Here is a 115,343-nt window from a genome sequence, read left to right on the forward strand (position 1 = left end):
ATGCTCTTGATAGGCGAATCCTCCTGCACGGCTCAGTACAGCGAGAATGGCCCCGGTGCCTCGGCCACGAGCTGGGCACTCGCTAAGCCGGCAGTTCGCTGGACAATGTGCCCTGATCAAGCGAAGACGGGGCCTGAGATGAACAGTCGCGTGCGCCAGCGAGCATCGACTGCACCGTTGACGCGGTGCCTTGGAGTTGCATCCATTTGATACGGTAGGGCTTACCCGGTTCGGGGAAGGCATCTGCGCGTCCCATCAAGCAGTACTTCATTTCTTCCACGCTAAAAAGGAAGCCTGAGCGGATGTTGGTGTTCACCGGGATGCAGGCTGCCCCGCACGCCGCTAATTACCGGAGGTAAAGCGAACAAACAGCCCATGGCCCCGGTGGCGATGATGGCAATATTCAAGGGTGTCCTTGGTTATTGTGCGCGCTGGTTGCGCCTTGGACGTTTGCGCGGTAATCCTTGGGCGGCATGCTGTAGTGGCGCTTGAATACCCGGGAAAAGTGCGCGGAGTCGGTAAAGCCCCACTTGTAGGCGATGGTGGTGATGGGTAGGGCATTGTCACCGGTCTGTGCCAAATCTCGGGCGGCGCAGTGCAGGCGTTGGCGCTGGATGTAGCGTCCGATGCTGTCACCATCGAGTTCAAACTGGCGGTAGAGCTGGCGTACCGAGATGTTCAGCATCGCGGCCAGTTCGGCTGGTGTCGGGGGCGCCAGCAGCGTTTTGTTGATCATTCGCTCAGCGAGTCGTCGTAGGGGGCGGCCGGTGTTCGGTACATCATCGGGATGTAAAGAGGGCTGCAGCAAGTTGATCAGGGCGTCCTGCAATGCCGCGCCATGAGATTGGCCGGCGCCCAGATTCATTTCCCCGTCACTGATCTGCTGCAACATGCCGTGGAGCAGACGTCCGCTCAGGCCGCTCTGTTCGATTTTGCCGAAGCGCCAGGCGTGTGTCGGCAGGAGCCGATCCACGGCGTCACGGCAGAGGTGGATCGACAGTTGCGCGATCAACCCATTCGGTTGCATTTCAAAGGACTCGGCTGAGTCCAGCAGGGCCATGTCGCCAGGGTGCAAGGTGAATGTTTGCGCACTACGGTTGATCGCCATGCTGCCTTCACGCTGCAGGACTAAAAAATAGAAGCGATCATCACCACGGCTTGCGCTGCCGCGTTCGCGGCGGATCGACAAGGCGTTAACCTGGATATCCGCCAGATTCAGATCACCCAATTGATGGTGCTGGATATTGCCAATGAAATTGTCTGCATGAGTGCAGCGTTGCGTGACAAAACGGCCACACACGGCATGTACTGCCTGATTCCAGTGGTCGAAATCGTGGAGGTTTTGCACACTCACAAGGCACCTCGAAGGGATTTCTAATAGTTTTGGTGCGCAATTGGATCGATTTTGCACATATGACTAATTACGGGAAAATTCAAGCATTCCTCGTGCCAGAAACGAGTTGAGTATTGTGGGTTTTCGAACAGGGAGGGCAGGGCCGGTAAACCGGCCCGAGAGGCGATTCAGTAGCGGATCATCACTGACTTGAGTTCGGTGTAATCGTCAATGAACGCGCTGCCGAATTCGCGGCCCGTGCCCGAGGCTTTAATGCCGCCGAAGGGCACCGAAGGGTCGAGGAAGGTGTGCATGTTGATGTATACCGTGCCGGCCTCAATCTGGGGGATCAGGCGCAGTGCCCTGGACAGGTCGTTGGTCCAGATGCTTGCGGTGAGGCCGAACGGCGAGTCGTTCATCAGGCCGGGAAGTTCTTCGACGTCGTCATAAGGCAGCACGCACATTAACGGGCCGAAAGTTTCTTCGTGCAGGATGCGATCCTTGGCGTTACCCGCGAGTACCAGGGTCGGCTCAACGAAGTAGCCGGGACGGGCAATCGCATTACCACCGCAGACGATGCGGCTTTCCTGGCGTGCCAGCTCGAAGAATTGCACCATCTTGTCGAACTGCGGCTTATTGGCCAGGGGCCCGAACTGGACACTCTCATCAAGAGGCGAGCCAATGCTCATGCCTTTTAGTGCCGCGCTGAATTTCTCCAGGGTCTCATCCAGGCGTGAACGCGGTACGTAGAGCCGTTCTGGTGCCGCACACACCTGACCCTGATGCACATAACCGGTTTGGATCAGCCCACCGATGGCAGCATCGAGGTCGACGTCAGGCAGCAGCGCCGCAGCATTTTTGCCGCCCAGTTCCAGGGTCACTCGGGTGAGGTTGGCGGCCATTGCGGCCTGGCCGACCTTGAGTCCGGTCGGCACCGAACCGGTGAACGAAACCTTGGCTACCTGCGGGTGGTTGACCAGTTGTGCACCGACTTCGCCGGTGCCGTTGACGATGTTCAACACTCCCGCTGGCACACCCGCGTCCATTGCCAGTTCGGCCAGGCGCAGCAAAGTCAGTGGGGTGAATTCACTGGGTTTGAGCACCAGCGTACAGCCGGTGACCAGAGCGGCAGCGATTTTCCATACGCCGATCATTACCGAGAAATTCCACGGCACGATACCGGCCACCACGCCCACTGGCTCACGACGGGTGAAGGCGGTGTACTGTTCGCCGGCCATCGACGGGAAGGAGGGGGACATCGTTTCGCCGTTGATCTTGGTCGCCCAGCCGGCGTAGTAGCGTAGGAAAACCGCGCTTTGGCCGACTTCAAACATCCGGGATAGGTGGATAGATTTGCCTGAGCAGAGGGTTTCCAACTGGGCCAGTTCTTCGCTGTTGGCTTCGAGCAGATCGGCCAGTCGATTGAGTATTACGCCACGCTGATAGGGCAAGGTCTTGGCCCAACTGCCTTTAAAGGCGCAGTGTGCTGCACTGACGGCCGCTTCGATGTCAGATGCATTAGCGGCGGTTACCTGGGCGATGGCTTCGCCATTGGCCGGATTGATGATCGAGATACGCTTGTCGGAGGCGCTAGAGCGGTAAGCACCATCGACGAAATGGGCGTGCTGGCGTTGTAGGAACGCCTGCACTTGGGGAAGCAATTGAATGTCGCTCATGGGGTGACTCCTGGCAGATAAAATCAAAGAGGGATGGCAATGTTGAGCCAGAACTTATCGCCTTCCGGACGGTTCAATACGTCGAACTCATGTTGGTAGCGGCCCTGGATGTTCAAGCCCGAGGCAGTTGTGTAAGAGAGTTGCGGGCCCAGTGCAGTGGCGCGGCCTTTGAAGTCTCCGAATACCGCACCGTCACCGCTGTCGCCGGTGAGCTGTTTGTAGGTGTAGCCACCGATACCCACACCCCAGTTGCCGAAGTGCTTGGCAGCGACGAAGTCGGCGTGGAGTTCATTGCCTGAGCGGTATTGGGTGTCGTTGTTCTCGTAGTTGTGGTCAAACATGGTCTTCATCGAGAACTCATAACCCTGCGGGTTGCGGTAGGTGAAGGCGAATAGCGGCTCGACGGTGGCGTAGTTACGCCCGATGTTGGCCAGTTCTTTCTTGTCGTAGCGGCCGGTGGGTAGGTACAGGTCGACGGCTGCAATCCAGTGCCAGTTTCCGGCGTGCCAGCCGACCGCCAGCGGACTGACGATGAGGTCGCCCATGCCGGCGCGATCCTGGCGGCCGCCCGCCCCCATATTGACGTCCACATCGGCTGCAACCAGGAAGGCGTGCATCGCCCAGTTGCCACCGAGGATCTTCTTATCAGTGACATGGATGGCGCGCAGAATGGTAGCGGCGGTACTGACCTTGAAGTGGTCGAACGCCGGGTTCGTATTGGCAAACTTGTCGGCGGTGTAATAGGTGTTGTAGCTGATCAGGTAGTTGCCAGGCGGAGGCAGGGCGCCGGTCATGAAACCTTCGCTGCCATTGGCGTAGGCGCCGCCACCACCCTCGGTGGCGTGGGCATTCTGGGCAAGGACAAGTGCGGAAAGTGCAATAGCGCTGATCAGATGACGCTGCGGGAAGAAGTGCATGGTGTGATCCTCGATCCGGTTTCAGGGCGTAGGAAAGCTCTGGCGCGATATGCGCGCCAGGTCGGGAAAGGTCGATTAGGAGCGGTTGGAGCCGGCGAGTGACTGAGGTGTGCCAATCACCGCATCGAGATTCAGCGTTTGCTCATGTGGTGCGCTCAGCGTCAGCGGTGCCTTGCCGAGAATGAAATCGGCACCGCGTTCGCCAAGCATGATCGCCGGCGCGTTGGTGTTGCCGCTGGCTATCTGCGGGCATACGGAGAGGTCGATCACTCGCAGGTTCGGCACGCCATGTACGCGCATCTGCAGGTCGACCACCGAGCTGCCCGGATCAATGCCCAGGCAACAGGTACCGCCAGGGTGGTAGACGGTCTTGATCGCCTGGCGTATGAAGGTCTCGATGCCGGCAGTGTCCTGCCAGTCGATATTCTCGGGCGCGACGATCTTCTTGATCAGGCTTTTCAATGCGGGTTGTTGCATCAGCTTGAGGCCGGCTTGTACGGCACGTATCTGCCCTTGCAGGTCGTCTTTGTCACCCAGATAGTTGGGGTCGATGAGCAGCATGTCGGCCGGGTCAGTGCTGCGCAGGCGCACGTCGCCACGAGCCTTGGGGCGCAGGTGACCAACCTTGACCGTGAGGCCATGCTCGGCGGCGGGAGGGGCTTCGCCGGGAGTGTTGTCGAAGTTGTCCATTACCGGCAGGAACATGAACTGGATGTCTGGCCGACCGACGCCCTGGCTGTCGACGAAACCGCCGCCTTCGAGGATATTGCTGGTCAGCAGGCCGCTACGGAACGCCAGCCACTGGATCATGTGCTTGATGCCGCGCAGGCCCTTGTCTTCGCCGAGGATGCTGTTCTGTTTGTGGGTGGTGGCGTTGAGCGACAGGTGAAGGTGGTCATGAAAGTTCTTGCCAACCGGTAGGTTGACCAAGGTTTCGATGCCGAGACCCGCGAGGTGTTCCTTCGGCCCGATGCCGGAGAGCATGAGAATCTTCGGACTGCCGAAGGCGCCGGCGCTGAGAATTACTTCCTTGCGGGCGTGGGCGATTATCGGCGCTCCATCCTTCTCGCTGAACTTCACTCCGGTAGCGCGGGCGTTCTCGACGATCACCTTGTGCGCCAGGGCGTCAGTGATCACGGTCAGCTTGCTGTTGTCGCGTACCGATTTCAGATAGGTACGCGCGGTGCTGGCACGGGCACCATTGTGCGTGGTGGTCTGGTAGAAGCCGACACCTTCCTGGGATGCGCCATTGAAATCGTTGACGTAGGGCAGGCCCATCTCTTGGCCAGCGCGCACGAAGGCCATGGTCATTGGGTGGCGATAGCGGTTCTCGCTGACCGGCAATGGGCCTTGCTGTCCGTGGAACTCACCGCTGAGGCTCTCGTTGGCTTCGGCTTTCTTGAAGTAGGGCAGCACATCGCGATAACCCCAGCCCGGGCAGTTCCAGTCTTTTACCCAGTCGTCGTAATCCTCGTGTTGGCCACGGATGTAGATCATCCCGTTGACCGAGCTACCGCCGCCGAGCACCTTGCCCTGGGCAATGATCATTTCGCGGTCGTTGCAGTGTTTCTGCGGCACGGTCATGTACGGCCAGGACTTCTGCTGGAAAACCTGTACCACGGTGGCGGGCATGGTATGGAAGGGGCTGCTGTCCTTGCCTCCGGCCTCAAGCAGTAGCACGCTGCCGGCATTCTGCTGGATCAGCCGGGCTGCAACCACGCAGCCTGCCGAGCCGGCGCCTATCACGATGTAATCATATTCCTGAGTGGACATGGGGGGGGCCTCGCTAATGTCCCGAAGGGATTTTTATGAGGCTCTATTCAAGCCTTTACCAGCGACAGGAAATTGATCCTGGTGGCCAGGTTGTTGTACGTGCTTGCCAGGTTTTACCGATCATCCGGTTGTACGAATCTCAGCCCTTGATGAAACGCTGCGCAAGACTCAGTTGCGATTCGGCCAATTGGTGCAGGGTCTGGCTGATCTCGGTGGTACGTCCTGCCTGCTGACTGGTGCGCTCTGTGAGGCCGGCAATCTCGGTGATCTGCTGGTTGATCTGCTCGGCGACCTGGCCCTGCTGCTCAATGGCCGCTGCCATCTGCTGGTTCATGCTGCTGATCTGGCCGACTTCCTCGCAGATACGCACCAGTGCCTGGCGGGTTTGCTGCACATCGGCACTGGCGCGCAGCGCGGCCTGCTCGCCACGTTTCGCGGTGGTCAGCGCGTTGCCGCTTCCGCTACGCAGGCTTTCGATAGAGCGCTGGATTTCATGAGTCGAGTCACGTGTGCGTGAGGCGAGGCTGCGTACTTCGTCGGCAACCACGGCGAAGCCCCGGCCGGATTCGCCAGCGCGGGCGGCTTCGATTGCGGCATTGAGGGCCAGCAGATTGGTTTGTTCGGCGATGCTCTGGATCACACTGGCGATGCCGCCGATCGACTCGATAGCATCGGCCAGGTTGCCGACGGCGCTGCCGATCTCTTCCACCGAAGAGCGCATGGTCTGAGTGGAGTTCTGGCTGTCGTCCGACAGGCGTTCACCGTCGTAGGCCAACTGGTTGGCGTTCTGCGCGGCCTGGGCGGTGCTCTGCAGGTTGCGTGAAAGCTCCTGGATGGTGGCGCTCATCTGGTTGATGGCCGCGGCGGTCTGTTCGGTCTCGCGTACCTGCCTGTTCAGTTGTTCGGCGGTGTTCTCCACCACTTCGGCTGAAGTATGTGCCTGCTGGCGCAGAACCTCGCTGTTGATGCTGATGCGTGACATCACCGTAGTCATCCGCGCGCGCTGGCTGTTCAGGGCCATCGCTAGCAGAGCGCTGCTGTCGGCGTGGCCGCTATGCAGCGGCGCCAGTAGCGGCTCGCTGTATATTTCCCGGTACTGGCCAAGGATTTTGCGGGTCAGTCGGCGCTGGCGCAGGGCTGGTTGCAGCCCGGCCAGCAGCAGCGCGAAGAGGGCCAGCAAACCTGTGGCCAAGGGCAGTTGCGCGGTGATGATTGCGCCCAGAGCGAGCAGGCCAAGACTCAGTTGAAGGCCATGACTGGCGAGCAACGCAGTGGAACGCTGGCCTGGCGCCCACGGCGATTGACCACGGTCGAGGCGGGCATAGAGCGTACTGGCTGCGAGTATTTCTTCACGGCTGATCGGCTGGTAGACGGTGCCGAGCGCCGAGAGTTCTCCGCCATCGAACAGCGGCACGACATAGAGCGTGTGCCAGTAATGCCCGCCCTGCCTGTGACGCCCCATCACGGGGCCAGTCCAAGGTACGCCGGCACGCAGCGCACGCCACATGCTGTCGATGACCACTGCGGGCATGCGCGGGTCATTGATCTGCTCGTGGGGTTTGCCGATCAGTTCGTCTTCGCGCAGGCCGCACATTCGCAGGTAGGCCGCATTGCAACTGAGCAGCACGCCTTTTGGATCGAGGCGCGATATCGGCGGTTCGTCGAAGTGCGGGAGGTTGGGGTGGATGGCAGCATTCATTGCACGACTCCTCGCGGTTACCAGGGCAGCACGCGCTCGGCGCGCATCTTGCGCACCATGGCGTCGTAGAACTTGGTGGCGAAGCCACTCTCGCGGATCAGCATGGCGGTGAGGTCCGCGCACCTCTCGGCAATACCGGCTTCGAGCGGGTTGTCTTCGCCGCCCAGGGCGCCGGCGGCACACTGGTTCTCGGCCGCGCGTTGCACCGTCCAGAGCAGGAAGAAGGCTTTCTCGATGCTGCTTTCGCCCACTGCGATACCGTGGTTGCGCAGCACCAGGATGTGCTTGTCGCCCAGGCTTTCGATCATCCGGGTCTTCTCGTCTTCAAACAGCGTGATGCCTTCAAAGGTGTGGTAACCGATGCGGCCGTAAAGTTGCGCACCGTAGAAGTCGTCATGGGTGAAGCCGCGCTTTTTCTGCACCACGGCGGAGATCGGCGTGGTGTGGGTGTGTAGGAGGCACTGGATATCGTCGCGCGCGCCATGCACGGCACTGTGCAGAGCGAAGCCTGCGGGGTTGCCGTCGTAGGGTGACTCGTCGAGCTTATTACCGTGCAGGTCGACCTTGAGCAGGTTGGCTGGAGTGACTTCGCTGTAGTTCAGGCCGAACGGGTTGACCAGGTAATGGTGGGCCGGGCCAGACAGGCGCGCGGAAATGTGATTGAAGATGGTCTCGGTCCAGCCGAAGTAATCGACCAGGTGGTAGCAGTGGGCGAGCTTGATGCGCAGCGCCCATTCTTCGTCGCTACAGGTTTCGGGCTTGAGGGTTTGGATCATTGCGGTCATGGTGGTTTCTCTGGGGCGGTAGGACGCACCTGTCAGGCACGATGGCGTTATGTCAGGCGCAAGGAGCCAGGCGCAGGTTGTCATGGAACCCGTTTCGGCCGGGAAACTCCGGTGCGAGTACGCGTGCATTGGGCATCTTCAGCCACAGGCGCAGTAGGCGGCGTTTGAGGTCTGGATCGTCGTGATCCTCAAAGTTGCTACGCGAATGCATCACGGCGTAATTGTTGGCGAACTGCATGTCGCCGGGTTCCAGCATCATGTCCAGACGGATCGCTGGGTCATGAATGATGGCGTCGATCAAATCCAACGCCTGGACTTCTACCTGGCAGAGCTTGACGTTGCTCTGTTCGTGGCCGAGTTCGATATAGGCACGAAGGTAACGACAGCTGAGCTTATCCTCGTGGTAGCTGAAAATCGGAGAGGGGACCGGTAGGTCATTACCCAAGTGTGCGAAATATAGTGGGCGATAGAGCAACGCCAGATAGTGGGGGTTCCTCTCCAGGATCTCGTTGTAGACGGTCGCAGCGCTGACCAGGCTGCTGAGTCCGCCTTGCTTGGCCTTGCGTATGGACAGGAGTCCAACTACATCGGACAGATCTGTGTGGTAGGGCAAGTAGGCGTTAGTTTCGTAGACACGAGTAGTTTTCTCTTTGGAGTTGCCTATGGCGGTCACCACGCCCAGCAGGTCGGCGCGTGGATTCTGAGTCACAGGAGTCCCCATGTGCAGGCCCAGGCCGTAATAGATGATTGACATTTCCTCTTCGCCGTAGAGCTCGGCTGGCAGGCCGCGAAGGAGAAGAAAACCGCGGCCATTCTCCAATTCGTTCGCAAGGTTTTGGATCTCCTTATCCAGCTCTGGTATCAAGAAATCCTCACGTATGAAGTTCGGAGCCTTTAGGCCACGATCTCTAACCTGCACCATGGCGCGATCAAGCACAGCGAGCGTGTCAGGGGATAGGTGATATATCCAGGCTTGCTCAGGGTCTTTCACCAAATCTTCGCCACGCCAGGCGCAGGGTGAATCGATTTTTTGGGTAAGCAGGGAGGTCATGGTTTTTTCCTTTCCTGTGATGGGGTAGATGTGGGCGCGATGACCGAAACGATGTCAGTGCTGCTGCGTGAAGGGTGCCGAGTTAAAAAGCGCGCTAGCGAAAGAATGTCGCGAGTGGTGGGTACGCCGAGGCCGTGGTGCTCTGCAAGTTCGACTACCGCGTCACCGATAGCGGCGAGTTCCAGAGCGCGCCCATGCTGATAGTCCTGCAGCATCGAGGTTTTGACTGCGCCCATGCCTGCACCAAGTTTCATGAATGTTGGTGGGTCGAAATCAATGCGTGCGCCATAAGCTGCGGCAGTGAGTAGCCCTTCATGAAGTATTTTCCCCACCAGAGGGGTTAACTCGGGCTCGCTATAGAGCTCTTCGAGTGTTGCCCCAGTGATTACCGACAGGGGGTTGGAGGTCAGATTGGCGAGGATTTTGGTCCACAGCGAGTCTCGGATACGATCACTTGCTCTGGCTTCTATACCCGCGTCTTCGATCAGTTGACGGATCGTTTCGAGTCGTTGGCTCTTGCGGTTATTTGGCTCGCCAAGAATCATCAGGTGCGGATTGTGTGAGCGTGCCTGTCCTGGGCTTATCGTTTCTGCAGTTATGAATACTACGCACCCGAGGATATGTGCCGGATCGAGAGATGCCAGCAGGGTTCCGTCTGGATCAACCGCCTGTATAGGTTGACCAGCCATATTTCCGGACTCGCCGTGGAAGTACCACCATGGCACGCCGTTCACGACCGGAACCACGGTTGTATGTGGGCCGATCAACGGTGCCAGATGGGGGACCAGCGTGGGTAAAGATTGTGCCTTGACGCACAGGAAAACCACGTCCTGCTCGCCGAGCAGGACACAGTCGTCGCTGGCGTTTACCGGGGCGTTATGTTCGCCATCCAGGTCGGTCAGGCGTACGCCGTTTTCGTTTAGCGCGGTGAGTGTGTTGCCACGGGCGAACATATTCACTGGTTGACCTGTGGCCGCCAGGCGCGCCGCCAGGGTGCAGCCAATGGCACCGGCGCCAACAATGCACAGGCGTGAAGGGATCGAGCGAGCCATGGGGCTTTCTCCTTGCAAATAGGTTGCGCCCGCGAGACGGGCGCATGGTGGATCAAGTCGCGAGCATTTCCTGGTGCTTGCTGGCCAGGCCTAGGTAGGCCTCAATCACCCGCGGGTCATCGGCCAGTTCGGCGGCCGGGCCCTGCATGACGATCTGCCCGGTTTCCAGCACGTAGGCGTAGTCGGCAACACGCAACGCCGCGCGGGCGTTCTGCTCCACCAGCAAGATCGACACACCCTGGCGCCGCAGGTCGGCGATGATGCGGAAGATCTCTCGAGTGATCAGCGGCGCCAGGCCCAGGCTCGGCTCGTCGAGCATCAGCAGCTTGGGCTTGGCCATCAGCGCACGGCCTACGGCGAGCATCTGTCGCTCGCCGCCGGAAAGGGTCGACGACTCTTGCTTGCGGCGTTCAAACAGGCGCGGGAACAGGCTGTAGACTTCCTGAAGGGTGCCGTCGAGGTACTTATCGCCTTTGCGGTAGCGCATAAAGCCGCCGAGGCGCAGGTTGTCCTCGACGCTCATGCTGCCGAACAGTTCGCGCTTTTCCGGCACCAGGCCCAACCCGCGCCCGACCAGCACCTCGACTTCCGGTACGGCTTCCAGGGTTCCGTCGAAGTTGACTTGGCCCTTGGAGCCAAGCACGCCCATGATCGCCGAGAGCAGGGTGGTCTTGCCGGCGCCGTTGGGACCGATCACGGTGACGATCTGGCCTTCGCCGACGGTCAGACTGGCATTGCTTAGCGCCTCGACCTTGCCATAGGCCACGCTCAGGTTTTTTATTTCGAGCAGGATGTTACGAGGTTGATTGCTCATGGTCTTCACTCCGCTCCGCCGAGATAGGCTTCGAGCACCGCCGGGTTTTTTTGCACGTCATCTGGCAGGCCTTCGGCAATTTTCTGGCCGAATTCCATGACCGTGATGCGGTTCACAAGGCCCATGACAAAGTCCATGTCATGTTCCACCAGCAGTATTGCCATGCCTTCGTCACGCAGCTTGCGCAGCAGGTTGCCGAGGGCTTCCTTCTCTTTGTGACGCAGGCCGGCGGCGGGCTCGTCGAGGAGCAGCAGGCATGGGTCAGCACACAGCGCGCGAGCGATTTCCAGGATGCGTTGCTGGCCAAGGGCGAGGCTGCCAGCTTCTTCATAGAGGTAGTCGCCGAGGCCAACCCGCTCCAGTTGGCGCCGGGCCTCACGCAGCAAGTCGGCTTCTTCGGCGCGCTCCATGTGCAGCAGCGACGATACGATGCCCTTGTCGCCACGCAGGTGGGCGCCGATGGCTACGTTCTCCAGCACACTCATGGTTGATAGCAGCTTCACGTGCTGGAAGGTGCGGCTCATGCCCATGTGGGCGATACGTCGCGAGGGAATGCCGTTGATCTTCTCGCCAAGGAACAACACCTCACCCTCGGTGGGGGTGTCTACCCCGGAGAGCTGGTTGAACATGGTGCTCTTGCCCGCGCCGTTGGGGCCGATCAGCGCGAGGATTTCTCCGGCGCGGATCGATAGGTTCATTTGGTTGTTGGCAACCAGGCCACCGAAGCGTTTGGTCACGTTACGTGCTTCGAGGATAAGTTGGCCGCTATCTGGCAGGTCCCGGCGCGGCAGGCCGCTCGGCAGGTCATCTGCTCTGGGCGCGTTGTGGTCGTGGCGCCAACGGGCTGGAACCAAGCGCACCAGCAGTGGCCACAGGCCGCCCGGAGCACGCTGCATGAGCAACACGATAAGCAGGCCGAAAACGATCGTTTCGTAGTTGCCCTGGCTGCCCATCAGCGTCGGTAGCCAGTCCTGCAGCCACTGCTTGAGCATGGTCAGGATACCGGCACCGAGCAGGGCGCCCCAAACGCTGCCCACACCGCCGATCAGTGCCATGAACAGGTAGTCGATGCCCATGTTCAGTCCAAACGGCGTCGGGTTCACGAAACGCTGGGTATGTGCGTAGAGCCAGCCCGAGACGGTGGCGAACAGCGCGGAGATGAGGAACACCACCAGCTTGGAGCGAAAGGTATTCACGCCCATCGACTCGGCCATCACCTGGCCGCCCTTGAGCGCGCGGATGGCTCGGCCTTCGCGGGAGTTGAGCAGGTTACGGGTGATCAGGATGGCGACCAGCAGCACCGCCCAGATCAGGTAATAGATCTTCTCGCCCTTATCCAGCGTCAGACCGAACAATGAGATCGACGGCAGATCGGCGATGCCGCTCTGGCCGCCCAGCCCATCCAGGGTGCCGAACAGGTAATAGAGCGAAATGCCCCAGGCGATGGTGCCCAGCGGCAGATAGTGTCCGGACAGCTTCAGTGTCAGGGCACCGAGCAGCACGGCTACACAGACAGTGAGGGCGATGCCCACCAGTAATGACAGCCAGGGTGAACCCGCGGTCCAGGCGAGCCAGACGGGCAGTTGCTCGGCGGTGGTCAGATAGGCGCTGGTATACGCTCCGAGGCCAACGAACGCGGCCTGGCCGAAGCTGGTCATGCCACCGACCCCCGTGAGCAGGACGAGGCCCAGCACCACCAGGGTATACAGGCCTATGTAGTTGAGCAGGGTAATCTGGAAGGACGGCAGTAGCAGCGGCGCGACGCCGACGATGACGACCAGCAGGGTGACGAGGAGGCGCGGTTTCATTCTTCTTCCTCCACATGACGGCTAGTCAGTGAGCGCCAGAGCAGGAACGGGATGATCAGGGTGAACACGATGATCTCTTTGTAGTTACTGGCCCAGAACATCGAGAAGGCCTCCACCAGACCAACTGCCAGCGCGCCTAGGGCGGCGATGGGGTAGCTGACCAGGCCGCCGATGATGGCGCCAACGAAACCTTTCAGGCTGATGATGAAGCCGGAGTCGAAATACAGGGTGGTGATTGGGGCGATGAGAATTCCCGAGAGGGTGCAGAGAAAGGCGGCCAGAGCAAAGGTCGTCTTGCCCGCCAGGCTCGGCGATATGCCCATCAGCCGTGCCCCCATGCGGTTCACCGCAGTGGCGCGTAGCGCCTTGCCATACAGGCTGCGTTCAAAGAACAGGAACAGGCCGACGATCAAGCCCAGCGAGACAACGATCACCCACAGTGTCTGGCTATTCAGTGTCACTGGGCCGAGCTCCAACCCTGTTTCGGAGAACGGTCGAGTGCGTGCGCCATCGGGGCCGAACAGCAGCAGGCCGACCCCGACCATGGCCACATGCACGGCAATCGAGACGATCAGCAGCACCAGCGAGTGGGCGCCGGCGATTGGCTGGAAGAACAAGCGATACATCTGTGGGCCCATTGGCACCAGCAGGGCCAGGGTCAGCAGGGCCTGGATCGCCATGGGCAGGTTTGCCAGTAGTAGATTCTGTACCAGCAACACCATGGCTACGGCGTAGGCGAGCTTTATCGGCAGGTATTTGGGTAAGCGAAAGCCGTGGCCTTTGTGCAATGTGCCGAGCAGATCCAAGGTGCAGTCGATGACTGTCAGGGCGAGCAGCAGCCAGACCAGTCGGGTTGGCTGGCCAGCTTGCAGAGCCGCCATGGTCAGAGCGCCGAAGGTGACAAACTCACCCAGAGGGATCAAAAGAATCCGTGTCACGGTAAAGACCAGGAGAATGGAAAGCGCCAACAGTGCGTAGATCGCACCATTGGTCACGCCATCCTGACCCAGCAGCATGGCTATCTGAAAATTCATGGAGGCAATATCCTTCGATGACAGGATTCGTATTGCGCGCAGCGACTACCGGCCAAGAAGGCAGGTAGTGGTCTGGCGTCTAACGTACGGTCGGTGCCAGGCACCGGCTAAGGCGTGGCTGCTGTGTTACTTGAGCAGCACCCATTTACCGTCCTTGACGGTGATCAGCTCGCGGCCGCGTTTGTCGAAACCGCTGTGATCTTCAGGACTCATGTTGTACACGCCCTGGGTCGCAGCCAGCTCATGGGTCTGTTCCAGTGCATCGCGCAGTGCCGAACGGAACTCGGCGGTACCTGGTTTGCCTTTTTGCAACGCGGTGGGAATGGCGTGCTCCAGCAGCAAACCGGCATCGTAGACATTGGCGCCGAATGTCGCTGGCGCGCTGCCATTTAGCTGGGTGTAATCATTGATGTATTTGCGCGCCACACTCTTGGATGGATGATCGTCCGGTACTTCATCAATCACCAGCATCAGGCTGGCTGCAAGGATGGTGCCTTCGACCTTGCGCCCGCCCAGTTGCAGGAACGGCGGGAGAGCCGCGCCATGGGTCTGGTAGACCTGGCCCTTGTAACCCTGGTCGAACAGGGTGGTCTGCGGCAGCACGGCCGAGCTACCCGGTGCGGCGACCAGTACGGCGTCCGGTTTGGCCATGAGGATCTTCAGGCTCTGGCCGGTGGTGGATGTGTCCTGACGCTGGAAGCGCTCGTTGGCGACGATTTTTATCCCGTTCTTTTCGGCCAGGGCCGTCATGACTTTGCCCCAGTTCTCACCATAGGGGTCGGCGGTGCCGATCAGGCCGAGTGTCTTCACGCCGGTCTTGACCATGTGCTCGACCAGCGCTTGGGCGATCAGGTCATCGTTCTGGGTGGTCTTGAATACCCATTTTTTTTGCTCCGTCATCGGTAGTACCACGGCGGCGCTTCCGGTTGGGGCGAGCATTGGCGTGCCCGACTCGGCAGCAAATTGAATCACCCCCATGGCATTGGGCGAGCCACTTGGGCCGATGATTGCGTCGACATGTTCTTCGTCGATCAGTTTCTTGAACGCCTTCACCGAGGCCGTCGGGTCGCTACCGTCGTCCAGCGAAATGTAGGTGATGTTCTGGTCGCCGACTTTCTTCGGCATGAGCGCCACGCTGTTCTTCTGAGGGATACCGACCAGTGCGATAGGCCCGGTCGAAGAGGTGACGACACCGACTTTTACATCTGCCTGAGCCGCCATCGACGCGCAGAGCGCACTTAACATCAGGGTGGACACAGCTTTCTTGAACAGCATGTCGTGCTCCAGGGTGCAAGGCTAATAAGCGGGCTGAGTTGCGGTACCTATGGGGTATCCGCATAGCCTCTCGTAATGCGCTTGGTGATATTCACCGGCGAAAGCATCACCGCCTGACAGCGGTCGGCGTGCTAGCGACGAATTTGCAGATTGCATGCCAGAACTTGAGCTGCACCAGTAGTGCACACACCTCGCTCATCTCCCCTCTCGACTAAAAAAGCCGGCGATCGGCAATCGTCGTTGGTCAGTCGCATCGTCAGTAAAAACAGCGATTTAAGTGATTTTTTTTCTGCTTTTTATGGCTAAAAATGTATGCAAAGAGCGTGATTTTTTAAGATTTAAAATGACGAATATTTTTTTTCGACAGGTGTTTTCTTGAGCCTTTTTTCTGTTCAAAAATCAACCTGGTAACACTTGTCTGATTGCTGTTGACTCGAATTTGTATGTGTAGCTTATTGTTTTATATGAATTTATTTTTATTTATCGATGATGGGATGAACCTTTGGTAAAGCGTTACCAATCTGCACGTTACTGGTGCGATTCATGGAAATTCGCACCAAATCCGATCGATATTATTAAGTACAATTCAATTGACAATTCACGTAATTATGGCGATTTTAGATTTAGCGAATCGGCGGCCTCGTGCTCGCCACGCCAACAACGTTCGAGAAGGTAGACGGTATGACAATGGTGATCGAGCAAATGAAGGTAGGGGGTACTGGCCTGAAGGTGATGGTGAAGGACACCATCGATATTTCTGGCTATCCGACCCGCGCGTCCAGTAGGGCGCTACAGGATGTCGGTCCAGCTACGCAGAACGCCGCCGTGGTCGATGCCCTGTTTGATGGTGATTGCCAGGTTGTCGGCAAGACCGTTCTGCATGAGCTTGCCTATGGCACTACCGGCATCAACCATTACGCCGGTACTGCCGAGAATCCGCGATATCCCGGACGTATTCCTGGCGGCTCCTCCAGTGGCTCTGCGGCGGCCGTCGCTGCTGGGCTCTGTGATTTTTCCCTGGGCACCGATACCGGTGGGTCTGTGCGCATTCCTGCGTGCTGTTGCGGTGTGTTCGGCTTTAAGCCTACGTTCGGCCGCATTGATCGTCGGGGGGTGATGCCCGCGCAGAGCAGCCTGGATTGCGTCGGCCCCTTCGCGAGCCGCTTGTCCCTGCTGATTGAGTCGATGCACATCATTGATCCTTCGTTCAAGCCATTACCGGAAGTCTCAGACATTTGTCTCGGTGTGGTCTCGGTGCAGGCATCGAGTGAGGTGCAGCGCGCTATCGACGCCGTGCTTCATGCCACCAACCTGACGCTCGGCAATGTACAGCTCAATAGCATGCAGGCTGCCTATGATGCCGGCATGGTGGTGATCAACCGCGAGACCTGGAATGCCTGCGGGCATCTACTCGATACCGGCTTGGTCGCCCCGGATGTCGCCGGTCGCTTGCAGGCAGCCGGGCAGACCAGCGATGACGCGCTGGCCGCCGCCGAACGAGTGCGCACCACGTTTACCGCCGAGGTAGATGCCGCCCTTGAGCGTTTTCCGGTTTTGGTCCTGCCGACTATGCCTGACTACCCATTGCGTCTCGAGGACGCGGCAGACACCCGTGCGGTGCTGGGGATGACCGCGTTCGTGAGGCCTTTCAATCTTTCTGGTCATCCGGCTCTGAGCATTCCCTTTGAAGGGGAATCCGGTTTGCCGGTCGGCCTGCAACTTATCGCCGCCAAAGGCGCTGACGAACTGCTTTTGGCGGTCGCTGGCGAGTTGTTGCGGCGTCTCGATTCCAACCTTCTCTGATCGTGGATCCTGTCATGACTTCGCTCACCCTGGTCGGCAATACGCCGTCTGCCGCCATTACCGACAATCAGGCCTTTTCGGCATTGTTGGTCGATATCAAAAAACGCGCCCGTAGTGGCGAATTTGACCGCCTTGGCTATATCGCCCAAGACGTGATTGACGCCTTCAAGACGCTGGGGGTTTACCGTGCTCTGGTGCCCCGCCGCTTCGGTGGTGACCAGTGCTCGCCAGGCGAGTTCTGTGCCATGGTCGAAGAGATTTCCAGGGCAGACGGTTCTGCTGGCTGGGTCGCCAGCTTCGGTATGAGCCCGGTCTACCTGGCGTCGCTGCCTTTGGATACCATTCGGCAGGTCTATGCAAATGGCCCCGACGTAGTCTTCGCCGGTGGCATTTTTCCGCCGCAACCAGCCGAGGCCGTGCCAGGTGGCTTCAAGGTCAACGGCCGCTGGAAGTACTCCAGCGGCTGCATGGGGGCTTCACTGGTGGGCGTCGGTATCGCACCAAAAAACGGTGACAAGCTGGACTTGCCGCGCCTTGCGGTAATGCCACAAAGCAAGGTGCGTATCGAGCAGACTTGGGACACCGTCGGCTTGCTCGGTACCGGTAGTCATGACCTGGTGGTCGAGGATGTGGTCGTATCAGAGGAGTGGACGTTCGTGCGCGGTGGCGCGGCCAATCTTGACGAGCCGTTCTTCCGTTACCCCTCGCTGTCGTTCGCCACCCAGGTCCTTTCCGTCGTCGGTCTTGGCGTTGCCCGGGCTGCCTTGGACGAGCTCCGCGATATGGCCGCTGGGCGCATCTCGGTAACCGGTGCGCCGGCTGTGGCCGACAGGCCACTGGCTCAGGTTGAGATCGCTAAGGCTGAGGCTGCGCTGCGTGCGGCTAGAGCTTTCTTCTTCGAATCCATCGAGGACGCCTGGCAAACGGTGTTGCGGGGTGACTCGCTGTCGGTCGAGAAAACCAACCTGCTACGTCTGTCTTCGACCCACGCTACCCGCGTCGCCGCCGAGGTGGCGCGCACCGCGCAGATGCTGTCGGGCATGACCGGCGTCTACAACAGCAGCCCGTTGGCACGCTGTGTGAACGATGCGCAGGTGGTCACCCAGCATGCCTTCATGGGCGACATTACCTACCAGAATGCCGGCGCCGTCTTCTTCGGCAAGCAGCCCTTGCCGGGCTATCTCTGACCCTTATCTGGAGCCAATCATGAGTGAGAAAAAACCACTGCGCGTGCTGTTCTGCATGGGCATCAACCAGAACTTCTTCGATGCGCCGCGCGAGGAGCAACTGGAAGTATGGGGAGCGTTCAGTGCCATGTGGAACGGCATTCACGATCTGCCTGGAGTGACGGTGTTCGGCAACATGGACGATGACCAAAGCATGGTCGGGCCATCCAGCGGATACCCCTGGACCACTTACCTGCTGGCCGATGTGCCGGACATTGAGACTGTACACGCGGCCTGCAACCTGTTCCGAACCACACCGGTGGGCGAAGGCACCTACAAACTGTGGCGTTATGCCAAGGTCGAGGCCCGTACTGGCCGCGAACTGATCATCCAGCGCGCGTGATTGACATGTTGAACGAAGCCCTAATCGCCAATCTCGAAGCGCGTCTCAAGCGCTTCGAGGCCGAGCACGCCATACGCGCCTGTATGAATCGCTACATGGTGCTATGCGATGCCCTCGACGCAAGCACGCAACTGACTGAGCTGGCTGGCCTGTTCACGATCGATGCGGTCTGGGAAGGCAAGGGCGCCAAGTACGCCAACAGCTTCGGCGGCTATCGTGGGCGTGAGGAGATCGGCGCGATGTTCTCCACCTACATGCAGACCCCGGCGCACTTCGCCCTCAACGTGCACTTCCTCACCAGCGAACTGATCGAGGTCGGCACCGACGGCGCATCGGGCAGTTGGGTGATGTTGCAGACCTCAACCTTCGCCAGTGGCGCTTCGCACCTCAATGCCGCGCGGCTGACCGTGCGTTTCGCCGAGGAAAACGGGCAATGGCGCATGGCACATTTCCAGACCGAGAACCTGTTCAGTCGTCCGGTGGATGCCTGGAACAGCGAGGCGGCCTTGCCCGTTCCAAGCCGACCCTCGGCTGAATGAACCAAGACTTTTTAAAGTCGGCCAAACAAACCGACCAGGAGCCAACTGTGAATAACATGATCGATGTCGTGAACCTCGAATGTGATCCCGCCGAACGGGTGCAGGCGGACCGCGTACACACCTCGCTGTACACCGACGCGAAGCTGTTCGATGCCGAGATGGAAAAAATCTTCTACAGCACCTGGGTATGGGTCGCTCACGAGAGCGAAATCCCTGACTCTGGTAGCTACAAGAGTACTTATATCGGCAAGCAGCCGGTGATCGCCGTGCGTGATCGCAAGAAGCAGATCCATGTCCTGCTCAACCGCTGCCGCCACCGTGGTGCCACTGTTTGCGAGCACAAGAAGGGCAAGACCAACAGCTTCGTCTGCCCCTATCACGGTTGGGGCTACGCCCTGGACGGCTCTCTGCGCGGCATTCCGCACCCTGACAGCTACGGCGATTGCCTGGACAAGAGCGAACTGCCACTGGTCAGCCTGCGTACAGAGAGCTACGCCGGGATGGTCTTTGCCACCTTCAAGGACGACATCGAGCCGCTGGTGGACTTCCTCGGTCCAGCTAAAAAATGGATGGATCTGTTCATGAAACAGGGTGCTGGCTATGGCATCAAGGTGCCGGGCGAACACCGCTTCCGCTTCCCGGGCAACTGGAAGATCCAACTGGAAAACACCACGGACGCCTACCACTTTCCGCTGGTTCACAAGTCGTTCCTGCACTCGGTGGATCAGCAGACCATGGACATGCTCGATTTCGTTGATGGCTCAGGCTATGTCGAAGACCTCGGCAACGGCCACAGCGTGATGGTCATGATCCCTGACCTGATCGACCTGGAAGCCAACCTTGATGCACCGATTCCGACCCGCTTTGAAAGCCTGGCCCAGGAGTTGCGTGACGAAGGTATTGAGGACCTTCAGGTCCGCCGCATCGTCCGTGCGGTCGGTGGTTCGGGCTTCAACCTCAATCTGTTTCCCAACGTTGCCTGCTCTATGGCGTTCTTCCGGGTGCTGCAGCCGATCTCGGTCAACGAAACGGAGATCCATCACTCGGTGATCACCATGGATGGTGGCCCGGCAGCCGCCAACCGCTACCGCTTGCGTCTGCATGAGCACTTCCAAGGTCCGATGGGCTTCGGTACGCCGGACGATTCCGAAGCCTGGGAGCGTGTGCAGAAGGGGGCCAATGCTGGCGAAGATCTATGGATCATGCTCAACCGTGGCCTGCCAGGCGAGAAGCCGAGCGAAGACGGACGGATCAGCGACGTGTCAGCCGAAACAGGTATGCGCGCAGCGTACCAGCAGTGGAAAAAAATGATGTCGGCCTGACCGACCAGACCGACGGAGAACGCGAAAATGAATCTGCAATTGCTTCAGGAAGTCACCGCCTTTATCTGGCAGGAAGGCGACATGCTCGATCACAGCGAATACGACGCCTGGTTGGCGCTGTGGGCGCAGAAGGGCACTTACATCATCCCCATCGACCCGTGCGAGGAGGATTTCGAGAACAGCCTGAACTACGCCTATGACGACGCGCACATGCGTGAGCTGCGGGTGCAGCGGCTGATCGGCGGTGAGTCGATCTCGACGACTCCGCGACCGCGTACTGTACGCACCATTTCGCGTTTTCGCGTCCTGTTCAATGACGGCGAGTTTGTCACTGTGCGCTGTGCGCAAAACCTGCGCGAGTTCCGCAAGGACGTGCTCAAGCACTACAGCTCGGACACGGTGTACGAACTGCAACGCAGCGGCGAGAGCTTCAAGATCCAGCGCAAGCTGATCCGGCTGATCAATTCCGACGATACCCTCGCGGGTATCGGCTACATCCTTTGAGGGTTCGGCTATGAAGCAGATCGCACTGGTCACTGGTGCAGCCCAAGGATTGGGCTACGCCATTGCCGCCCGGCTGTTCGCCGCTGGCTACACAGTGGTTATCAGCGACCTTTCCCTGGAACGCGCCCAGGCGGCTGCCGAGGCACTGGATGCCAGTGGTGAGCGGGTGTTGGCGCTCAAACTGGACGTTACCAACAAGGCCGATTTCGAGGCCGCACTGGCCGTTACTCTGGAACGCTTCGGTGCTCTACAGGTACTGGTAAACAATGCGGCAATGACCATGACCACGCCGGTCATGCAGATCAGCCCGGAAGAGTTCGACAGCGTTATGAGCCTCAACACCAGAAGCATCTTTGTCGGCTGCCAGGTATTTGGCACGCACATGGCGGCGGTCGGCTACGGGCGCATCGTCAACATGGCTTCGCTGGCTGGGCAGAACGGTGGCACCGCTACCGGCGCGCACTACGCCGCATCGAAAGGTGCCATCGTCACCCTGACCAAGATTTTCGCCAAAGAGTTGGCCGCAAGCGGTGTGACGGTCAATGCCGTTGCGCCAGGGCCGATCGACTCGCCCATGGTGCATGCAGTGGTATCGCCGGAGCGCATGGGAGGAATGCTCGCCAATATTCCGGTGGGGCGCCTGGGGAATGCGGATTTTCTCGGCGACCTGATCGTGCAACTGGCACGGCCGGAAGCCTATTTCACTACCGGGGCAACCTGGGACGTGAATGGTGGTTTGTTCATGCGCTGAGTTTCAACGAAAACATAATGCGACGGCCGAACCAGCGGCCGCGTTCTTACCTTGACGTCCAATGCGGGTGAGCCCGAGATGATTGAAGAGCTCTTGACGGTGCAGGTGCGCAAGCGCCAGCTCCAGGGCGACGGTGTCGTCGTTCTTGACCTGATTCCGGTGGGTGGCGCCAAGCTGCCGGCCTTTGAAGCCGGTGCCCATGTGGATATCCACATCGCCCCCGGCCTGGTGCGCCAGTACTCGCTGTGCAGCGACCCGGCGGACAGCGCTGTATACCGCCTCGGCGTGCTCAGGGACCCCGCCTCGCGCGGCGGTTCCACGAGTGTGTACGACACGTTGCTAGAAGGGGCAGAGGTGCAGATCAGTGCGCCGCGCAACCTGTTTCCTCTGGCAAGCGAGGCGCGCCGCTCAATCCTTATCGGTGGCGGCATCGGCATCACCCCGATGATCGCCATGGCCTATGCGCTGCATGCCAAAGGCGAGGATTTTGAACTGCATTACTGTGGCCGCTCGCGCAGCCGCAGTGCTTTTCTCGACGAGTTGCAGAGCGCCGCTTTCGCCGAGCGCGTTCACACCCATTTCGACGATGAGGCACCCGCGCAGAAGCTCGACATGGACCGCGTGCTCGGCCAGGCCGAGAGCGGCGTACATGTCTATACCTGCGGCCCGTCCGGATTCATGGACTGGGTGATCGGTGAGTCGGTGAAGCATGGCTATGCCGATGACCATATCCACCGTGAATACTTCCAGATTGAAGTGGACAACAGCGGTGCCAGCTTCGAGGTGGTCGCCGCGCGCAGTGGCAAGACGGTGCAGGTCGCCGAGGGGCAGACGATCCTCGCGGCGCTGGCGGACGTCGGCATCCAGATCGAGATCTCCTGCGAGCAGGGCATCTGCGGTACTTGTCTATGTGATGTGCTTGAAGGCGAGCCGGATCATCGCGACGTGTACCTCACAGAGGATGAGAAGCAGGCCAACGACCAGATCTTGATCTGCTGTTCTCGCGCCAAATCGAAAAAGCTGGTTCTGGATATCTGAGGAGGTAAAGCGATGGTCGATGTAAGCGGATTCCGCAATGCCATGTCCCGACTCGGAGGCGCCGTTTCGGTGATCACCACCGATGGCCCCGCAGGACGTTTTGGCTTCACTGCTTCGGCGGTGTGCAGTGTTACCGATTCACCACCCACTCTGTTGGTGTGTATGAACCGCGCGTCCTCTTCTAACGCGCACTTCAAGCACAACGGTGTGCTTTGCGTGAATGTACTGAGTGCAGACCTGAAGGACATTTCGGGCGTATTCGCCAATCGCGAGCTTGGCTCCGATCAGCGATTTTCCTCGACCGCCTGGACGTCCCTGGAAAGTGGTTCGCCGGTGATGGAGGAGGCCCTGGTCAACTTCGATTGCCGCATCGCTCAAGTTCATGAAGTGGGTTCGCACAGCATTTTTTACTGCGAAGTTCTGCGTATCAAAGAGGGCAGTGCTGAAGAGGGATTGGTGTACTTCAACCGGGCATATCACAAGCTCTGTGACGTATCCAAGGCGCTGTCCTGATGCTGTATTGGTCGTAACTTAAAAATCTTCCAAACCTATAAAACCCCCGACGCTTGCGTGCCGGGGAAGGGCTCTTGTTGCCTGCTTCGCGGATAACTGTGCCGTTCAGAGCACCCCGTGAATTGACTGCCAAGTTATCGATTTTTGTTGATCTGCTCACACCACAACACCCGGCTCGCCGGATAAAAAAAGGAGCGTCACATGTTCCAAAAATCATCACTTGCATGCGTGTTTAAAAGTCTGTGCTTTATCGGTGGGGGCATTGCACCGATAGCCGCACAGGCAGACCTGGTCGACGACAGCCACCTGAAGGTGGACATGAAGAATCTCTATCTGAACCGTGACTTCACCACCAGCGACGCTGTCCAGTCCAAGGTCGGCAACTGGTCCCAGGGCTTCGACCTGCAATTTACGTCTGGCTATACCAATACGCCGATCCAGTTCGGTATGGACGTGGATGCCCAGTACGCTATTCGCCTGGATTCCCATGGCGACGACGGCTCTTTGCCTATGGACTCCAGCAGCGGCCGCGCCTCGGATAACTATGGCCGCGCGGGTGCCACATTAAAGATGAAGTACTCCAGGACCGAACTGAAGGTCGGTGATATGCGACCAGAATTGCCAGTCGCCTGGCACGACCCGAGCCGTCAGCTTGACACGATCTTCCAGGGGGCTGTGGTCGAGTCCAAGGAAATCGACGGTCTTACCCTCACTGGTGGACGTTTCTGGTCAGCGGTTACTCGCGAATCGTCCAACCACGAAAAGTTCTACAAGTACGGCTCCACCGACAACCTCGATAGCGACAAAGGCCTGGACTTCGGCGGTGCGACTTGGAACGTTACCAAGAACTTCCAGGCCAGCTACTTCTATGGCGTGATGCATGACATCTACAAACAGCACTACGTCGGCTTCGCCCACACTGTCGACTTAGGTGGTGACTTCCGTCTGCGTACCGATGCGCGTTACTTCAACAACAAGGAAGACGGTGACGCGTTGAACGGTAAGATCGATAACCGCGCATTCTCCGGCGGCTTCACTCTGACTAAGGGGGGACACAAGGCGAGCATCGTCTATCAGCGCATGTTCGGCGAAAGCATTTTCCCGACGCCCAACGGCTACATCCCGCAGTTCTACCTGCTGAACTGGGCCAACCAGCCATTCATGCGTCCACAAGAACGCTCTTGGGGGCTCGGCTACGGCTACAACTTCGCCGGGCTGGGCTTGCCGGGCCTGGCCTTCAGTAGCCGTTTCATCAAGGGCAGCGACATCGCCCAGGCCGGTCGCCCGGATGGCGCAGAGAATGAGCGCGACCTCGCCGTGAAATATGTGGTGCAGGAGGGGCTGCTAAAAGGCGTAGGCGTGGAGTGGAAGAACTATCTGGTGCAGCAGCGCGACTTCGGTCATGACTTCAGCGAGAACCGCGTCTACGTCACCTACACCTGGAACGTTTTCTAAGAGGCTGCCCGCGATCTGTTTCGAGTCGGTCAGATAGGGTGAAGCTACTTTTGTCTGGCCCTGGCTTGTGAGGTCGTGAGCAGACTCGACGTCGCCCCCTTGCCCGCTTATGGCGAAAACCGTATGCGGGCAGCATGGATGTGGAGTTTTCTATGCATGCTCACTGTGAACAACCCAGGTCGCTGCGCCGCATCGTCGTCGCTTCGGTGTTCGGCAACGCCCTGGAGTGGTACGACTTCTTTCTCTACGGTACCGCCGCTGCCCTGGTGTTCGGTCCGTTGTTCTTCCCGCCCGGCACCGACCCGGTGATCGGCACTCTCGGTGCTTTTGCCGGCTTTGCCGTTGGCTTCGTCGCCAGACCGTTGGGGGGGCTGATATTCGGCCATCTTGGGGATCGCCATGGCCGCAAAAACGCCCTGGTGATCACTCTATCAATGATGGGGGGAGCGACCTTCCTGATGGGCCTGTTGCCGACCTTCGAGCAGGTCGGTTATCTGGCACCGATCTGTTTGGTGATTCTACGCATCGTTCAGGGCATTGCCTCGGGTGGTGAGTGGGGGGGAGGGGTGCTGATGCTCAGCGAGAACGCCCCAGCCAAACGAGTAGGTTTCTACGCGGCATGGAGTCAACTGGGTGTTTCGGGCGGCTTCGTACTCTCTGCCGTAGCTTTCTACCTGGTACAGATGCTGCCTGAACCGGACTTCATGAGTTGGGGTTGGCGCCTGCCGTTCCTGCTCAGCATCTTGATCTTTGGTGTCGGCATCTACATTCGCCGGCGCCTGCCGGAAAGTCGCGAGTTCGAGGCGGCGGTCGCAAAAAATGAGGTTCAGGCGCACCCGCCCGCGCTCCAGGTTCTGCGCGAGCATCCCAAGGCGGTACTGCAGGCTATGGGGCTGCGGGTGGCGGAGAATGGTGGTGCCTACATTTTCCTGTCCTTCTCCATGGCCTATGCCAAGTTCACCGGCCTGTCGACTCAGGTGGTGCTGATCGGGGTGATGCTGGCGATGACCGTGGAGGCCTTCAGCATTCTGTTTTGGGGCTGGCTGTCCGATCGTATCGGCCGGCGTGCGGTGTATGCCATCGGCTCGGTGAGCCTCGCGCTGTTCGCGTTTCCGTTCTTCTGGCTGATGGACACTCACCAGCCGCTGCTGGTGTACCTGGCCTTGTTGCTTGGCCTGCCGTTTAGCCATGCGGCGATGATAGGCACCCAGCCGGCGCTTATGGGCGAGTTGTTCCCCACCCATGTGCGCTACACCGGCCTGGCCATGGGGCATGAGATCGCCTCGATCTTTGCCGGCGGTCTGGCGCCTCTGGCTGCTACGGCGCTGTTCGCCGTTTACCGCGATGCCTGGCCGGTATCGCTGATGCTGGTGTTCTTCAGCGTGATCACGACACTGACTCTACTCAGCATCAGCCGTAATCGCCCATATGCCATGCAGGAGGCAAGCGCCTAGTGTTCTTTTATGGAGTTCCTGCTCCTTTGCCCGGGTCGCTCTCCCGAGCTTTTTTACCGTTGGACGATACCGTAGGTATCGCTGAGGATCGAAACATGCGTCGTTATTACCGCGGTACCGACTTGAGTCGCGTCCATAGCATTGCTGAGTTGGCAACGCTGGCCTGCCAGCGTCTGCCCCATTTCGTCTGGGAGTACCTGGCCGGCGGCGCCGAGGATGAGCTGACCTTGCAGCGCAATCGCCAGGCCTATGTCGAAGTCGGCCTGCAGCAGCGCGCGTTAGTACCTTGCCATGTACCAGGTACCGCCCGCACGCTCTTCGGCAAGTCGGCTGCATTGCCGCTGCTGATCGGTCCCACTGGCTACAACGGCATGTTGCACCGTGATGCGGATATTCACTTGGCGCGAGCCGCGACCGCGCGAGGCGTGCCTTTCTGTCTGAGTACTGTGGCCAATGCCGCACTGGAGACGATCGTTCGCCAGGTGCCTGGCGTCGATTTGTGGTTCCAGCTCTACGCCATGCGCGATGCGAGCATTCAGGCTAGCCTCCTGGCACGCGCTAGGGAGGCCGGTGTCAGTACCCTATTGTTGACCTGCGATGCGATGGTGCTGGGCAATCGCGAGTGGGACCGGCGCAACTTCGTGCGGCCCCGCCAGCTCAGCCTGCGCAACAAGCTGCAGGTGCTGCGCCACCCACGTTGGTTGCGTCAGGTGATGTGGCCCCATGGCTTGCCATCGATGGGGAACCTCGACCCTTACCTGCCTGAAGACGAACGCACGGCTCTGGGCTCGATGCAATTTATCGGTGAGCAGATGGATACGCTCCTCGATTGGGACGCCCTGGCTTGCGTGCGTGACCAGTGGGCCGGGCAGTTGCTGCTCAAGGGCGTGTTGCACCCGGCAGATGCCGAGCGCGCCATTGCCCTCGGGTTGGATGGTGTGGTGATCAGCAATCACGGTGGGCGGCAGTTGGACGGCGCGGCGAGCGGACTCGATGCCCTACGCCTGATCGCACCGTTGGCCCGTGGCCGCCTGACACTGCTGCTCGATGGCGGCATCCGCCGAGGTAGCGACATCGTCAAGGCCCTGGCTCTGGGGGCCGATGCCGTGCTGCTAGGGCGAGCCAGCCTATATGGCGTCGCGGTCGCGGGAGAGGCCGGCACGGCTCGTGCGCTCGACCTGCTCGCAGAGGAGCTGCGACGTACACTCAACCTGATGGGCTGCCCTGACATAGATGACCTCTCGGCCGAATGGCTGACCTTCAACATGCGGCCCGCCGTTGTGCGGGCCTACTGACCGATTGGAGTACCCATGCGCTTGTATGAACTGATCACCTTCACCGTGCGCGTGCGCACCCCGACCGTCGCCCTGGCACGTATCGAAGCGGCCCTGGCGCAGAGCCTGGATGGCGTAGAGTTGATGGGCTGCTGGCTCTCGGAGATTGGTCCGCAGAATCGCATCGTTCTGCTACGCGGCTTTCCCAGTGAAGCACTGCGCCAGGCCGAACGTGAGCGTTATCTGCTGGCTGACGATGCCTTCGGTATCGGCGAGTTCCTGCTCGACATGCAGGCCGACGACTACTGCCTGTTTCCCTTCCTCAAACCCCTGGCTCCCGGCGCCCACGGGCCTTTCTACGAATTGCGTGAATACGATCTGATTCCTTCCGGCCTGCAACCGACTCTCGATGGCTGGGCCAAAGCCGTGTCGGCGCGCACTGGCGCAAACTACTCATCGGTGTATGCGGCTTTTTACGCCACCTCGGGCGCCCTACCTCGCTACCTGCACATCTGGCCCTACACCAACTTGGAGCAACGCCTTGACGTGCGTACGCGCGCAGTGGCCGACGGAGTTTGGCCTCCGGAAAACTCAGGGCCGCAACTGCGAACCATGCATTCTATCGTCTACCTGCCCGCGAGCTTTTCGCCGTTGTGCTAAACCTTAACGCCGTCTGTTTAAGTTGCCGGAAATTAGGCTGTCGATGAGCGTATGTGACGAGGCTCCGGGCACATTTAATGGGGGTAAACAACGTAATGACGGTGGATAGCCTCGTTTGGCATGTGCTTGTAAGTTGAGGGCAGCACGGCGCTGAGTCGATCGCCTAACAGGTTCCAGGCGTTTTTCTTCTCTTCGGCATAGTCACCATCTTTACGTCCACATGCCCATCATCCTGCTTGTTCGGAAAGCACCACCGGGAGTCTCCCGTCAGAGTCTTGAGTTCCTGAAAGAAATGCAGGGCGAAGGGGGAGAGGAAAACATGGTGGTCCTGTTTCTTGCCGCGGGTACCTTTGACGTTTTCGCTGGAGAGGAAGCAGGTCTGCCGGTCCAGATCGACATTTTTCCATTCGGCCTGCAACAACTCGCCAATCCGACACAGCGTGTCTAGGCTGATCCAGAGCGCGAGTTGAGTTCCTTTCTTCAGTGATCGAATGCCGTCATATTTTTGGCCCGAAGGGAGGGCGTCGTAATCGGCGGTCATTTGCTTGAAGCGGTTGTGCAGTTCCAAAGCTCAGCCGGAAAAAGGTCCTTGTTAAAATGGCGCTGCAACTCGGCATTGCCGTCTTTTCGTGCAACACCTTCAACAGCCAAGCCATGGCCAAATTTTGGATGGACCTTCGTCGCCTTTACTATTTAACGGCATACACTTTGCGTACATAGCGCGTGCTTTTCCATGCACACTGTGCGCCTTGCGGCACGAATACACTGTCCCCGGTGCCAACGGTCACGCTCGATCCGTCAGGTGCCAGCAAAGTCACGGTGCCTTCGATCAAATACATCAACTCATTGAGTTTGTGAGCTCGGCCGTGACGTTCGTATGGCGTCGAGTCCCACACGCCGACGCGCAGATCGGTTGTGGCATCTTCGAAGGCATTACGTGACCGGCATTGCGGCGTTGGACCGATCAGTATCTGTTGCTCCGGCGCTGCTGAAGGCGACAGGGTTGCCAGCGGGTCGAGCCAGGTCAGGTCAGGCTTTGGTGCTTCGGTGGTCATGGCGCAAAACGCCCACTGCGTGCCGGCCTGTGCCTCGATCCGCAGGGCTGTGCCCCGACCGATTACCGCGCTGGCGCCGACAGCCAGTTCCAGCGTCTGCTCCTGGGTTTTCAACGTCACGTGGCCAGTGTGAACCACGATCACTTCGGTGTGTGGGAAGTCCTCGATGTTAAGAATTTTGCCTGCATCGACGATGCCCGCAGACACTCCGTCAGTCCCTGACCAGGCGACCTGACGTCCATCGGTGAATGGATCCGCATCGTTCAAAGGCTGTTGTTTGAAAGACGTGACGACACGGCTGCCATCGGCGTGAGCCAATAGCAAAATGGTAGGTTCGGACATACAGGTGACGCTCCATGTGTATAGGGGAGTAGGCTAGCGACAAGCGGGGCAAATCAATGGTCAGCCGATGGCTTGAGTGACCAGTGCAAACTGCCGAACGCCATTGGTCGATTGCGGCGCTGTACCGCGGGCCATCTGCGCCACGGTGTCGACCTTTTTCAACCCGGCCGCTTCCAGCCAATCGGCCAAACCACAATCCGCGGGGATATCAATGCGCACAAAGGCGTCCGGTACCTGGCCCAGCAGCGTTGCGATCAGGTATTGGGCCTGTCCGAGGTTTTCGGCAATCACCGGGCCGATGCAACGACCACGACCGAACGGGCGCAGTAGGGCGAAAGCGTGCAACTGACCATCACGCACAATACCCACCGAACGCTCAACGACAGTGAATAGATCGGTGAGCACAGCTTGCCGATCCAATCCGCTGCCAGCGTTAGCCAGCTCCAGCACTCGCGCCTGATCTGCTTCGTGCAGCGGGCGGCATTCTTCAACGTCTGCCAATGGTCCAGGCACGGGGGCTTGCGCCTGGCCCTGATGCTGCTGAATCCAGCCGAACTCGACAAAACCCTGGCTGGCATAAAGGGGGGCACCGGCCAGGGTTGCGTTCAACATCGCCGTGCTTGACTGGCAGGCACCAAGAGCTTGCTCCATGAGTTTGCGACCGATGCCCTTGCCTTGGTAATCGTCGCTGACGATCACCAGGCCAATGGTGGTGAAATCACCTTGGGGACAGGCGAACGCCGTACCGATCAGACGCTCGCCATCGAGCACGACAAAGCCGTTGCTGACCCGTTGCAGCATGGCCCAATCGTCGAGCCGATGCGGCCATTTCAATTGCACGGACAGTGCATGGGCCGCAGGCAGGTCGGCGGGGGTCATCGGGCGGTAGACATAGGAAGGGAGCGAGGCGGACATGGCGAATCTCCGATAAAGAGTGTGCGCGAGCGACGGGTTTTCCGGCGTAATGACGCCTGTATCCCATCTGTTTGAAAGCCTGACAAGGGGAGAGGGAATATTCGGCAGATTCCGCGAGACACAGGTCCCAAGACCACACTTACTACTTAATTGCCGCCTGAGGTCGGCAGCAAATGCTTGGGTCTTTTTTGCCCTATAAAAGACTCAGCTTGAGACTCGCCGACTCAGGGGTGGACTGTGCCATCAATCGCTTCAATTCAGAGGGAGGCAGGCGAGCACCGCATGAACTGACGCGGATTCTGTCGTGGGGCGCAGTTTCTGCCGTTAAAAGCGCTGCCCTTAGTCCGTGCAGGCTGATAAAGGTCCATAAGAGCGCATAAACAGGGGATTTGCCCAAGGCTGGAGCGCACCGCAAAGTCTGCTGGGGGAAACGGCTAAAACGGTGATTTGTATCGAACGAAGATCACTTTTAACGCCATCTGCTGATTTCACGGTGTTGTAATGGCGGTGTGCTGCAGCGTTGCATCGCTGCCTCGCAAACCAGGCAAATGCTTGTCGCGCCAATGACCTCAACGAACTTCAGGAACGCACTCAATGAGCTTTCTCCGCCCCAAATTCATTACGTTCGACTGCTACGGTACGCTGACCAATTTCCACATGGGCACGATGACGCGCGAGCTGTTTGCTGATCGCGTTCCTGCGGAGCAAATGGATCAATTCGTCAAGGATTTCTCGGCCTATCGCCTGGATCAGGTTATGGGCGACTGGACGCCGTATGACGAAGTCCTCAAGACCGCTTTGGCGCGGACCTGCAAACGCTGGGGGATCGAATACCGCGAGGAAGGCCAGCTGTATTACGACGCTGTACCGACCTGGGGGCCGCACGCGGATGTACCGGCGGGCCTGTCGAAAATCGCCGACAAGATCCCGCTGGTGATTTTCTCCAACGCCAGTAACAGCCAGATCATGTCCAACGTCGAGAAGCTCGGTGCGCCATTTCACAAAGTCTTCACTGCTGAACAGGCCCAGGCTTACAAGCCGCGTCTGGCAGCGTTCGAGTACATGCTCGACAACCTCAACTGCGGCCCGGAAGACATCTTGCATGTGTCCTCCAGCTTCCGTTACGACCTGATGCCGGCCCACGACATGAAGATCAAGAACAAGGCATTCGTCGCTCGCGGCCACGAAGTGCCGGGCAATGCCTTCTACAGCTACCACCAGATTCCGGACATCGGTGGCCTGGCTGGACTGGTCGGTCTGTAACGGTACTTTTACTGGCATTTTTAAGGCTATAGGCGGATTGAACATGGGCAGTGAATCCTACTGGCTAGACAGCGCACCGGCCTTCACCGGCGCACAACTCGGTGGGTTGCCCGGGCAAGTCGATGTGGCCATCGTCGGTGGTGGTTTCACCGGGTTGGCGGCAGCTCGGGCGTTGGCCTTGAGGGGAGCCAGTGTGGTGGTGCTGGAGGCCGGGCGGGTGATCGGCGAGGCCTCGGGACGCAACGGCGGGCAATGCAATACCGGGGTGGCTCAGGACTACGCCAGCCTCTGCGCCAGTCTCGGTGCCGACAAGGCGCGGGCCTATTACCAGGCCTACGAAAGCGCGGTGCAGAGTGTGGTGTCGCTGGTGGAGCAGGAGCGCATCGCTTGCGATCTGATCCGCAACGGCAAGCTGAAGCTGGCCGCCAAGCCGATGCACTACGAAGGCCTGTCGCGGACGTGCGAATTGATTCGCCGTGAAGTCGATGCCGATGTCGAGTTGCTATCCGCCGAGCAGACCCGCGCTGAAGTGAATTCGGTGCAGTTCCACGGTGGCTTGCTGCAGCGCAACGGCGTGCAGATGCACGTCGGGCGTTTCGGCGTCGGCCTGGCCGAGGCGGCGGTGCGTCACGGCGCGCTGATCCATCAAGGCACTTCGGTGCTGGATTGGAAAGCCCGGGCCGGCGGCTATCAGGTCAATACCAGCAAGGGTTCGCTGCACGCCGGGCAAGTGCTGCTGGCCACCGGTGCCTGTCAGCACGGAGGCTTGGGTTGGTATCGGCGGCGGATCGTCCCGGTGGGCAGTTTCGTGATTGCAACCGAAGTGCTGCCTCAAGCGCTGATTGATCAGTTGCTGCCCGGTCATCGTGCCTATGTCACCAGCAGGATGATTGGCAACTATTTCCGTCTGACGCCGGACAACCGTCTGCTGTTCGGCGGTCGTGCGCGGTTTGCCATGTCCGACAGCGTCAACGATGCCAAGAGCGGCAAAGTGCTGCAGGCGGCGATGGTGCAGATGTTCCCGCAATTGGCCAACGTCAGAATCGATTATTGCTGGGGAGGGTTGGTGGACATGACGTCCGACCGCTTGCCTCGGGCCGGCCAGCACGGCGGTGTTTATCACTCCATGGGCTACAGCGGCCATGGCGTGCAGATGTCGGTGCACATGGGCCAGGTCATGGCCGACGTGATGGCCGGGAAGGTCGAGGCGAACCCCTGGCGGGAACTCGACTGGCCGGCGATCCCCGGACATTTCGGCAAGCCATGGTTCCTGCCGTTCGTGGGCGCCTATTACCGCTTCCAGGACTATTTGCATTGAGTTGATGTTGTGGCGTCACCGTCGTTTGCGTTTCCAGGACGCTCCGGACATCCGCGAGCACTCGAACCTTCTCTTTTTCGACAGGTACAACAGTTATGACTGACAACAATAACGACCCCAAACTGATCTCCGGCCAGGAAAGCCTGCGCGTGTTTGAAGGCCTCAACCGCGGCATGTCGCGTCGCAGTGCGCTGCAGATGCTCGGTGTGGCGGGTGTCGCCGCAGCGGGTACCGGCAGCCTGTTCAGTGCCGCCGGCAAGCTCTTCGCTGAAGAAGCCAGCCCTGCTGGCAAAGGCAAGCCGGGTGGACGAATTCGCGTCGCCGGGATGTCCAGCTCAACCGCCGACACCCTCGATCCGGCCAAAGGCGCGTTGTCGACCGACTACGCGCGCCACTTCATGTTCTACAACGGTCTGACCCGTTTCGATTCGCACCTGGTACCCCAATTGGAGTTGGCCGAGCGCATCGACAACACCGATGCCACGCTGTGGACCATCACCTTGCGCAAGGACGTGACCTTCCACAACGGGAAAAACCTGAACGCTGCCGATGTGGTGTTCTCGCTGTCGCGCCACAAGGATCCGCTGACCGGTTCCAAGATCATGCCGTTGATGGAGCAGTTTGCCGAGATCAAGGCGACGGGTACCAACGAAGTGCAGATTCGCCTGAGTGCACCGAACTCCGAGCTGCCGTCAATCCTCGCCGTATCGCATTTGCTGATCGTTCCTGAAGGCACTACCGACTTCAATCAGGGCATCGGTACCGGGCCGTTCAAGGTCAAGGAGTTCAAACCGGGCGTTCGTTCGATTGCAGCGCGCAACACCGGCTACTGGAAACCGGGCCTGCCGTACCTCGACGAGATCGAGTTCATCGCGATTTCCGACGAGCCTTCGCGGGTCAACGCGTTGCTGTCCGGCGACGTGCACATGATTAACGAGGTCAACCCGCGCTCCACCAGCCGGATCAAGGCCAGCGCCAAGCACCGGGTCGTCGATGCGCCGTCGGGCAACTACACTGACTTGATCATCCGTCAGGACCAGATGCCGGGCAAAAGTGCCGAATTTACCCAGGCTATGAAGCACCTGTTGGACCGCGAGCAGGTCAAGTCGGCGGTATTCCGTGGTTTCGCCGTAGTGGGTAACGACCATCCGATTGCGCCCGGTTCGCGCTACTACAACGCCGACCTGCCGCAGACCGTCTATGACCCGGAAAAGGCCAAGTTCCTGCTCAAGAAAGCCGGCATGGAAAACATCAGCATGCCGCTGGTCGCTTCGCCAGCCGCCACCGGATCGGTGGACATCGCCGTGCTTTTGCAGCAATCGGCGAAGCAGGCCGGGCTCAAGCTCGACGTCAACCGGTTGCCGAGCGACGGCTACTGGTCCAACCACTGGATGAAGCACCCGTTGAGCTTCGGGAACATCAACCCACGGCCGAATGCCGACGTGATGTTCTCGCAGTTCTTCCAGTCCAAGGCCCCTTGGAACGAGTCCGGCTGGCAGAACGAGCAGTTCGATCAGTTGCTGATGCTGGCGCGCGGTGAAACCGACGATGCCAAGCGCAGCAAGATGTACGCAGACATGCAGACGCTGGTGCATGACCACTGCGGTATCGGCGTACCGGTGTTCATCAGCAACATCGATGGGGTAGACCAGCGCATCAAGGGTTACGGCAGCAACCCGCTGGGTGGTTTCATGGGCTACATGTTCGCCGAACAGGTCTGGCTGGATGCTTGATGGGTGGTCAGGTAGTACGTCAGGGACAGTGCAGGAGGGTAGGCGATGAATAGCAACACACTGTGGTTGATCGGCCGGCGTCTGGGCGCCGCGATCGTGACTTTGTTGATCGTGTCTATGGTCGTCTTCGCGATCACGGCAGTCCTTCCCGGAGACGCGGCGCAGCAGTCGCTCGGGCAGTTCGCCACGCCGGAACAGGTGGCGGCATTGCGCCTGAAACTGGGGCTCGATCAACCGGGTGTGGTGCGTTACCTGCACTGGTTGATGAACCTACTCAGCGGCGACATGGGGCTGTCGGTCTCCAACGCCATGCCGGTCGGTGAACTGATGGCTGGCCGCGTGCCTAACACGCTGATGTTGGCTACCGCCACGGCGCTGGTCTCGGTGCCGGTGGCGCTGATCCTGGGCATCGGCTCGGCCATGGGCCGCGGCGGGCGTATCGACAGCTTCCTGAGCTTCTTCACCCTGGCCATGGTCGCCGTCCCGGAGTTTCTGGTGGCGACCCTGGCGGTGCTAGTTTTCGCGGTGAACCTGGGCTGGTTGTCGGCGCTGTCCTATGCCAGCGACATCACCTCGCCCTGGCAATTCCTGCGCACTTACGCGCTGCCCGTGATGACCCTGTGTTGCGTCATCGTCGCGCAGATGGCGCGCATGACCAGGGCGGCGGTGATCGACCAACTAGACAGCCCTTACGTGGAAATGGCCAGGCTGAAAGGTGTCAGCCCAATGCGCATTGTGCTACGCCATGCGTTGCCCAACGCCATCGGCCCGATTGCCAACGCGATCGCCCTGAGCCTGTCGTACCTGCTGGGAGGGGTGGTGATTGTCGAAACGATCTTCAACTATCCCGGCATCGCTAGCCTGATGGTCGATGCCGTGACCAACCGTGACATGGCGCTGGTCCAGGCCTGCACCATGCTGTTTTGCACGGCGTACCTGGGGTTGGTGCTGATTGCCGACCTATGCGCGATTCTGTCCAATCCGAGGCTGAGAAACCAATGAACAATCTCATTGTGAAATCGACGCCTGCAGCGCCCGACCTGTCGGCGGGCAAGGTGTCCCATGGCCCAGCGTGGCTGGGCCTGATCGGGGCTACAATGTGCGTCATCTGGCTGCTGGTGGCGTTTCTCGGGCCGTGGCTGGCGCCACACCCGGTAGGCGAAGTGGTCTCTGACAATGTCTTTGACAGCATCAGCGCCCTTTACCCATTCGGCACCGATTACCTGGGGCGGGACATGCTGAGCCGCGTGCTGGTCGGCGCACGCTTCACGGTTGGCCTAGCGTTGATCGCAGCCGTATTGGCCAGCGGCCTGGGTACCGGTTGCGCGCTGTTGTCGGTGGTGTCGCCGAAATGGCTGGACGAAGTCATCAGTCGCCTGATGGATGCCTTCATCTCGATCCCGAGCAAGATGCTGGCGCTGATCATGGTCTCCGCGTTCGGCTCTTCGGTGACCTTGCTGGTCTGCACCGCGGTGCTGAGTTTCACCCCTGGCGCCTTCCGCATCGCCCGCAGCATGGCGGTGAACATTGAAGCGCTGGAGTACGTGCAAGTCGCCCGTACCCGTGGCGAACGCAGGTTGTACATCGCCTGTGTGGAAATTCTGCCGAACATGCTCAACCCGGTGCTGACTGACCTGGGCTTGCGTTTTGGCTTCATCGTATTGTTGCTCAGCGGCATGAGCTTCCTCGGTCTTGGCGTGCAACCGCCGGATGCCGATCTCGGCTCGCTGGTGCGGGAGAACATCGGCGGCCTCAACCAGGGCGCCCCGGCCATCGTGATTCCGGCGCTGGCCATCGGTACCCTGACCATCGGTGTGAATCTGTTTATCGACAGACTGTCGTCCCGACGTAGTCGCCGTACGGGAGGGCATTGAAATGAGTGAATTGATTCGAGTTGAAGACATGCGTGTGGTCGCCTGTGGCGAGCGCGGTGAAACGGAAATCGTCAAAGGCGTGAGCTTCGCCCTGGAAAAAGGTGAAGTGCTGGCGTTGATCGGCGAGTCCGGATCCGGCAAGACCACCATCGCCCTGGCCCTGCTGGGTTACGCCCGGCGTGGTTGCCGGTTGTCTGGAGGGGTGGTGCAAGTCGGCGAGCACAATATGCTCGCGCTGAGTGAGCATGAGTTGCAGGGCCTGCGCGGCAATCGGGTGTCGTACATCGCGCAAAGTGCGGCGGCGGCATTCAATCCGGCAAAAAAACTGATCGATCAGGTGGTGGAAGGGGCGTTGATCCATGGCCTGGGCACTCGCGCCGTGCTCGAAGCCAAGGCCATCGAACTGTTTCGCGACCTGGCCCTGCCGGATCCGGACAACATCGGTCAGCGCTACCCGCACCAGGTGTCTGGCGGACAGTTGCAACGGGTGATGGCGGCCATGGCGCTGATCAGCGATCCCTTGCTGGTGGTGCTCGACGAGCCGACCACTGCCCTCGACGTGACGACCCAGATCGACGTGCTCCGCGCTTTCAAGCGCGTGGTGCGCGAGCGGGGCGCGACGGCGGTCTACGTGTCCCACGATTTGGCGGTCGTCGCGCAGATGGCCGACCAGATCGTCGTGCTCAACGGTGGGCGAATTTTCGAGCAGAGCGCGACCGCGCCGTTGCTCAAAGATCCGGCCCACCAATACACCCGCAGCCTGTTGGCGGCGGCGCGGCCGGACACCACGATTCGTCCGCCCAGCGACGTTGCCGAAGACGAACCGCTACTGACCATCAAGGGCCTGACCGCTGGTTACGGCAACAAGAATGCCCAGGGCATGCCGTCGATTCGTGTGCTGGAAGACATCGATCTGACGGTACGCCGGGGCCAGGCCATCGGTGTGATCGGTGAGTCGGGCTCGGGCAAGTCGACCCTGGCGCGGGTGGTGGCCGGGTTGCTGACGCCGGCCCTGGGCGGCTTGATCTTTGATGGAAAACCTCTGGGCGGTAGCTTGTCGACGCGCACTGATGACCAGTTCCGACGCATCCAGATGGTTTTCCAGAACGCCGACACCGCGCTGAATCCGATGCACAGCATCAGCACTATCCTGAGCCGGCCACTGAAGATGTATTTCGGTCTCAAGGGCGCGGCATTGCGCGAGCGCGTCGGCGAACTGCTGGATCTGGTGCGCTTGCCCCGGACCCTGGCCGAACGCCGGCCCAATGAGCTGTCAGGCGGGCAAAAACAACGGGTCAACCTGGCCCGCGCGCTGGCCGCCAAGCCGGATCTAATCCTATGCGATGAAGTGACCTCGGCGCTGGATACCGTGGTGGGTGCGGCGATTCTCGAGCTGCTGCGCGACCTGCGCCAGCAGTTGGGGGTTTCTTACCTGTTCATCAGCCATGACATTTCCACCGTGCGGGCGCTGTGCGACGACATTGTGGTGATGTACAGCGGTCATAAAGTCGAAGCTGGCACCCGGCAATCGTTCACCCAGGCGCCGTTCCATCCGTACACCGATCTGTTGATTCATTCGGTGCCTGAACTGCGGCAGGGCTGGCTGGAAAACTGCGGCACCGCCTGCGACGCGCTGCCGCCGATCGGCCCGAAAGCCAACGTGGCGGAGCTTTGCACCTTCCTCAATCGTTGCCCGGTGCGAGTCGATGGCCTGTGCAATCGAACGGCGCCGAACCGACGGAACATCGACGGTGGCAGTGAAATTCTCTGTCACCACGACGGCGCCGAGTTGAGCAAGACCCAGCAGATCACCATGACCGAGGGAGCCTACGCATGAAGGGGCGTTTTGTGAGGCTGGCGGAGCAGGGTAGACCGACTGTCAGCTTGAAGGTCGACGGCGCGCCGATCGAGGCGCTGCAAGGCGACACCCTGATGGTTGCGTTGCTGACCCAGGGTAATGCGTTGCGCCAGTCGGAGTTCGATTCGGGCCGCCGCGCCGGCTTCTGCCTGATGGGTGCCTGCCAGGATTGTTGGGTCTGGACCCGCAGCGGCGAGCGTCTGCGTGCGTGCTCCAATGAAGTCCGTGAAGGGCTGGATATCGTCACCACACAACCGGAGGCGACATGGCCACTGCGCGATTGAGCTCAAGGAAAGTTGTCATCGTCGGTGCCGGACCGGCCGGTATTCGCTGCGCCGAGACCCTGCTGGCGGCGGGGATCAAGCCGATCCTGATCGACGAAAATCGCCGCGATGGCGGCCAGATCTACCGCCGTCAACCCCAGGGTTTTACCCGCGACTACGGCGCCCTGTATGGCAGCGAAGCCGCCAAAGCGAAAAACCTGCATGAAAGCTTCGACCGCCTGCGCGAGCGTATCGACTATCGCCCGGACACGCTGGTGTGGAACCTGACGCCAGGGCAACTGTACTGCGTCAGCCAGGGTCACCACTCGACGGTGGACTATGACGCGCTGATCCTGTGCACCGGCGCTACCGACCGCTTGATGCCGATTGAAGGCTGGCAGTTGGCGGGCACCTACAGCCTTGGCGGCGCGCAGATTGCACTCAAGTCCCAGGCGGTGTCGATTGGCCACAGTGTGGTGTTCATGGGCAGCGGGCCGTTGCTGTATCTGGTCGCGACTCAGTACCTCAAGGCCGGTGCCAAGGTTGCGGCGGTGCTCGACACTTCGCCCCTGAGCAAGCGTATTGGCGCGTTGCCAAAATTGCTGGCACGCCCCGGATTGCTGTTCACCGGGATGAAACTGTTGGCGCAGCTGTATCAGGCGAAAATCCCTGTGCACCTGGGCATTGCGCCGCAGCAAGTGCAGGGCGATGCGGCCAGCGGGGTCAGCGGCGTGCGCGTACTGACCGCCCGGGGCGAGACGTTGAATGTGCAATGCGATGCCGTGGCCCTCGGTTATCACTTGCGCCCCGAAACCCAACTGGCGGATCTGGCCGGTTGCCGCATGCGTTTTGACGATGCGTCGGGTCAATGGTGGCTGTCGGTGGATGAAGAAGGCCGGACCACGGTCAACGGTGTGTATGCCGCCGGTGACGGCTCGAAGATTCGCGGCGCCGACGCTGCCGAACACGCCGGTCGCCTGGTGGCGATGGCATTGCTGGAAGATCTGCAGCAACCGGTGGACGCAAGCCTGCGTGACGAACAACGGCAGGCGTTGGCGGTAATGGATCAGTTTCGCCTCGGCCTGGCCCAGGCGTTTCCCTGGCCAGCCGAACAAGCCAAGGCCTTGCCCGACAGCGCCATCGTTTGCCGCTGCGAGATGATCAGCGCCGGTGAACTGCGTCGTACCGTCAGCGAAAAGGGAGCCTGCGAGGTTAACCGGGCCAAGGCGTTCAGCCGGGTCGGCATGGGCCGCTGCCAGGGCCGTTACTGCTCCCAGGCCGGAGCAGAGGTGATTGCCGCCGCCGCTGGCGTCAATGTGCAACAGGTCGGTCGGCAACGGGGCCAGGCCCCGGTCAAACCCTTGCCGATGACCATCATTGAGGAGCCCTCATGAAACCGCAAAAAAGTGATGTGTTGATTATCGGCGGTGGCATCATGGGCGCAGCGTCGGCATTTTTCCTGCGCCAGCGCGGGCACTCGGTGACCCTGCTGGAGCGTGACCAGATCGGTCAGTACGCCAGCGGTGTGAACTTCGGCAACGTCCGGCGCCAGGGCCGCTACCTTGGGCAACTGGAATTGGCCAACCGTTCCTGGGCGCTGTGGAAGCGCTTGCCGGAACTGATCGACGATGACCTGGAGTTCATCGCCAGCGGCCACATGCGTGTGTGTTATCGCGAAGACGAAATTGCGGAATTGGAGGCCTACGCCGCCGCACCGGAAGCGGCGCAACTGGACCTGAAAATCTATCGCGGCGCCGAGTTGCACAAACGCTTTCCGTTCCTTGGACCGGACGTAAAGGGGGGCTCCTACGCACCCCACGATGGTCACGCCAACCCGCGACTGGCGGCCCCGGCGTTTGCCCGGGCAGCACGGCGTTTGGGGGCACAAATTGAAGAACAGACGGAAGTGGCCGAAGTGCAAAAGGTCGGCGGTGAGTTCAGCGTTAGCACCACCGATGGTCGTCAGTTCAGCGCCGCGCAATTGCTGATTACTGCCGGCGCGTGGGGGCAGAAGCTCTCCGAGCAATTCGACGAACCGGTGCCGCTGGACACCCATGGCCCGCAAATGGCGGTGACCGAGCCGGTCCCTTACGCCTTGCCTACGGTGATTGGCGTGTACACCAAGATCCCGGAGGAAGTGATTTATTTCCGGCAGATTACCCGTGGCAACATCGTCATCGGCGGCGGTTATCGCAGCAAACCGGACATGCTCAATCGCCGGGCCTACGTCGAGCCGCGCAGCATTCTCAACCAGATCACGCAAATGCAACGGCTGCTGCCGGGCGTCGGCAACCTGAACATCATCCGGGTCTGGAGTGGTATCGAAAGCTACCTGCCGGACTCCCTGCCGATCATGGGCCCTAGCGGCACCGTCGATGGCTTGTACTACGCGTTTGGCTTCTGCGGTCACGGCTTCCAGCTCGGCCCGGGCGTCGGCGACGTGATGGCTGAACTGATCAGCACCGGCAGCACCAGCACCTTGATTGAGCCGTTCTCGATTCGCCGGTTCGCCCATTTTGCCGAACTACGGAGCAAGGCCTCATGAAGCCGCGTGTACTGGATATTCTCAAACGCTTGATGGCCTTCGACACCGTCTCTTCGGAGTCGAACCTGGCCCTGATCGATTACGTGCGTGACCTGCTGCTGACCAAGGGTATCGAGTCGCTGATCGTCAAGGATGTCACCGGGAAGAAGGCCAACCTGTTCGCCAGCACCGGCCCGAAAGAACTGCCAGGGATTCTGCTGTCCGGGCACACCGACGTGGTGCCGGCGGCAGGGCAAGCCTGGACCTTTCCAGCCTTTGAGGCGACGGTGCAGGACGGCAGGATTTACGGTCGTGGCAGTTGCGACATGAAGGGTTTTATCGCCCTGGCCGTCGATGCCATGCTCGATGCGGCGGACCACTCCCTGAGCCGACCGCTGCAACTGGCGTTGTCCCATGACGAAGAAATCGGTTGTGTCGGCGTGCGGCGTTTGCTGGACGTGCTGCACCTGGCGCCGGTGCGGCCGTTTTTGTGCATGATCGGTGAACCGACCAACATGCAATTCGTTCTGGGGCACAAGGGCAAGGGCTCGTATCGGACCTACTGCCGGGGCCTAGAGGCGCATTCTTCGCTGGCGCCGCTGTCGGTCAATGCCATTCACGTGGCCAGTGACTTCATCGGGGTGTTACGCCAGAGCCAGCAGCAACTGCAGGAACAGGGCGCCCAGGATGCTGATTACGACGTGCCTTACAGCACCGTGCATGTCGGACAGATCGGCGGTGGCCGCGCGCTGAACATCGTGCCGAACCTGTGCACCCTGGATTTTGAAGTACGCAACTTGCCGGCGGATGATCTGGAGCAGATTTTGGCGCAAATGCAGGAGCGCGCCGAGGTGATCGTGCGCGAGGCCAAAAAGCTCTCCAGCGTGGCGGCCATCGAGATCGAAACGATCAACGTCTACCCTGGCCTGGACACTCACCCGAGCGTCGAAGCGGTGCGCTTTCTGAAAAACTTCGCGGCACCGGATACCGGTACGGCCAAGGTGTCATTTGGCACCGAAGGCGGGTTATTCAATCAGCGCCTGGATGTGCCAGTTGTGGTCTGTGGTCCGGGCTCGATTGAACAGGCGCACAAGCCGGACGAGTTTATCGAGATCAGCCAGATGGAGGCCGGGGAACGGTTTCTGGGTGGCTTGCTCGGTTCCCTGAAACAGTAGAGAACAACAATGTGGGAGCGGGCTCGCTCCCACAAAAAATCGGGTTTGGCGGACAAATATAAATCTGCCGTTCCACCGCCAATTTCAGCATCCGACACTGTCCGCCAGGCGCTTTCAGCATCCTCGTCCGCCACCTCCCCCTAGACTGGAGCATGTCTCGGATCAGGACTCGACCATGCTCAAGAATCGTTTGAAAGACCCCAGCCTTTTGGCAGAACTAGCTTATGTAGACGGGCAGTGGATTGGCGCCGATGACGGTGCGACGCTGGACGTCATCGACCCGGCCAGCGGTCAGTTGCTCGCGCGCGTGCCGGCGATGCAAGGCGCGGAAACCCGTCGTGCCATTGAGGCGGCGGATAAAGCCTGGCCCGCCTGGCGTGCACGTCCGGCAGCAGAGCGCGCGGCGCTGCTGGAGCGTTGGTATCATGCCATGATCGACAACCTCGACGACCTGGCGCTGATCATGACCTGTGAACAGGGCAAGCCGTTGAACGAGGCCAAAGGCGAAATCCGCTACGGTGCCGGTTTCGTCAAATGGTTCGCCGAGGAGGCCCGACGGGTCTACGGCGAAACCATGCCGGCCCCCAGCAGCGACCGTCGATTGTTGACCCTCAAGCAACCGGTCGGCGTCTGCGCAGCGATTACCCCGTGGAATTTCCCCAACGCGATGATCACTCGCAAGTGCGCACCGGCTCTTGCAGCGGGTTGCCCGATTATCGTCAAGCCTTCGGACCTGACGCCGCTGTCAGCTCTCGCTTTGGCGGTTCTGGCCGAGCGCGTTGGCATTCCGGGCGGGGTATTCAACGTGTTGAGCGGAATGCCCGCCGGCATTGGCGAAGAGCTGACCGGCAACCCGACAGTACGCAAGATTTCCTTTACCGGCTCCACCGCCGTGGGACGTTTGCTGATGCGCCAAAGCGCTGAACACATCAAACGCTTGAGCCTGGAATTGGGCGGTAACGCGCCGTTCATTGTCTTCGACGATGCGGATCTCGAGCAGGCCATTACCGGGATCATGCTCAGCAAATTCCGTAACGCCGGCCAGACTTGCGTCTGCGCCAACCGGATTCTGGTGCAAGACGGTATCTACGAGCGTTTCGCCCAACGTCTGGTCGAGGAAGTCGGCAAGCTCAATGTTGGCAATGGCCTGCAAGCCGACGTGACCATTGGCCCGTTGATCACCCAGGCGGCCGTGAGCAAAGTCGCGCGGCACATCAACGATGCCCTGAGCCAGGGCGCGCAGTTGCTGTGCGGTACAATTCCCGACGGTGAAAGCCAGTTCGTGCAACCCACGGTTCTGGGCGAGGCCCACGCCGGCATGCTGCTGGCTAATGAAGAGACCTTCGGACCGGTGGCTCCGTTGATGCGTTTCACCGACGAAGCCGAAGCGCTCGCACTGGCCAACACCACGCCTTATGGCCTGGGTGCCTACTATTTCACTCAGGATCTGCGTCGCTCCTGGCGTTTCGGTGAGGCGCTGGAGTTCGGCATGGTTGGTCTCAACACCGGGATCATTTCCATGGAAGTCGCGCCGTTCGGCGGTATCAAGCAATCGGGCCTGGGCCGTGAAGGCAGCAAATACGGTCTGGATGAATACCTTGAAGTCAAAGCCTTCCATATCGGCGGGCTGTAATTCACCGACACGAGGAGCCAAAACTGATGAACAAGGTATTCAAGATCGCCGCGATTGCTGGCGATGGCATTGGCAAGGAAGTCCTGCCGGAAGGGCTGAGGGTGCTGGAGCAGGCCGCGAAGAAATGGGCGCTGGACATTAGCATCGAAGTCCTCGACTGGGCGCACTGCGATTACTACTTGGAACATGGGCAGATGATGCCCGAGGACTGGTTCGAACAGCTCAAGGGTTTCGATGCCATCTACTTCGGCGCCGTGGGTTGGCCGGACAAGGTGCCTGACCACATTTCCCTGTGGGGCTCACTGCTCAAGTTCCGCCGCGACTTCGACCAATACGTGAACATCCGCCCGGTGCGGTTGTTTCCCGGCGTGCCATGCCCGTTGGCCGGACGCAAACCGGGGGACATTGATTTCGTGGTGATACGCGAGAACACCGAAGGCGAGTATTCGTCGGTCGGCGGCAAGATGTTCGAAGGCACCGAGCATGAATTCGTACTGCAAGAGTCCGTGTTCACCCGCCGTGGTGTGGACCGGATTCTCAAATACGCCTTCGAACTGGCCCAGACCCGGCCACGCAAGCGGCTGACGGCGGCAACCAAGTCCAACGGGATATCCATCAGCATGCCGTATTGGGACGAGCGCACCGCGTTGATGGCGGCCCAATACCCTGAGATCATTTGGGACAAGCAGCACATTGATATCTTGTGCGCGCGCTTCGTGCTGCAACCGGATCGTTTCGATGTGGTGGTGGCGTCGAACCTGTTTGGTGACATCCTTTCCGACCTTGGTCCGGCCTGTGCCGGAACCATTGGCATTGCGCCTTCGGCCAACCTCGATCCCGAGCGGCGTTTTCCGTCGCTGTTGGAACCGGTGCATGGTTCTGCACCGGACATCTATGGGCTGAACATCGCTAACCCGATTGCGATGATCTGGTCCGGGGCATTGATGCTCGATTTCCTCGGCAATGGTGACGAGCGTTATCGTGCGGCGCACGACGGGATCTTGCAGGCGATCGAGCAGGTGATCGCTGACGGGCCGATTACACCGGACCTGGGCGGGACAGGGTCGACACAGGATGTCGGCAAAGCCATCGCCGACATCCTCTAAACCACCACAAAAGCCTGTAGGAGCGGGCTTGCTCGCGAATGCGGTTTATCAGTCGACATCAGTGTTGGCTGACACACCGCATTCGCGAGCAAGCCCGCACACATTAAGTTTGTGTTTTGCTCAATAACCCTGGTGGCGGTCGATCTGGCCAACCATGGGTTCACCTCGTTCGAACCGCCGGATATTTTCCAGCAACACCCCAAACGCACTTTCAGGCTGGGTCATCGCAGCAATGTGCGGTGTCAGCAGAATTTGCGGATGGCCCCAGAACGGATGATCGGCTGGCGCCGGTTCTTCCTGCAGAACATCCAGTACCGCACCACTGAGCTGCCCGCTGTCCAGCGCCTCCAGCAGATCACTTTCCACCAGATGCCCGCCACGGCCCATGTTGATCAGCGCAGCACCCTGGGGCAGTTGTCGGAACAACTCACGATCGAGAATGCCCTGGGTCTGCGCCGTCAGCGGCAGCACGCACAGCAGAATGTCGCATTGACTGAGAAACGCCGGCAGTTGCTCGCGACCGGCATAGCAATCCACGCCTGGGATGTGATGTGCGCTGCGAGCCCAGCCTTTCAACTTGAACCCCAACGGTTGCAAGGTCGCGAGAATCTGTTGCGCCTGGGTGCCCAGCCCCATCACGCCGACTCGACGCTTGGCCGACGGTTGCAGCATGTGCGCCTGCCAGCAGCGAGCCACCTGCTGCTGACGATAACGCAACATGTCCCGGTGCAGGCTGAGTACGGCAAAACTGGCGTACTCGCACATGCCTGCGGTGATGCCGGGGTCGAGCAGGCGCACCACGGGCAAGTCCCCGGGTAATCGAACGAGGTCCAGTTGATCGACCCCGGCGGACAGCGCGAACAACACCTTCAGATTCGGCAGCAAGGTTTTAGTTTCATCCGGTGGCTGCCACGCGGCCAGGTACTCGATGTCCCTGGGGTCGCCAATGTCCGGCCAGGCGCGCCATTCGATATCCGGTGCGTGTTCGGCGAACAGGGTTTTCCACTGTTCGCCGCGCACAGGGTCAGCTTTGTAAAGCAGGGCCATGGTCATTTCCTGAAAGGGTGAAGATGTTCCTATCATCGCGCAACGCCAGCGCAGGATCTGTTGAAAGCACCGGGTTAAACGGGCTACATGCCTTTGGATCGGCAGGACTACAGCATATTCGGCGCGCTGAAGGAATCTGCCGTTTGGCAGGGTAAAAACAGTGGATCCGAATTTCTCAGGCGCCAAGTTCGGCGTAGTTCGTTCCGCGCAGCACGTAATCTGGACACCATCTGCAATCACCTCCGGGCTGCCGGACTCACGATGGGAAATACCATGAACAGCCAAGTCGACCAAACCCCTCATTTGCTCCGTCAGCGCGAACAATTCGTGCCGCGGGGCCTGGTGACCGCTCATCCTTTGGTGATCGATCGTGCCCAAGGTGCCGAGCTGTGGGATGTGGACGGCCAGCGTTACCTGGATTTTGTCGGTGGTATCGGTGTGTTGAACATTGGGCACAACCACCCCAAAGTGGTCGCGGCGGTGCAGTCGCAATTGCAGAAGGTTTCCCATGCCTGCTTCCAGGTCGTTGCCTATAAGCCGTACCTGAATCTGGCCCAGCGCCTGTGCGAAATGATCGGCGGTCAAGAACCCTACAAGGCCGCGTTCTTTACCTCCGGTGCCGAAGCCGTGGAAAACGCGGTGAAAATCGCCCGAGCGCACACCAACCGTTCCGCAGTGATTGCCTTTCGGGGCGGTTTCCACGGGCGCACGTTGTTGGGCACCACCCTCACCGGCATGAGCCAGCCGTACAAACAGAACTTCGGACCCTTCGCGCCGGAGGTCTTCCATACGCCGTACCCCAACGCCTACCGTGGTGTCAGCGGCGAAATGGCGCTTCAGGCGCTGGACGAACTGTTCGCCACACAAGTCGCACCCGAGCGGGTTGCCGCCATCATCATTGAGCCGGTGCAGGGCGACGGTGGCTTTCTCACGGCGCCGAAGGAGTTTCTCCAGAAGTTGCGCGCGCTGACTCACAAGTACGGCATTGTGTTGATTCTCGACGAAATCCAGACCGGGTTCGGGCGTACCGGCAAATGGTTCGGCTTCCAGCACTCGGACATTCAGCCCGACCTGGTGACCGTGGCCAAGAGCCTGGCGGGCGGTCTGCCGTTATCCGGCGTGGTCGGCAAGGCCGAGATCATGGACGCACCGTTGCCCGGCGGCCTGGGCGGCACCTACGGTGGTAACGCGTTGTCCTGCGCGGCGGCACTGGCGGTTATCGAGGCTTACGAAGAGGAACAATTGCTTGCGCGCGGTGAGGCGCTGGGTGAGCAGTTGCGCCAAGGCTTGCTCCGCTTGCAGGAACGCTACCCACAGATCGGCGATGTGCGCGGCACCGGCTTCATGCTGGCGATTGAGCTGATCAAGAATGACGAAGCGCGCACACCTGACGCCGACCTCAATCAGCGGCTGATCGATGAAGCGCGCAAGGGTGGGTTGCTGGTGATCAAGTGTGGCGTTCATCGCAACGTGATGCGGTTCCTCGCACCCTTGGTGGCGACCTCGGTCCAGATCGATGAAGCGCTACAGATTCTGCAAACGGCTTTGGCACGGGTATTGAACTGACGTGCTACCCGCTCCGGGACGGTGTCGCCAGGCATCGCCTGTGAGCGCTTATGGAGCATGGATTGATGGAATGCATCATTGGAGGCTGTGTACACCATGGGGCTGACTGATTATCAAGCGCTGCTCATTGACTGCGATGAAGTCTTGGTCGACCGCGACTCAGGGGTCTGGGCCGCGTTGCAACCGCTGTTGGACAGTCGGGGCGGGCAGCCGGACAAGGAGCGGGTGCTGGCTGAATACAACGAGGTGGTGCGGGCGCTGTATCCACGCTTTGGTGAGCTAGGCTTCAGTGGATTGCTGTGTTTCGCCCATCGTCAGTTGGCCGAGCGCTGGGGGCTCAAAGCCAGTTGGGAAGAGGGCATGAGCTTCGCACGCTCGGCGGCTGGCTGGTCGCTGTTCGAAGATGCACCGGGTGCGATGTTGTACCTGCGCAAGTTCTACCGGCTGCTGGTCAAGGGTGACCGGGATGCCGAGGATCGCGGACTACTCTGCGAGCGGCTGGGGATCGTGGCCGACGATTTCATCTCCCTGGCCAGCGACCCGTTGAAGGACCCGGATTGGTTGCTGGCCAACGATCTCGAGCTGGCCGGGATCCTGCTGGTGACCCGGCCGTCCGCCAGTGACGCGGCGGATACCGACGTGTGCCTGATCTGTCGCGGACGGCGCCAGCAACCCACGCAGTGTGCCACGGCGTATTGCATCAACAGCATGGCTGATCTGGTCGCTCAGCATCAGCTGTCTTTACGGCGCTGATTTTGCTAGAAGATTGTCTTACAAATGGCAGTCACGAGGTACGCAATGGAAGGTTTAGTCAAACTGGACCGCATCGACATCAGCATCCTGGTAGAGCTGCAGAAAGACGGGCGCATGACCAATGTCAGCCTGGCCGATGCCGTGGGGTTATCGGCAAGCCCCTGTCTGCAACGGGTCAAGCGGCTGGAGTCGGCCGGCTACATCTCCAGCTACAAGGCGCACTTGAACTTGGCGAAGATCACCGAGTCGGTGACGATCTTCACGGAAATCACCTTGAGCGACCACAAGCGCGAAGACTTCGCCAAGTTCGAGTCGAACATTCGCCTGGTGGATGAAGTGCTCGAATGCCATCTGATCAGCGGTGGCTACGATTACCTGGTGCGCTTCATGACCCGCAGTATCCAGCACTATCAGGAAGTGATCGAAAGCTTGCTGGATAAGAACATCGGTATCTCCAAATACTTCAGTTACATCGTCATCAAATCCCCCGTGCTCAAGGACGGCGTGCCGCTGCGCAAGCTGCTGCGGCACTGAAACGCCCTCCATACCAACACAAATCCTTCCCTGTAGGAGCGAGCTAACTCGCGAAAAACGTCAACGTTAACGCGGACATCCTGAATGAACGCGATGACCTGAAGTTTTTCGTCGGAACGCCGCCCGGAGCGAGCTCACGCCTACGAATATGTGAATTCTCTGGGCGGCTCCCGCAATTGGTTTTGCAGTGCGCAATGCACCGTGTTTGGACATCACCTCGCTTAAACCCGCAAACCTGCCTCATCCTCGCGCAAGCCGCATAAACATCTGTTTCGACCGGCAAAAACAGTTTCCGATTGCCCCGCCGACGTCTTTTTCGGAGCAAAGCGCCAAAGTCTCTGCGTTGTAATGCGTACAGAGAGTGGGACGCGGTTTGTGAAGTCGCTGATTTCGGGAGGATGAATCGTCAGCAAAAAACCGTTCATTAACACCAATCGGAGCCAAAAAAAATGCGAATGAGCAACGCAAAAGCACTATTGGGTTACAGCGTCTTCCTGCTGGCCGGCAGCAGCGAGGCGCACCAGATCTGGTACGAGCAAGCCCCGGGGCAAGCCCTGTCCTTGTACTACGGCGAGTATGACAAAAACATGTTGGAGGTCACACCGGGCGGAATGGACCGGTTCCGGCAACTCAACGGCTGGTCGGTCGGCGACAAATCCCGGCCGTTGAGCCTGACCTTGCAGCGTCAGGGCTTTGCAGTGGCCCATCAGGGCAAGAGCGATGATTCGCTGCTGGCCCAGGACCCGCATTATCCGATCTTCGATCTGCATGAGGCGGACAAGGCACTGAAGACTTACTGGACGCCCGCCACCCGTTGGGTCGGCGATTTGCGCGCACGTACCCCGGAGCTGACCCTGGATATCGTACCTACCGGCCAAGTCGAAGGTAGCAAGGCACAATTCCAAGTCTTCTATTCGAAAAAACCATTGGTGGATCAAGAAGTTAAACTCGAGATCGGCTCGGGCGAAGTTGTGACCCAGCGCACCGACAAAACAGGCAATGTTAACTTCGATTTGCCCTGGCAGGGAACGTATGTGGTGGCTGTCGAATACAAAGATCGCACCTCCGGTGAACGCGTAAGCCCCGATGGCAAGACCGAGCCGTATGATCTGAAGAGCTTCAGCTCAACGCTTTCATTCTATCGGGTGCAGGGCAAGCCTGCGTTGCCACGGGCACCGTCACAGTTGCCGGCCTCCAAAGTCGCCCGGTTGAAAAAACAAGCCTGATATCGCCCCCGCAGGAGTCACCACTATGTCCCAATCTTCAGGATTGGCCGGGCAGGCGGGAAGTATTTCCCCGGCACTGGCTACCTCCGCTGTAAAAACCAACACGCGGATGCTGGCGATCGATGCCTTGCGTGGGTTCGTCATGCTGTTGATGCTGATTGACCATGTACGGGAAACCTTCCTGCTGCACCGCCAGGTCACCGACCCGATTGACGCTTTAAGCGTGACGCCGGACCTGTACTTCACCCGGATGCTTAGTGAGATCTGCGCCCCGGTGTTTATCTTCCTTACTGGCCTCTCGGCCTGGCTCTATAGCCAGAAACACACCGCCCGTGAAACCTCGGTGTTCCTGCTCAAGCGCGGGCTCTTCCTGGTGTTTTTGGAAATTACCTTTGTGTGTTTCGCCTGGAACGCCGAGTTTCCACCCAAGACCCTCTGGTTGCAGGTGATCTGGTGCATCGGCATTTGCATGATCGTGCTCGCCGGGTTGCTGCACTTCAAGCGTAGCTGGCTGATTGTGCTCGGGGTGGCCATCGTTGCCGGGCATAACTTGCTCGATAACGTGACAGTGGGACCGGAGTCGCCGTTCTTTGTGCCGTGGTCGATCCTGCATCAACGGGTGTTCATCGACATCACCGAATTCACCCGGGCTCGCACCACATACCCGGTGTTGCCGTGGATCGGGGTGATTCTGTTGGGCTGGGCCATCGGGCCATGGTTTGGCAAGGACATGTCGCCGACCGAGCGAATGTCCCGCCTGGTCAAGCTAGGCGTTGGTCTGCTGGTGGCGTTTGTGTTCATCCGTTACCTGAATGTCTATGGCGAGAAACCTTGGGTGCAGACCGGTGATTCGTTGCGCACTTTCATGAGTTTCATGAGCGCGAAGAAGTACCCGCCGTCGCTGATGTTCCTGATGCCAACCCTGGGTTTGGGGCTGCTCCTGCTGGCGTTGTTCGAGAAAATGCAGGATCGCTGGTCCACCGCGACGCTGGCTATATACGGTGGAGCGCCGATGTTCTTCTATTTGCTGCACTTGTATGTGCTCAAGGCCATGTATCTGGTATCGGTCGCCATTTGGGGTACCAATCAAGGCGCGTACTACGGCTTCGATGACCTGCCCATGGTGTGGTTGTGGAGTGCGATTCTCGGGGTGTTGCTGTTCTTCCCGACACGCTGGTTCGCCGCCCTCAAGCAGCGCCGTCGCGACATCGCGATCCTTAAGTATCTCTGATCCATCCAACGGTGTCCCCCGTTCGGCGGGACACCTTGCAGACCCCCGAACTCTGTGGAGTTGCACTGTGAACACCTTATCGACGCATACCCTGCTATTGGCATTGGGCGGGCAGTCTCTGCTTGCCTGCGCTTCAGAGCAAGACAACGCCAAAGGCTTTGTCGAAGACAGTCAGTGGAGCCTGCTCAATCGCAGCGTCTACGACCGTCGGGACTATGAACACGGCTCACGGAGTAACGGTGCGCGCAATGCATTCAAGCCTCGCGCCCAGCGTAGCGAGCTCGCCGAAGAATGGGGCTACGGGCTGATGGCCGACGTCGCCTCCGGCTTCACTCCTGGCACCGTAGGTTTCGGCATCGATGCCCACGTCTATTCCGGCTGGGAACTGGACAGCGGAGGCGGGCGGGCCGGCAAGGCGCGGCTGCTCGGCGTGGATAATGACGGCCATCCGAAGAAAGAGATCAGTCGCGGTGGCGCCGTGGCCAAATTGCGCTTCTCCTCAACTGAATTGCGTTACGGCGAACAACGGGTAAAAACCCCGGTGTTTGGCTCATCCGACAGCCGTTTGCTGCCCGAAACCGCCACCGGCTGGCTGCTGACCAGTCGCGAAATGCCCGCTACCACGCTGTACGGCGGACATTTCAATGAAAGCACTGACCGCAATGCCACCAGTCACGACCAAGGGTTCGTGGTCAACTATTCCAACGGCAAGCAAGGCAACAGCTTCGACCTGGTCGGTGTGCGCAACACATCACTCAAAGGGCTCAGTGCCAGTTTGTTCAGCGCGCTATACGACGACACCTGGCGTCAGCAGTACCTAGGTGCGGTCTACACCCAACCGATAGTGGAAGGCCAGGATCTGACCTTCGACCTGAATCTGTACCGTACTCAGGACACTGGCAAAGCCTTGTCCGGTCGGATCGACAACACCACCTGGAGTTTTCTGACGACCTATAAGGCTGGCTCACACAGCTTCGGCGTGGGCTATCAGAAAGTCGACGGTGACACTCCTTACGACTATGTCACCCGTGGAGCGATTTACCTGAGCAATGCCGTCGCGCTGTCCGACTTCAACGCGCCGCAGGAAGCATCCTGGCAAGCCCGTTACGACCTGAACATGGCCGGCTACGGCATTCCCGGCCTGACCTTCGGTGCACTCTATGTGCGCGGCAGCGGCATCGACGGCAGCCACATGGACCCCAACGGCGGTTACACATGGCTAGGGTACGGGCAGGGAGGTAAACACTGGGAGCGGGATCTTCAGGCCAGGTATGTGGTGCAGTCGGGGGTGGCGAAGAACCTCGCGTTTAACCTGCGCCACGCGGTCCATCGGGGCAATGCTGCACAGGCGGAGCTGGATGCGAATCAGATTCGTCTGGCGGTTGAGTATCCGCTGGGTGGGAGGTTCTGAAAGAGGTGCGTAACGTGCTCAGAGGATTGTGGTAGTTGCAAAGTAAAAGGGGGGGACAGCTAACTCTCCCCCCTATTGTGTGCGTTTTGTGTTTATTCACCAAAGCCAACGATGGCTTTGGTTTCCAGATACTCTTCAAAGCCGTAGACACCAAATTCACGACCATTGCCGGATCGTTTGTAGCCACCGAAAGGCGCCATTGGATTCCAGGCGGGGTGGTTCAGCAGCACTTGTCCAGCGCGGATGCGAGAGGCTACAGCACGTGCACGATCGAGGTTCTGTGATTGAACATGAGCGCTCAGTCCATACACCGTATCGTTTGCGATAGCGACAGCCTCATCGATCGTTTCATAGGCAATGATGCAGAGTACCGGCCCAAAGATTTCTTCCTGGGCGATACGCATGGAAGACTCTACCTCGGAGAAAACAGTCGGCCGAGCGTAGAAGCCCGTTTCATGGCCCGGTACGCGACCGGGACCGCCGCAAACGAGTTTTGCACCCTCATTAAGGCCCGCCTCGATCATTGCTTGCACGCGCTTGTATTGGCTCTCGTTGGCGATCGGACCGAGTACCGTATCTTCCGATTGTGGATCACCCACGATGATCGCATTGGCGGTCGCGGCAGCCAGCGCTTCGACCTCCGCCAGCCTGTCCTTTGGCACGATCATTCTGGTCGGGGCGCTGCACGATTGTCCGACGTTGCGAAACGCAGTCATCACGCCCAGTGGCACGACTTTGGCGAAGTCGGCATCGGGCAGCAGCACGTTTGGCGATTTACCTCCCAGTTCTTGAGTGACGCGTTTGACTGTATGGGCGGCCGCTTGTGCCACCAGCGCGCCAGCGCGGTTCGAGCCAGTGATCGAAATCATATCGATATCGGCATGCGCAGCGATGGCTTCGCCGACCTCGGGACCACTGCCATTCACAAGGTTGAAGACACCCGCTGGCAGGCCTGCATCGTGGACCAGTTGTGCGAAAAGCAGGGCGCTCAGTGGCGACAGTTCGCTGGGTTTGAGGACCACTGTGCATCCGGCAGCGATAGCCGGGGCTACTTTCGCGGTGATTTGATAGAGCGGCCAATTCCACGGCGTGATGAGACCGCAGACGCCGATGGGTTCGCGTACAATCGCTGTGCTGCCTTCAACCGTCTGAAAGTTATAGGTGGACAGAAGATCACGGGCGACCCGTACGTGTTCGGCCGCCAAAGGCACTTGCATGGCCCGTGAGAAACTGATCGCCGCACCCATTTCCAGAGAGAGGGCCTGTGCAAGTTCCTCTTTGCGTTCAAGGATGAGTTCGTAGATCTTTCCAAGAAAAAGCGCGCGCGATTCTGCGCTGGAGGCAGCCCAACCTGGAAACGCAGCACGGGCCGCAGCCACTGCCCGATCAACATCCCCGGCAGTCCCCCGTGCGACCTCTGCGACAACGACTTCACTGGCCGGATTGACCACCGGCAAGCTCGCAGGGCTTGCCGGGGAAGACCAGCGACCGTTGATATAAAACTGGTGAGACGTTTGTGGATCAACGCGGTAGCTATTCGAAGATTGAGTTGTCATCCAGCTAGCTCCTTGGAGCGGAAATAGGCGCTGCGAACAGCAGAGCGGGAGAGATTGCGAGTCAGGGCAGCGCTGTGGCAGCCAACACATCCCCAGGGCCCTGTCATCTCAATAAACTAGCAAAAGAGCTCAGGCAAAATATGCCGTTGTTTTAGTCGGCAAGGGATAATCTGCTGTATCTCACGGGCTAACTTTGTATCTGTGCAGTAAAGCCCTTCATCGCCCTATGAAACCCTTGCCGGCAACGGTGATCGTTAGTCGATAGATTGAGTAATCAGCGCGAACTGCTTGATTTCATTGCATGATTTCGGGGGAGTTCCACGAACCATACGCGGTGCTCTGTCGACGCATTGCAATGCCCAGGTCCTTTAGCCAGCCGGTCAACCCGCAATCGCTCAGAATGTCGAAACGAACGCGCCAGGTATCAAGTGCAAAAGGCGGTTAGTCAGCGCTTGGCCTGCTCTAGATTTTTGGCGACAACCGGACCAATGATGTGGCCACGGTCAAGACGACGGAGTAAGGCATTGCCTTTTAGCTGTCCACCTACGTCAATGCCGGCCACGTATTCGGCCATCGGGAGAAAATCGTTAGGTGCCGTGGTGCGGTCAAGGCCACTACTCGCATTGGCTCATTCAATCAGCCTTGGGTAATCGGCCGGGCCTAATACGCAACAATGCGAGCCCTTGATCAACGGGATCAACGCCGGTGTTTTTGGTACACCTTGATGCTGTTGGATTCGCGCGAAGTCGACGAAGCCCATGCTTGCATAGAGCGGTGTGCCCAACTCCGTGGCAGTGAGAATCGGTGTGCGGGGCGCAGTAGCCTCCAGACACAAGTTCATCTCGCAAAGCTGCCGCTCGACCGGATCAAACAAAGGATGTAAACCGACGATAGTGCCAGGGCTGCGCTACAGGCAAGCATCGCGGATCGGCATTGAAACCGGAACCACGCCGCAAGAGACGATTTGCAAGGGCGGCAAGCACGATCAGTACCGGTGTACAGTACGGGAGACGCCGCTGAACCACCGGCAATCCGATGATCAACATCCCTGCAACTGGCCGAATACCCGACCTTGTTCCACCGGAAACAGTACACCGCAACGATCTCTACCATGGGCGGCAGTAGCGGGCCTTTTACTTGGGGAATTGACATGTTGGGCTTCGCTGAGGGGAGATCAAAATCGCTATTTTTGTCTCTGCGCTTCCCTCAGAAGTTGTGCCATGGTCGGGGCATCATGTTGGCGCCGACGCCGAACTGACCCAGTGGTTCAATTTGGCGTCGGCGCCTACAGGCATCGCCGTCAGGTTTGATCGTGACGACAGAAAAGCCCTCCCAAAAGGGAAGAAAAGTATTAATATCGCGCATAAGAACGCCGGTTTTTTAGATGTGTTTGCTCGCACGAACATCATCCATCAAATCGGCGTTCTTGTTTCTGTGTTTCCCGGGATTCCGTGCAGAACCTTTTTTTTGTGCCTGCCATTCAGCTCGGCGCTCCCTGTGCGGCCTCGGCGTGGAGGGGCGCGATGGGGCGTCGACCGAGGAAAATCAACACCGCCGCCGCCGTCAGCAGGGTGAAGCCCGCCAGCAGTTGCAACAAGTTGTTGAAGCCGGCGATATAGGCCGTGCGCAACACCGCCACGGGCAGGCTCGCACTGGCGTGCTGCACATTGCCCATGACCAGGCTCTGCGCAATGACGGAAACGTCCAGCGCCGTGTGCTGCGGCAGATGACGCGCAACCAGGGCGCTCAACACCGCCAGGGTGACCGCCAGCGCCACGCCCTCACTGGCCACGCGTGTGGTATTGAAAATCCCCGCCGCCATGCCCGCACGTTCTTTGGGAACCACGCTGATCGCCAGCCCGTCCATCAAGCCCCATGGCAACCCGGTGCCGATGCCGATGATCAGCATCGCGACCACTGTCTGCCACGGCTGGCCGACCTGAACCAGGCTCAGCGCATACAAGCCCGCCGCCGCGATCAGCAGGCCAATGGCGCACAGCACGCCCGCCGACAGCCAGCGCGTGAGCGTCGCCGCGAGCATCGGCACCCCCAGCATGGGCGCCGACAGTGCGAGCATCATCAAGCCTGCCTCGGACGCGCCGTGGCCTTCGACGCCGATAAAGCGCAGCGGCAGCAACACGATCAGGACGATGTAGCAGTAACAGGTGCCGATCGGCAGCAGTTGCACGCCAAGGAAGCGCGCAAAGCGAAACAGCTGCAGGTCGAGCATCGGGTGGCGGACGCGATGTTCAACGAGGATAAACACCAGCAGCAACACGGCGGCCGCCGCCAGCAGGTACCGCGTGCTCGCCGCGCCCCAACCCTGTTCCGGCGCGAGGATGACCGCTGTGGTCAAGCTCACCAGCATGGCCGAAAACGTCAGCACGCCGGCCGTGTCCAGGCGCAGTGCCCGGGGATCGCGGCTTTCCCGCAGGGTCGGCGCGGCGAGCATGAGCGAGAGGCCTGCCAGCACGGCCGTGCCGAGGAAAATCGCGCGCCAGCCCCACTGTTCGATCAGCAGCCCCGACAACAGCGGGCCAAACGCCAGCCCCGCGCCGAAGGTGGTGCCCAGCAGGCTGAAGGCGCGCGTGCGCGCATGCCCGTCAAATTCCTGGGCCAGCGCCGCACAACCGCTGGCCAGCGCGATGGCCGCCGCGACGCCCTGCAGTGCGCGCAAGGCATCCAGCCAGAGCATGCCCGGTGCCACCGTCAGCCACAGGGAGGCGCCAGTAAACAGTGTCATGCCCCATAAAAACAGGCGCTTGCGCCCATAGCGGTCGGCGAGGGTGCCGGCGGCCATCAACAAGCTGCCGAAGCTGAGCATGAACGCGTTGGTGATCCACGCCAGTTGCGTGGGGTGGGCGGCGAATGTCTGGCCGATAAATGGCGTGGCGACAGCGCCGCCGGTAAAGCTCATGGGCAACACCAACGCCGCCAGGCAAATCGCGGCCAGGATGGCATGGCGGCCCGGGGCGGGCAGGGTCTCGGTGGTGGTGTGCATGGGGGGCATTCCGGCTGTTTTATGAAGACAAAGACTCTAGACAGGATGCAATCGTCGATAAACAGCCTTACATTCCACTCATAACGGACTGAATGGATGTAATGGCGTGACGGATAATCTCAGCGGCGTGATCGCCTTCGTCAAAACGGCAGAAGCCCTCAGCTTCGTGGGGGCAGCGCGGGCACTGGGGGTTTCCGCCTCGGCGGTGGGCAAGAATGTCGCCAAACTCGAAGCCTCGCTGAATGTGCGCCTGCTGCACCGCAGCACGCGCAAAGTCGGCCTGACCGCCGAAGGTCAATTGTTCTACGAGCGCTGTCGGAAAATTCTCGACGACCTGCACGACGCCCGCGCCATGCTTTCCCATGCCATACAAGCGCCCCGTGGCAAATTGCGCGTCAGCCTGCCGACCATCGGCTACCGCTTTCTCTTTCCGCATATGCTCGCGTTCAGGCAGACCTACCCGGAGATCGAGCTGGAACTGGATTTCAACGACCACCTGGTGGATGTGATCGAGGAGGGCTTCGACGTGGTGATCCGCAGCGGCGGCCTGGCCGATTCGAGCTTGATGGCCCGCAAGCTGGGGCCGTTCAGGTTTGTGCTGTGTGCATCGCCCGCGTATCTGCGCGAGCACGGGCGGCCGGCAACCCTCGCCGATCTTGAGCGCCACCCATGCCTGCGTTATCGGTTTGCCACCACCGGCAAGATCATGGACTGGACGTTGTCCGCCAACCCCGCGATCACGGCGTTGCGCCTGCCCACGGCGCTGACGTTGAACAATATGGAAGCCATGCTCAGCGCCGCCGTCGACGGCCACGGCATTGCCTACGTGCCGGACTTTCTCGCCCGCGAAGCGCTCGCCCAAGGGCAGTTGGACACCGTGTTGGAGGGCCACTGCGAGGACGAGGGCCAGTTCTGGGCGCTGTGGCCGTCCAGTCGCCATCTCTCGCCGAAAATCCGCGTGTTCGTGGACTTCGCCGCCGCGCGCCTGTTCACAACCCGACCAACCGGTAGCCCACCTGCAACTCGGTAATGAAGTACTGCGGCTGCGCCGGGTCGGCCTCGAGTTTTTGCCGCAAATGCGCCATGTGTACACGTAGGTAGTGGGCGCGGTCGACGTAGTCCAGGCCCCACACGTCCAGCAGCAGTTGCCGGTGAGTCAGCACCCGGCTCTGGCCGCGAATCATTGCGCAGAGCAAGCGGTACTCGATGGGCGTCAGGTGGACCGGCTGGCCCGAGCGCGACACTTCATGGGTGGCCAGGTCGACCTCGATCTCGCCGAACGCCACCTTGCTGGTCGCCACCACGCTGCCGGTCTGCCCGTGCCGGCGCAGTTGGGCGCGAATGCGTGCGAGCAGTTCGGGCACGCCGAACGGCTTGGTCAGGTAGTCATCGGCGCCGGCGTCCAGGGCGGCGACTTTTTCTTCTTCGCGGTCACGTGCCGACAACACCAGGATCGGCACCGCCAGCCAGCCGCGCAGTTCGCTGATCAGTTGTTTGCCATCGCCGTCCGGCAGGCCGAGGTCGACGATCACCAGGTCCGGCTGACGGCTGGCGGCATGGATCAGCGCGCGTTTGACGCTGTCGGCCTCGAACACCTGAAAACCTTCATCTTGCAGGGCAATGCCGACAAAGCGGCGGATGTTGGCCTCGTCTTCAACAATCAGAATGCGTGCAGTGCTCATAAGGGTTCCATGACGGGCGGGGTGCCCGCCGGTAGCGTGATGATGAAATGCATGCCGCACGCGCGGCCGGGGTTGGCATCGATGCGCCCGCCGTGGGCCTCGACGATGCGTTTGGCCAGCGCCAGGCCCAGGCCGATGCCGGCGACGGACGATTCCTGCTGGCCGCGGGTGAAGGGTTCGAACAGATTCGCCGGCGCATGGCCGGGGCCGGTGTCGCTGACCTCCAGCACAATGCCCTCGCCGACCTGGCTCGCGGCCACGCGGATAGCGGTGCCCGGCGGGGTGTACTTGGCGGCGTTGTCCAGCAGGTTGACCAGCACCCGCTCGATCAGCAGCGCGTCGACTTCAACCAGCGGCAAGTGCGCGTCGAGCGTGGTGTGGACAGGGTGCCGCGCCAACGGTTCGCGCAATTGGCGCAGGGCGCTGCCGACGATTTCTTCCAGCGAGTGCCATTGGCGGTTCAGGCGCACGCCGCGTTCTTGCATGCGTGCCATGTCCAGCAGGTTTTCGATCAGGCGCTGCATGGACGTGGCTTGTTCGTGGATGCCGTGCAGCAGATCGGTCAGCGGCCCCGGCGGGGCGTGGGGCAGGGCGGTGTCGGCGGCGCCGATCAGCGTGGTCAAGGGCGTGCGCAGGTCGTGGGAAATCGCCGCGAGCAGGGTGTTGCGCATTTTCTCGCCTTCCATCTGCACCAGGGTGCTTTGCGCCACCTCGACGAAATGCACGCGCTCCAGGGCAATCGCCAGCTGACTCATGCAGGCTTCGAGCAGGCGGCGTTCCTGTGGGTCGTTCAGGCGCTCGCTCTGCGCCAGTTCCAGCACCAGCACGCCGCGCACGCGCATCGGCGCTTTGAGCGGCAAGTAGCAGCCCTTGGCCGCCGACAGGGTGTCGGTGCCGTGGCCGGCGGGGTGGCCGTGGTCGTAAGCCCATTGGGCGATGCTGTCGTCGATCGGCAGCCCGCCCGCGCTGACGCTGTGTACGCCATCGGCGGCATCCGGCAGGGCCAGGCCGACCCGGGCTTCGAAGACGCCGCTGAAGGTGTGCAGCGCGACTTCGCTGATGTGCTCCACGGTCAGCGCGGCCGACAGGTCGCGGGCCAGGCGCGCCAGGGAGGTTGCACGGCGTTCGCGCGCGGCAGCGGTGCGCGCTTCGTGGCGCAGGCGCGCGGTGAGTTGGCCGGTGATCAGGGCGATGCCGAGCATCAACGCAAAGGTGAAGAAATATTGGGTGTCGTTGACGGTGAATGAATAGCGCGGCTGTACGAAAAAGAAGTCGAAACACAGCACCGCGAGCATCGCGGCCCACACGCCGGGGCCGCGTCCATAGCGCAGCGCCACCAACACGACGGTGAGCAAAAACAGCATGACCACGTTGGCCAGGTCGAACACCTGCAAGAGCAGGGCGGCGCCGGCGCTGGCGGCGAAGCAGGCGAGGCTGGCCCAGAGGTAGGCCAGTCGAGTGCCGGGCAGCGCCGCGGGTTTTTCGTGCACGACGGGCTTGCCCGGCAGCAGGCCGTGGGCAATCACGATCTGATCGATTTGCGGGTGATGGCGGCTGATCCGGTCGCTGACCGACTGATGCCAGAACCGCCACCGGCGGCGCGGATGATGGCCGAGCACCAGGCGATTGGCATTGTGCTCGCGGGCGCAGGCGACCAGGGCTTCGGCGACGTCCATGCCCGGCAGTGTGGCCGTGTCGGCGCCGAATTCGCCGGCCAGGGCCAGGGTCTTCATCGCGCTCAGGTAGCGCTGGGCGCCGCGTCCCTGGGCCGACGCGACGTGGACCACAATCCAGTCCGCTTCCAGCTTCTGCGCCAGGCGCGCCGCTTCACGCACCAGGCGTTCATCGCCAGCGTCACCGGCCACGCCGACCAGCAGCCGTTCGCGGGCCGGCCACAGGGCCTTGATCGACTGTTCGCGGCGGTACACGCGCATTTGCGTGTCGACCCGGTCGGCCGTGCGCCGCAGTGCCAGTTCGCGCAGCGCCAGCAGGTTGCCCTTGCGGAAAAAATGTTGCGACGCACGCGACGCCGCCGGGCCCAGGTACACTTTGCCGTCCTTGAGGCGTTGCAACAGATCGTCCGGCGGCAGGTCGATCACCACCACGTCGTGGGCGTTATCGAACACATGGTCGGGCACGGTTTCGCGCACGCGGATGCCGATGATCCCGCTGACCAGGTCATTCAGGCTTTCCAGGTGCTGTACGTTGAGGGTGGTCCAGACATCGATGCCGGCGCTGAGCAGCTCTTCCACGTCTTGCCAGCGTTTGGGATGGCGCGAGCCGGGCACGTTGCTATGGGCCAGTTCATCCACCAACACCACGGCGGGATGGCGGCGCAGGGCGGCGTCGAGGTCGAATTCGCTGAGCGCGAACTCACCATGCTGCAGCGCGGCGCGGGGCAGTTGTTCCAGGCCATGGAGCCACTCGGCGGTTTCCGCGCGGCCATGGGTTTCCACCACCCCGGCCAGTACGTCGCGGCCCAGGGCGACTTCGCGTTGCGCCGCGGCGAGCATGGCGCAGGTCTTGCCCACCCCGGCGTTGGAGCCGAAGTAGATACGCAATTTGCCGCGCAAGGCGGCCTGTTCTTCTTGTTGTACCCGCGCCAGCAGGGCGTCGGGGTCGGGGCGTGCATCGTTTAAGGCGGGCATATTCTTCCTCTAGTTGTCTGTAGGAGCGAGCTTGCTCGCGAAAAACCTGAGGGTGCCGTTGGGTGTCAGGTTTCCCGCGTTATCGTTAACGCCCTTCGCGAGCAAGCTCGCTCCTACAGTGGTTGGCGCGCTATACGAGGCCCAACCCCGTCAGCAGCAGGTCGATCAGCTTGATCCCGGCAAACGGCACCAGCACCCCGCCCAGGCCGTAGATCAGCAGGTTGCGGTTGAGCAACGCCGCCGCGCCGATCGAGCGGTAGGTCACGCCACGCAGGGCCAGGGGAATCAGCGCGACAATGATCAGCGCGTTGAAAATCACCGCGCTGAGAATCGCCGAGTTGGGGCTGGCCAGGTGCATCACATTCAATGCGCCGAGCTGTGGATAGGTCGCGACAAATGCCGCCGGGATGATTGCAAAGTACTTCGCCACGTCATTCGCCACGCTGAAGGTGGTGAGGGCGCCGCGGGTCATCAGCATCTGTTTGCCGACCTCGACCACTTCGATCAGCTTGGTCGGGTTGCTGTCGAGGTCGACCATGTTGCCGGCCTCTTTGGCGGCCTGGGTGCCGCTGTTCATCGCCACCGCCACGTCGGCCTGGGCCAGCGCCGGCGCGTCGTTGGTGCCGTCGCCGGTCATCGCCACGAGCTTGCCCTGGGCCTGGTAGTCGCGGATCAATTGCAGCTTGTCTTCCGGGCGGGCTTCGGCGAGGAAGTCATCCACGCCGGCCTCCACCGCAATGGCGGCAGCGGTCAGGCGGTTGTCGCCGGTGATCATCACGGTCTTGATGCCCATGCGCCGCAACTCGGCGAAGCGTTCCTTGATGCCGCCTTTGACCACGTCCTTGAGTTCGACCACGCCCAGCGCCTTGGCACCGTCGCTGACCACCAGCGGCGTGCTGCCACGCCGCGCGACTTCATCGACCTTGGCCTGCAAGCTTGTCGGAAAACTGCCGCCCAACGCCTCGATATGGCTGCGAATCGCGTCCGCCGCACCTTTGCGAATCGCCCGGCCTTCGGGCAGGTCGACCCCGCTCATGCGGGTTTGCGCGGTGAAGTGGACAAAGCTGGCGCCCAACTGGTGAATGTCCCGCGCGCGAATGTCGAACTTCTGTTTGGCCAGTACCACGATGCTGCGGCCTTCCGGGGTTTCATCGGCCAGGGACGCCAGTTGCGCGGCGTCCGCCAACTCGGCCTCTGTTATCCCCGGCGCCGGCAAAAAGCTGCTGGCCTGACGGTTGCCCAGGGTGATGGTGCCGGTTTTGTCCAGCAGCAACACGTCGATGTCGCCCGCCGCTTCGACCGCCCGCCCGGAAGTGGCGATGACATTGGCCGACATCATCCGGCTCATGCCCGCCACGCCGATGGCCGAGAGCAGGCCCCCGATGGTGGTGGGGATCAGGCACACCAGCAAGGCCACCAGCACCGTGGCGCTGACCACGCTGCCGCTGCCGCTCATGGCCACGGCGAAGATCGAGTAAGGGCTCAGCGTGGCGATCACCAGCAGAAACAACAGGGTCAGGCCCACCAGCAGGATGGTCAGCGCCACTTCGTTCGGGGTCTTCTGGCGCTTGGCCGATTCGACCATCGAGATCATGCGGTCCAGAAACGACTCGCCGGGGTTGACGCTGATACGCACCACCAGCCAGTCCGACAGCACACGGGTGCCGCCGGTGACCGAGGAAAAGTCGCCGCCGGCCTCGCGAATCACCGGTGCCGATTCGCCAGTGATCGCGCTTTCGTCCACCGACGCCACGCCTTCAATCACGATGCCGTCCAGCGGCACCAGGTCGCCGGCTTCGATCAGCACCACCTGATCTTTGCGCAGCAGCGTCGCTTCCGTTGGCAGCCACGCCGCGCCGTGCTTGGGCTGTTGCAGCAACTTGGCCAGGGTCTGGCGTTTTATGCCGCGCAGGCTCGCGGCCTGGGCGCGGCTGCGTCCTTCGGCCAGGGCCTCGGCGAAGTTGGCGAACAGCACGGTGAACCACAGCCACAAGGTGATGCTGAGGATAAAGCCGCTGGGCGCTTCACCCTGGCCGCCCAGGGACTGGAACCACAGCAGGGTGGTGAGGATGCTGCCCAGGTAGACCACGAACATCACCGGGTTTTTCCATTGCGCCTGGGGCTGCAGTTTCTTCAGCGCATCCCCACACGCGGTGAGGACGATGGCGCGATCAAACAGAGGTAAACGAGCATTCTTCATGAGGGAAATCTCTTACTCACTGGCCGCAATAGGGGGCTGACGCGATGGCAGGCGGGCGTCCAGCGCAAGGTTGAGTTGCAGCACATTGACCCGTGGTTCGCCGAGCAGGCCGAGGGTGCGCGCGCTGGTGTATTGGTTGACCAGTTGCAGCAGCTCGGCTTCGGGGATCTGCCGCAGGCGCGCCACCCGTGGCAGTTGCAGCCGCGCATTGGCCAGCGAGATATGCGGGTCGAGGCCTGAAGCGGAAGCGGTGACCGCGTCCACCGGAACCAGGGCATCGGCGGCCAGGCCGTTGTCCTGGCGATAGGCGTGGGCGCGTGCGGCCACCTGGTCCACCAGCTTCTGGCTGGTCGGCCCCAGGTTGCTGGCGCCGCTGGAGCCGGCGTTGTATGGCTGCGACACGCTTTTGCTCGGGTCTTGCGGGTCGGCGCCGAGGGTCATGCTCGGGCGGCCGTGAAAGTACTCCGGCCGGGTGAAGTGCTGGCCGATCAGGGCCGAGCCCATGACCAGGCCGTCGCGTTCAATCAGCGAGCCGCGGGCCTGGAACGGGAACACCAGTTGGGCGGTCACGGTGGTGAGCGCCGGGTAGGCGAACCCCGTCAACAGCATGAAAAACACCGCCGAAACCAGCACCGGGCGCAACAGCCCTTTGAATATCGATTGAGTCGTCATCCACGTGTCCTCAGTTGTACGTCTGGCCGGACAGCAACTGCAGTTGCTCCACCAGCGGGCCGAGCGCGAGCGCCGGCAAAAAGGTCAGGCCACCGACCACCAGCACCACGAACACCACCAGCAACATGAACAGCGGGGTCGCGGTGGGAATGGTGCCGGCACCGGCAGGCACGGTTTTCTTCATCGCCAGGGAACCCGCCACGGCGAGCATCGGCAGCATGGTGAAGAAGCGCCCGATCAACATCGCCAGGCCGATGGTGGTGTTGAAAAACGGCGTGTTCGCGTTCAAGCCGGCGAAGGCCGAGCCGTTGTTGGCGGTGCCGGAGGTATAGGCGTAGAGCACCTCGCTGAAACCGTGGGGGCCGAGGTTGTTCAGGCTGGCCAGGGTGTCGGGCCACAGGGCGGCGAGGGCGGTGAAACCGAGGATGCTGATGGGGTGCGCGAGCACCGAGAGCATCACCAGTTTCATCTCCCGCGCCTCGATTTTCTTGCCGAGGAACTCGGGGCTGCGGCCGATCATCATGCCCACCAGAAACACCGTCAGCAGGGCGTACTGGATCAGGTTGATAAAGCCCACGCCGTCGCCGCCGAACACGCAGTTGAGCATCATCTGCGCCAAGGGCACGAAACCGCCCATGGGGGTCAGCGAGTCGTGCATGGTGTTGACCGAGCCGGTGGTCGCGGCGGTGGTGGTGGCGATGAACAGGCTGCTGTCGGCGATGCCGAAGCGCAGTTCCTTGCCTTCCATGTTGCCGCCGCTTTGTTCCAGCGACAGGCTCTGGTTGGCGCCGGCCTGGGTCAGCAGCGGGTTGCCGTTTTGCTCGGCGCCGTAGACCAGGGCGAGGAAGCCGATGAACATCACCAGGAAGGTGCCGAAAAACACCCAGCCCTGACGACGCTGCACCAGCATGCTGCCAAAGGTGTAGGTCAATGCCGACGGGATCAGCAACATGCTGAGGATGTGTAGGATGTTGGTCAGCGGCGTCGGGTTTTCGAACGGGTGCGCCGCGTTCATGCTGAAGAAACCGCCGCCGTTGGTGCCGATGTGCTTGATCGACTCAAAGCTGGCCACCGCGCCGACAATCAACTGCTGCTGCGCGCCTTCCAGCGTGGTGACCAGCGCCTGGGAAGCGAAGGTCTGCGGCATGCCCTGCCAGACATACACCAGCGCCATGCCCAGGCACAGCGGCAGCATTACGCGGTAGAGCGTGCGGGTGAAGTCGACCCAGAAGTTGCCGAGGTCGCCCGAGCTGGAGCGGCTCAAGCCGCGAATGAAACCGGCCGCCGCGACCACGCCGGAGGTGGCGCCGACGCACATCAGAAAGGTGATGACCGCCATCTGGCTGAAGTTCGACAGGCTCGTCTCGCCCGAGTACGCCTGCCAGTTGGTGTTGGTAATAAAGGACACCGTGGTGTTGAACGCCAGGTCCGGCGTTTGCGCGGCCAGCCCCAGCGGGTTGATCGGCATCACCGCCTGCAGGCGCAGGACCAGATAGCCCAGCAGCATCATCGCCGCGTTCGACAGCAACAGCGCCGAACCGTAGCGGGCCCAGCCCATGTTTTCCTGCGGGTCGATACCCAGCAGGCGATAGGTACAACGTTCCGGCCAGGCATGGTAAGTCCCGGTGAACACCCGGGTCAGCCATTTGCCCATCAGTACCGCGAGTCCCGTCATCAACCCCAGGACCAGCGCAAATTCCAGCAGCGTGCTTAACATGTCGTGGCTCCGTTCAAATCTTGCCCATGGCGACAATGGCCATGGCAGTCGCAACAAAAAACACCAGGGAGAGGCCAATAAACATCAGGTCGTACATGGCGAACTCCCTAGAATTTTTCTGCGCGAATAAGTGCGTAGCCCAAGTAAGCGAACAGCCCCACGGCGCATAAGCCGCTGGCGATATAAATGAACGTGAGTGTGAGCACGGTGTAACTCCCCTGAATGAATAAGCCGCAATGGCGGACGCGGGGAGGTTAATCGCTGGGGTATCAAGCCCAGGCACTGATTAGCGGCGGCGGTATTAAGACGGTATAGAGACGACGTTATGCGAGGCGAACGAAAAAAAGGGATAGCCCGCCGCCCGGGTATCCCTTGAAAAACTGGGGTTCTGCTGATGTTGGCGCGCTGTTTATTTGGCTTTCTTTTTCTTCTCGCTGCGCGTGGCGAGGTGCTCGAAGCAAAACGCGGCGGTGCCGAAGAGTGCAATCATTGAGAGGACGACCATGCCTAAAGTTGAACTTTCCACGATGACTTCCTACGGATGTTTGGGGGTAGGAAGTGACGGTAGAACGTTCGCGCTTAGTGACTCAATAGAGGCGACGTAATCGTTATGGCGAATTGGCAATCTATACGCATTCTTTACGAAAAGCAGAACGACACAACATCTGCTTATTGTAATGAGATCTAAATGTGGGAGGCAGCAAGCCCCCTCCCACACAGCCCCCAACCTTACAAGTTGCGGCTATGCCGATAGTCGCTGACGGCTTCGTACACCGCTTTACGCAACCGGTTGATCCCGCCGATGGGGCGATGCGCCTCCAGCCCGAACCACGGGTTGAACGACTGGTTGTCGCACGCCAGGTTCAGCGCCGGCGTGTCGAAATCCTGGGCGGGGATCGTCACCTTGGCCACGGTTTCATAGGGCGCATCGCTTTCCTTCCATTCGATGCTGGTGTCTTCGATCGGCATGAACTTCTGCGGGTTCTGCCGCTGGATCTGCAACACGAAACACGCCGGTACGCGGTCGGTGGACAGTTGCTGGTTCAGCGCACTGCGCAGGAAGTTCGGCAGGTCCTGGTTCTGTTTGGGCGGCACGTAATCCGGGCAGCTTTGCGGGTCGGGTGCTACGCGGAACTTGGCGTTGGCCGCGCCGAACTTGTAGGGCGAGACGGAAAAGTACGTGGTCTGGGTCGGGCTGGCTGGCGCGGGGGCCAGGGTCGCCAGGGCGATGAACAGGTGGCGTACCTGCCAACTGCGCGGGTCGAGCTTGGGAAAAAATGCCAGGACCTTCTTGCCGTCCGCCTGGGCCCCGATGTTCTGCGCGTATTCGGCCACGTCGCTGACAAAGAAGTTCGGGTGGCTGAACATCACGAAGTCCTGCTCGGCCCGCGCTTGCTGGTCGGCGAGCAGCTGTTTGCCCGGCACGTCGAGCAGCTTGATGGCCATGCCGCGTGCATCGCGGATGCTGTCGAATTGCGGGTAGGCGTTGCCGTTGGACAGTCGCATCATGGCGTGCCAGGTCTTGCCCGGTTCGGCGAATACACCTTGGCGTAACGCCGGATCGAGGTCGGCCAGCACACTGACTTCGGCCTTCACGCAACCGTGGGCCTTGGCGTGGGCGTCGCGCAGGTAGCGCGTGCCTTCGCGGTGTTGGTCAACGATACGCACTGCCGTCTGGATAATGCCTTGGGTCATTGCCGCTTCACCGGACGGGATCTGCTCATCCGGCGACACCGGACCGCTGTACTGCCAGGCGTACCAGGCGGTGGCGGCCAGCCAGCCGAGCAGGCCAAGGGCCAGCAGCCATGCCAGGGTTTTGCCGAGCACGGTGCCGAGGCGCAGCCACAGGCGCGCGAGCATGGACGGTTGTTGGTTGTGCGAGTGGATAATCATGGCAGTTGTTGCTCCAGCGGGCCGCCGAGGACTTTGAGGTATTCGAGCAGCGCCCAGCGTTCCTGGGGCAGCAGGCCGCGGCCGATGACCCCGTTGCCACGCTGGCCGGCACGGAATTCATGGCCGCTGTTGTGGTTGCCGGTGATGCGCGTATCGAACAGGAAGGCATTTTTGAACGCGTCGGTCTGAAAGCCCAGGTGGCGCGGGTCGTAGTCGAAGGTGCCTTTATAGAAGGTAGTGGCGCGCTCGTCCTGGGGCGAGAGCAACTGGTAGATCGTCGGCACCGAGCCGTTGTGCAAGAACGGCGGGGTGGCCCACACGCCGGCCAGCGGCCGTGCTTTGTAGGCGCGCAACTCGCGCACGCCGATGGGCAGGCCGTAACCGTCCAGGCGTGGGCGCTCGGCCGGGGTGACGCCGGCGGCGCGGTAGGCGTGGTCCTCAACGAAGGCGGTGACGTAGGCCAGGCCCTTGGCCACGGAGATTTTTTTCAGGTCCAGCGGTTCGGTGGGCGTGGGGTGCAACTCGACGTTCAGTTGGGCCAGCTCCGCCGGGTCCCATTTCAAGGCGCTGAGGTCATAGCGCTGGTCGGCAATGTTGTTGGCGGCGCCAGGGTCGGTGCCGATGGCGTCCACCGAGAGCATCTTCAGTTGCTGTACCGGGCGGCCATTTTGCTGGGTGACGGCCGGCACATGGCAGCCGGCGCAGTTTTCGGCAAACAGTGCGCGGCCCTGGGCGGCGAGGGGCTTGTCGATGGCGCCGAACAGGTCTTCCGGCCAGGTCGGCGGCTTGAGGCGCTGCAGGGTTTCTTCGATCAGGTTCAGGTCGCGCACCCGCACGCTCGACGGGTAGCGCGCGTCGCCCTGAAGCGGTTGGCCGGCGTTGTCGAAGAAGCCCAGGGTGGCTCCCACGCCGAGGGCTTCGCCGATATTGCGCGCCATCGGTTGTTGCGCTGAACCGTTCCACTGCACCCAGTCGAACGTCCAGATATCCCACAACTGCGGGTAGTCCACCGGCGCGTTGGCAACGCGGTAATTGTCCGGCGAAATCGCGTCGCCGAAGCTGGCGTTGGCGATGCGGCCGAAGGCATCGGTGCGCCCCGGGCCTTCTTCGGTGGGATAGAGGCCGCGATGGGTGTCGTTCCAGGCGACTTTGAGGAACTGGTTCAGCGACTGTTTGAAGTCCTGGCGCAGCAGTTGTTCATTGTGAGTGTCGTAATCGTGGCCGAGCACCTTGCGGGCGAAGCGCTCGAATTTCCAGGGGTTGTAATACGTCGCGGCGAGGCTGGCCACCAGGGCCTGGCCGAAACTGCCGCCGCGCAAGGTCGGCACGCTGGACGGCAGCACGTGCTGGGCCGAACCGCCGTCGATGCGCAGGGCCTGGCCGTTGAAATGCAGTTCGCCGGTGTGGCAGGCGGCGCAGGTGATGTCCAGGTATTCGGTATTGTTGCCGGCATTCTTGTGTCGAGCGAAGCCGACCGGCAGGTTGCCGGGGTTTTGTGTGCTGGGCACTTGCTTGGGGTCGACCAGGAAGCCGAAGCGTGCCAGGTACTCCGGGGCGGCGAAGCGCTGTTCGGAAAACGGCAGTTCCAGCGCGGTGAACCAGTCGTAATGCAGGCCTTTTACCTGGGTGCCCTGGGGCGTGAAGTAATAGGTCTGGCGGTCGGCGGCACTCCATTGGTCCTGGTAGCGTACCTGTTCCACGGGCACGTAGTCCGGCAGCCTGGGGTTGACGGTGTAATAGAGCACCACCGCCAGGATCAGGCCCAGCAGGGCGAGAATCAGCAATAAAACACGGGAAAAAATGCGCAAGATAACTATCCTTGTCGAGTGATTGCGTTGTTATGCCACTACGCCACAGGTGCGGCAAGTGGCCATGGTCCTGCTGACAGGCAGTCCCGCGATCCGTCGCGGGCGCCCATCATGAATGAAAATGCGTTTAAACACGTGAACTTATCAGAAGTTTCCTGCTCAGATGCCGGTAGCCATTGGTCGTGGCCGCCTGATAAGCTCGCGACTTTATTCGATTGCCCTTTTGGCGCATGAACAAGGAAATAGCATGAAACAGCATCGGTTGGCGGCGGCGGTGGCCCTGGTTAGCCTGGTACTTGCGGGTTGTGATTCGCAGACCAGCGTAGAGCTGAAAACCCCGGCGCAGAAAGCTTCCTACGGTATCGGCCTGAACATGGGCAAAAGCCTTGCCCAAGAAGGCATGGATGACCTGGATTCCAAAGCGGTAGCCCAGGGCATTGAAGATGCCGTCGGCAAGAAAGAGCAGAAGCTGAAAGACGACGAACTGGTTGAAGCGTTTGCCGCACTGCAAAAGCGTGCTGAAGAACGCATGGCCAAAATGAGCGAAGAGTCGGCAGCCGCCGGCAAGAAATTCCTCGAAGACAACGCCAAGAAAGACGGTGTAGTCACCACGGCTTCCGGCCTGCAGTACAAGATCACCAAGAAAGCCGACGGCCCTCAGCCTAAGCCGACCGACGTAGTGACTGTTCACTACACCGGCAAGCTCACCAACGGCACCACCTTTGACAGCTCCGTGGATCGCGGCAGCCCGATTGACCTGCCGGTCAGCGGCGTGATTCCGGGTTGGGTCGAAGGCCTGCAACTGATGCACGTCGGCGAGAAGGTCGAGTTGTACATCCCGTCCGACCTGGCTTACGGTGCCCAGAGCCCGAGCCCGGCGATTCCGGCCAACTCCGTGCTGGTATTCGACCTGGAACTGCTGGGTATCAAGGACCCGGCCAAGGCTGAAGCTCCTGACGCACCAGCCGCCAAGAAGTAATCGGCGCCTGAACACCCAACGCCCCGTCTCGACGGGGCGTTGTTGTTTTTGCCGCACGCTTGCACACTCAAGCCTGTGCAAACCCAAACGAACGTCCGCAAGGTGCGGCAGTCTGATCAAGACTCGAGTGCAGGTAGCCGGACGCAAGCGCCAAGTCAATGAATTCTTGGGTTTTTTTGATGTGCGCAAAAAACGCCCGATCTGACTGAAGGCCTTGTAAACCGTGGCTCTCAGCGGTGAAAACCGGCTCTGTTCACAAGGTTATCCACAATTTGTGTGGATAACCTTCTCTGTCCCATGGAACTGGAGTGCCGAATGAAACCACCCTTCAATTTCGCCCGTTTTCTGCCCATGGCCGCGCGCTTGCTGGGGCGTGGGCGCTTGCCGACGCTGTTGTTCGCCGTGGCGGCCAAGGGCGCCAGCCAGGGCAACCGCCTCGGTAAGCTCAAGGATGACCTCAAGTTGCTCCAGGCCCTGTGCCTGGCCTACTGGCGTGGCGAGTACCGCGCGATCAGTCCGAAGGCGCTGGTGTCGGTCGTCGCAGGACTGATGTATTTCCTCAGTCCGATCGATGCGATACCGGACTTTATTCCCATGTTCGGCATGCTCGACGACATCGCCGTGCTGGCCTGGGTCATGAAGAGCCTGAGCGCCGAACTGAGCGCCTTTCGCGCCTGGCGTGAGGCGCAGCGTCCGGAAAAGCTCGCCGTGGTTGAGCGCCTGCCTGCGACGCCCGCGCTGCTGGCCCAGGAAAACCGGCAAAAAACCCCATGATACGGCGATCCCCCTGCGACCTTTGTGGCTGTTAGGATTACACTCCTTAGGAAAGCGCTTAAGGAAAGTGCTTACTTAGTAAGTGTTGTTATCCTACGGGGCTGTCATGGATATTCAGATAATTTCACGGGATGGCGAACCCGAATATGCGGTGTTGCCATGGGATCAGTACCAGGCGCTGCTAAAAGCCGCCGGTCAGCAGCAACCCGCACCAGCACCTTCTTCTACTGCCCACGCCGCTCCAGCCCAGGACCTGCACCCGCTTGCAGACCTGCGCGGCTTGCGCGAAGCCAAGGGCCTGGCTATTGAAGCCCTGGCCCGTACCGTGGGGATCAGCCCCTCGTACCTCGGATTGATCGAAAGTGGTGAACGCCAGCCGGATGCCGCGATCCGCCGCAGTCTGGCCTGGGAATTGGGCGTGGCAGGTTGGAGGGATGAATCTTGAGCCTACGTATCAGCCGTCAACACTGGGATGGGTTACTCCACGAACTGGACCAGGCGCGCCGCCAGCGCCACTTGCTGACTTACCGTGCGCTGCTGGAGCGCCTGCAATTTCCCACGCCGGCGATGCAGACCCTCACCGCCGCCCTGGAACATCTGGCGGCGCTGGATGCCAAGGCCGAGCAGCCGTTGCGCAGTTCCCTGGTGATCAGCCAGGGTGCCAGCCGCCTGCCGCGTACCGGTTTTTTTGAATGCGTGGAGCGCCTGGGGCGTTTTTGCGGGCCTTCCGATGGCGTGGCCGCCGCGTCCTGGCACGCTTCGGAGGTGGTGCGCGTGTTCGAATACGAGTACCCGGAATCCGCCGAGGCTTAAACCGGCAGGGGCAGCATGTCCAGGCTGTCGATCACGTGGATGCTGTAACCGGCGATGTCCTTGGCATGGTGTTTAGCCTGGGACGCCAGCTCCGCCAACTGGCTGGCATCGAGTTGTCCACAGGCCTGTGGATACAAATGCACCACGCCGATGGACAGCGACAACAGAGCATATTCCTGGCGCACACCCTGGCGGTTCAAGGCCACAAAGCAGCCGGCGTCCAGATGTTCGGCGCGATAGAAGCGTCGGCATTGGGTGTGGAAATCATCCAGCAGTTGATTGAGCCGTTTGCGCCAATCCTGCGGCCCGAGCACCAGCAAGAAGTCATCGCCGCCGATATGCCCGACAAAGTCGCGGCTGGGGTCGACCCGGTCATTCAGGCATTGCGCCAGGCACAGCAGCACTTCATCGCCACGCCCGTAGCCATAGATGTCATTGAACGGCTTGAAGCTGTCGATATCCACGTAGCAAATCACCGACTCGCGTTGCTGCTGCAACAGTCGCGTCAGGCACTGCTGGATCGGCACGTTGCCCGGTAGCAGGGTCAACGGGTTGGCGTAGCGCGCCTGCTGGATCTTCAGCTCGGTGATCAGCTTGAGCACATCGATCACCCGGCCCAGGCCAAGGTAGTCGCCGTTCAGCGTGATGATGAAGTCTTCCTCGATGCGTTGGCGGGCGCGGCTGGTCAGCAGCCGGCTGACCTGTTGCAGGGACTGGCTCAATTCCACCGCGAGAAAATCATCGCTCATCAGGCGGCTGATCGGCTTGCGCGCGAACAGGTCGGTGGCGAACGGTTTGAGCAGGGCGTCGGACAACGAATGGCGATGCACAATCCCGACCGGCCGGTCGCGCCCATCCAGCACCGCCAGGGAGTTGAGGTTGGCCTGGCGGCGGAAGGACTCCAGCACTTGGGCGGTGGCGGTGTCCTGATTCACTGCCGGCTGCTCGTTGAGCAGGGCGCTGAGGTCACTGCCTTCTTCGCTGAGGGCAATGTTGGCGTTATCGGGTTTGGGTAGCATCAGGCGCGCTTCCTGCGGCGGGTGTTCTTGGGGACGACAGAGCAAATAACCCTGGACCAGGTCGACCCCCATCTCGGTCAGCACCGCCAGCTCTTCCGGCAGCTCGATGCCTTCGGCAATCACCTGGGCGCGCGACGCCCGGGCGATCTGCAGGATAGAGCCGACAAATTCGCGCTTGAGCGCGTCCTGGTGGATGCCGTCGATAAAGTGCCGATCGATCTTCACGTAATCCGGACGCAGTTCCGACCACAGGCGCAGGCTGGAATAGCCTGCGCCCAAGTCATCGAGCGCGATGGCGAAACCCATGTCGCGGTAGTGATGCAGGGCGGTTTGCAGCAGGTCGAAATCGTCGGTGGGCGACTGCTCGGTGAGTTCGATCACCACTTGGCTGGGGGGGATGCCGAAGTCCCGCAGCAGTTGCAGGGTGCGGCCCGGTTGGTGCGCGGTTTCCATCAGGGATTCCGGCGAGATATTGAGAAACAGCTTGCCCGGCAACTTCTGCTCGCTGAAGCGTCGGCATGCGCTTTCGCGGCAGGCTATTTCCAGTTCGCTGAGGCGCCCGGCATGGCCGGCCACGGCAAACAGGGCGACCGGGGAGTGCAGCGGGCTGTTGGACGGGCCACGGCTGAGGGCTTCGTAGCCGAGGATACGCCGCTCGGACAGGCAGATGATCGGTTGGAACAGGCTGTGTAAACTGCCTTGAGCCAGGATAGAGCCCAATGCATTCAGCTGTTCGGTCATGGTCATGGCGATCTCGATCTCGATCGAAAAAAAAGGACCGCAGGCGGTGAGCCGACGGTCCTTTATTTCACGACAGAATGATGTCTATATGATGACACTCTGCAGCGCGATCACATTAAATAGCCATCATTTATTGCTTGGCCACCTGTTTGGTCACTTTCAGGTAGTCCAGCAGAATCCGGCCTGTCTCGGCCAGGTAGGCGTCGTCTTCCGGCTTGGTTTTATCCGCCTCGGTCGGCAGCGCGTCTTCATCTTCTTTCTTCAGTTCCTTGAGTGGGGCTTCGCCCTTGGCCTTGCGGCGGACGTTCTCCAGCACCAGTTGCTGATTCTCGATGTCGGCGTGCTGCTTGCGACGATCCACTTCATTGAGGCTGACGGATTTTTCTTCCATCAGTTTCTTGGCCAGGGCCAGCTTGTCACGGATGAACATGAACTCGGCATCCTTGGCGGAGCGGGTGTCGTGGTCAGCCTTCAACTGCGCCAGGAATGGCTTGAACGGGTCCGACGCGGGCTTGATCGCAGGACGGATGGTGTCCCACGGCATGGCCTCGGGCAGGGCGCTCTCGCCGATTTCCTTGGTGTCGATGATCGACGGGAAGTCGATGTCCGGCAGCACGCCCTGATGCTGGGTGCTCTGCCCGGAAACCCGGTAGAACTTGGCCAGGGTCAGTTTCAGCTCGCCATGGTTCAGCGGCTGGATGGTCTGCACGGTGCCTTTGCCGAAGGTCTGGCCGCCGATGATCAAGGCGCGGTGATAGTCCTGCATGGCGCCGGCGAAAATCTCCGAGGCCGAGGCCGACAGGCGGTTGACCAGCAACGCCATCGGGCCTTTGTAGAAGGCGCCCGGGTTCTCGTCTTCGAGCACGTCGACACGGCCGTCAGCGTTGCGCACCAACACGGTCGGCCCCTTGTCGATAAACAGGCTGGTCAGCTCGGTGGCTTCCTGCAGGGAGCCGCCGCCGTTGTTGCGCAGGTCGATGACCACGCCGTCGACTTTTTCTTTCTGCAGCTCGGTCAGGATCTTCTTAACGTCGCGCGTGGTGCTCTTGTAGTCCGGATCGCCGGCCCGGAAGGCCTTGAAGTCCAGGTAGAAGGCCGGGATTTCAATCACGCCCAGCTTGTAGTCCTTGCCATCCTGCTTGAGGTTGAGGACCTTCTTCTGCACGGCCTGGTCTTCGAGTTTCACCGCTTCACGGGTGATGGACACGATCTTGCTGGTCTGGTCGTTCGGCGCATTGGTGTGCGGAATCACTTCCAGGCGCACCACGCTGCCTTTCGGCCCACGGATCAGCTTGACCACTTCGTCCAGGCGCCAGCCGACCACATCGACCATCTCTTTGTCGGCCTGGGCCACGCCGATGATCTTGTCGGCAGGGGCGACCTGCTTGGTCTTGTCTGCCGGACCGGCCGGTACCAGACGCACGATTTTCACCTGGTCATTGTCGCTTTGCAGGACGGCACCGATGCCTTCCAGCGACAGACTCATGTTGATATCGAAATTTTCCGCGTTATCCGGCGACAGATAATTGGTGTGCGGATCGTAGGACATCGCGAAGGTGTTGATGTAGGCCTGGAAGATATCTTCGGCACGGGTCTGGTCCAGACGTGCCAGCTGATTCTTGTAGCGCTTGGTCAACAGCTCTTGAATGGCCTTCGGCTCTTTGCCGGCGATCTTCAGGCGCAGCACTTCGTCCTTGACGCGTTTGCGCCACAGGTCATCCAGGGCGGCGGTGCTGGTCAGCCACGGGGCGTCCTTGCGATCCACCAGAAGGCTTTCCTTCTCGGTGAAGTCGAACTTGTCGATGCCTTTGTCCAATTCACCCAGGGCGAAGTCCAGACGCGCTTTGACGCGGTCCAGGTAACGCTTGTAGATGGTGAACCCGGGCTGCAGGTCGCCGCTCTTGAGGAAGTCGTCGAACTGGGTCTTCCACTTGTCGAACTCAGCGATGTCGCTGGCCAGGAAGTAGCTGCGCGACGGGTCCAGCAGCTTGAGGTAGCTGTCATAGATGATCACCGAGCGAGCGTCGTCCAGCGGCGGCTTGCTGTAGTGATGACGCTTGAGCAACTCGACGACGTTAAGGCTGGCAATCACCTCATCGCGATCAGGCTGAAGATTGTCCCAGCTGTTGGCTGCGAACGTATTGGTCGACATCGACGACAAGCCGAGACCAATGAAAAGAGCTAGGGCGGTGCTGGGGAACAAATGCTTCATGCTGATTCGACGCGGGGGCAATTGATAACGCATATTAGGCCGTCTTTGAAGTCGCCGGTTCCATTTGGGCCGGTCGCATAATGCAAAAAGCCCGGCGATACAGCTACGGGCTCAGTCCAGACTCACTATGGAGGCACTGTGAAAGCATTGCAAGGCGTTGAAGGTCATGTGGAGTGGTTGGAAGAGCCGAGTCCTACATGCGATGTAGGTCAGGTTCGCATTCGGGTGGCGGCTGCGGGCCTCAATCGTGCCGATTTATTGCAGCGTGCGGGGCTGTATCCGCCGCCGCCGGGCGTCAGCAAGGTGTTGGGCCTGGAGTGTTCCGGGGTGATCAGCGAGGTCGGCGCGGGTTCGTCCTGGCAGGTCGGCGACCGCGTCTGCGCGCTGCTGGCCGGCGGCGGCATGGCCGAGGAAGTGGTGGTGGACGCCCGTCACGTGCTGCCGGTGCCGGAAGGCCTGTCGTTGATCGAAGCGGCGGCATTGCCCGAGGTGTACAGCACCGCGTGGTTGAACCTGTTCCAACTGGCGGGCGTCAAGCCCGGCGAGAAGGTGTTGCTGCATGCCGGCGCCAGTGGCGTGGGTTCGGCGGCAATCCAGTTGTGCAAGGCATTCGGCAGCCCGTGCTGGGTCAGTGTCGGCTCGGCGGATCGGTTGGCCTACTGTGAAGCCCTCGGCGCCCAGGGCGGCGTGGTCCGCACGGACGGTATCGAAGGGCTGCGGGATTTCGGGCCGTTCGACGTCATCCTCGACCCGGTCGGCGCCAGCTACGCGGCGCTGGACCTCAAGTTGCTGGCCCTGGACGGTCGTTGGGTGCTGATCGGCCTGATGGGCGGGCGCGAGGCGCAACTGGACCTGGCGCAGGTGCTGGGCAAGCGAGTGCAACTGCTGGGCTCGACCCTGCGCAGCCGTGACGATCAGTTCAAGGCCGACCTGTTCAGTGACCTGAGCCAGCATGTCTGGCCGTTGTTTGCCGAAGGCCGCTTGAGCCCGCAACTGGCCAAGACCTTCCCGATCAACGATGCCGAGGCGGCGTTTGCTGAGCTGGCGACCAACCAGATTTCCGGCAAGTTGGTGTTGGTGATCGACGACAGCCTGACCTGATCCCGAATTGGAATGTGGTCAATGTGGGAGGGGGCTTGCCCCCTCCCACATTTGGATCTTGGTCGAATCAGGCCCAGCGGTGGACCGGCCAGCCGGCTTTTTCGGCGTGCTCGCGCAATACCGGGTCGGGGTTCACCACCTGCGGGTTATCCACCTTCAGCAGCAGCGGCAGATCATTGCGCGAATCCGAATAGAAGTACGCGCCTTCCAGGGTTTCTCCTTCCTGCTCCAGCCATTCGAGCAAACGGGTGATCTTGCCTTCGCGGTAGGTCAGGACGCCGACAGTACGGCCGCTGTACACGCCGTGGCTGACATCCAGCTCGATCCCCAACACTTCGTCGATGCCGATACGCGCCGCAATCGGCGTGACCAAGTGGGTGCCCGACGCGGAAATCACCAGCACCCGGTCGCCGTTCGCGCGGTGGCGGGCGATGGTGCGGGTGGCGTCGCTGTAGATCAGCGGTTCGATCACGTCCTCGACCCAGGGCTCCACCAAGTGCTCAATCTCCTCCGGCGAGCGGCCGATCATCGGCTCCAGGCTGAAGTCCATGAACTCTTCCATGGCCAGCTTGCCCTGGCTGTAGGCGTCCATCAGTTCGTTGTTCTTGCGCATGAACGACTCGGGGTCGACCCACGCCAGGCGGCCCATCTGCTCGCTCCACAGGGTGGCGCAGTCGCCGTGGATCAGGGTGTCGTCCAAATCAAAAATTACCAATGCCATCCGTCACACTCTCTTAAAAAATCACTGCTGCTCAGGCTACTTCACACAGTGCGCTCGGGTCGATGGAAAGTGCCAGGCGCTGGCCGTCGGGGTGCAGATCGTCCGCCGAGCGGTTGAGCACGTCCACCACCAATTCCACGCCGCGCGCTTCGATACGGTAGCGAATCACGTTGCCCAGCAGGCTGTGGCTGCGCACCAGGGCGTCGAGTTCGCCGCTGCGGCTCAGTTCGATGGCTTCCGGGCGAATCGCGATGCGCCCGCTGATCGGCCGTTGCAGCAGTTGGCTGGCCTTCTCCGCGTCGAGCAGGTTGTAGTTGCCGATGAACCCGGCGGCAAACACATCCACCGGCGCGGTGTAGAGGGTTTCGGCATCGCCGCTTTGCACGATCTTGCCCTGGTTCATCAGGAAGATCCGGTCGGACATGGTCAGCGCTTCTTCCTGGTCATGGGTCACGAAAATCGTGGTCAGGCCCAATTCGCGCTGGATCTGGCGGATCTGCTCGCGCAGGTGCTTGCGGATGCGTGCATCCAGCGCCGACAGCGGTTCATCCAGCAGCAACAGGCGTGGGCGGGTCACCAGGGAGCGGGCGAGGGCCACGCGCTGGCACTGGCCGCCGGACATCTGGTGCGGGTAGCGCCCGGCCAGCTCCTTGAGCTCCACCAGTTGCAGCACGTCCTGCGCGCGTTTGTGGCTGTCGTCGGCGTTGACCTTTTGCATGCGCAGGCCGAAGGCGACGTTTTGTTCCACGGTCATGTTGGGGAACAGCGCGTAGCTCTGGAACACCATGCCGATCTGCCGTTTCTGCGGGCTCAAGGGCACGATGTCGTGGCCGTCGAGGAGGATCTGGCCACTGTCGACCGAGGTCAGGCCGGCGATGCAGCGCAGCAAGGTGGACTTGCCGCAGCCGGACGGGCCGAGCAGGGTGACGAATTCGCCCTTGGCGATCTCGCAGTTGATGTCACTGAACACCGGGGTGCCGGCGTAGCCTTTTTGCAGGTGTTGGACGCTGACGAAGCTCATTGGCTTTTGTCCTTGTTCAAGATGTTGGCGGCCCAGGTCAGCACCAGCACAAAGAAGAAATAGGAAATGACCACGGCACTGGTGAAGTGGCCGCTGCTGTTGCGCATGTTGTTCAGGTACACCTGCAGGGTTTCGTAGCGCGTGCCGACGAGGATATTGGCGAACACGAACTCACCGAACAGGAACGAAAACGACAGCAGCAACGCCACCATCAGGCCCTTGCGCAGGTTGGGCAGCACCACCAGGATCGCTGCCTGCCAGGTGCTGGCGCCGAGCAGTTGCGCGGCGTCCATCAGGTCGCGCAGGTTGATGGCTTGCAGGTTGTTGGTGATCGCGCGGTACATGAACGGCAGCGCCACGGTGAAGTAGCAGCCGATCAGAATCCACGGCGTCCCCACCATCGCCAGCGGCCCGGAGCCATAGAGTTGCAGCAGGCCCACCGACGACACCACCGGCGGCACCGCGAACGGCAGCAGGATCAGGATGTTCATCAACGCGTCGAGCCTGGGGAAGTGGTAATGCACCACGAACAGCAGCGGCAGGATCAGCACCACCGACAAAATCAACGCGCCCACGCACACCAGCAGGGACTGGCCGAAAGCCATCAGAAAGCGCGGGTCGCTCCACAGTTGCACGTACCACTTCACGGTAAAACCGGCCGGCAAGATCGTCGCCGACCAACTGCTGGCAATGGAGTAGACAAAGGTGCCGATCAGCGGCAGCACCAGGATCGCGAACAACAGGTACACCACCACCCGGTGGTAGAGAGAGGCCGGGCCGGCTTCAGCGCGAGACATGGTAGCTCCTCTTGAGCAGCAGTTGATGGACCACGGTGACCACGGTCATCAGCGCCACCAGCACCACGGCCAGGGCGCTGGCCATGTTCGGGTCCAGGGAGATGTCGCCGGACACCATCGCTGCGATCCGGATCGGCAATACGTTGAAATTGCCGGTGGTCAGCGCGTAGACCGTGGCGTAGGCGCCGAGGGCGTTGGCCAGCAGGATCACGAAGGTGCCGAGCAGCGCGGGGGTCAGCACCGGCAGGCCGATGTGGCGCCAGAACTGCCAGCCGTTGGCACCCAGCAGGGCGGCGGACTCGCGCCAGTCTTCGCGCAACGCATCGAAGGCCGGGTAGAGCAGCAGCACGCCCAGCGGGATCTGGAAGTAGGTGTAGAGAATGATCAGGCCGGTCTTGGAGTACAGGTTGAAGTCCTGAATGATCCCGGCCTGCTTGAGCATGATGGTGATGCTGCCGTTGAAACCGAGCAGGATGATGAAGGCAAAGGCCAGGGGCACGCCGGCGAAGTTGCTGGTCATGTTGGCGAAGGCGGTGACGAAGTTGCGCAGCGGCGAGTCCACGCGGCGCAACGAGTAGCTGCCGAGCACCGAAATGATGATGCCGAACACGCTGGAGTAGAAGCTGATCTCCAGGCTGTACTGGATCGCCTGCAGGTAGAACTTCGAACTGAAGATTTTGCTGAAGTTGGCCAGGCCCCAGCCGAACTCTTCCGATTGCAGGCTGTTGATCATCACCCACGCCAGCGGGGCAATTTCAAACACGATGAAGAACAGCGCGAAGGGCATCAGGCAGAGGATTGCCAGCCATTTGCTGCGGGTCATGGCACTCACTTCAACAGCTCCCGGCAGACAGGTTTGTCGTGGGGCACGCCCAGCAACGTGCAGACGGTGCCGCACAGCTCGGTTTGCCTGGGCGTGGCGTCGGGATCGAAGGTGAAGGCCGAGCCGATCACGAACAGCGGCACTTCGCGTTCTTCCGGCAGCAGGCCGTTGTGGGAGCGGTCGTTGTTCATGCCGTGGTCGGCGGTCACCAGCACCTGATAGCCGGCGTCGAGCCAGCCTTGCAGGTAGTCGGCCAGGAGGATGTCGGCCGAGCGTGCGCTGTTGCGGTATTGCGCGCTGTCGAGGCCGTGCTTGTGGCCGGCGTCGTCGATGTTCATCGGGTGGACGACCAGCAGGTTCGGCGCGTGTCTGCAGCGCAGGCTTTCGGCGTCGGCGAACAGGTGCGAATCCGGGTAGTGGTCCTGCCAGTAGAAGTGCCCGTGCTGGATCGCCAGGGTCTTGTCGTCGGTATGCCGGTCACGGGCGGCGATAAAGGGCGTGCGGTTATACAACTCGCTGACCCAGTGATAGGCCGCCGCGGCGGTGGTGAGACCGGCGTCGCGGGCGTAATGGAACAGGCTGCGCTGGTTGGACAGGCGCGACACATGGTTGTGGGTGATGCCGCTGTCGATCGGCGGCACGCCAGTGAAGATGCATTCGTAGAGCGGCCGGGAGAGCGACGGCAATTCACATTCGAGTTTGTAGAGGGCTGCGCGTCCTGCGCCGACGTAGGCTTGCAGATGCCCCATGGCATGACGGGCAACCTCGAAGTTCAGGCCGTCGAGCACCACAAGGATGACGTTGTGCTTCATAGGGGGAGACGCTCCGCAACAGATGGGTTTGGATCGGGTTTGCGGTTGGGACCGGAACAAATGTGGGAGCAGGCAAGCCTGCTCCCACACTGACCGCATCTACAGCTCAGGCATTACTGCATATTGATGATGACTTCTTCCTGCCACTTCTGCGGCAGTGCCTTGGAGCTCTTCTCCCAGGCGTCGGCATCCTTGATCGGGGTGACGTGCTTGTATTGCTCGTTCGGCAGCAGCTTGTCCTGCACTTCCTTCGGCAACGTCAGGTGTTCGGCGCGAATCGGCCGCGCATTGCCCTTGGCCAGGTTGATCTGGCCGGCGTCGCTGAAGATGTATTCGCGGGCCAGTTTGGCGGCGTTCGGGTGCTTGGCGTATTTATTGATGATGGTGGTGTAGCCGGAAATCACCGAACCGTCCGATGGGATCAGCACCACGTAGTCATCCGGGTTGGCCATCTTGGCTCTGTAGCTCAAGCCGTTGAAATCCCAGACCACGCCGACTTCCACTTCGCCTTTTTCCATGGTGGCGATGGTCGGGTTGGCGAGGGACAGGCGACCTTGCTTGGCGATGTCGGCGAACATCAGCAGGGCCGGCTGCAGGTTTTTCTCGTCGCCCTTGTTGGCGATGGCGGCGGCCAGCACACCGTTGGCGGCTTGGGCGGCGGTGCTCACGTCACCGATGGAGACCTTGTATTTGCCGCTCTTCAAGTCAGCCCAGCTGGTTGGTACGTCCGAGCCGTGCAGCAGCTTTTTGTTGACGATAAAGGCGATGGTGCCGGTGTAGGCTAGCGCCCAGTTGCCGTCTTTATCTTTCGCCCAATCCGGGACCTGGGCCCAGGTGCTTGGTTTGTAAGGCTGGACCACGCCCTGTTTCACCGCGATCGGGCCGAAGGCCGCGCCGACGTCGCCGATATCGGCACTGGCGTTGTCTTTCTCGGCGGCGAACTTGGCGATTTCCTGGGCCGAGCTCATGTCGGTGTCGATGTGCTTGAGGCCGTAGGTCTTGGCCAGGTCATCCCAGGTGCCTTTCCAGTTGGCCCAGTCATCGGGCATGCCGACGCTGTTGACGGCGCCTTCCGCTTTTGCGGCGGCTTCGAGCGTTTTTAGATCGGTATCAGCGGCCATGGCGGCGGTGCACATGGCAATGGTCGAGCCTAACAGTGATGCCAGGAAAAGCTGTTTCATCCGAAGCTCCTTTGGGCGTTTTCAACGCGGCGTTTTATATGAACGTTAGCGGTGGTGTTGGTCTAGGTCAGCAATACCTGAGCCAATCTAGGCGGGATGGATGACAGTTTCATGTCGATGTCGTTTTTGAAGCGCCGATGTCGCTCGGCGCAGGTTTAGCGTAGACCATGCCCAAGCGCCCGCAGGCCTTGGACTTGGCCGACGGATTGCAAGGTTTGTCACGAGGCTCGACCGGGGTTGTCATCTGTCGGTCATCTGCAATGCCTAGGCTGGCATGCAGTGATACAAGCCCATTTAATGAGCGGTTTATGCACCTGAACGGTGCTGGTCTAGTCCAGATAGGTAACGTTGATGCGTGATGAGGCAATCAAGGCGGTGACATCCATCGGCCTGGCGCTGCAAGAGCAGATCGACCATGGCCTTTTGCCGCCAGCCAGCAAACTGCCCGCCGAGCGCAAGCTCAGCGAGTTGTTTGGTACCACCCGGATTACGGTGCGGGAAGCCTTGTTACAACTGGAGGCCCAAGGCCAGATCTATCGCGAGGAGCGCCGTGGCTGGTTTGTCTCGCCGCCGCGCCTGGCCTACAACCTGATGCAGCGCAGCCACTTTCACGCAATGGTCAACGACCAGGGCCGCGTGGCGTCGACCGAGGTGATCAGCGCGCGGCTGCAACCGGCATCGGCGGCGGTGTGTGCGTGGCTGCAATTGCCGGCGCTGTCCAGCGTGATCCAGATCTGCCGCCGGCGCAGGATCGATGAGCGCCTGGTGTTGTATGTGGAGCACTACCTGAACCCGCAGTATTTCCCCGGGATTCTGGCCTGCGACCTGAACCAGTCGATGACCGAGCTGTACGCGCGCAAGTACGATTTGCACTACGGGCGGGTACGCTTCGAGATTGTGCCGACCTCACTGCCGGTGGAAGCCGCCGCCGCGTTGCGCGTGTCGGTGGGCAGCCCGGGCTTGCGTATCGCCCGGGTCAACTATGACCAGCATCAGCGTTTGATCGACTGCGACCTGGAGTTCTGGCGGCATGATGCCATCCACGTGGGCGTGGATGTCATGGGCTCAGCGTCTTGATCAGTTGATCCACATTGCTTTCCAACGCCGTCACCGGGTCGGCGCCGTCGACGTTCAAGACCAGCAGTTGCGCGCCGCCGGCCGTCACCGCGGTTTGCACCGCCGCGCTTGGCGGGCGATGGTGCAGCACCACGGCCACCTCGTTGTCCTTCAGGCGGCTGCTCAGTTGCTGTAAGGCCTCGGGCGTCCAGTCGGCATCTGGGCGTGCGTCGGTGTCGAGCACTTCCAGGTTCAAGCTGCCGAGCAGATACGCAAAGTGATCGCTCAGGCTGACCACGCTCAGGTTATCCGCCTGGGCCAGCCGTGCTTCGCTGTCGGCGGTGAGCTTGAGCAGGCGCAGCTTGAGGGCGGCCAGGTTCGCGTCGATTTGCGCCTTCGCGCCCGGTGCCAGGCGGCTCAGGTCGGTGGCCATCACATCGGCCATGCGCCCCATATTGTTGCTCGATTGCCACGGCTGGCTGTTCAAGCCATCGCTGACGCCCGGTTGCACCGCGATCCCCGGCAGGCCACCGTCCACCGGGCGCGCGGCGTCCACTTCGACGATGCGGATATTGCTGCGTCGCGCCACCGGGTACAGCGGGTCATCGGCCCACAGCGAACGCAAGCCGATGACGGCATCGGCATCCGTCGCCAACGTGCTCAAGGCCGGCGCGCCACGGCCGGTGAAGTAGGACACCTGCCGCGAACCGGGCAGGTTGGCCGGCGCGGCGCGTTCGAGCTGTACGTCGCTGCCTTTAAGCAGCAGCTCCGCCAGGCCATAGGTAATGGGCAACGAGGCGAGGACCTTCACAGGCTTTTTCGCTTTGGTCAGCGCGGCGTGGCCCAGGCCTTGGTTGACTTTGAAACTCTTCGGATCAAAACCGTCGACGGCCAGCGCCGACGCGCTGGTCAGGCAAGCGATGGCCAAGGCCAGTGAGCGAAAGACAGGGTGCATTATCCAAGATTCCCTTTGAGGCTGGGCACGGTGCCGCGCGCGATGGCGGCGAGGGCGAAGGCGATACCGGCGACCAGGATGATCGCGGCGCCGGAGGGGATGGGCAGGTCGAAGATGATCGGCAGCAGGATGCCGCACAACGTGCTGACGGTGGCAATCGCCACGGAGACCCAGAAGAAGCCTTTGAGCGACTGGCTCAGCAGGCGTGCCGCCGCCGCCGGAATCACCAGCAGCGCGCCCACCAGGATCGCCCCGATGACCTTGACCGCTGCGACGGTGATCAACGTCACCAGGATCACGAACAGGTAATCCAGGGTCTTCACCGCCACCCCGCGTACCGCCGCCAATTGCGGGTTGAAGCTGGCGAGCATGATGCGGTTGTACAGCGGCAGGGCGAGGGCCATCACCAGCGAACCGACAATCGCCAGCACCAGCAGATCGTTGCCATTGACCGTCAACACCGAGCCGAACAGCACGTTTTCCAGGATGTGAACGTTGATCTTGCCCGCCAGTATCAACAGCAGGCTTGCGCCCAACGCCAGGGACACCGAGAGGAACACGCCGATCAAGGTATCCGGCGCCAGGCCGGTGCGGTTGCGCAGGTAATTGAGCAGGATGCCGAACAGCAGGCAGTAGCCGAACAGCGCGCCATAGGGCCCGGTGTAGGGTTCGCCGAGCAGAATGCCCACGGCCACGCCGGTCAGCGCGGCATGGCCGACCGCTTCGGAGAAAAACGCAAAGCGCTTGACCACCACCAGCGTCCCCAGGCCGCCCAGCACCGGGCCGATCAGCAGGCCGGCGAGCAGGGCGTTGACCACAAAACCATAGGCCAGCGCCTCCGGCAGGTAACCGGAAGAGGCCCAGCCCTGGACCATCAGGCGAAACGCTTCATAACTCATGGCGCCAGGCTCCGAGGATGGGTGGAGAACAGGGTCAGCAGGCGATCCGGGGTCAGTGCCGCTTTGGGCGTGGCGTCGAACAGCACGCGGCGGTTCAGGCCGGTGACGCGGTCGGCGAGGCGGCCCACGGCGTCCAGGTCGTGCTCGATCCACAGCACGGTGATCCCGGCGCGGCGCCAGTCATCGAGCAGACGTTCGAACACCTGGATACCGGCTTCATCGAGGGCCGACATCGGCTCATCCAACACCAGCAATTGCGGGGCCGGGATCAGCCCCTGGGCGAGCAGCACGCGCTGACGTTCACCGCCCGACAACGCGCCCATGCGCCGTTTGCGTTTGTCCTGCAGGCCGACCCGTTCCAGGGCCTCGCCGATGGCGCCGGCGTAATGCCTGGACAGCCCGAGAAACGCCGGGCGCCGCTGACACATCGCCGCCATGAAGTCATCCACGGTCATCGGCAGGCCTCGGTCGAACTCCAGCGCCTGGGGCACATAACCAATGGTGCCGGGCGTGTCCGGCCACGTCAGGCGCAGTTGCCCCTGGTGCGGCGTTTGCCCCAGCAGCGTTTTGATCAGCGAGCTTTTCCCACCACCGTTCGGGCCCACCAGTGCATGGATGCTGCCCGGCTGCACCTGGAAGCTCACGTCATCGAGGATCACGGTGCGGCCCAGGGTCAGCGACACCTTGTCGAAGTCGATCGTCGGGCCGACGCTGACCATGCTCAAGCGTTGCGCCGCCGTCATGCCCCCGACTCCTGAATCGCCCGCACCACCGTGTTGAGGTTGCCGGTCATTTCCACTTCGTACTTTTCAGCGCTGTATTCGCCGTAGGAGATATGCGACAGCGGGTACAGCCGGACCCCGGATTCACGCTGGATGGTCTCGACGTAGGTGGACGGGAAATCCATCTCCGAGAAGATCACTTTCACATCCAGGGCGCGCAATTCATCGATGGTTTTCTTCAACTGGCTCGGGCTGGGTTCGATGCCGTGGGCCGGCTCGACCACGGCGGTGACTTCCAGGCCGAACTCGCGCAGCAGGTAGTCGTAGGCTGCGTGGACCGTGGCCACGCGCAGGTCCGGGTTGGGCGCGCGGGTCAGCTTGGCCAGGGCCTCGGCGCGCATCTGCCGCAGGCGCTTGCCGTAGGCGCGGGCGTTCTGGATGTAGGTTTTGGCGTTGTCCGGGTCGAGCTTGCCCAGTTCGCGGGCGATGTTGTTGACCTGGGCAATCGAGGCACTGATCGACAGGAAGGTGTGCGGGTTGACCACCTTGCCGGCGCCGCGGGCGGCGTTGCCGGTGGCGGCCAGCAACGGCACGTTGGCGTTGGCTTCGATCACCGGGATGTCCGGCCGCTCGCTGGTGGCGATCATGCGGTCGGCGAAATCGTCGTGGCCGACCCCGTTGAGCACGATCACATCCAGGGTGCCGATGCGCTTGATGTCGTCGGCGCGCGGTTCGTAGGCATGTGGGTTGAAACCGGCCGGAATCAGCGGCACCACCTCGGCCTTGTCGCCGACGATGTTGGCGACGTAGCTGTAATAAGGATGCAGGGTGATGCCGATCCGCAGGCGCTTGGCTGCCTCGGCGTTGGCCAGCGGAGCGAGCAGCAGGCTGATCAGGCTGACCAGCAGCAGGCGTACAAGGGGCGATGAAATAGACATGGGCACTCGGTCTTCTCGGTCAGTGACGGTGCTGGCGGGTCACGCCGGCGTCGAATTGCGCGACCACTTGCTGCCAGCCGGCCGCGATCAGCGCCTGGTCGGTGAGGTCGGCGGGGGCGGCCAGGTCTGGGCGGCGGTTGAGCCAGATGTCCGGCTCGGCGCCCGTTACCCGCATCAGCAGCGAGCCGCTGGTGGCCGGCGCCTGGCTCACGCCGAGGTAGGCCGACGGCGCCAGCAACTGCCAGCGATGATCGCCACGGCTGACCGAACTGGCGTCCTGGGCAAAGGGCGCAAAGCCTTCTTCGGCCAGTTGCGCGGGCGTCGGCAGGGCGCTGTGTGCCTGCTGCAGCCAGTGGATTTCATCCAGGGTCACGCGCAGGTCGGCGTAGATGCCTTGCTCGGCGGCGCTGAGGTCGCGGCGCGCGTCCAACTGGTGGCTGGGCACGGCAACCACGGCCTGGGTTTCACCGTGCAGGGCCACCACCGTACCGGCCACCGCCAGAATGATCAGGCACAGCAGCAGGACATAGAGGGTTTCGTGCCCGGCCCCGGCTGGGCGTACCACCTGTGTCGTACTCATTGGGACGGGATATCCGCTTGGTCGATTTCAACGACGTGACCGGGGCCGGCATCGAACAGCACGTAGAACTCGGCTGAGGGCTTCTTGAAGGTCAGGGTCGAGTCCGCGCCGAGCTTGCCGGGCACGAGGATGGTTTCGTCGTAGCCGATCACATCCAGGGTCACGCCGGGGGCGCCGCTGCCGTCGGAAAAACCGCCGGTGCATTGGATCTGTTCGCCGGGGATTTCCTTGCATTCGCACATCGGGTTGTGGGCCACGGCTGTGGGACAGAAACCGGCGCACAGCAACAACGTGGCGCAGGCGCGGCTCAGGCGTATCAATGTCATGGTTTGACTCCTTGCTTGTTCAGCCAGGCAATGGTGGCAGGCGAGGCCTGGCTCAGCGCAATGGAACCCTGGTGCATCGTGCCGTCCCAGCCTTCCATGGTGACCCACAGTTCGGCGTCGGCCGGCGTGCGCTCGGGCACCGGCAGCAGCGCGCCCATGCGGTACGGCGTGCCGAAGAAGATCACCCCGGCGGCGCGCAGGCTGCGCGGTTTGCCGATACGCAGGTAGGTTGCCTTGACCTGCTCGGCGCAGTTGGCGCACAGGGCCGCATTGAAGAATTTCATCGGGCCGGCCGGGTCCGGGCGCGGGCCTTCGTTGCGGAACTCGGCGAGGGTCAGGCTCCAGGGCCCGACCTGCACCTCGCCGGCCACCCGCTCGCCGATGCCGCTGTCACCGCGAAACAGCGCGGCGTCGGCAAAGTACTTGGGCATGAAGCCCAGGGGCACCAGCAACAGCAGGACGTTAAGGTGGAACCGCCATTTCAGCCACACGGCGCGCAGTGGCGAAGGCGTTGCGGCAGCGACCTTGCTCATTGGTTGCCCTCCGTCATTTCAGCCTGCAGAGCCACGACCGCTGCCGCCTGGCGCGGCGCCTTGTGGCTGCGCTTGAGGGCATGGAGGGTGGCCAGGGCCGTGCGTTTGGTCCAGATCAGCAGGCCGCTCAACACCATCATGCTCAACACCAGGCCGAAGAATGCCCAGATCAGCTTGATCCACAGCCCGCCAAAGTCGCCGGTGTGCAGCGGGCGCATGGACTCGGTGACGAACTCCAGCGTCGAGCGGTTGGACAGCAGGTGCGAAACCGCCACTTCGCCGGTGTAGGGGTTGATCTGCGCGGTCTGGAACATCAACGGATACCAGCCCCGCCCGCCGATCTGCAGATGGCTGTAGGCATTGAGTGGCAGGAACACGAAGCTGGTCTCCAGCCCCGGAATCCGTTGGCTGGCGATTTCGATCGCGTCGTCCAGGGCAATCATCGGCGCCGGCACGCCGGGGGCGGACGTCGGCACGTTCTCCCGGGCGATCACCGGCACGATGGGTTCGCTGGAGATGGAAATCTGGTTATCCCCCAGGATCGCCTGAATCAGGAACCAGGTGCCGGTGATGGAAATGACCGCGATGAACCAGATCGACCAGATACCGCTCAGGCGGTGGAAGTCGCCCCAGAAGATCCGCGCGCCATGGCGGATGCGCAGGGTCGGGCGCAAAAAGCCCTTCCAGAAGCGCTTGTACACCACCAGCCCGGTGATCAACGACGCCAGCAACGGCAGGCCGAGCGCGGAGACCAGGTACCAACCCCAACTGAACCCATTGGTGAATGGCACCAGCCACCAGCCGTGCAGGGCGCGGGTGAATTGTTTGAAGTCGAACGCCGGGCTGATGCCCTGGATCGCCCCGGTGTAAGGGTTGACATAGACCTCCACCGAGCGCCCGTCGGGGTAGCTGAGGGTGACACTCAGGGCGAAGTGCGACTCGTCCGGGCGGATGATGGATTGCACGATCACCAGGGGCTCGGCGCGTTTGATGGCGTTGATCACCTGGTCATAGCTCAGCGGTTCGGCGTCGTCCGACGGCTTGCTGGCGCGGATTTCCGGGTTGGCCAGCCAGACGATTTCCTGGCTGACCACCGCCAGGGTGCCGGTGACGCAGACGATCAGTACAAAAAACCAGATGGGTAATGCCAGCCAGCTGTGTACGAGAAACCAGAGTTTTGAGCGCGACTTCTTCGACATGTGAATGGGAGTCTTGATCGGAGGGGGGCAATGAGGGCCCGGAAAAGGCCAGTCGTAGCTTTTGCTGACGCGACAGGCTGTATCTAAGTTAAGACGGATGAGAATGAGAAATCCCTAACCCAGATATGAAAGCAAATGTTTCAGGTTCACATTCGGGGCGCTGAGGCCTCGGTGCTGGGCAGCCCCCGTCTCAAGCCGACCCTCGATCAAACAGTGGCAGCGGGCCTGCCTGCGATGGCGCTCGGTCAGGCACCGCCTGACACCTCGCCATCGCGAGCAAGCCCGGTCCCAGGCTCAGCCTTGCTTGAACAGCGCTTCGGCGCGCTGGCGGATTTGTGCTTCGTTCAGATCCTCCTTGCGGGAGGCGAGGAACCACACATGACCGAACGGATCTCTCAGCGTGGCGGAGCGGTCGCCGTAGAACTGGTCCTTGGGTTCGGAAATGGACAGGCCACCGGCTGCGACCGCTTGTCGATACTGCGCGTCGACATCGTCCACATATAAATGCAGGCCGACACTGGTGTGGCCATCGCGCGGGCTGCCGAAGGCCATTTCACCGCAGGGCGAGGCGAGCATGATCGCCGAGTCTCCGATACGCAGTTCAGCGTGGCCGACCTTGCCGTCGGGCATGTCCAGGCGCATGACTTGCGTGGCGTTGAAGGCTTTTTTGTAGAACTCGATGGCTTCGGCGGCTTTTTCGACGCCCAGGTAGGGCGTGATGCTGTGATAGCCCTCGGGGATAGGTTTTACGCTCATATCATTCTCCCTGAATTGTGTTTATGAAGGGACGGCCCTTTCACTATAGGCCACGCCAGCCGTGGCTTGCGGGCAACCGACGAGGTGTTGCCCAGGCAACAGTGAACCGGCAGATCGTTCCGCCATCAGTGCTGCGGCGGGCGCCAGCCGCAGCGACATCACGGGGTTCAGGGCGGGGCGCTGTCCCTGGGGTTTAAGGTGAACACTTCCCACAGGGAGCGGTTTTTCAGCTGGGCTCCAACAACTGAGCCCCCGGCCCACGCTCACCGAGCAGGTCGCCCTGATTGCGCAACGGGCAGGCTTCCAGCGACAGGCATCCACAGCCAATACAGCCATTGAGCTTGTCGCGCAGGAGCATCAGCTTGTTGATGCGCTCGTCCAGATCTGCCCGCCACGATGCCGACAAACGCTGCCAATCTTTAGCCGTCGGCGTGCGTCCATCCGGCAGGGCCTGCAACGCTTCACCAATTGTCGCCAGCGGAATCCCCAGGCGCTGGGCGATCTTGATCACCACCACCCGGCGCAGTACATCGCGCGGGTAGCGCCGCTGGTTGCCGGCATTGCGATTGCTTTTGATCAGCCCCTTGGTTTCGTAGAAATGCAGGGCCGTGACCGCCACGCCGCTGCGGGCCGACAGTTGGCCAACAGTAAGCTCCTTGGTAACCATGAAAAACTCCGGATTAACCCTTGACCTTGACTTAACTAGAGGTTTTACCCTGCGGGGTATCGAATCACAAGATTCTGCCTACAGAGAAAGGGGAGTGTTCATGCAGGTATCAGAGAAGAATCGCAGTTTCACTCAATTGATCGAGTTTCAGGTCGAGCCCCAGCAACAGCTCGCCCTGGTCGCGGCATTGTCCATCCAGAGCGAGCGCCTGGCCCAAGGGCACGGCGGCTTTCTCAATGCGAGTGTGCAGGTCAGCGATGACGGGCGGCGGGTACTCAATTACCTGCAATGGCGCTCACGCGAGGACGGCGAGGCGGCCTTCCAGTGCGTTGAGCACGGCGAGGAAGATTTCTGGACACTGATACGCGCCCACCAGGCCACGGCCGTGACCTTCGGTTCGTTCCAGGTGCTGCACAGTTTCGAGCGCAGCCATGACAATGCGTTGCACTGCCGTTTAAATGGATAGGTGCAACATGCGCTCACCCTGAACGTTTTCCCCCGGGCGGCGCTTGTTCACCGCCAGTTCGCCGATCTTGATCAGGCGCGTGCGTGTGACGTTGCGGCTCAGGCCCAGCAGGTTGGCGGTGTGGACCTGGTTGTAGTGGCTGAAGCGGTAGGCGGCACGCAGCAACGCGTCCTCGACTTTTTCATGCAGGGCACCGGCCTGTTCCTCGAACAGCTTTTGAAAGGCCCGTTCCAGCAAGGCTTCGGCACTGTTGTCGGTGCCGTGCGGGCTGTCGTCCTGACGCTCGATGCGCAGGTTCGACAGGCGTAAATCGTCGCGTTCGATCACGCCATTGCGGCAGATCAGCAAGGTGTGGTGAATCACGTTTTCCAGTTCGCGGATATTGCCCGGCCAGCTGTAGTTTTTCAGCTTGTGTTCGGCCTCGCGGCTGATGGTGACCGGGCCGTAGCCCAGGCGCTGGCTGTAGGCTTCGATGAAGTGTCGGGTCAGCGGCAGGATATCGCCGGGACGCTCGCGCAACGGGCTGAGTTCCAGACTGACCACGTCGAGACGGTAGTAGAGGTCTTCACGGAAGTGCCCGGCGTTGATGGCTTTTTCCAGCTGCACGTTGGTCGCCGCAAGCACGCGCACATCGATGGGAATGCTCTTGCGCGAACCCAGGCGCACCACCTCCCGCTCTTGCAGTACGCGCAATAACTTGACCTGGATCGCCATCGGCAAATCACCGATCTCATCGAGGAACAAGGTGCCGCCGTCGGCCTCTTCGAACCAACCGGCCTTGGCGCTGAGGGCGCCGGTGAAGGCGCCTTTTTCATGGCCGAACAGCTCGGCTTCCACCAGCGATTCGGAAAACGCCCCGCAGTTCACCGCCACGAAGGGCCGGTTGCGTCGTGCGCTGAGGTTATGAATGTGGCGCGCCACCAGCTCTTTACCGGTCCCGGTTTCGCCGATGATCAACACGCTGGCTTCGCTGGGCGCCACTTGCTGGATATGGTCGAGCAGTGCCTGGGATTTCGGGTCTTCGAAGACCTGGGCCGTGGCGCGGATCGAGGTGGCGAGGGCGGGCGAGGGCGGTAAGGTTAAAAGCTGCATGGGCACCTCTTTATGAATAGAACGTAGGAGTCGGCAGGGACTGGTTCAACGCCCAGTCCCCCAGTTCGTGGAGTTTGTAGTCCACCGGGTCGTGCAGGCTTTGCGTGCGCAGGTTGCGCCAGTGCCGGTCCAGGCGCAGTGACGCATGGGTGGAGCGCGCGCCGGTGACTTCAAACAGGCGGCTGCACAACTCCAGGCCCTGGCGGCTGGCGGCGACCTTGGCGGTGGCGATGGCGATGGCCAGTTGGCCGCGTTCGTTTTCGCTGAGGTTCGGCCCCTGGGCCCAGGCTTGATCGAGCAGCGCGGCGGCGCGTTCCACCAGCAGGCGCACACCTTGCAGGGCCACCCAGAATTCGCCGTAGTGGTGCAGCACGTAAGGGTCTTGGCGCACATCCTCGGCGGTGGATTTATGCCACGCACGGGTTTCGGTGAGGGTGTAGTTGCGCGCTTCATCAAAGGCACCTTCGGCTATGCCGAGGAACATGTGCGTGAAGGTCAACTGCGCGATCAGTGGGCGCAGGCAGGCGAACGGTGTGCTCAGAGGGCCCGGGTCGAGCAGCAATTCCGACTCCTCGACGCGCACCCGTTCGAAACTGGCGCTGCCGCTGTCGGTCTGGCGCTGGCCGATATTGTTCCAGTCGTTGTGCAAGGTGATGCCGCTGCGCCCGCTGGGGATGGCGGCGATCAGCAACTTGCCGCCGGCGCTCTCATCCACCGCCGAGGCGATCAGCATTTCCGAGTCGCTGGCGCCGGAGCAGAAGCTCTTCTTGCCGGAGAACTCACGCCAACCGCCGAAATCCTTGACCTGCGTGCGCGTGTCCAGCGGGTTGAGGGCGTTGCCCCAGAACCAGTTTTTGCGTGCGGTCTGTTCGAACCACGGCTGCCATTGGTCCGGCCGCGAAAACAGGCGCACCGTAGCGAGCATCAGGTGGTGAAAACCGAAGACATGAGCGATGGAACTGTCGACCTTGGCGAATTCACGCACGATGGCCAGGGTGTCGCTCCAGCGCGCACCAAGGCCGCCGTATTGAGTGGGAATGCTCAGGGCCAGCAGACCGCTTTGGCGCAGGGCATCCCGTTCGGTTTTTGGCGTGCCGCCGCGCTCGTCGCGTTCGACGGCGGTGAGGGCGAATTCGGCGGCGAGCTGTCTGGCGGTCTGCAAAGGTGAGGGCAGGACGCTGTGGGGGTTGGCTGTCACGCGGTGTTCCTCATAGGGCTCTAATGCCGTGTGCTGTCTATTGGGCAATGCAGATCAACGGTGCGATCTCAGCATTCTCAGGCCTTGGCCGGCAGCACATCATTGGCAATCATCTCGCCAAACGGTCCGGTGAGATTGGTGACGCCGCGCCCGGCCAGGCTGGCGTAGGGTTCCGGCAATAGCGGGAACACCAACTCGGCGAAGCGATAGGCTTCTTCGAGGTGCGGGTAGCCGGAAAAGATGAAACTCTCGATGCCCAAATCCGCGTATTCCTTGATCCGCTCGGCCACTTGCCGCGGGTTGCCTACCAGCGCCGTGCCGGCACCGCCACGGACCAGGCCGACACCGGCCCACAGGTTGGGGGCGATTTCCAGGTTGTCGCGGCGCCCGTCGTGCAAGGCGGCCATGCGGCGCTGGCCTTCGGAATCAAAGCGCGAGAAGGATTTTTGCGCGGCGGCGATGGTCTCGTCGCTGATGTGTTCGATCAGTTTGTCGGCGGCTTTCCAGGCGTCTTCTTCGGTCTCGCGCACGATCACATGCAGGCGGATGCCGAACTTCACGGTCCGCCCGCGGCGCGCGGCCCGTTCACGTACATCCGCGAGTTTTTCGGCGACGGCGGCGGGTGGTTCGCCCCAGGTCAGGTACACGTCCACCTGTTCGGCGGCGAGGTCGTGGGCGGCGTCGGAGGAACCGCCGAAGTACAGCGGTGGATAAGGCTTCTGCACCGGTGGGTAAAGTGCCTTGGCATTTTGCACACGCAGGTGTTTGCCTTCGAAGTCCACCGATTCGCCCTGCAATACGCGGCGCCAGATCTTGAGGAATTCGTCGGAGACTTCATAGCGTTCGCGGTGGTCGAGGAAGCTGCCGTCGCCGCGGTTTTCGTCGGGGTCGCCGCCGGTCACGACGTTGATCAGCAGGCGGCCGTTGGACAGGCGATCCAGGGTCGCCGCCATGCGCGCCGACACTGTGGGCGAGATGATGCCAGGGCGAATTGCCACCAGGTAGCGCAAGCGTTCTGTCAGCGGCACCAGCGCCGAGGCGATTACCCAGGAGTCTTCGCACGAACGCCCGGTAGGAATCAACACGCCGTAGTAGCCAAGGCTGTCAGCGGCCTGGGCGACTTGCTTCAGATAATTGAGGGTGACCGGACGGGCACCTTGGGTGGTGCCCAGGTAATGACCGTCGCCATGAGTGGGCAGAAACCAGAAAACATCCATGACGAATCCTTAAGCGATTTTCAACAGTGAGGGGGCGTGCGCGGCGAACAAAGGGGCTGCGCGTTCTGCCGCAAGGCGAATACGGCCTTTCAAGGCTTCGTTGGTGATTTGGTAATCGGTGAAATCGGCTTCGGTGGCATATACGCCGATCGGCAAGGTCAGGGCCTGGAAGAAGCTGAACAGCGGGCGCAACTGGTGATCGAGTACCAGCGCGTGACGTTCGCTGCCGCCGGTGGCGGCCAGCAGTACAGGGGTGTCGATCAGCGAGTTGAGGCCAACCAGGTCGAACAGATGCTTGAGCAGGCCTGGATAAGAACCGCGATAGACCGGTGCGGCGACGATCAGCAAGTCGGCCTGTTCGATGGCCAACAGTTGGGATTCGACCTCGGCCGGCAACTCATCGCGCGACAGTGCGCCGCCCAGTGGCCGGGCGATGTCACCGAGTTCGATCAGGGTCGTCTGGATCGGCAACAACGTTGCCAGTTCGGCCAGCACGGCCTGGGTCAACACCAGGGTACGGGACGGGCGCCAGGTTCCGCCGGAGAGGGCAACGACATTCAGGGGACGGGTCATGAACAGTTCCTTTTTCAACAGTGGCATAGCAGGGGAAGTGAGCCGGTCTGAGCAAGAGCTGTACCAACGGCTGCAGGCCTTGATCCGCCTGGGCTGCGGGCTCACTGCTGAAAAACGTTGCTGTTGTCTGCCTGGTGTTTTGTTGAATGGCTGTTGCCTGCGCAACAGTTGCCTGGCGAACAGTGTCGAATTCGCGTGGAGCCATTTATAGAGGGTTATGTTTATTCCGTAAATGAACGTATTTCCATATTTATAGATCTTAAAGGAATATAAGGGTGGCGCTGATGAGGGTGTGGCGACGGGTGATAGCGACTATCACGGATGGTGATTTTTCACTGTCCAGGGTCGGGAGTAGCCTGTGTTCATTGACTTGAGACCTTCTTCGCAGAGCCGTCGCCATGAACCGATTTTTTGCTGTTTCCTTATTACTCGTCACTTCTGTCGTTGCCGGTTGTGCGACCCATCCTTCGCCTGAATTACGCCCTTACACGGCGCAAGAAACCCGGGAACTGGCGCTGGAGGCGTTGAGCCGTCGCGGCTTGTCGTTTGACGAATATCAACGCCAGCGGGCTGCCCTGACCGGTCAGGCACAACAACCTTTCAGTTTTGCTCACCAGGGCGAAATGAACGCCGAACGTAATGTGACCCTGCATGGCCGCCCCAGTTGAGCCGGTGCTCAGTGGCAAAAAGCCCGAGGTTTCTCAAGAAGCCTCGGGCTTTTTGTTTGCCATGGCGCTATGTCAGCCTGTTAAGCTGAATTTCAGGAGCGTTCCTACGCACATTTACGTCAAGTGGTCCTTTTTTAATGGCATTCGATCGGGTAAACCTGACGACCTCTGTTCCGGTCGATGCCCCTGAGACGTTGCTCTCGGGAACCTGCTCTGCGAGTCCCTAAGGTTATGAATAAACGTCCGTTGTATTTCGACTACGCCGCCACCACCCCGGTGGACGAGCGGGTCATCCAGGTGATGGTCGAGTGTCTGGGCTTGCACGCCAATTTCGGTAATCCTGCGTCCAGCTCCCACGCCTTCGGCCAAGCGGCCCGGCAAACGGTTGAACAGGCGCGTCGCCAGGTGGCCGAGTTGGTCGGTGCCGAGCCGGAGCAGATCGTCTGGACGTCCGGCGCGACGGAGTCCAACAACCTCGCGATCAAGGGGGTGACTCAAGCGCGGGGCTTGGCGGGTGGGCATATCATCACCAGCCAGATCGAGCACAAGGCTACGCTGGACACCGCGCGGCAGATGCAGGAGGCCGGAGTGGCGGTGACCTACCTGGCGCCGGACGCCGATGGGTTGATCAGTGCCGAGGCGGTGAGTGAAGCACTGCGTGAGGACACCTTCCTGGTATCGCTGATGTTGGTGAACAACGAGTTGGGCACCCTCAACGACATCCCCGCCATTGGCGCGCGGGTGCGTGAACACGGCGCGTTGTTGCATGTGGACGCGGCACAGGGTGCGGGCAAGGTGGCGATCGACCTGGCGCAGTGGCCGGTGGATTTGATGTCGTTTTCCGCGCACAAGGTGTATGGCCCCAAGGGGATCGGCGCGCTGTATGTCGGGCCGCGGGCGCAGCGGAAGGTGTTGGCGCAGATTCACGGCGGTGGCCACGAGGGCGGCTTGCGCTCCGGTACACTGGCAACCCACCAGATTGCGGGCATGGGCGCGGCGTTCGCCTTGGCGGCGCAGGCGTTCAGTGAAGAGCAGGCGGCGATCGTGGCCTTGCGCCAGCGCCTGCTCGATCAACTGGCGTCGGTCGTCGGTGTGCGTCTCAATGGCAGCGCCACCCAGCGCATTCCCCACACCCTCAGCCTCACCTTCGGTGAAGGCGAGTTCAACGCCGCGGCCTTGAGTGCGGGCATTGCTTTTTCCGCCACCTCGGCCTGCAATTCGGCGAGCAATGCGCCCTCCCATGTGCTGCTGGCGCTGGGGCATGATGCCCGCAGCGCCGGTCGAACCATTCGCTTGAGCCTGGGGCGGTTCACCACCGAGCAGGATATCGACCAGGCCGTGCAGTTGATCAAGGCCGCCCTTGCCAGTGCGCCGGCGTTCTGGGCGGTCTGATTCTTCATTCGTAATCCATAACAATTATTCGTGGTTAGCAGGAGACACAATGAGTACGCAGCCTTTGACCCATGGAACGGTTCCCCAGCGCCTGGCGCATACCCGTGAATTGATGCGCCGCGAAGGCATTCATGCCTTGCTGGTGCCGTCCGCTGACCCGCACCTGTCCGAATACTTGCCGGGCTACTGGCAGGGGCGTCAATGGTTGTCGGGCTTCCACGGCTCGGTGGGGACGCTGATCGTCACCGCGGATTTCGCCGGTGTCTGGGCCGACAGCCGCTACTGGGAACAAGCGACCAAGGAACTCAAGGGCAGCGGTATCGAGTTGGTGAAGCTGCAGCCGGGGCAACCTGGCCCGCTGGAGTGGCTGGCCGAACAGACGCCGCAGGGCGCCGTGGTGGCGGTCGACGGTGCGGTAATGGCCGTGGCGTCGGCGCGTACCTTGGGCGGCAAACTGGCGGAGCGCGGTGCTCGCCTGCGCACCGATATCGACCTGTTGAATGAAGTCTGGAGCGACCGCCCGGCGTTGCCGAATCAGCCGATCTACCAGCACCTGCCACCGCAGGCCACCGTCAGCCGTGGCGAAAAACTCGCTGCACTGCGCGCCAGCTTGAAAGAAAAGGGCGCCGACTGGCACTTCATCGCCACCCTGGATGACATCGCCTGGTTGTTTAACCTGCGCGGTGCCGATGTATCGTTCAACCCGGTGTTTGTGTCCTTCGCCCTGATCAATGCGCAACAGGCCACGCTGTTTGTGGCGCTGAGCAAAGTCGATGCCGCGCTGCGGGCGGTGCTTGAGCAGGATGGCGTGACCTTGCGCGATTACAGCGAAGTCGCCGATGCCCTGCGCGCGGTGCCATCGGGCGCGAGTGTGCAGGTTGATCCGGCACGCGTGACCGCCGGTTTGCTGGAACACCTGGACGCCAGCGTCAAGCTGGTGGAAGGGCTGAACCCGACGACGCTTGCCAAATCCCGCAAGAGCCTGGCCGACGCGGAACATATCCGCCTGGCCATGGAGCAGGATGGCGCGGCCTTGTGCGAATTCTTCGCCTGGCTGGAGAGTGCGCTGGGCCGTGAACGCATCACTGAACTGACCATCGACGAACACCTGACGGCCGCACGTACCCGCCGTCCCGGTTATGTGTCGCTGAGTTTCAACACCATCGCTGCGTTCAATGCCAATGGCGCGATGCCGCATTACCACGCCACCGAAGAAGAGCATGCGCTGATCGAAGGCGATGGCCTGCTGCTGATCGACTCGGGTGGCCAGTACTTGGGCGGTACTACCGATATCACGCGGATGGTGCCTATCGGAGCGCCGAGCGATGAACAGAAGCGTGATTGCACCCGCGTGCTCAAGGGGGTGATCGCCCTGTCCCGTGCTCATTTTCCCAAGGGCATTATGTCGCCACTGCTCGATGCCATCGCGCGCGCGCCGATCTGGGCCGAAGGTGTGGACTACGGCCATGGCACGGGGCACGGTGTAGGTTATTTCCTCAATGTGCATGAAGGTCCGCAGGTCATCGCCTACCAGGCCGCTACTGCGCCGCAAACCGCGATGCAGCCGGGCATGATCACCTCCATTGAACCGGGTACTTACCGTCCGGGGCGTTGGGGCGTGCGTATCGAGAACCTGGTGTTGAATCGCGAAGCGGGCAAGACCGAGTTCGGTGAGTTCCTCGAGTTCGAAACCCTGACCTTGTGCCCGATCGACACCCGTTGTCTGGAACCGTCGTTGCTGACGGCTGAGGAGCGCCAGTGGCTCAATGCGTACCATGCCGAGGTGTGTCAGCGTTTGAGCCCATTGCTCAGTGGCGCTGCGCTGGAGTGGTTGCAGGTACGGACCGCGGCTATTTGATCGGTCGCTGCTCGGCAAGTGCCGCTTGTGATTTACGCGCAGGCGGCCGGTCGCAGCGTCGCGAAGGGCTGCGCGGGGGCGAGGCGTTCGGTGGGCGCTGCGGAGCAGTCGGAAGTGGACTGCTCGGGCCGCTATTTACAGATGACGATCATGCTCCGGCTGGTGTAACCAGCAGGGTTGAGGCCGAAGGGGTAGTCCCCAGGCTCTTCGGAGTTGTCACCGGACTTGGCGATAACCCGGTAGCCCTTGGCGCCGCATGAGTTGACTGCACTGGTGTAGCACTGGTCCCAGGAGGAGGACAGCCCGGAACAGTTGATATGCAGCCCTTTTTTGCCCCGTTTCACTTCTGTCTTGGTGGTCGCGGCACAGCCAGCAATGGCCACGACCATTAACAGTATCAAAATTCGCTTCATTCCCATCCTTAATAGCCGCTTCGAAAAAATTGCCTGAAGCTGGCTTTACTCGCTCTCGATTGTAGCGTTCGCGCTGTCCTTGTCGAAACTCTCCATGAATGACATTTGTTTGCGGCCTAAACATGGCCCAAATGAGCGACAAATACCAGAGTTACCGTCAAAGATGATTAATCGGCTGGTACTAGAGGTTTGGCCTCGTTTCGCATGGTCAGCGTGGCGCCAACGGAGGCCAGGATAATGCAGGAGATGGCCAGCCACTGTGCGAGCGACAAATGCTCCTGCAGGAAGAACAGGCCCGAGAGCGCGCCGAATGCGGGCTCAATGCTCATCAAGGTGCCGAAAGTACGGGCGGGTAGGCGAGTCAGCGCGACCATCTCCAGGGTGTAGGGGAGCGCCGTGGACAGGATGGCGACGCCGATGGCAACTGGAATCAGCGCAGGCGTCAGCAATGCCGCGCCCGCATGAACGATGCCGATCGGTGCGACGAACAAGGCGGCGATCATGACGCCGAGGGCAGCAGTTTGCACGCCGTTGTCATTCCCTGCCTTTTGGCCGAACAGAATGTAGAGCGCCCAGCAAACACCTGCGCCTAGTGCATAAGCCGCACCGACCAGGTCGATCCCGGTGCTGGTTTCTCCCGTGGGGATCAACAGCAGAAGACCGACAACCGCGAGGGCGATCCACAGAAAGTCCACCGCGCGGCGCGATGCATAGAGGGCGACGGCGAGCGGCCCGGTGAACTCCAGGGCTACCGCAATACCAAGAGGGACTGTGCGCAGCGACATATAGAAGAGGAAGTTCATGCCGCCTAACGCCATTCCGTAAACAATCACGGTGCGCAGGGATTTGGCCGTCAGCGTGGCCCGCCATGGGCGCAATATCAGCAACATGATGATGCTGGCGAAAATCAGGCGCAGCGTGGTGGTGCCTTGAGCGCCGACGATAGGGAACATGGTCTTGGCCAGCGAAGCGCCGGACTGGATGGAAGCCATGGCGATCAACAGCAGGCCGACGGGAAACAGTGCCGAGGCCAGGCTGCGAGGGGAGGTGGTCATTGGGGTGTTCGTCCGAGGTCATATTTGAGTAGCAAAGAGCCCTATGATGCTTAAGTGTGTGTCGCTGAGCAATATATTGCTCAATTATCAGTTTTCTACCTTCTATATAGAGTGGATTTGGAGGTTTTCCGCTGTTTGATAGAAAAACCAAATTAAAGGTTGACGGCAAATCCTGGACGTCTATAATTCGCCCCACTTCCGGCGCAGTCGAAACGGGAAACTCCTTGGTAAACAAAGAGTTACGCAAGATTCGACAGCGACCTGCTTCAGTTCATCGAAGCCTGGAAGGAGTTGGTAGAGCGGTGTTGTTTGGCTCTATTAACGTTTCGATCTTCTCGGTCGAAAGCGGAGAAAAAGAGGTGTTGACAGCAGCGTGTAACGCTGTAGAATTCGCCTCCCGCTAACGAGAGATCGGAAGCGCAAGTGGTTGAAGTTACAAAGGAAACTTTGAAAACTTCTTAAAATAATCACTTGACAGCAAATGAGGCTGCTGTAGAATGCGCGCCTCGGTTGAGACGAAAGATCTTAACCAACCGCTCTTTAACAACTGAATCAAGCAATTCGTGTGGGTGCTTGTGGGGTCAGACTGATAGTCAACAAGATTATCAGCATCACAAGTTACTCCGCGAGAAATCAAAGATGTAACCAACGATTGCTGAGCCAAGTTTAGGGTTTCTTAAAAACCCAAAGATGTTTGAACTGAAGAGTTTGATCATGGCTCAGATTGAACGCTGGCGGCAGGCCTAACACATGCAAGTCGAGCGGTAGAGAGAAGCTTGCTTCTCTTGAGAGCGGCGGACGGGTGAGTAATGCCTAGGAATCTGCCTGGTAGTGGGGGATAACGTTCGGAAACGGACGCTAATACCGCATACGTCCTACGGGAGAAAGCAGGGGACCTTCGGGCCTTGCGCTATCAGATGAGCCTAGGTCGGATTAGCTAGTTGGTGAGGTAATGGCTCACCAAGGCGACGATCCGTAACTGGTCTGAGAGGATGATCAGTCACACTGGAACTGAGACACGGTCCAGACTCCTACGGGAGGCAGCAGTGGGGAATATTGGACAATGGGCGAAAGCCTGATCCAGCCATGCCGCGTGTGTGAAGAAGGTCTTCGGATTGTAAAGCACTTTAAGTTGGGAGGAAGAGCAGTTACCTAATACGTGATTGTTTTGACGTTACCGACAGAATAAGCACCGGCTAACTCTGTGCCAGCAGCCGCGGTAATACAGAGGGTGCAAGCGTTAATCGGAATTACTGGGCGTAAAGCGCGCGTAGGTGGTTAGTTAAGTTGGATGTGAAATCCCCGGGCTCAACCTGGGAACTGCATTCAAAACTGACTGACTAGAGTATGGTAGAGGGTGGTGGAATTTCCTGTGTAGCGGTGAAATGCGTAGATATAGGAAGGAACACCAGTGGCGAAGGCGACCACCTGGACTGATACTGACACTGAGGTGCGAAAGCGTGGGGAGCAAACAGGATTAGATACCCTGGTAGTCCACGCCGTAAACGATGTCAACTAGCCGTTGGGAGCCTTGAGCTCTTAGTGGCGCAGCTAACGCATTAAGTTGACCGCCTGGGGAGTACGGCCGCAAGGTTAAAACTCAAATGAATTGACGGGGGCCCGCACAAGCGGTGGAGCATGTGGTTTAATTCGAAGCAACGCGAAGAACCTTACCAGGCCTTGACATCCAATGAACTTTCCAGAGATGGATTGGTGCTTTCGGGAACATTGAGACAGGTGCTGCATGGCTGTCGTCAGCTCGTGTCGTGAGATGTTGGGTTAAGTCCCGTAACGAGCGCAACCCTTGTCCTTAGTTACCAGCACGTAATGGTGGGCACTCTAAGGAGACTGCCGGTGACAAACCGGAGGAAGGTGGGGATGACGTCAAGTCATCATGGCCCTTACGGCCTGGGCTACACACGTGCTACAATGGTCGGTACAGAGGGTTGCCAAGCCGCGAGGTGGAGCTAATCCCAGAAAACCGATCGTAGTCCGGATCGCAGTCTGCAACTCGACTGCGTGAAGTCGGAATCGCTAGTAATCGCGAATCAGAATGTCGCGGTGAATACGTTCCCGGGCCTTGTACACACCGCCCGTCACACCATGGGAGTGGGTTGCACCAGAAGTAGCTAGTCTAACCTTCGGGGGACGGTTACCACGGTGTGATTCATGACTGGGGTGAAGTCGTAACAAGGTAGCCGTAGGGGAACCTGCGGCTGGATCACCTCCTTAATCGACGACATCAGCTGCTCCATAAGTTCCCACACGAATTGCTTGATTCATTGAAGAAGACGATAAGAAGCAGCCCGAAATTGGGTCTGTAGCTCAGTTGGTTAGAGCGCACCCCTGATAAGGGTGAGGTCGGCAGTTCGAATCTGCCCAGACCCACCAATTTTGTGTGGGAACCTGTAGAAATACGGGGCCATAGCTCAGCTGGGAGAGCGCCTGCCTTGCACGCAGGAGGTCAACGGTTCGATCCCGTTTGGCTCCACCACTACTGCTTCTGAAGTTTGAAAGCTTAGAAATGAGCATTCCATCGTGATGATGGTGAATGTTGATTTCTAGTCTTTGATTAGATCGTTCTTTAAAAATTTGGGTATGTGATAGAAAGATAGACTGAACGTTACTTTCACTGGTAACGGATCAGGCTAAGGTAAAATTTGTGAGTTCTCTTAATTGAGAAATTCGAATTTTCGGCGAATGTCGTCTTCACAGTATAACCAGATTGCTTGGGGTTATATGGTCAAGTGAAGAAGCGCATACGGTGGATGCCTTGGCAGTCAGAGGCGATGAAAGACGTGGTAGCCTGCGAAAAGCTTCGGGGAGTCGGCAAACAGACTTTGATCCGGAGATGTCTGAATGGGGGAACCCAGCCATCATAAGATGGTTACCTTACACTGAATACATAGGTGTAAGGGGCGAACCAGGGGAACTGAAACATCTAAGTACCCTGAGGAAAAGAAATCAACCGAGATTCCCTTAGTAGTGGCGAGCGAACGGGGACTAGCCCTTAAGTGGCTTTGAGATTAGCGGAACGCTCTGGAAAGTGCGGCCATAGTGGGTGATAGCCCTGTACGCGAAAATCTCTTAGTCATGAAATCGAGTAGGACGGAGCACGAGAAACTTTGTCTGAATATGGGGGGACCATCCTCCAAGGCTAAATACTACTGACTGACCGATAGTGAACTAGTACCGTGAGGGAAAGGCGAAAAGAACCCCGGAGAGGGGAGTGAAATAGATCCTGAAACCGTATGCGTACAAGCAGTGGGAGCCTACTTGTTAGGTGACTGCGTACCTTTTGTATAATGGGTCAGCGACTTATTTTCAGTGGCGAGCTTAACCGAATAGGGGAGGCGTAGCGAAAGCGAGTCTTAATAGGGCGTCTAGTCGCTGGGAATAGACCCGAAACCGGGCGATCTATCCATGGGCAGGTTGAAGGTTGGGTAACACTAACTGGAGGACCGAACCGACTACCGTTGAAAAGTTAGCGGATGACCTGTGGATCGGAGTGAAAGGCTAATCAAGCTCGGAGATAGCTGGTTCTCCTCGAAAGCTATTTAGGTAGCGCCTCATGTATCACTGTAGGGGGTAGAGCACTGTTTCGGCTAGGGGGTCATCCCGACTTACCAAACCGATGCAAACTCCGAATACCTACAAGTGCCGAGCATGGGAGACACACGGCGGGTGCTAACGTCCGTCGTGAAAAGGGAAACAACCCAGACCGTCAGCTAAGGTCCCAAAGTTATGGTTAAGTGGGAAACGATGTGGGAAGGCTTAGACAGCTAGGAGGTTGGCTTAGAAGCAGCCACCCTTTAAAGAAAGCGTAATAGCTCACTAGTCGAGTCGGCCTGCGCGGAAGATGTAACGGGGCTCAAACCATACACCGAAGCTACGGGTATCACGTAAGTGATGCGGTAGAGGAGCGTTCTGTAAGCCTGTGAAGGTGAGTTGAGAAGCTTGCTGGAGGTATCAGAAGTGCGAATGCTGACATGAGTAACGATAATGGGTGTGAAAAACACCCACGCCGAAAGACCAAGGTTTCCTGCGCAACGTTAATCGACGCAGGGTTAGTCGGTCCCTAAGGCGAGGCTGAAAAGCGTAGTCGATGGAAAACAGGTTAATATTCCTGTACTTCTGGTTATTGCGATGGAGGGACGGAGAAGGCTAGGCCAGCTTGGCGTTGGTTGTCCAAGTTTAAGGTGGTAGGCTGGAATCTTAGGTAAATCCGGGATTCTAAGGCCGAGAGCTGATGACGAGTCATCTTTTAGATGACGAAGTGGTTGATGCCATGCTTCCAAGAAAAGCTTCTAAGCTTCAGGTAACCAGGAACCGTACCCCAAACCGACACAGGTGGTTGGGTAGAGAATACCAAGGCGCTTGAGAGAACTCGGGTGAAGGAACTAGGCAAAATGGCACCGTAACTTCGGGAGAAGGTGCGCCGGTGAGGGTGAAGGACTTGCTCCGTAAGCTCATGCCGGTCGAAGATACCAGGCCGCTGCGACTGTTTATTAAAAACACAGCACTCTGCAAACACGAAAGTGGACGTATAGGGTGTGACGCCTGCCCGGTGCCGGAAGGTTAATTGATGGGGTTAGCTAACGCGAAGCTCTTGATCGAAGCCCCGGTAAACGGCGGCCGTAACTATAACGGTCCTAAGGTAGCGAAATTCCTTGTCGGGTAAGTTCCGACCTGCACGAATGGCGTAACGATGGCGGCGCTGTCTCCACCCGAGACTCAGTGAAATTGAAATCGCTGTGAAGATGCAGTGTATCCGCGGCTAGACGGAAAGACCCCGTGAACCTTTACTATAGCTTTGCACTGGACTTTGAATTTGCTTGTGTAGGATAGGTGGGAGGCTTTGAAGCGTGGACGCCAGTTCGCGTGGAGCCAACCTTGAAATACCACCCTGGCAACTTTGAGGTTCTAACTCAGGTCCGTTATCCGGATCGAGGACAGTGTATGGTGGGTAGTTTGACTGGGGCGGTCTCCTCCTAAAGAGTAACGGAGGAGTACGAAGGTGCGCTCAGACCGGTCGGAAATCGGTCGTAGAGTATAAAGGCAAAAGCGCGCTTGACTGCGAGACAGACACGTCGAGCAGGTACGAAAGTAGGTCTTAGTGATCCGGTGGTTCTGTATGGAAGGGCCATCGCTCAACGGATAAAAGGTACTCCGGGGATAACAGGCTGATACCGCCCAAGAGTTCATATCGACGGCGGTGTTTGGCACCTCGATGTCGGCTCATCACATCCTGGGGCTGAAGCCGGTCCCAAGGGTATGGCTGTTCGCCATTTAAAGTGGTACGCGAGCTGGGTTTAGAACGTCGTGAGACAGTTCGGTCCCTATCTGCCGTGGACGTTTGAGATTTGAGAGGGGCTGCTCCTAGTACGAGAGGACCGGAGTGGACGAACCTCTGGTGTTCCGGTTGTCACGCCAGTGGCATTGCCGGGTAGCTATGTTCGGAATAGATAACCGCTGAAAGCATCTAAGCGGGAAACTAGCCTCAAGATGAGATCTCACTGGGACCTTGAGTCCCCTGAAGGGCCGTCGAAGACTACGACGTTGATAGGTTGGGTGTGTAAGCGCTGTGAGGCGTTGAGCTAACCAATACTAATTGCCCGTGAGGCTTGACCATATAACACCCAAGCAATTTGCGAACTCGAAAGAGACCAGATTGCGGTGTGTGAAGACGAAACGAACCGAAAGTTCGACTCTTACAAAACACCGAAAGCTATCACATACCCAATTTGCTGAAGCGAGGCCAGCTGGCCACGACTCAGTACCCGAATTTCTTGACGACCATAGAGCATTGGAACCACCTGATCCCATCCCGAACTCAGCAGTGAAACGATGCATCGCCGATGGTAGTGTGGGGTTTCCCCATGTGAGAGTAGGTCATCGTCAAGATTAAATTCCAGAACCCCTGTTTGCTTACGCAGACAGGGGTTTTGTTTTGGGCGGTCGGAAAGGGCGCCTCATTGCAGTGGTCTTCAGTGCTTCCTTGGCAGTGTCTACTAAAGGCTTTTGTATCGCTCTCCTCAAGCTGCAAGATCGTACAAGAGCGCTCGACCCTTCCTTCGATAGTCTGACAACTCTCACCTACCAGAGGATCTGTCATGACTCAGCAGCACCCAGCACAACCTGTCAATCTCGCGCAAAAGGCTTCGCTCATCAGTGAACAGTGGAGCCCGAGAGTCGTCGCCGAGATGAACGACTACCAGTTCAAGGTTGTACGCATCGAAGGCGAGTTCATCTGGCACTCACATCCAGAAACCGACGAGGCGTTTTTCGTGCTTGAAGGAACACTGCGCATCGACCTTCCGGACGGTCTCGTGTATGTGGCTCCGGGTGAGCTGTATGTCGTTCCACGCGGAATAGAACATCGGACCGCCGCCGAAGGCGAAGCCAAATTGATGATGATCGAGCCACGCGGCATCTTGAACACCGGCCATGAAGGGGGAGACCGCACCGCCATGAACGACCTGTGGATCTGAAATCCCCCCGCTGTTCGAGGCCACCCTTGCCATCTGGTAACAGTGGCCTCATCCCCTGATGCTCGGTGCCGTCTGACTCAACGGCACCACACGGCTCTTCCCAGGTACCGTTGGGGAAATCGATGCAAAGTGTTTCTGCATTTTTGTTATGGTGCAGCACATTTTCACAAGGATTGAGCTTTTATCCGCAGGACGCGGCGTCGACCTTTTTCAACGAGATGCTGTAGAAATGCCTCAACCAATCCCGATCAAAGACCACGAAAACGAAAACCGCCTGGTCAACAAGCGCCTGCTCGCCTGCGCCTTGTTGGTGATCGGCATCACCTGCGCCCTGGTGGGCCGCCTGTATTTCCTGCAGGTCGTGCAATTCGAGTATCACTCGACGATTTCTGAAAACAACCGTGTCCACGTACTGCCCATCACACCGACTCGCGGCTTGATCTATGACCGCAATGGCGTCGTGCTGGCCGACAACCGTCCAAGCTACAACCTGACCATCACCCGCGAGCGCACCACCGACCTCAAGGGCGAACTGGACGCGATCGTCAGCCTGCTGCACCTGCCGGCAGAAGACCGTGCCGTATTCGACAAGGCGCTGAAGCAGGCGCGGCATCCTTTTGTTCCGGTTACGTTGTTTTATGAGCTGACCGAAGAACAGATCGCCGAACTCGCCGTCAACGAATTCCGCCTGCCCGGTGTAGACGTCGAACCGCAATTCGTCCGCCACTACCCCCTGGGCGCGCATTTCGCTCACTCCATCGGTTACGTTGGCCGCATCAACGAAAAAGAATCCAAGGCCCTCGACTCGGTGGAGTACCGCGGCACGCAGTCCATCGGCAAGACCGGCATCGAGCGTTTCTACGAGTCAGAACTGCATGGTCATGTCGGCTATGAAGAAGTCGAGACCAATGCACAGGGGCGCGTACTGCGTGTGCTCAAGCATACCGACCCGATCCCCGGCAAAAACATCGTGCTGAGCCTCGATGTCAAACTCCAGGAAGCGGCGGAAGAGGCGCTGGGCGATCGTCGTGGCTCCGTGGTAGCCCTCGACCCGCAAACTGGCGAAGTACTGGCGATGGTCAGCAAGCCCAGCTTCGACCCTAACCTGTTCGTCACTGGCATCAGCTTCAAGGAATACGCCGCCCTGCATGATTCCATCGACCGGCCGCTGTTCAACCGCGTCCTGCGCGGTCTCTATGCGCCGGGTTCGACGATCAAGCCGGAAGTGGCCATCGCGGGTCTCGACAGCGGGGTAGTGACGGCCCAGACCCGCGTGTTCGACCCCGGTTACTACCAATTGCCCGACTTTGACCACAAATACCGCAACTGGAACCACAGCGGCGACGGTTGGGTGGATATGGACGCCGCCATCATGCGCTCCAACGACACCTATTTTTACGACCTGGCCCACAAGCTCGGCATCGACCGCCTGCACGACTACCTAGCCGAGTTCGGCCTCGGCCAGAAAGTCTCCCTGGACATGTTCGAAGAGTCGGCCGGCCTGATGCCGTCCCAGGCCTGGAAGCGCGCGACCCGGCGTCAGCCCTGGTTCCCGGGCGAAACGGTGATCCTCGGCATCGGCCAGGGTTATATGCAAGTCACGCCGCTGCAACTGGCCCAGGCCACTGCGTTGATTGCCAACAAAGGCGTGTGGAATCGGCCGCACCTGGCCAAGACCATCAACGGCGTGGCACCGGTGGACGAGCACCCGATGCCCAACGTGGTCCTCAAGAACCCGCGTGACTGGGAGCAGGTCAACCACGGGATGCAACTGGTGATGCACGACCCGCGCGGGATCGCCCGGGCGGCCGCGCAAGGCGCGCAATACCGCATCGCCGGCAAGAGTGGTACCGCGCAGGTAGTGGCGATCAAACAGGGCGAGCGCTACAACCGCGACAAAACCCAGGAGCGCCACCGTGACAACGCGCTGTTTGTCGGGTTTGCGCCAGCGGAGCACCCCCAGATCGTGATTTCGGTGATGATCGAAAACGGCGAGGCCGGTGGCCGCGTCGCAGGCCCGGTGGTGCGCCAGATCATGGACGCCTGGCTGCTCGACCACGAAGGCCACTTGAAGCCGCAATATGCGACGCCGAGCAAAGCCCCCGGCGACCCCCACGTCTGACTCACAGCTGCCATTCGTCCCACGGCTGCACGCCCTCATACGCCAGCCACGGCACATCGTGGGCCGTCCAGATGTGCGCGGTGGGCCTGATGCCCGGATCATCGTCCAGCGTCGCCACCCGCACAATCACATGGGGCTGATGCCCGCGCTCGGCCATCAGGTGTGAGCCACAGCGCGAGCAGAAGCGCCTGAATTTGCCTGGCGAGGATTCGAAGGCCGCCAACAGTTCTTCGCCCTGGGTCCAGCGAAAGTGCTCACGCATTACGCCGGCGGTGCTCACAAACGCTGCCGCATGCACCTTGCGACAGCTGTCGCAGTGGCAGTGGCTGATGGGCATGTCCAGGCTGTCCACCTGGTAGCGCACGGCTTTACAGAAGCAACTTCCATTCAACGGGTCAGTCATAACCTAAGGGCCTGGACAACAACGGGGGCATCATCATCGCGCAGAACCCAAGGTTGCGCATTAGTCGATGTCGCCTACTGTCAATGGAGGAGGTGACGTATGCACGTATCAGATCGTATAGAACGGAAAGTCCTACTGAACGCTCCACGCAAAAAAGTGTGGGAGGCACTCACCGATGCCGAGCAATTCGGCCGCTGGTTTGGCATCGCCCTCAAGGGCAAGACCTTTGTCGCCGGGGAAACGATCGAAGCGCCGATCACTTACCCAGGTTACGAACACGTGATCTGGAAAGCCAAGATCGAACGCATCCTGCCGCAGACGCGGTTTTCTTTCTCGTGGCACCCCTTCGCCGTCGAAAAGGGCTTCGACTACGACAAGGAAACACCGACGCTGGTGGAGTTCACCGTTGAAGACCGCGCCCCGGGCATTCTGCTGCGGGTCGTTGAATCCGGCTTCGACGCAGTGCCCGAAGCCCGCCGCCTGAAAGCCTTCAAAATGAATTCCCGCGGCTGGGACGAGCAAATGCGCAATATCGAAGGCTACCTGAGCCACTTCCACCAAGGCATCGCCTGAGGCGATTGCGCTCTGTGTGCGTTAACGTGCCGCGTTTGGCCGGATGCCGGGTAGAATCACGCCCTGAACGTGATTCCTGAGGTGCGGCACGGTGGATTTACAGCAGGGTTTTGTCCTGACCCGGCATTGGCGCGACACCCCGGCGGGGACGCAGGTCAGCTTCTGGCTGGCCACCGACCAGGGGCCGCGGCTTATTCGCCTCCCTGTGCAAAGCTCGGTGATATTCATCCCCGAAGCCCATCGCAAGCCGCTGGATTGGCTGCTCAAAGACGAGCGCGATATCGAATTGCGCCCGCTGGAGCTGTGCGATTTCCATCACCGCAAGGTATTAGGCCTCTACACCCGCCAGCATCGGCAACTGATGGACCTGGAAAAGCGCCTGCGCGCCGCCGGTGTCGATGTCTACGAAGGTGACGTGCGCCCGCCCGAGCGCTACATGATGGAGCGTTTCATCACCGCCCCCGTGTGGTTCGACGGCACGCCCGACGCCAGCGGCGCGCTGCTCGAAGCGCAGATGAAACCCGCCCCCGACTATCGTCCGCCGCTCAAACTGGTGTCCCTGGACATCGAGACCACCGCTCAGGGCGATCTGTATTCCATCGCCCTCGAAGGCTGCGGCGAGCGCCAGGTGTATATGCTCGGCCCGCCGAACAAGAGCGACGCGGTGGACTTCAAGCTCGACTACTGCGACACCCGCGGCCAATTGCTCGAACGCCTCAACCAGTGGCTGGCCACCCATGACCCCGATGCGATCATCGGCTGGAATGTGGTGCAGTTCGACCTGCGCGTGCTCCACGAACATGCCCAGCGCCTCAACGTGCCGCTCCTGCTCGGCCGCGGCGAAGAGCCCATGACCTGGCGCGAACACGGCAGCCGCAATCATTACTTCGCGGCCGCGGCGGGGCGGTTGATCATCGACGGTATCGAAGCGCTGCGCTCGGCCACCTGGAGTTTTGAATCCTTCAGCCTGGAAAACGTCGCGCAAACCCTGCTCGGCGAAGGCAAGGACATCTCCACGCCGTACCAGCGCATGGACGAGATCAACCGCATGTTCGCCGAGGACAAGCCGGCCCTGGCGCGTTACAACCTCAAGGACTGCGAACTGGTCACGCGGATTTTCGCCAAGACCGAGCTGCTCAAGTTCCTGCTCGAACGCGCCAGCGTCACTGGCTTGCCAGCCGACCGCAACGGTGGCTCCGTGGCCGCATTCACCCACTTGTACATGCCGCTGATGCACCGCCAGGGCTTCGTCGCGCCGAACCTGGGCGACAAACCGCCCCAGGCCAGCCCCGGCGGGTTTGTCATGGATTCACGCCCCGGCCTCTACGAATCGGTGTTGGTGCTGGACTACAAAAGCCTCTACCCGTCGATCATCCGCAGCTTCCTGATCGACCCTGTAGGCCTGGTCGAAGGCCTCAAGCACCCCGATGACAGTGCGTCGGTGGAAGGCTTTCGCGGCGCACGGTTTTCCCGCACCCGGCACTGCCTGCCCGCCATCGTCGCGCGCATCTCCGAAGGCCGCGAAGAGGCCAAGCGCGAACACAATGCACCGTTGTCCCAAGCGCTGAAAATCATCATGAACGCCTTCTACGGCGTGCTTGGCTCCAGCGGTTGCCGCTTCTTCGATACGCGCCTGGCGTCCTCGATCACCCTGCGCGGCCATCAGATCATGCGCCAGACCCGCGAACTGGTCGAAGCCCAGGGGTATGAAGTGATCTACGGCGACACCGATTCGACCTTCGTCTGGCTCGGCAGCGCGCATTCCCAGGAGGACGCCAGCCGCATCGGCCAGGCGCTGGTGCAGCACGTCAACGATTGGTGGCGCGCGCATTTGCACAACGCATTCGGCCTGCACAGCGCGCTGGAGTTGCAATACGAAACCCACTTCACGCGCTTCCTCATGCCGACCATTCGCGGCGCCGAGGAGGGCAGCAAGAAGCGGTACGCCGGGTTGGTGGTGCGCGGCGATGGCAGCGAAGAGATGGTCTACAAGGGCCTGGAAACCGTGCGCAGCGACTGGTCGCCCCTGGCCCGGCAATTCCAGCAGGAACTCTACCAGCGCATCTTCCACCGCCAGCCCCATCAGGATTACGTGCGCGACTACGTGCGGCGCACCTTGAGCGGCGAATTCGACGAGTTGCTGATCTACCGCAAGCGCCTGCGCCGCCGGTTGGACGACTACGAGCGCAACGTCCCGCCCCACGTGCGCGCCGCGCGCCTGGCCGACGACTACAACGACCGCATGAACCGCCCGCGTCAGTACCAGCGCGGCGGTTGGATCAGCTACGTGATCACCGTCAACGGCCCGGAGCCGCTGGAGGTGCGCCAGGCCCCGATTGACTACGACCACTACGTCACGCGGCAATTGCAGCCGGTGGCCGATGCGATTCTGCCGTTTGTGAATGACGACTTCGGCACCCTGGTCGGCGGGCAAATGGGCCTGTTCTGAAGTACTTGCCTCGCGTGGCTAAGCGTCTACGCTGTTGGCGTGCTCGGCAACTGCTACATGACATTCAGGAGGAACCCCCATGTACACGCTCTACGGCACCGACGACTCCGGCTCATGCATGATTGAAATTGCCCTGCCGCGTTGCGCGGTGCCGTGGCATCGGGTGGACGCCAGTTCCTGGCAGGACGGCGAAGGCAGTGCAGCGCTCGCACGGATCAACCCGCTCAAACAGATCCCCACGTTGGTCACGCCGGACGGCCAGGTGCTGACGGAAAGCGCGGCGATCCTGATCCACCTGGGCCTGGAATTCCCGGCCGCCAACCTACTCGCCGGCAACCGCGGCCAGATCCTTCGCGGCCTGGTGTACATCGCCGCCAATTGCTACTCGGCGATCGGCATCATCGACTACCCGCAACGCTGGCTGGGCAACGCCGATGAGGCGGCGCAAGCGCAATTGATCAGCGGCACGCGCCACTACCTGCACCAGGCCTGGAGGGTGTTCGCCGATCAGTTTGCCGACCAATTGTTCGCCCCCGACCAACAGCCGAATGCCCTGGGCATCATGGCGGCGGCGGTGTCGCACTGGGATGCGGCGCGAGAGGCGTTGCAAGCCTCGCGGCCGGCGTTCGCCCAGACCCTGGCCCGGGTGGACGCCGACCCGCTCGTAGCGCCGGTGTTCGCTCGGCATTGGCCGCAGCAATGACAGTGCCGCGTCCTATCGCCTGGCACGTCACGCGCTGGTGCGACGACCCCTATAGCCAAGGTGCCTACAGCGCAATGTTGCCGGGAGGCGATGTGAGCCTGCGGCGCCTGCTCTCGACGCCGATTGATAATCGTCTGTTCCTCGCTGGGGAAGCCTTCAACCACGATCATTGCGCCATGACCCACAGCGCTTGGGACAGTGGCATCCGCGCGGCGAATGCGGTGGCCGGCACCCGCGCCCGCAGGGTCATCGTTATCGGTGCCGGGTTTGCCGGCCTGAGTGCCGCACGTGCGTTGCAGGCGCAGGGTTTGGAGGTGCGCGTACTCGAGGCGCGCAACCGCATCGGCGGGCGCGTGAACAGTGTGGCCCTGGGTGACCATACGGTGGATGCGGGGGCCGCCTGGTTGCAGCACTATGCCCTCAACCCGTTGGCCCGACGAGCCGAGCAGTTGGGCCTGGAGCGACGGCCTACCGATTTCTCGCAACCATTGGCTGCCGCGTGGGATGGCCCCGTACCGGACATCAATGGCGCGTATGAACGCTTGAAACAGGCCATTGATCGTCATCAACCCTTGGCGCAGGGCATCGATCAATACCTTGCAACCCTCAATGCCCCCGAACGCCGCGCTGCCCGCTATGCCATCGACGCTAACCTGATCCTCGAAGCCGGGTTGCCCCTGGACCAGTTGTCGACGCATACGCTCGACGAGGAGGGCGTTGGCCACGGCGACCAGTTTCTGCCTCAAGGCTATCGGCAATTACTGGAAGACGCCGCCAGCGGCCTGAATATCCACCTCAATCACCCCGTGCAGCACGTCGCCTGGGACGAGCACGGCGTGTGGGTCGATGCCCTCAATGCAGATGCCTGCATCTGTACGGTGCCGATACCGGTACTCAAACACCTGCACTTTACGCCAGGCTTGCCGACGGCTTACCGAGAGG

98 protein-coding genes, 2 tRNA genes, 3 rRNA genes and 2 pseudogenes (1 of these 105 only partly in view) are annotated in these 115,343 nt (G+C 60.6%); 53 read left to right on the forward strand and 52 right to left on the reverse strand.

Annotation, left to right across the window (positions count from 1 at the left end; genetic code table 11):
- Positions 1–403: 403 nt before the first annotated feature.
- The 12 genes from feaR to PverR02_RS09885 all read right to left on the reverse strand — a co-directional run bounded on the left by feaR (position 404) and on the right by PverR02_RS09885 (position 15,217).
- Complete coding sequence (gene feaR / locus PverR02_RS09830) at positions 404–1,411, reverse strand: transcriptional regulator FeaR (RefSeq protein WP_174630462.1); 1,008 nt, start codon at positions 1,409–1,411, stop codon at positions 404–406.
- Positions 1,412–1,521: 110 nt separating this feature from the next.
- Positions 1,522–3,009 (reverse strand): aldehyde dehydrogenase family protein, encoded by a 1,488-nt coding sequence (locus PverR02_RS09835; RefSeq protein WP_079443214.1) that lies wholly within the window; start codon positions 3,007–3,009, stop codon positions 1,522–1,524.
- 23 nt (positions 3,010–3,032) lie between these two features.
- Positions 3,033–3,926 (reverse strand): SphA family protein, encoded by an 894-nt coding sequence (locus tag PverR02_RS09840; protein WP_017846853.1) that lies wholly within the window; start codon positions 3,924–3,926, stop codon positions 3,033–3,035.
- A gap of 75 nt (positions 3,927–4,001) precedes the next feature.
- Positions 4,002–5,699, reverse strand: coding sequence for a GMC family oxidoreductase (locus PverR02_RS09845; protein ID WP_079443215.1), 1,698 nt, complete (start codon positions 5,697–5,699; stop codon positions 4,002–4,004).
- 139 nt (positions 5,700–5,838) lie between these two features.
- Complete coding sequence (locus PverR02_RS09850; protein WP_079443216.1) at positions 5,839–7,398, reverse strand: methyl-accepting chemotaxis protein; 1,560 nt, start codon at positions 7,396–7,398, stop codon at positions 5,839–5,841.
- A 17-nt stretch (positions 7,399–7,415) separates the two neighbouring features.
- Positions 7,416–8,183 carry a class II aldolase/adducin family protein gene (locus tag PverR02_RS09855; RefSeq protein ID WP_017846856.1) on the reverse strand — a complete coding sequence of 256 codons (768 nt, stop codon included), beginning with the start codon at positions 8,181–8,183 and terminating at the stop codon, positions 7,416–7,418.
- A 52-nt stretch (positions 8,184–8,235) separates the two neighbouring features.
- Positions 8,236–9,234, reverse strand: coding sequence for a TauD/TfdA family dioxygenase (locus tag PverR02_RS09860; RefSeq protein ID WP_079443217.1), 999 nt, complete (start codon positions 9,232–9,234; stop codon positions 8,236–8,238).
- Positions 9,231–10,286, reverse strand: coding sequence for a ketopantoate reductase family protein (locus PverR02_RS09865; protein ID WP_079443218.1), 1,056 nt, complete (start codon positions 10,284–10,286; stop codon positions 9,231–9,233). The genes PverR02_RS09860 and PverR02_RS09865 overlap by 4 nt, the downstream gene beginning before the upstream one ends.
- Before the next feature lie 52 nt (positions 10,287–10,338).
- Positions 10,339–11,100, reverse strand: a complete 762-nt coding sequence (locus tag PverR02_RS09870) for an ABC transporter ATP-binding protein (protein ID WP_017846859.1) — start codon at positions 11,098–11,100, stop codon at positions 10,339–10,341.
- 5 nt (positions 11,101–11,105) lie between these two features.
- Positions 11,106–12,908, reverse strand: a complete 1,803-nt coding sequence (locus tag PverR02_RS09875) for a branched-chain amino acid ABC transporter ATP-binding protein/permease (RefSeq protein ID WP_079443219.1) — start codon at positions 12,906–12,908, stop codon at positions 11,106–11,108.
- Complete coding sequence (locus tag PverR02_RS09880; RefSeq protein ID WP_017846861.1) at positions 12,905–13,942, reverse strand: branched-chain amino acid ABC transporter permease; 1,038 nt, start codon at positions 13,940–13,942, stop codon at positions 12,905–12,907. The genes PverR02_RS09875 and PverR02_RS09880 overlap by 4 nt, the downstream gene beginning before the upstream one ends.
- A gap of 126 nt (positions 13,943–14,068) precedes the next feature.
- Entirely contained in the window at positions 14,069–15,217 is a 1,149-nt protein-coding gene (locus PverR02_RS09885; protein ID WP_079443220.1) for an ABC transporter substrate-binding protein, read from the reverse strand.
- A gap of 681 nt (positions 15,218–15,898) precedes the next feature.
- Between PverR02_RS09885 and PverR02_RS09890 the strand changes: the two genes are divergently transcribed.
- The 13 genes from PverR02_RS09890 (at position 15,899) to PverR02_RS09950 (ending at position 28,099) form a co-directional block, all read left to right on the forward strand.
- A complete protein-coding gene (locus tag PverR02_RS09890) occupies positions 15,899–17,020 on the forward strand; it encodes an amidase (RefSeq protein ID WP_079443221.1) in 1,122 nt (373 codons plus the stop codon).
- Positions 17,021–17,034: 14 nt separating this feature from the next.
- Complete coding sequence (iacA, locus tag PverR02_RS09895) at positions 17,035–18,207, forward strand: indole-3-acetate monooxygenase (protein ID WP_017846865.1); 1,173 nt, start codon at positions 17,035–17,037, stop codon at positions 18,205–18,207.
- A gap of 19 nt (positions 18,208–18,226) precedes the next feature.
- Positions 18,227–18,589 carry a hypothetical protein gene (locus PverR02_RS09900; RefSeq protein ID WP_017846866.1) on the forward strand — a complete coding sequence of 121 codons (363 nt, stop codon included), beginning with the start codon at positions 18,227–18,229 and terminating at the stop codon, positions 18,587–18,589.
- Between the two features lie 5 nt (positions 18,590–18,594).
- Positions 18,595–19,128 (forward strand): nuclear transport factor 2 family protein, encoded by a 534-nt coding sequence (locus PverR02_RS09905; protein ID WP_169885625.1) that lies wholly within the window; start codon positions 18,595–18,597, stop codon positions 19,126–19,128.
- Between the two features lie 56 nt (positions 19,129–19,184).
- Positions 19,185–20,450, forward strand: a complete 1,266-nt coding sequence (locus tag PverR02_RS09910; RefSeq protein ID WP_226926277.1) for an aromatic ring-hydroxylating oxygenase subunit alpha — start codon at positions 19,185–19,187, stop codon at positions 20,448–20,450.
- Between the two features lie 27 nt (positions 20,451–20,477).
- Positions 20,478–20,954 (forward strand): aromatic-ring-hydroxylating dioxygenase subunit beta, encoded by a 477-nt coding sequence (locus PverR02_RS09915; RefSeq protein ID WP_017846869.1) that lies wholly within the window; start codon positions 20,478–20,480, stop codon positions 20,952–20,954.
- A 10-nt stretch (positions 20,955–20,964) separates the two neighbouring features.
- Positions 20,965–21,705, forward strand: coding sequence for an SDR family NAD(P)-dependent oxidoreductase (locus PverR02_RS09920; RefSeq protein ID WP_017846870.1), 741 nt, complete (start codon positions 20,965–20,967; stop codon positions 21,703–21,705).
- Positions 21,706–21,783: 78 nt separating this feature from the next.
- Complete coding sequence (locus PverR02_RS09925; RefSeq protein ID WP_079443222.1) at positions 21,784–22,743, forward strand: PDR/VanB family oxidoreductase; 960 nt, start codon at positions 21,784–21,786, stop codon at positions 22,741–22,743.
- Between the two features lie 12 nt (positions 22,744–22,755).
- A complete protein-coding gene (locus PverR02_RS09930) occupies positions 22,756–23,256 on the forward strand; it encodes a flavin reductase (protein ID WP_026140007.1) in 501 nt (166 codons plus the stop codon).
- Between the two features lie 201 nt (positions 23,257–23,457).
- A complete protein-coding gene (locus tag PverR02_RS09935) occupies positions 23,458–24,711 on the forward strand; it encodes an OprD family outer membrane porin (protein ID WP_079443223.1) in 1,254 nt (417 codons plus the stop codon).
- Positions 24,712–24,863: 152 nt separating this feature from the next.
- Positions 24,864–26,165, forward strand: coding sequence for an MFS transporter (locus tag PverR02_RS09940; protein WP_052743417.1), 1,302 nt, complete (start codon positions 24,864–24,866; stop codon positions 26,163–26,165).
- A 95-nt stretch (positions 26,166–26,260) separates the two neighbouring features.
- Positions 26,261–27,460, forward strand: coding sequence for an alpha-hydroxy acid oxidase (locus PverR02_RS09945; RefSeq protein ID WP_017846875.1), 1,200 nt, complete (start codon positions 26,261–26,263; stop codon positions 27,458–27,460).
- A 15-nt stretch (positions 27,461–27,475) separates the two neighbouring features.
- Entirely contained in the window at positions 27,476–28,099 is a 624-nt protein-coding gene (locus tag PverR02_RS09950) for an NIPSNAP family protein (protein WP_046491074.1), read from the forward strand.
- A gap of 74 nt (positions 28,100–28,173) precedes the next feature.
- Here PverR02_RS09950 and PverR02_RS09955 read toward each other — a convergent pair.
- The 3 genes and pseudogenes from PverR02_RS09955 to PverR02_RS09965 all read right to left on the reverse strand — a co-directional run.
- Positions 28,174–28,773: pseudogene (locus PverR02_RS09955) on the reverse strand (tyrosine-type recombinase/integrase); the annotation flags it as partial.
- A 15-nt stretch (positions 28,774–28,788) separates the two neighbouring features.
- Positions 28,789–29,496 carry a cupin domain-containing protein gene (locus tag PverR02_RS09960; protein ID WP_079443224.1) on the reverse strand — a complete coding sequence of 236 codons (708 nt, stop codon included), beginning with the start codon at positions 29,494–29,496 and terminating at the stop codon, positions 28,789–28,791.
- A 60-nt stretch (positions 29,497–29,556) separates the two neighbouring features.
- Positions 29,557–30,411 carry a GNAT family N-acetyltransferase gene (locus PverR02_RS09965; protein ID WP_079443225.1) on the reverse strand — a complete coding sequence of 285 codons (855 nt, stop codon included), beginning with the start codon at positions 30,409–30,411 and terminating at the stop codon, positions 29,557–29,559.
- Between the two features lie 594 nt (positions 30,412–31,005).
- Here PverR02_RS09965 and PverR02_RS09975 point away from each other — a divergent pair.
- From PverR02_RS09975 to PverR02_RS10030, 12 genes are all read left to right on the forward strand, one after another.
- Positions 31,006–31,674 carry a haloacid dehalogenase type II gene (locus PverR02_RS09975; RefSeq protein WP_079443226.1) on the forward strand — a complete coding sequence of 223 codons (669 nt, stop codon included), beginning with the start codon at positions 31,006–31,008 and terminating at the stop codon, positions 31,672–31,674.
- A gap of 43 nt (positions 31,675–31,717) precedes the next feature.
- Positions 31,718–32,992, forward strand: coding sequence for an NAD(P)/FAD-dependent oxidoreductase (locus tag PverR02_RS09980; protein WP_079443227.1), 1,275 nt, complete (start codon positions 31,718–31,720; stop codon positions 32,990–32,992).
- A gap of 95 nt (positions 32,993–33,087) precedes the next feature.
- Positions 33,088–34,725 carry an ABC transporter substrate-binding protein gene (locus PverR02_RS09985; RefSeq protein WP_079443228.1) on the forward strand — a complete coding sequence of 546 codons (1,638 nt, stop codon included), beginning with the start codon at positions 33,088–33,090 and terminating at the stop codon, positions 34,723–34,725.
- A 45-nt stretch (positions 34,726–34,770) separates the two neighbouring features.
- Entirely contained in the window at positions 34,771–35,727 is a 957-nt protein-coding gene (locus PverR02_RS09990; protein WP_079443229.1) for an ABC transporter permease, read from the forward strand.
- The gene (locus tag PverR02_RS09995) at positions 35,724–36,599 is read left to right on the forward strand and encodes an ABC transporter permease (RefSeq protein ID WP_079443230.1); all 876 of its coding nucleotides are present in this window, start codon (positions 35,724–35,726) and stop codon (positions 36,597–36,599) included. The genes PverR02_RS09990 and PverR02_RS09995 overlap by 4 nt, the downstream gene beginning before the upstream one ends.
- A 1-nt stretch (position 36,600) precedes the next feature.
- Entirely contained in the window at positions 36,601–38,436 is a 1,836-nt protein-coding gene (locus PverR02_RS10000) for an ABC transporter ATP-binding protein (protein ID WP_079443231.1), read from the forward strand.
- Positions 38,433–38,741: a (2Fe-2S)-binding protein gene (locus PverR02_RS10005; protein WP_079443232.1), complete on the forward strand. Its 309-nt coding sequence runs from the start codon at positions 38,433–38,435 to the stop codon at positions 38,739–38,741. The genes PverR02_RS10000 and PverR02_RS10005 overlap by 4 nt, the downstream gene beginning before the upstream one ends.
- Positions 38,723–40,114 (forward strand): FAD/NAD(P)-dependent oxidoreductase, encoded by a 1,392-nt coding sequence (locus tag PverR02_RS10010; protein ID WP_079443233.1) that lies wholly within the window; start codon positions 38,723–38,725, stop codon positions 40,112–40,114. The genes PverR02_RS10005 and PverR02_RS10010 overlap by 19 nt, the downstream gene beginning before the upstream one ends.
- Entirely contained in the window at positions 40,111–41,265 is a 1,155-nt protein-coding gene (locus tag PverR02_RS10015) for an NAD(P)/FAD-dependent oxidoreductase (RefSeq protein WP_079443234.1), read from the forward strand. The genes PverR02_RS10010 and PverR02_RS10015 overlap by 4 nt, the downstream gene beginning before the upstream one ends.
- Entirely contained in the window at positions 41,262–42,419 is a 1,158-nt protein-coding gene (argE, locus tag PverR02_RS10020; RefSeq protein WP_079443235.1) for an acetylornithine deacetylase, read from the forward strand. Before PverR02_RS10015 ends, argE begins: the two co-directional genes overlap by 4 nt.
- A 175-nt stretch (positions 42,420–42,594) precedes the next feature.
- On the forward strand, positions 42,595–44,052 hold the full coding sequence (locus tag PverR02_RS10025) for an NAD-dependent succinate-semialdehyde dehydrogenase (protein ID WP_079443236.1): 1,458 nt from the start codon (positions 42,595–42,597) through the stop codon (positions 44,050–44,052).
- A gap of 26 nt (positions 44,053–44,078) precedes the next feature.
- Entirely contained in the window at positions 44,079–45,158 is a 1,080-nt protein-coding gene (locus PverR02_RS10030; protein WP_079443237.1) for a tartrate dehydrogenase, read from the forward strand.
- 120 nt (positions 45,159–45,278) lie between these two features.
- On the opposite strand, the gene PverR02_RS10035 is transcribed toward PverR02_RS10030, so the two are convergent.
- Complete coding sequence (locus PverR02_RS10035; RefSeq protein WP_079443238.1) at positions 45,279–46,205, reverse strand: 2-hydroxyacid dehydrogenase; 927 nt, start codon at positions 46,203–46,205, stop codon at positions 45,279–45,281.
- Between the two features lie 273 nt (positions 46,206–46,478).
- Here PverR02_RS10035 and gabT point away from each other — a divergent pair, with 273 nt between their 5' ends.
- The 6 genes from gabT to PverR02_RS10065 all read left to right on the forward strand — a co-directional run bounded on the left by gabT (position 46,479) and on the right by PverR02_RS10065 (position 52,926).
- Positions 46,479–47,771, forward strand: a complete 1,293-nt coding sequence (gene gabT / locus PverR02_RS10040) for a 4-aminobutyrate--2-oxoglutarate transaminase (protein ID WP_079443239.1) — start codon at positions 46,479–46,481, stop codon at positions 47,769–47,771.
- 96 nt (positions 47,772–47,867) lie between these two features.
- The gene (locus PverR02_RS10045; RefSeq protein ID WP_079444996.1) at positions 47,868–48,524 is read left to right on the forward strand and encodes an HAD family hydrolase; all 657 of its coding nucleotides are present in this window, start codon (positions 47,868–47,870) and stop codon (positions 48,522–48,524) included.
- Positions 48,525–48,569: 45 nt separating this feature from the next.
- Positions 48,570–49,058 (forward strand): Lrp/AsnC family transcriptional regulator, encoded by a 489-nt coding sequence (locus PverR02_RS10050; protein WP_079443240.1) that lies wholly within the window; start codon positions 48,570–48,572, stop codon positions 49,056–49,058.
- A gap of 455 nt (positions 49,059–49,513) precedes the next feature.
- On the forward strand, positions 49,514–50,284 hold the full coding sequence (locus PverR02_RS10055) for a DUF4198 domain-containing protein (protein ID WP_227778812.1): 771 nt from the start codon (positions 49,514–49,516) through the stop codon (positions 50,282–50,284).
- Between the two features lie 25 nt (positions 50,285–50,309).
- On the forward strand, positions 50,310–51,515 hold the full coding sequence (locus PverR02_RS10060) for a DUF1624 domain-containing protein (RefSeq protein ID WP_079443242.1): 1,206 nt from the start codon (positions 50,310–50,312) through the stop codon (positions 51,513–51,515).
- 67 nt (positions 51,516–51,582) lie between these two features.
- Positions 51,583–52,926 carry an OprD family porin gene (locus PverR02_RS10065; protein WP_079443243.1) on the forward strand — a complete coding sequence of 448 codons (1,344 nt, stop codon included), beginning with the start codon at positions 51,583–51,585 and terminating at the stop codon, positions 52,924–52,926.
- A 92-nt stretch (positions 52,927–53,018) separates the two neighbouring features.
- Here PverR02_RS10065 and PverR02_RS10070 read toward each other — a convergent pair whose 3' ends face one another.
- The 3 genes and pseudogenes from PverR02_RS10070 to PverR02_RS10085 form a co-directional block, all read right to left on the reverse strand.
- Complete coding sequence (locus tag PverR02_RS10070) at positions 53,019–54,482, reverse strand: aldehyde dehydrogenase family protein (RefSeq protein ID WP_079443244.1); 1,464 nt, start codon at positions 54,480–54,482, stop codon at positions 53,019–53,021.
- Between the two features lie 254 nt (positions 54,483–54,736).
- A pseudogene (locus PverR02_RS10075) lies at positions 54,737–55,323 on the reverse strand (GNAT family N-acetyltransferase); the annotation flags it as partial.
- Positions 55,324–55,962: 639 nt separating this feature from the next.
- Entirely contained in the window at positions 55,963–57,483 is a 1,521-nt protein-coding gene (locus PverR02_RS10085) for an MFS transporter (protein ID WP_079443245.1), read from the reverse strand.
- Positions 57,484–57,589: 106 nt separating this feature from the next.
- Between PverR02_RS10085 and PverR02_RS10090 the strand changes: the two genes are divergently transcribed.
- Positions 57,590–58,513: a LysR family transcriptional regulator gene (locus tag PverR02_RS10090; protein ID WP_046384153.1), complete on the forward strand. Its 924-nt coding sequence runs from the start codon at positions 57,590–57,592 to the stop codon at positions 58,511–58,513.
- Here the strand turns inward: PverR02_RS10090 and PverR02_RS10095 are convergent.
- The 8 genes from PverR02_RS10095 to PverR02_RS10130 form a co-directional block, all read right to left on the reverse strand.
- Positions 58,473–59,165, reverse strand: a complete 693-nt coding sequence (locus PverR02_RS10095; RefSeq protein ID WP_046384152.1) for a response regulator — start codon at positions 59,163–59,165, stop codon at positions 58,473–58,475. The two genes, PverR02_RS10090 and PverR02_RS10095, sit on opposite strands and share 41 nt — an antisense overlap.
- Positions 59,162–61,813 (reverse strand): sensor histidine kinase, encoded by a 2,652-nt coding sequence (locus PverR02_RS10100; RefSeq protein ID WP_079443246.1) that lies wholly within the window; start codon positions 61,811–61,813, stop codon positions 59,162–59,164. Before PverR02_RS10100 ends, PverR02_RS10095 begins: the two co-directional genes overlap by 4 nt.
- 130 nt (positions 61,814–61,943) lie before the next feature.
- Complete coding sequence (gene kdpB / locus PverR02_RS10105; protein WP_079443247.1) at positions 61,944–64,013, reverse strand: potassium-transporting ATPase subunit KdpB; 2,070 nt, start codon at positions 64,011–64,013, stop codon at positions 61,944–61,946.
- Positions 64,014–64,025: 12 nt separating this feature from the next.
- Complete coding sequence (gene kdpC, locus PverR02_RS10110) at positions 64,026–64,685, reverse strand: K(+)-transporting ATPase subunit C (RefSeq protein WP_046384149.1); 660 nt, start codon at positions 64,683–64,685, stop codon at positions 64,026–64,028.
- Positions 64,686–64,695: 10 nt separating this feature from the next.
- Entirely contained in the window at positions 64,696–66,402 is a 1,707-nt protein-coding gene (gene kdpA / locus PverR02_RS10115) for a potassium-transporting ATPase subunit KdpA (protein ID WP_046384148.1), read from the reverse strand.
- Positions 66,403–66,509: 107 nt separating this feature from the next.
- Complete coding sequence (kdpF, locus tag PverR02_RS10120) at positions 66,510–66,608, reverse strand: K(+)-transporting ATPase subunit F (RefSeq protein ID WP_074851717.1); 99 nt, start codon at positions 66,606–66,608, stop codon at positions 66,510–66,512.
- A 523-nt stretch (positions 66,609–67,131) separates the two neighbouring features.
- Complete coding sequence (locus PverR02_RS10125) at positions 67,132–68,262, reverse strand: catalase family protein (RefSeq protein ID WP_407691837.1); 1,131 nt, start codon at positions 68,260–68,262, stop codon at positions 67,132–67,134.
- A 29-nt stretch (positions 68,263–68,291) separates the two neighbouring features.
- Positions 68,292–70,103: a di-heme-cytochrome C peroxidase gene (locus tag PverR02_RS10130; RefSeq protein WP_079443249.1), complete on the reverse strand. Its 1,812-nt coding sequence runs from the start codon at positions 70,101–70,103 to the stop codon at positions 68,292–68,294.
- A gap of 247 nt (positions 70,104–70,350) precedes the next feature.
- On the opposite strand from PverR02_RS10130, the gene PverR02_RS10135 reads away from it, so the two are divergent.
- From PverR02_RS10135 to PverR02_RS10150, 4 genes are all read left to right on the forward strand, one after another.
- The gene (locus tag PverR02_RS10135) at positions 70,351–71,082 is read left to right on the forward strand and encodes an FKBP-type peptidyl-prolyl cis-trans isomerase (RefSeq protein WP_017846882.1); all 732 of its coding nucleotides are present in this window, start codon (positions 70,351–70,353) and stop codon (positions 71,080–71,082) included.
- A gap of 315 nt (positions 71,083–71,397) precedes the next feature.
- Positions 71,398–71,856 (forward strand): YkvA family protein, encoded by a 459-nt coding sequence (locus PverR02_RS10140; protein WP_017846883.1) that lies wholly within the window; start codon positions 71,398–71,400, stop codon positions 71,854–71,856.
- Between the two features lie 106 nt (positions 71,857–71,962).
- Positions 71,963–72,301, forward strand: coding sequence for a helix-turn-helix domain-containing protein (locus PverR02_RS10145; RefSeq protein ID WP_046385332.1), 339 nt, complete (start codon positions 71,963–71,965; stop codon positions 72,299–72,301).
- On the forward strand, positions 72,298–72,669 hold the full coding sequence (locus PverR02_RS10150; RefSeq protein WP_017846885.1) for a hypothetical protein: 372 nt from the start codon (positions 72,298–72,300) through the stop codon (positions 72,667–72,669). Before PverR02_RS10145 ends, PverR02_RS10150 begins: the two co-directional genes overlap by 4 nt.
- On the opposite strand, the gene PverR02_RS10155 is transcribed toward PverR02_RS10150, so the two are convergent.
- The gene (locus PverR02_RS10155) at positions 72,666–74,435 is read right to left on the reverse strand and encodes a bifunctional diguanylate cyclase/phosphodiesterase (protein ID WP_057005839.1); all 1,770 of its coding nucleotides are present in this window, start codon (positions 74,433–74,435) and stop codon (positions 72,666–72,668) included. The genes PverR02_RS10150 and PverR02_RS10155 overlap by 4 nt on opposite strands.
- Positions 74,436–74,559: 124 nt before the next feature.
- Complete coding sequence (locus PverR02_RS10160; protein ID WP_169886158.1) at positions 74,560–76,641, reverse strand: carboxy terminal-processing peptidase; 2,082 nt, start codon at positions 76,639–76,641, stop codon at positions 74,560–74,562.
- 138 nt (positions 76,642–76,779) lie between these two features.
- Between PverR02_RS10160 and PverR02_RS10165 the strand changes: the two genes are divergently transcribed.
- Positions 76,780–77,742 carry a zinc-binding dehydrogenase gene (locus PverR02_RS10165; RefSeq protein WP_026140008.1) on the forward strand — a complete coding sequence of 321 codons (963 nt, stop codon included), beginning with the start codon at positions 76,780–76,782 and terminating at the stop codon, positions 77,740–77,742.
- A 67-nt stretch (positions 77,743–77,809) separates the two neighbouring features.
- On the opposite strand, the gene PverR02_RS10170 is transcribed toward PverR02_RS10165, so the two are convergent.
- From PverR02_RS10170 to PverR02_RS10195, 6 genes are all read right to left on the reverse strand, one after another.
- Entirely contained in the window at positions 77,810–78,463 is a 654-nt protein-coding gene (locus PverR02_RS10170) for an HAD family hydrolase (protein WP_079443250.1), read from the reverse strand.
- Between the two features lie 31 nt (positions 78,464–78,494).
- Positions 78,495–79,484 carry an ABC transporter ATP-binding protein gene (locus PverR02_RS10175; RefSeq protein WP_079443251.1) on the reverse strand — a complete coding sequence of 330 codons (990 nt, stop codon included), beginning with the start codon at positions 79,482–79,484 and terminating at the stop codon, positions 78,495–78,497.
- Positions 79,481–80,281 (reverse strand): ABC transporter permease, encoded by an 801-nt coding sequence (locus tag PverR02_RS10180; protein ID WP_017846891.1) that lies wholly within the window; start codon positions 80,279–80,281, stop codon positions 79,481–79,483. Before PverR02_RS10180 ends, PverR02_RS10175 begins: the two co-directional genes overlap by 4 nt.
- A complete protein-coding gene (locus PverR02_RS10185; RefSeq protein ID WP_164887057.1) occupies positions 80,268–81,104 on the reverse strand; it encodes an ABC transporter permease in 837 nt (278 codons plus the stop codon). Before PverR02_RS10185 ends, PverR02_RS10180 begins: the two co-directional genes overlap by 14 nt.
- A gap of 5 nt (positions 81,105–81,109) precedes the next feature.
- Positions 81,110–81,916: an alkaline phosphatase family protein gene (locus tag PverR02_RS10190; RefSeq protein ID WP_046384142.1), complete on the reverse strand. Its 807-nt coding sequence runs from the start codon at positions 81,914–81,916 to the stop codon at positions 81,110–81,112.
- Between the two features lie 113 nt (positions 81,917–82,029).
- A complete protein-coding gene (locus tag PverR02_RS10195; protein WP_046491055.1) occupies positions 82,030–83,097 on the reverse strand; it encodes an ABC transporter substrate-binding protein in 1,068 nt (355 codons plus the stop codon).
- Positions 83,098–83,448: 351 nt separating this feature from the next.
- Here PverR02_RS10195 and PverR02_RS10200 point away from each other — a divergent pair, with 351 nt between their 5' ends.
- A complete protein-coding gene (locus PverR02_RS10200) occupies positions 83,449–84,174 on the forward strand; it encodes a UTRA domain-containing protein (RefSeq protein WP_017846895.1) in 726 nt (241 codons plus the stop codon).
- On the opposite strand, the gene PverR02_RS10205 is transcribed toward PverR02_RS10200, so the two are convergent.
- The 10 genes from PverR02_RS10205 to soxR form a co-directional block, all read right to left on the reverse strand.
- Positions 84,155–85,108 carry a metal ABC transporter solute-binding protein, Zn/Mn family gene (locus PverR02_RS10205; protein ID WP_079443252.1) on the reverse strand — a complete coding sequence of 318 codons (954 nt, stop codon included), beginning with the start codon at positions 85,106–85,108 and terminating at the stop codon, positions 84,155–84,157. The two genes, PverR02_RS10200 and PverR02_RS10205, sit on opposite strands and share 20 nt — an antisense overlap.
- Complete coding sequence (locus PverR02_RS10210) at positions 85,108–86,007, reverse strand: metal ABC transporter permease (protein WP_017846897.1); 900 nt, start codon at positions 86,005–86,007, stop codon at positions 85,108–85,110. The genes PverR02_RS10205 and PverR02_RS10210 overlap by 1 nt, the downstream gene beginning before the upstream one ends.
- The gene (locus PverR02_RS10215; protein ID WP_057005834.1) at positions 86,004–86,750 is read right to left on the reverse strand and encodes a metal ABC transporter ATP-binding protein; all 747 of its coding nucleotides are present in this window, start codon (positions 86,748–86,750) and stop codon (positions 86,004–86,006) included. The genes PverR02_RS10210 and PverR02_RS10215 overlap by 4 nt, the downstream gene beginning before the upstream one ends.
- Positions 86,747–87,667, reverse strand: a complete 921-nt coding sequence (locus PverR02_RS10220; protein ID WP_079443253.1) for a metal ABC transporter substrate-binding protein — start codon at positions 87,665–87,667, stop codon at positions 86,747–86,749. Before PverR02_RS10220 ends, PverR02_RS10215 begins: the two co-directional genes overlap by 4 nt.
- A gap of 19 nt (positions 87,668–87,686) precedes the next feature.
- Positions 87,687–88,247: a DUF6162 family protein gene (locus tag PverR02_RS10225; RefSeq protein ID WP_026140009.1), complete on the reverse strand. Its 561-nt coding sequence runs from the start codon at positions 88,245–88,247 to the stop codon at positions 87,687–87,689.
- On the reverse strand, positions 88,244–88,573 hold the full coding sequence (locus PverR02_RS10230; RefSeq protein WP_017846901.1) for a hypothetical protein: 330 nt from the start codon (positions 88,571–88,573) through the stop codon (positions 88,244–88,246). Before PverR02_RS10230 ends, PverR02_RS10225 begins: the two co-directional genes overlap by 4 nt.
- Positions 88,570–89,106 (reverse strand): hypothetical protein, encoded by a 537-nt coding sequence (locus tag PverR02_RS10235; protein WP_017846902.1) that lies wholly within the window; start codon positions 89,104–89,106, stop codon positions 88,570–88,572. Before PverR02_RS10235 ends, PverR02_RS10230 begins: the two co-directional genes overlap by 4 nt.
- On the reverse strand, positions 89,103–90,305 hold the full coding sequence (locus PverR02_RS10240; RefSeq protein WP_046384137.1) for a PepSY-associated TM helix domain-containing protein: 1,203 nt from the start codon (positions 90,303–90,305) through the stop codon (positions 89,103–89,105). The genes PverR02_RS10235 and PverR02_RS10240 overlap by 4 nt, the downstream gene beginning before the upstream one ends.
- 294 nt (positions 90,306–90,599) lie before the next feature.
- The gene (locus tag PverR02_RS10245; RefSeq protein WP_046384136.1) at positions 90,600–91,061 is read right to left on the reverse strand and encodes a VOC family protein; all 462 of its coding nucleotides are present in this window, start codon (positions 91,059–91,061) and stop codon (positions 90,600–90,602) included.
- A 226-nt stretch (positions 91,062–91,287) separates the two neighbouring features.
- Entirely contained in the window at positions 91,288–91,728 is a 441-nt protein-coding gene (soxR, locus tag PverR02_RS10250; protein ID WP_017846905.1) for a redox-sensitive transcriptional activator SoxR, read from the reverse strand.
- A 100-nt stretch (positions 91,729–91,828) separates the two neighbouring features.
- On the opposite strand from soxR, the gene PverR02_RS10255 reads away from it, so the two are divergent.
- Positions 91,829–92,194 (forward strand): antibiotic biosynthesis monooxygenase, encoded by a 366-nt coding sequence (locus PverR02_RS10255; protein WP_017846906.1) that lies wholly within the window; start codon positions 91,829–91,831, stop codon positions 92,192–92,194.
- Here PverR02_RS10255 and PverR02_RS10260 read toward each other — a convergent pair.
- The 4 genes from PverR02_RS10260 to msuE form a co-directional block, all read right to left on the reverse strand.
- Entirely contained in the window at positions 92,183–93,286 is a 1,104-nt protein-coding gene (locus tag PverR02_RS10260; protein ID WP_046384135.1) for a sigma-54 interaction domain-containing protein, read from the reverse strand. The genes PverR02_RS10255 and PverR02_RS10260 overlap by 12 nt on opposite strands.
- Positions 93,287–93,296: 10 nt before the next feature.
- Complete coding sequence (locus PverR02_RS10265) at positions 93,297–94,484, reverse strand: acyl-CoA dehydrogenase family protein (RefSeq protein ID WP_057005830.1); 1,188 nt, start codon at positions 94,482–94,484, stop codon at positions 93,297–93,299.
- Between the two features lie 77 nt (positions 94,485–94,561).
- On the reverse strand, positions 94,562–95,701 hold the full coding sequence (ssuD, locus tag PverR02_RS10270; protein ID WP_079443254.1) for an FMNH2-dependent alkanesulfonate monooxygenase: 1,140 nt from the start codon (positions 95,699–95,701) through the stop codon (positions 94,562–94,564).
- Between the two features lie 9 nt (positions 95,702–95,710).
- Positions 95,711–96,274 (reverse strand): FMN reductase, encoded by a 564-nt coding sequence (gene msuE, locus PverR02_RS10275; RefSeq protein WP_057005851.1) that lies wholly within the window; start codon positions 96,272–96,274, stop codon positions 95,711–95,713.
- A 398-nt stretch (positions 96,275–96,672) separates the two neighbouring features.
- Between msuE and PverR02_RS10280 the strand changes: the two genes are divergently transcribed.
- The 3 genes from PverR02_RS10280 to PverR02_RS10290 all read left to right on the forward strand — a co-directional run bounded on the left by PverR02_RS10280 (position 96,673) and on the right by PverR02_RS10290 (position 100,192).
- Positions 96,673–96,942: a hypothetical protein gene (locus PverR02_RS10280; protein ID WP_046384132.1), complete on the forward strand. Its 270-nt coding sequence runs from the start codon at positions 96,673–96,675 to the stop codon at positions 96,940–96,942.
- A gap of 231 nt (positions 96,943–97,173) precedes the next feature.
- Entirely contained in the window at positions 97,174–98,334 is a 1,161-nt protein-coding gene (locus PverR02_RS10285; RefSeq protein WP_079443255.1) for a cysteine desulfurase family protein, read from the forward strand.
- Positions 98,335–98,383: 49 nt separating this feature from the next.
- Positions 98,384–100,192 (forward strand): aminopeptidase P family protein, encoded by a 1,809-nt coding sequence (locus tag PverR02_RS10290; RefSeq protein ID WP_017846913.1) that lies wholly within the window; start codon positions 98,384–98,386, stop codon positions 100,190–100,192.
- Positions 100,193–100,323: 131 nt separating this feature from the next.
- On the opposite strand, the gene PverR02_RS10295 is transcribed toward PverR02_RS10290, so the two are convergent.
- A complete protein-coding gene (locus PverR02_RS10295; protein ID WP_017846914.1) occupies positions 100,324–100,605 on the reverse strand; it encodes a hypothetical protein in 282 nt (93 codons plus the stop codon).
- Positions 100,606–100,772: 167 nt separating this feature from the next.
- Positions 100,773–101,660, reverse strand: coding sequence for a threonine/homoserine exporter RhtA (rhtA, locus tag PverR02_RS10300; RefSeq protein WP_046384129.1), 888 nt, complete (start codon positions 101,658–101,660; stop codon positions 100,773–100,775).
- A 696-nt stretch (positions 101,661–102,356) separates the two neighbouring features.
- Here rhtA and PverR02_RS10310 point away from each other — a divergent pair.
- The 7 genes from PverR02_RS10310 (at position 102,357) to mrdA (ending at position 110,273) form a co-directional block, all read left to right on the forward strand.
- Positions 102,357–103,892 (forward strand): 16S ribosomal RNA (locus tag PverR02_RS10310).
- 82 nt (positions 103,893–103,974) lie between these two features.
- A tRNA-Ile gene (locus tag PverR02_RS10315) sits at positions 103,975–104,051 on the forward strand.
- A gap of 27 nt (positions 104,052–104,078) precedes the next feature.
- Positions 104,079–104,154: transfer RNA gene (locus PverR02_RS10320), tRNA-Ala, on the forward strand.
- Between the two features lie 247 nt (positions 104,155–104,401).
- Positions 104,402–107,292 (forward strand): 23S ribosomal RNA (locus tag PverR02_RS10325).
- A 156-nt stretch (positions 107,293–107,448) separates the two neighbouring features.
- Positions 107,449–107,564 (forward strand): 5S ribosomal RNA (gene rrf / locus PverR02_RS10330).
- Together the 16S, 23S and 5S rRNA genes with 2 tRNA genes alongside form the textbook arrangement of a ribosomal RNA operon.
- A gap of 209 nt (positions 107,565–107,773) precedes the next feature.
- Positions 107,774–108,151 (forward strand): cupin domain-containing protein, encoded by a 378-nt coding sequence (locus PverR02_RS10335; protein WP_079443256.1) that lies wholly within the window; start codon positions 107,774–107,776, stop codon positions 108,149–108,151.
- A 229-nt stretch (positions 108,152–108,380) separates the two neighbouring features.
- Entirely contained in the window at positions 108,381–110,273 is a 1,893-nt protein-coding gene (gene mrdA / locus PverR02_RS10340; RefSeq protein ID WP_079443257.1) for a penicillin-binding protein 2, read from the forward strand.
- A 1-nt stretch (position 110,274) separates the two neighbouring features.
- Here mrdA and PverR02_RS10345 read toward each other — a convergent pair whose 3' ends face one another.
- Positions 110,275–110,676 (reverse strand): GFA family protein, encoded by a 402-nt coding sequence (locus PverR02_RS10345; protein WP_079443258.1) that lies wholly within the window; start codon positions 110,674–110,676, stop codon positions 110,275–110,277.
- Between the two features lie 99 nt (positions 110,677–110,775).
- Here PverR02_RS10345 and PverR02_RS10350 point away from each other — a divergent pair, with 99 nt between their 5' ends.
- From PverR02_RS10350 to PverR02_RS10365, 4 genes are all read left to right on the forward strand, one after another.
- Complete coding sequence (locus PverR02_RS10350; RefSeq protein ID WP_046384125.1) at positions 110,776–111,249, forward strand: SRPBCC family protein; 474 nt, start codon at positions 110,776–110,778, stop codon at positions 111,247–111,249.
- Positions 111,250–111,340: 91 nt separating this feature from the next.
- A complete protein-coding gene (locus PverR02_RS10355; protein WP_079443259.1) occupies positions 111,341–113,698 on the forward strand; it encodes a DNA polymerase II in 2,358 nt (785 codons plus the stop codon).
- 79 nt (positions 113,699–113,777) lie between these two features.
- Positions 113,778–114,401, forward strand: coding sequence for a glutathione S-transferase family protein (locus PverR02_RS10360; protein WP_079443260.1), 624 nt, complete (start codon positions 113,778–113,780; stop codon positions 114,399–114,401).
- Positions 114,398–115,343, forward strand: partial view of a flavin monoamine oxidase family protein gene (locus PverR02_RS10365; protein ID WP_079443261.1) — the 5' portion only. Its footprint extends 290 nt past the window's final position; 946 of the gene's 1,236 nt are visible here — the first part of the coding sequence; the start codon lies at positions 114,398–114,400; its stop codon lies beyond the right edge, outside the window. Before PverR02_RS10360 ends, PverR02_RS10365 begins: the two co-directional genes overlap by 4 nt.

Source organism: Pseudomonas veronii (assembly GCF_002028325.1).
Lineage (GTDB): Bacteria > Pseudomonadota > Gammaproteobacteria > Pseudomonadales > Pseudomonadaceae > Aquipseudomonas > Aquipseudomonas veronii.

Bases quoted from the DNA above. Each gene is read 5' to 3' on its own strand.
- PverR02_RS09835 (WP_079443214.1), bottom strand. From the start codon at position 3,009: ATGAGCGACATTCAATTGCTTCCCCAAGTGCAGGCGTTCCTACAACGC.
- PverR02_RS09840 (WP_017846853.1), bottom strand. From the start codon at position 3,926: ATGCACTTCTTCCCGCAGCGTCATCTGATCAGCGCTATTGCACTTTCC.
- PverR02_RS09845 (WP_079443215.1), bottom strand. From the start codon at position 5,699: ATGTCCACTCAGGAATATGATTACATCGTGATAGGCGCCGGCTCGGCA.
- PverR02_RS09850 (WP_079443216.1), bottom strand. From the start codon at position 7,398: ATGAATGCTGCCATCCACCCCAACCTCCCGCACTTCGACGAACCGCCG.
- PverR02_RS09855 (WP_017846856.1), bottom strand. From the start codon at position 8,183: ATGACCGCAATGATCCAAACCCTCAAGCCCGAAACCTGTAGCGACGAA.
- PverR02_RS09860 (WP_079443217.1), bottom strand. From the start codon at position 9,234: ATGACCTCCCTGCTTACCCAAAAAATCGATTCACCCTGCGCCTGGCGT.
- PverR02_RS09865 (WP_079443218.1), bottom strand. From the start codon at position 10,286: ATGGCTCGCTCGATCCCTTCACGCCTGTGCATTGTTGGCGCCGGTGCC.
- PverR02_RS09870 (WP_017846859.1), bottom strand. From the start codon at position 11,100: ATGAGCAATCAACCTCGTAACATCCTGCTCGAAATAAAAAACCTGAGC.
- PverR02_RS09875 (WP_079443219.1), bottom strand. From the start codon at position 12,908: ATGAAACCGCGCCTCCTCGTCACCCTGCTGGTCGTCATCGTCGGCGTC.
- PverR02_RS09880 (WP_017846861.1), bottom strand. From the start codon at position 13,942: ATGAATTTTCAGATAGCCATGCTGCTGGGTCAGGATGGCGTGACCAAT.
- PverR02_RS09885 (WP_079443220.1), bottom strand. From the start codon at position 15,217: ATGCTGTTCAAGAAAGCTGTGTCCACCCTGATGTTAAGTGCGCTCTGC.
- PverR02_RS09890 (WP_079443221.1), top strand. From the start codon at position 15,899: ATGACAATGGTGATCGAGCAAATGAAGGTAGGGGGTACTGGCCTGAAG.
- iacA (WP_017846865.1), top strand. From the start codon at position 17,035: ATGACTTCGCTCACCCTGGTCGGCAATACGCCGTCTGCCGCCATTACC.
- PverR02_RS09900 (WP_017846866.1), top strand. From the start codon at position 18,227: ATGAGTGAGAAAAAACCACTGCGCGTGCTGTTCTGCATGGGCATCAAC.
- PverR02_RS09905 (WP_169885625.1), top strand. From the start codon at position 18,595: ATGTTGAACGAAGCCCTAATCGCCAATCTCGAAGCGCGTCTCAAGCGC.
- PverR02_RS09910 (WP_226926277.1), top strand. From the start codon at position 19,185: ATGATCGATGTCGTGAACCTCGAATGTGATCCCGCCGAACGGGTGCAG.
- PverR02_RS09915 (WP_017846869.1), top strand. From the start codon at position 20,478: ATGAATCTGCAATTGCTTCAGGAAGTCACCGCCTTTATCTGGCAGGAA.
- PverR02_RS09920 (WP_017846870.1), top strand. From the start codon at position 20,965: ATGAAGCAGATCGCACTGGTCACTGGTGCAGCCCAAGGATTGGGCTAC.
- PverR02_RS09925 (WP_079443222.1), top strand. From the start codon at position 21,784: ATGATTGAAGAGCTCTTGACGGTGCAGGTGCGCAAGCGCCAGCTCCAG.
- PverR02_RS09930 (WP_026140007.1), top strand. From the start codon at position 22,756: ATGGTCGATGTAAGCGGATTCCGCAATGCCATGTCCCGACTCGGAGGC.
- PverR02_RS09935 (WP_079443223.1), top strand. From the start codon at position 23,458: ATGTTCCAAAAATCATCACTTGCATGCGTGTTTAAAAGTCTGTGCTTT.
- PverR02_RS09940 (WP_052743417.1), top strand. From the start codon at position 24,864: ATGCATGCTCACTGTGAACAACCCAGGTCGCTGCGCCGCATCGTCGTC.
- PverR02_RS09945 (WP_017846875.1), top strand. From the start codon at position 26,261: ATGCGTCGTTATTACCGCGGTACCGACTTGAGTCGCGTCCATAGCATT.
- PverR02_RS09950 (WP_046491074.1), top strand. From the start codon at position 27,476: ATGCGCTTGTATGAACTGATCACCTTCACCGTGCGCGTGCGCACCCCG.
- PverR02_RS09960 (WP_079443224.1), bottom strand. From the start codon at position 29,496: ATGTCCGAACCTACCATTTTGCTATTGGCTCACGCCGATGGCAGCCGT.
- PverR02_RS09965 (WP_079443225.1), bottom strand. From the start codon at position 30,411: ATGTCCGCCTCGCTCCCTTCCTATGTCTACCGCCCGATGACCCCCGCC.
- PverR02_RS09975 (WP_079443226.1), top strand. From the start codon at position 31,006: ATGAGCTTTCTCCGCCCCAAATTCATTACGTTCGACTGCTACGGTACG.
- PverR02_RS09980 (WP_079443227.1), top strand. From the start codon at position 31,718: ATGGGCAGTGAATCCTACTGGCTAGACAGCGCACCGGCCTTCACCGGC.
- PverR02_RS09985 (WP_079443228.1), top strand. From the start codon at position 33,088: ATGACTGACAACAATAACGACCCCAAACTGATCTCCGGCCAGGAAAGC.
- PverR02_RS09990 (WP_079443229.1), top strand. From the start codon at position 34,771: ATGAATAGCAACACACTGTGGTTGATCGGCCGGCGTCTGGGCGCCGCG.
- PverR02_RS09995 (WP_079443230.1), top strand. From the start codon at position 35,724: ATGAACAATCTCATTGTGAAATCGACGCCTGCAGCGCCCGACCTGTCG.
- PverR02_RS10000 (WP_079443231.1), top strand. From the start codon at position 36,601: ATGAGTGAATTGATTCGAGTTGAAGACATGCGTGTGGTCGCCTGTGGC.
- PverR02_RS10005 (WP_079443232.1), top strand. From the start codon at position 38,433: ATGAAGGGGCGTTTTGTGAGGCTGGCGGAGCAGGGTAGACCGACTGTC.
- PverR02_RS10010 (WP_079443233.1), top strand. From the start codon at position 38,723: ATGGCCACTGCGCGATTGAGCTCAAGGAAAGTTGTCATCGTCGGTGCC.
- PverR02_RS10015 (WP_079443234.1), top strand. From the start codon at position 40,111: ATGAAACCGCAAAAAAGTGATGTGTTGATTATCGGCGGTGGCATCATG.
- argE (WP_079443235.1), top strand. From the start codon at position 41,262: ATGAAGCCGCGTGTACTGGATATTCTCAAACGCTTGATGGCCTTCGAC.
- PverR02_RS10025 (WP_079443236.1), top strand. From the start codon at position 42,595: ATGCTCAAGAATCGTTTGAAAGACCCCAGCCTTTTGGCAGAACTAGCT.
- PverR02_RS10030 (WP_079443237.1), top strand. From the start codon at position 44,079: ATGAACAAGGTATTCAAGATCGCCGCGATTGCTGGCGATGGCATTGGC.
- PverR02_RS10035 (WP_079443238.1), bottom strand. From the start codon at position 46,205: ATGGCCCTGCTTTACAAAGCTGACCCTGTGCGCGGCGAACAGTGGAAA.
- gabT (WP_079443239.1), top strand. From the start codon at position 46,479: ATGAACAGCCAAGTCGACCAAACCCCTCATTTGCTCCGTCAGCGCGAA.
- PverR02_RS10045 (WP_079444996.1), top strand. From the start codon at position 47,868: ATGGGGCTGACTGATTATCAAGCGCTGCTCATTGACTGCGATGAAGTC.
- PverR02_RS10050 (WP_079443240.1), top strand. From the start codon at position 48,570: ATGGAAGGTTTAGTCAAACTGGACCGCATCGACATCAGCATCCTGGTA.
- PverR02_RS10055 (WP_227778812.1), top strand. From the start codon at position 49,514: ATGAGCAACGCAAAAGCACTATTGGGTTACAGCGTCTTCCTGCTGGCC.
- PverR02_RS10060 (WP_079443242.1), top strand. From the start codon at position 50,310: ATGTCCCAATCTTCAGGATTGGCCGGGCAGGCGGGAAGTATTTCCCCG.
- PverR02_RS10070 (WP_079443244.1), bottom strand. From the start codon at position 54,482: ATGACAACTCAATCTTCGAATAGCTACCGCGTTGATCCACAAACGTCT.
- PverR02_RS10085 (WP_079443245.1), bottom strand. From the start codon at position 57,483: ATGCACACCACCACCGAGACCCTGCCCGCCCCGGGCCGCCATGCCATC.
- PverR02_RS10095 (WP_046384152.1), bottom strand. From the start codon at position 59,165: ATGAGCACTGCACGCATTCTGATTGTTGAAGACGAGGCCAACATCCGC.
- PverR02_RS10100 (WP_079443246.1), bottom strand. From the start codon at position 61,813: ATGCCCGCCTTAAACGATGCACGCCCCGACCCCGACGCCCTGCTGGCG.
- kdpB (WP_079443247.1), bottom strand. From the start codon at position 64,013: ATGAAGAATGCTCGTTTACCTCTGTTTGATCGCGCCATCGTCCTCACC.
- kdpC (WP_046384149.1), bottom strand. From the start codon at position 64,685: ATGACGACTCAATCGATATTCAAAGGGCTGTTGCGCCCGGTGCTGGTT.
- kdpA (WP_046384148.1), bottom strand. From the start codon at position 66,402: ATGTTAAGCACGCTGCTGGAATTTGCGCTGGTCCTGGGGTTGATGACG.
- PverR02_RS10125 (WP_407691837.1), bottom strand. From the start codon at position 68,262: ATGCTCGCGCGCCTGTGGCTGCGCCTCGGCACCGTGCTCGGCAAAACC.
- PverR02_RS10135 (WP_017846882.1), top strand. From the start codon at position 70,351: ATGAAACAGCATCGGTTGGCGGCGGCGGTGGCCCTGGTTAGCCTGGTA.
- PverR02_RS10140 (WP_017846883.1), top strand. From the start codon at position 71,398: ATGAAACCACCCTTCAATTTCGCCCGTTTTCTGCCCATGGCCGCGCGC.
- PverR02_RS10145 (WP_046385332.1), top strand. From the start codon at position 71,963: ATGGATATTCAGATAATTTCACGGGATGGCGAACCCGAATATGCGGTG.
- PverR02_RS10155 (WP_057005839.1), bottom strand. From the start codon at position 74,435: ATGACCATGACCGAACAGCTGAATGCATTGGGCTCTATCCTGGCTCAA.
- PverR02_RS10160 (WP_169886158.1), bottom strand. From the start codon at position 76,641: ATGAAGCATTTGTTCCCCAGCACCGCCCTAGCTCTTTTCATTGGTCTC.
- PverR02_RS10170 (WP_079443250.1), bottom strand. From the start codon at position 78,463: ATGGCATTGGTAATTTTTGATTTGGACGACACCCTGATCCACGGCGAC.
- PverR02_RS10175 (WP_079443251.1), bottom strand. From the start codon at position 79,484: ATGAGCTTCGTCAGCGTCCAACACCTGCAAAAAGGCTACGCCGGCACC.
- PverR02_RS10180 (WP_017846891.1), bottom strand. From the start codon at position 80,281: ATGTCTCGCGCTGAAGCCGGCCCGGCCTCTCTCTACCACCGGGTGGTG.
- PverR02_RS10185 (WP_164887057.1), bottom strand. From the start codon at position 81,104: ATGACCCGCAGCAAATGGCTGGCAATCCTCTGCCTGATGCCCTTCGCG.
- PverR02_RS10190 (WP_046384142.1), bottom strand. From the start codon at position 81,916: ATGAAGCACAACGTCATCCTTGTGGTGCTCGACGGCCTGAACTTCGAG.
- PverR02_RS10195 (WP_046491055.1), bottom strand. From the start codon at position 83,097: ATGAAACAGCTTTTCCTGGCATCACTGTTAGGCTCGACCATTGCCATG.
- PverR02_RS10200 (WP_017846895.1), top strand. From the start codon at position 83,449: ATGCGTGATGAGGCAATCAAGGCGGTGACATCCATCGGCCTGGCGCTG.
- PverR02_RS10205 (WP_079443252.1), bottom strand. From the start codon at position 85,108: ATGCACCCTGTCTTTCGCTCACTGGCCTTGGCCATCGCTTGCCTGACC.
- PverR02_RS10210 (WP_017846897.1), bottom strand. From the start codon at position 86,007: ATGAGTTATGAAGCGTTTCGCCTGATGGTCCAGGGCTGGGCCTCTTCC.
- PverR02_RS10215 (WP_057005834.1), bottom strand. From the start codon at position 86,750: ATGACGGCGGCGCAACGCTTGAGCATGGTCAGCGTCGGCCCGACGATC.
- PverR02_RS10220 (WP_079443253.1), bottom strand. From the start codon at position 87,667: ATGTCTATTTCATCGCCCCTTGTACGCCTGCTGCTGGTCAGCCTGATC.
- PverR02_RS10225 (WP_026140009.1), bottom strand. From the start codon at position 88,247: ATGAGTACGACACAGGTGGTACGCCCAGCCGGGGCCGGGCACGAAACC.
- PverR02_RS10230 (WP_017846901.1), bottom strand. From the start codon at position 88,573: ATGACATTGATACGCCTGAGCCGCGCCTGCGCCACGTTGTTGCTGTGC.
- PverR02_RS10235 (WP_017846902.1), bottom strand. From the start codon at position 89,106: ATGAGCAAGGTCGCTGCCGCAACGCCTTCGCCACTGCGCGCCGTGTGG.
- PverR02_RS10240 (WP_046384137.1), bottom strand. From the start codon at position 90,305: ATGTCGAAGAAGTCGCGCTCAAAACTCTGGTTTCTCGTACACAGCTGG.
- PverR02_RS10245 (WP_046384136.1), bottom strand. From the start codon at position 91,061: ATGAGCGTAAAACCTATCCCCGAGGGCTATCACAGCATCACGCCCTAC.
- soxR (WP_017846905.1), bottom strand. From the start codon at position 91,728: ATGGTTACCAAGGAGCTTACTGTTGGCCAACTGTCGGCCCGCAGCGGC.
- PverR02_RS10255 (WP_017846906.1), top strand. From the start codon at position 91,829: ATGCAGGTATCAGAGAAGAATCGCAGTTTCACTCAATTGATCGAGTTT.
- PverR02_RS10260 (WP_046384135.1), bottom strand. From the start codon at position 93,286: ATGCAGCTTTTAACCTTACCGCCCTCGCCCGCCCTCGCCACCTCGATC.
- ssuD (WP_079443254.1), bottom strand. From the start codon at position 95,701: ATGGATGTTTTCTGGTTTCTGCCCACTCATGGCGACGGTCATTACCTG.
- msuE (WP_057005851.1), bottom strand. From the start codon at position 96,274: ATGACCCGTCCCCTGAATGTCGTTGCCCTCTCCGGCGGAACCTGGCGC.
- PverR02_RS10280 (WP_046384132.1), top strand. From the start codon at position 96,673: ATGAACCGATTTTTTGCTGTTTCCTTATTACTCGTCACTTCTGTCGTT.
- PverR02_RS10285 (WP_079443255.1), top strand. From the start codon at position 97,174: ATGAATAAACGTCCGTTGTATTTCGACTACGCCGCCACCACCCCGGTG.
- PverR02_RS10290 (WP_017846913.1), top strand. From the start codon at position 98,384: ATGAGTACGCAGCCTTTGACCCATGGAACGGTTCCCCAGCGCCTGGCG.
- PverR02_RS10295 (WP_017846914.1), bottom strand. From the start codon at position 100,605: ATGAAGCGAATTTTGATACTGTTAATGGTCGTGGCCATTGCTGGCTGT.
- rhtA (WP_046384129.1), bottom strand. From the start codon at position 101,660: ATGACCACCTCCCCTCGCAGCCTGGCCTCGGCACTGTTTCCCGTCGGC.
- PverR02_RS10335 (WP_079443256.1), top strand. From the start codon at position 107,774: ATGACTCAGCAGCACCCAGCACAACCTGTCAATCTCGCGCAAAAGGCT.
- mrdA (WP_079443257.1), top strand. From the start codon at position 108,381: ATGCCTCAACCAATCCCGATCAAAGACCACGAAAACGAAAACCGCCTG.
- PverR02_RS10345 (WP_079443258.1), bottom strand. From the start codon at position 110,676: ATGACTGACCCGTTGAATGGAAGTTGCTTCTGTAAAGCCGTGCGCTAC.
- PverR02_RS10350 (WP_046384125.1), top strand. From the start codon at position 110,776: ATGCACGTATCAGATCGTATAGAACGGAAAGTCCTACTGAACGCTCCA.
- PverR02_RS10360 (WP_079443260.1), top strand. From the start codon at position 113,778: ATGTACACGCTCTACGGCACCGACGACTCCGGCTCATGCATGATTGAA.